Below are 115,343 nucleotides of genomic sequence, written 5' to 3'. Positions count from 1 at the left end.
AGCGCCGAAAGGCGTCGGCGGCGCGACGACAGCGATCTCTTTCACACCGGCGACTTGTGCGGGCACCACGGTCATCAACACGGTCGATGGATAGGCCGCCGCACCACCGGGGACGCAAACGCCGACACGTCGAAGCGGCACATAACGCTGGGTCAGCGTTACGCCAGGCTTGGGTTGAATCGTGACATCCTGGTGAAGAATCGCTTTTCCAAATTCGGCGACGTTGTCACGGATGCGTCGAATCGATTCCAATAGAACTGGGTCGGCGGCGGCGTGGGCGGCTTTCAATTCTTCGGCGGGGACTCGTAATTGGTCGGCGGTCAGGTCTGCTTTGTCGAGCGATTTCAGGTAACGCAGCAGCGCCGGCGTGCCCTCGCCGCGGACGTCTTCGCAGATCTTGTCGACCACTTGAACCGGCGTCAGCGGCTGGCCGAAGACTTCTTCGGTCAACGCTCGCCCACGCGGGGAAACGACGTCACCATCGGGGCTGAGCTTGGCTCGAAGCTCGTCCAGGATCTCGGCGGATCCAGTTCGAGCGTCAACGCGTTGGATGTTCAGTTGTGCGGTGGGTGAGGGCATGAAATTGGTCGATGGGGTCACGTGGTCGTCGGTAAGATGACATGATAGATGCCAGCCCAGGTCTTTCGTAGGCCGCTCTTTCTCAGGCCGCATTCCATGCAAATCAGCAACATCCATGATTGATCTTCGCAGCGACACCGTCACCTTGCCGACCCCCGAAATGCGGCTCGCCATCGCCAACGCAACTCTGGGCGATGCAGTCATCGACGTTGATCCGACGCTGGAAAAGCTGGAGCAGCGAACGGCGGAGATCCTCGGCAAGGAAGCCGCCGTTTTCATGCCCAGCGGAAGTATGACAAACCAAGTGGCCGTTCGGGTTCACTGCGACCGTGGCAATGAATTCATTTGCGAGGCCGATTGCCACATTTATCACTACGAACAAGGAGCCTTCGCGGGACTTAGCGGTTTAGTCGCCAAGACCATCGCTGGCGACCAAGGCGTCCTTCGCGTCGAGCATTTGCAAGGAGCGATCAACCCCACGGACGATCATCATGTGCGAACAGAATTGCTGTGTCTGGAGAATACTCACAACCGTTGGGGCGGCCGGATCGCACCGCAAGACGATGTCGTGGAGGCTTGCTGGTGGGCGTCCGGTCAAGGCTTAAAGACTCATTTGGATGGAGCCCGGTTGTGGAACGCGGCGATCGCGACTGGCAAAAGCGAAGCGGAGTTGTGTGAGCCGTTTGATTCGGTCAGCGTTTGCTTTAGCAAAGGATTGGGAGCACCGGTGGGTTCGGCGCTAGCGGGCGAAGAAAAATTTGTGCAAGCGGCTCGCCGGGCAAGAAAGTTGTTCGGCGGTGCGATGCGGCAAGCCGGCATCGTCGCGGCTGGCTCGCTGCATGCGTTAGAAAGCCACCGCGATCGATTAAGCCTAGATCATGATCACGCCAAAATGCTAGGCGATGCGGCGGAGTCTTGCAGTGTGTTCAGCATTCGTGGTGGCGACGTCCACACCAACATTGTCGCAATCGACATCGATCCGAGTTGGGGCGATGGCAACAAACTGCAAAAACACTTGGCTGATCAGGGCATCGATTGTTTCGCAATTGGTCCGCAAACGATTCGCCTGGTCACCCATTTGAATGTGTCGGCGGAGCAGATTGAAACGGCTTGCCGAGTCCTCCGAGACGCAGGTCGATAGAGTGTGTCCAGCAAAGCGTAGCGGAAGTCGCCAAGACTTTCGGCATCAAAAGTGTTCGCCGAAAGTCTTGGCGACTTCCGCTACGGCCAAGTCGAACCGGGGCGCTGTCATTGCGGCAGCGATCGTGTTTTTGGTCGCAATGGTGATTCGTTTGCCATCATGCTACGAAAGTTTCTGGGTCGATGAATTGCACTCGGCATGGTGCGTTTGGGATGCACTTGCCGACGTTGCTCCGCGAGCCCGGCTGGGCAATCAGTCGCCGATTTACTTCGGCGGATTGTGGTTTTGGAAACAAGCGTTTGGTTGTGGTGAAGTCGCGCTGAGAATGTCCAGCGTCCTGATGACGTCGATCGCCGCCGCCGTGATGACGTGGGGCGTGAACCGATGGACGGGCAGCCGAATCGGCGGGGTCGCGGCCGGTTTAGTGATGGCCTTGGAATCCAACGCGATCTTCTTCGGAACGGAAATTCGTCCCTACGCCGTCGTGATTCTTTCCGCGTCAATCGCAACGATCTGTTTTGTCAAATTGCTTGAATCGGATTCGCCTTACGCTTGGAACATTCTGGCGATCAGTGTTTTGGTCGCGCTGGCAACGCAGCCAACTTCGTTTGGAGTTTTGGTCTGGCTTCCGGCTTTGGTTGGGCTGAAACGTTTGCGGGAAGAAGGATTCAAACTTCGGTTAAGTTTGTCAAACCTGTTGCTGATCACCGCATTGGTGGCAGTGGGATGGGCGCTGTGGACGACAACACTGGGGTCATCTTGGCGATCGCGTGGCAACTGGGCGACCTTCGCGATGGCACCTGAATTTCGCGACGCGGTAGCGATTTGGGATTGGACATGGTTGCTGGTCATTCCCCTGGTGATTGCTTTGTTCTGCCCAGGCAAACGTCCAGCGATGGTGTGCGTCGCCTTGATTGCGGTCAGTGCAACGTTTGCATTTTGGATTGCATCACGCTTGGATGTGGTGCATTTGTGGCATCGGCGTTATCTGGTTTCCACGCTGCCGATGTTCGCGTTGCTGGTCGGTGGAGCGGTGGGGAAATGTCGGATTGCGAATCGGGGTTGGCTTGCTGCACCTGCATTTGTGGCGATCGTTTTGCTACTCGGTTTGACTTGGTCCCAGGGCGTTTTGCAAACGCTTTGCACTCGTCCGCACCTGCTGGCCTATCGCGGCGAGGATTGGCGGTCGGCGGTGGGTTGGGTGCAGTCGCAGAAAGGTGAAAAAGACACGATCTCTCTGGACCCAGGGCTGATCGAATCAAGAATTTTGTCGCAGTGGAGAACGATCGAACCTGCGCCAACGATCGACGACTTGAGGTACTTGCGATATCCCGTCAGTGGACCTTACCGGCTGGAGAACGTGCGGTTGATTCCGCCAATCGGTATGCGAGTATCCCGGCGCGAAAGCATTGGAGGTTACGGAGTCAGGGTAGGGCACGCACGTTCGTCGTGGATCATCGCAAGAACGTCAGGCGAAACCGCTTCGCAATTCGCTGTTAACGAAAAACAGGAAAATCTTTTTCTTCGATTTGGAAGTACGAAATCAGAAGTTCGTTCCTTCGGGGGTGTCAGTGTCATCCGCTTTCAGATGGATGTTCCTAAGGCAGAGGTCCAAAAGGCGATCAATGAGTTCCTTCGCGCTAGAAACGGTGTTGGCCAGTAACAACCGTTGGTTCGGTTGGTTCAAGAGATGCGATTCTGAATCTGAACCTGCTATACTTACAACGTTCCGTGGAACCAATTCATTTCAGGGTAGATCATGCAAAACGCTGCCGTTACCAACTCTCTTGCTGATCGCTTGATCGATCTGGGGGGCATTTCGCCTGATCGCGTGTTGTCTGATCCTCCGCCGGGCCAAGCGACATTGGTGGATTTGATTCGAGTGAACGAGGTGGAAGGTCGCTTGTGCGAACTGGTTGACGGCACGTTGGTGGAGAAAGCCATGGGATGGGAGGAATCTTTGTTGGCAAGTGCCATTGGTCACTTTTTGATGAGCTTTTTAGACGAGAATGATCTCGGTGTTGTGACTGGCTCAGACGGCTTCTCCAGGTTGTACGGCGAAGTGGTTCGAGGCCCGGACGTCGCTTTTATAAGTTGGGATCGCCTACCTGATGGCAAAATTCCACGCGGGCAACCCATCCCAGACTTGGTGCCTGATTTTGTTGTGGAGGTGCTAAGTATCAGCAACACTCGAGCCGAGATGGCTCGCAAACGTCGAGAGTATTTTCAGGCGGGTGTGCGATTGATTTGGATGGTCGATCCGCGACGTAGAACGGTAGCGGTTTATGAAGCTCCCGAACGTTTCTTTGTTGCCGATGAAGAAGCGACACTTGATGGCGGAAAGGTCTTACCGGGTTGGTCTGTTGATTTGGCAACGCTGTTTGGTCGGCTCGATCGACAGCGACCTGAAAGCGGATCCGACACTGAAAGTGTTTAGGCGAACGAGTCAAGTTGTGTCCCGGGCTTGCTGCCGGTCTAAACTAACCGAGAGCCACTTGTTTTGTGAGACCCATGATTGCTTGTCTAAAACCATACATCTGCCCGGTTGTGCTGTGTTGTTTCGTCACTTTGGGTATCACGCCCGCGATCGCTGAGGTCGGAAATGGGGCCGTGGGCGAGGCGGTTGTTGATCCTGATGCCGCCGCACGCGGATACCGTTTCCTGACCGAAAAGCCAGTTCTGACTAGTGATTTTACTCAGGAAATTCTTGATCAGGTTTGGAAGTCTTGGCCGGAACCGCTGCGCAGTCTTGCGGAGAATGCGACGGTCGAAGAGCGGCGTGCGATGGCGTTTAACCGCTATGGGCTGACAACGCGTCCGGATGATGATTCCGGCAAGCCACTGCAATACGTTGTTGATGAGGCTGGCAAATGGACAATGAACTGCTTTTCTTGTCACGGCGGCAGCGTCTACGGCAAGCCAACGCCTGGAGCACCCAACAACCGATTCGCGTTACAGACGATGACCGAAGAAATCCGAGCGACGAAATTCAAGCTGGGAAAACCGTTTTCGCGAATGGACATGGGGGCATTATTTATTCCGTTGGGTACGACGCATGGCACCACCAACGCAGTCGTGTTCGGCATGGGATTGATGAGCAGTCGAGACGCCGATTTGAACTTGATCGACACGCCGCCGACGTCGTTTACTCACCATGATATGGACGCTCCGCCATGGTGGACGTTCTACAAACGGCCCTACATTTACATCGATGGCTTTGCACAAAAAGGGCATCGCGGTTTGATGCAGTTCACGTTGATTCCTGAAAACGAACGCGAATTTTATCTCGAAAACGAAGATGGCTTTCGTGACGTCTACGCTTATCTTTCATCGCTGCGTGCTCCGAAGTACGAGGGGCCGGTTGAAGCAAAATTGGCAGAGCAGGGCAGGGTGGTGTTCGGCGATCACTGTGCGAGTTGTCACGGTACGTATGCAAGTAAAGTAGGCGGCGACGATTGGACTTACCCGAACCGACGCATTGCGATCGACGACATCGGGACCGATCCGGTTCGTCTGACGGCGCTTCCGGTCGAGGGGCGTCAGAGGTACGCCGAGAGTTGGTTTGCGCACGGCGGTGAGGAAGACGAACAAGAAACGGTCACGGACCCCGACGGTTACGTTGCCCCGCCGCTGGACGGAATTTGGGCGTCGGCTCCCTACTTTCACAACGGCAGCGTCCCCACGCTGTGGCATGTCCTGCACCCCGCCGAGCGGCCCGAGGTTTGGATACGAACTGCCGAGGAAATGGACGAGGAGCGTGTCGGGTTACAGGTCAAGTCGGTTGCGAAAGTTCCCGTCACCGAGCCCGATGTGGCCATTCGACGCAGCCATTTTGATACGCGGCGGTTCGGGAAAAGTAATTCGGGACACGATTATCCTGATCAGTTGAGCGAGGCTGAGAAAAAAGCTGTGCTGGAATACTTGAAGACGCTGTGAAGCGAGTTGCATCAAATAGTCGCCTTTTGCTCCGCAAAAGCTGCGTTAGCGGACGCTTCTTTCGCGGAGCGAAAGGCGACTGACATTGACGCGACCGACCGCTAGCCCCAACTGCTGTTGATTACATCGGAAGTTACTTCGCGGGATCTACTCATTTCCCCAATCTAAGCCTATAGTCTGGGCTACTAATTTAACGTCGTCGGAGCCCTGTTGATCTATGTCTCAAACTCAAATTCTTGCCGCCCGTGCTGGTGAAATTACTCCTGAAATGGAGTTCGTTGCCAAACGAGAAGACCTCGCACCCGAACTGATCCGTGATGAAGTCGCGATTGGCCGCATGGTCATTCCAGCGAACACCGTCCACGCGGCCGGTGCTTTGGAACCGATGGCGATCGGGATCGCAGCGAAGTGCAAGATTAACGCCAACATCGGCAACTCGGCCGTCACCAGCAACGTTGGCGAAGAACTGGACAAGCTGCACACCGCAGTCCACTTCGGTGCCGACACGGTGATGGACTTGTCGACCGGCAAAGACATCGACAACATCCGCCGCAAGATCATCGACAAGTCGCCTGTGCCAATCGGCACCGTACCGATTTATCAAATGCTTGAAGAGCTGGGTGGAAACATCGAAGACATGACGGCTCAGCACTTTCTTGACATGTGCGAGCATCAAGCAAAGCAGGGCGTCGATTACATGACGGTTCACTGCGGCGTCAAACTAGAACACCTTCACCTCAGTGCGAACCGCGTCACGGGAATCGTCAGTCGCGGTGGATCGTTGATCGCGAAGTGGATGATGGTCCACAAAAAACAAAACCCGCTTTACGATTGCTTCGATGACCTGTGCGAAATTTTCCGTCAGTACGACGTCACTTGGTCGCTTGGTGACGGAATGCGTCCCGGTTCGATTGCTGACGCGTCGGACGACGCCCAATTTGCTGAACTGGAAGTGCTAGGTGAATTGACCGCACGCGGTCAAGAACTTGGTACGCAGGTGATGGTCGAAGGCCCCGGCCACATTCCGATGCATCAGATTCAAATGAACATCGAAAAGCAGATCGAAATCTGCAACGGTGCTCCGTTTTATGTTCTCGGTCCTTTGGTCACCGACATCGCCCCCGGATACGATCACATCACGTCCGGCATCGGTGCGGCCATGGCCGGCTGGCACGGTGCGGCAATGCTTTGTTACGTCACACCCAAGGAACACCTCGGTTTGCCCAACGAAGAAGACGTCAAGCAAGGAGTGATCGCCTACAAGATCGCCGCTCACGCCGCCGACGTTGCTCGCGGCCGCAAGGGAGCCCAAGATCGTGACGACGCGTTGTCCAAGGCACGGTTTGAATTCGATTGGAAAGAGCAATTCAGGTTAGCGCTTGATCCCGAAACGGCACAACGCTACCACGATGAAACGCTGCCGCAAGACACGTTCAAGAGCGCCCATTTCTGCAGCATGTGTGGACCAAAGTACTGCTCCATGAAGATCACTCAAGAGATCCGCGACATGGCAGCCGCCGAAGAGCTGGTAGAGATTCAGAAGTAGTGAGTTCTTTGTCGGATGTTCGACGTAGGCCGTATTGAGAGCAGCGAAATACGGCATCCTTACTACCGGCAGAGAAGTTCAAACTCGACCCATTCAGGTTCAACGACCGGCCGAGTGAGTTTGAACTCTTTATTGAGCACATCGGAAGCGAGCCAGCCGTCCTCGGATGGCTCGCTTTCTTGGTACTCATCACCCGATCGTGTCAAGATTTTGAAAACAAGATCGTCTTTCCGGGCATCAGCGATCCAGTATTCACGAATCCCAGCATCAAAGTACGCTCGTCTGAGACGAGTCATGTCTTTGGAGACTGACGAATCACTGACAACTTCAACGACCAGATCGACCGGACCTTCGATTTCAACAAAGTCGCCACTTCGGTTTGACTTGGGTGTTAGGCGAACTGCACCGGATTGAATCGTATCGCGTGCAAGCACAACGATGTCTGGTTCAGCACCGAGATCAGCTTCAACGCACGCAACACGAGTGGAATCAGAAACAATCATCCATTCTGAGCGTTGGACAATTGACAACAAAGTCCCTGAAATTTCAACTTTCAGTCGTCCATGCGCAAATAGTTGTTCAGGTGACATGTCAATCTCGATACTGCCTTGGATGAAATCGATCCGTCCGCTTTCCGGGAAGTCGTCACGATAAGTCCACTGACGAAAAGACTGCAAATCTTTGACGTCCTCGGGAACCAGAACCTGATCTTCGACAATAATTTTCAGCATAGTAACCTCGGTAGTTCGCCCACCTATCTTACTCTGGTTCGCTAGGTGGCTGATACGGATTGCCCGTTTCGACGGCTGGTTTTTCGGAAGGTGATTCGTTGGCGTTGCCCAGCACCAATCCCGTGCCTCGCAGTCGCCACAGAAAGAATGCGGCTCCGGCGGCCATCAACGCTGCACTGACGTAAAAGATGTTTTGCGGCTCGTCGCCGAAGGCTGGTCGGATCGCCCAGTAGAACAATGCGGCGATCGTCATGAACGTGAACGAAACAGCATTGGCGGTTCCCAGAAACCGGCCGCGTTCATCGTCGGGCGACATCTTTTGAAGCAGTGCTTGCAGCGGAATGATGTAGAACCCGGCAAAGAATCCTGCGCCCAGAATAAAAAACGAAACGTTGCTAAGGGCGACGCGAATCATCGGACCCGCATCAGGCATCCACGGCGGGACAGCAGCAAGCAGGGTGAAAAACAGAATCAATCCAAACGCTCCGATAGGAATCAGCTTGGGTTGAATCTGGTTGCCGGAAATGAACCCAGCGGTCGCACATCCAATGCCAATCGCGACACCCAACACACCCATCAACACACTTGCCTCGGCACGGTTAATTCCCAGTACGACGGTGTACTCAGGCACGATGAACAATGCGATGCCCGCCAGCAGATAAAAGTATCCCCAGGCCATCATCACCATCAGCAGCCGCGTCTTGGACATTTCCCCGATTGCATCGATGTAAGTGTGCAACGGATTTAGATTGTATTTCAAGTTTCGGTCACCGGGTTGCAGCGGAGTTAAAAACAAAGCTGACACTAAACCGCCGACCGAGATTAAAAACAGAGTGATGATGGGCAGCCAGACCATTCCAGCCGCACCGTCTTGGGGCGCGTACAGATCGCTCACGACGCCCGCGACCAGCGTGCCGACAATGACCGCCACGTTGGTCATCATGTTGATCGATCCATTCGCTTTGGACAGTTGCGAATCGTCCACCAATTCAGGAATCATGCCATACTTGGCGGGGCCAAAAAACGAACTTTGACAAGTCAGCGCGACCAGTGCGGCCAGGGTCACCCAAAGGTTTCCCAGCCAGAATCCCAGTCCTGCCAGCATGACAATTGGGATCTCGAGTATTTTCACCCAAGTGGTGACCGTCTTCTTCGAGTGACGATCAGCAAGTTGGCCGGCGTACCCCGAAAGCAGAATGAACGGAATGGTGAAGCAGATGCCAACGATCCCTTGACCACCGCTACCCAGGTTTCCCGCCCAGGCACCGTCAATGACCATAAAGGTCAAAATGCCTTTGAGAACATTATCGTTCATCGCCCCAAAGAACTGAGTCGCGATAAGGCTAAGGAATCCGCGTTGGAAAAGACTGCCGGACAAGGGTAGTTCCATTGTTCTTAGGAGAAGAGTCAAAGAGAGACTTTAACACACGGCCTACGGTTGTGATGATCGGTATTTCTTGATTGCTTCGGGTAGCGGGTAACTAGTGACGTCTCGGTCGCCTTCGGTGGCTCCGATTTGCAAAAGCCTGACGTAGCCTCGGGTCACTAATTCGGTTCGTTTGGCAACGTAGTCGGCATCGAGATTGTGTTTCGAGAAATCGCCTTCGACGACCACAGGCTCGAAGTCCTCGTACTCGATGAACTGCGTTAGGACTGGGTTGCAGCGCAGGTGACGTTCGGCGGAGGTGTGCAACACTTCCGGATCCAATTCGCCGATCACGTAGCGGAGGTACAGATCGCTATCGACAATCGATGTGACATCGTTGCCGCAAACGTCGCATCGGTAACCTTCGTCGCATTTGGCCAAGGTAAGTTAGAGTCCAAGGACGTCGAACATGTTGTAAAGTCCGGCCGGTTTATCCTGCAGCCACTTTGCTGCCACGATGGCACCGGACGCATAACAATCACGATTGCTGGCGGCGACATTCATTTCGATCCGTTCACCCATCATGCCAAACACGATGGTATGTTCGCCGGGATTATCGCCGACGCGAATCGCGTGGTAACCAATTTCACCACGAGTTCGCTGGCCCGTTTCGCCTTCACGCCCGTGGACATGCTTGACGTCGCCGTCCATCTTTTCGGCGATCAATTCCCCGAACTTGATGGCGGTGCCGCTGGGCGCGTCGGCCTTGAACCGGTGATGACGTTCCAGGATTTCAATGTCCAGCCCACCGGGGACACCTTTTAGTGTTTCAGTGATTTGCTGAGTCAATTTCATGGTCAGATTGACGGCCATCGACATGCTAGGTGCGAAGACGATCGGGATCGACTTGGACGCTTCTTCGAGCGACTGTTTTTGAATCTCAGTCAACCCAGTGGTCGCCATCACAAGCGGAATCTTTGCCGCCACACAGTTTGCGATGCAGCCATCGGCGGCAACCGGCAGCGAGAAGTCGATGACGACGGCAGCGTAATTTGGCCAAGCATCGGTCAGCGAGATATCGAGTGCAGAGATACCGGCGATCAGCCCGGCATCATTGCCGAGCAACCGATTTTCGGAGTGCTCTATTGCCGCAACGATTTCAATGTCGCTGTCCTCGGCCGCCAACGCGACGACCCGCTGTCCCATCCGTCCGGCCGCTCCGTGAACGGCAAGTTGTAGTTGATTGCTCATGGACCAAAGCTTAGCGTCAAGACTGTTGCGACGGGAGAGCCTCGACTATCCCCGCATCATGCGGATGAGATCTTCGTTGGACAATTTCGCTGCCGCTTGAGTGCCCTGCATGACGCCGGCGACCAGGTCACGCTTGGATTCATGCAACGCCAGGATTTCTTCTTCGATCGTACCGCGTGCAACAATTCGATAAACCATCACGGGTTTGTCTTGACCGAAACGGTGGGCCCGATCGGTCGCCTGATCTTCCACCGCCGGATTCCACCACGGATCCATGTGAATGACGTAGTCGGCAGCCGTTAGGTTCAATCCCGTGCCGCCAGCCTTCAACGAGATCAGGAACAAATCGGCGGAACCATTTTGAAATTGATCGACCGCCGTTTGACGCGACTTCGCTGGCGTTGATCCGTCCAGATATTCATAAGTGAATCCGCGTTGGTCCAATGCGTCGCGAATCAGGGCCAAGTGGGAAGTGAACTGGCTGAAGACCAACGCACGATGCCCTTCTTCTTTCAGGTCAGCCAACGTGCTGCAAAGCTGATCCAGCTTGGCGGAAGATTCCTGCCAATTCTTGTTGACCAAACCGGGGTGGCAGGAAATCTGTCGCAGCCGAGTCATCAGAGCCAGAATCTTGAACCGTTGATCTTGAATGTCGGGCATTGATTCGAGTTGTTCAATTTCCCCGATCGCAGCCAATCGCACCTGTTCGTATTCGGCTCGTTCGGCGGCCGACAAATCAACGTAAAGATTCATTTCGGTTCGTGGCGGCAATTCTTTCAGCACTTCGGTTTTGGTTCGACGCAACACGAAAGGTTGAATGCGGGTGGCCAACGATTGCCTTGCCTCATCGTCGTTCTGTTTTTCAATCGGCCCCGCGTAACGGCTGCGAAATTGTTCCCAGCCACCAAAAACGCCCGGCGAAACGATTTGAAACAGAGACCAAAGTTCGCCCAAGTGGTTTTCAACAGGCGTGCCTGTCAGCGCGACCGTCCAATCGGCTTCAATCGATGCGATCGCACGCGACGTTTTGCTGCGACTGTTCTTGATCGCCTGTGCTTCGTCTAACACCAACGTGTTCCAACTCACCGCCGCAAGGGCCTCTGCATCACGCAGTGCCAGGCCGTAACTGCAAACCACTAGCGTGCCCGGGCCAACCGACGCCAGGAAGTCAGCACGATCGGTTTCGCGGTAAAGATGCACGTCCAAGTCGGGCGCAAACCTTTCGGATTCGCGGGCCCAATTGAAACCCACCGACGTTGGCGCGATGACCAATGCGGGGCCGTCCGCGGCGCGGTCGAGCAGCACGGCTAGGGTTTGCAGCGTTTTCCCCAAACCCATGTCGTCCGCCAAAATTCCACCGACGCCCCAAGCTGCTAGGCGGCTCATCCACTTGTAACCATCGACCTGGTAATCTCGCAGATTGGCATCCAGGTTCTTTGGAACCACCGGCTGCAATTTTTCAGCATCGGCTAAACGCTTCAAGCATTTTTCCCACGCCTTGGTCGCCTTGATTTCGATGTCCTCATCCATCAAATCGCGGATTGCCGGCGCGGAGGTCGCGTCTAGCTTCAGCGTTTTTCGATCGGAATGTGTTGCGTCGCGCAGTTGTTTCAAGCGATCGCGTAGTTTGTCATTGATCTTTGCCCAGCCACCGTCGCCCAGGTTGATGAAGTCACCGATGGCTTGGTCAGCGGCGGGTAGATTTCGCAGCAGGTCCGCCAGCGGCATCGATTGGTTGCCAAACTTGCATTCGCCGGTGACGCCAAACCAATTTCGTTTCGATGCAATGTCGACGCGAACGTTTTTGCTGGACAAATTGCCCAACACCTTGACCGGTTTTTCACTGGTCTTGTCCCATAACACTTCAATGTCAAGTTCTTCACTTTGCAATCGTTCGATCACTCTGAGTGCCACTTGGAAATCATCGATCGTCCCATGGAACGTTTGGTTGTCGGCGACTAGTCCAAGTTCAGCGATCAAATCAGATGCCGCTTTGGTTTCATTTTCACCGCTACGGATTCGCTGGACCGGTTTGCCGTTGGCATCTTTTTCAATTTGAACCAGTGGCGGTGAACCCGGCCGTTTTAGTTTTCCTGATTCGGTGCGAACGCGGACGCCGTAATCGAGTTGCCCATCGCTTCGCGAGCGCAGGATCACAACCGGTTTTGCTGTTTCGGCAACGAGCGGTCCGCCGATTGATTGGGGTAACTGAATCGAAACAAAGGGGCGTAGTACTTCCAGTTGCTTGGCAACTTCGGGAAGCTGATCATTCGCAAACGGCGCTGCCGATATCAAAGACCGAATTGCGGAAATCGCATTCTCGCCGGGACAAGAGAACCAAATATGGTGACGGTCCTGGTCAATGACAGCCATCTGCGTGTCGTCAAAAAAAACTCTCTGAGTTTGTTGCCCATCCGATTCATCCGCCGAACGCGCGAGCGTAAAAGCCATCAAGTTTTCGTCTTTTTGGCCGATCGTGATGACCGGAGTTCGACTGGCGATGGTGCATTGCGAGTCGTTGAATGTCACATTGTCTTGGCCGACCAGTTCGGCAATCGCCGCAAGCGGTGACAGATGATATGTACCACCGTGTCGGTAATAGTCTTGGATTAATTCAATCTGTTCGACCACTTTTTGGTCAACCTCGGAAAATGGCAGAGTGCGGTCGGTTACCAACTTTTCAAGCCGGATTTTCCGGCCTTTGGTAAAGCCCGTGCCACGTTTCTTTTGTTGTTGCAGCATCCCTTCGACGGACAAACCTTCAGCATCACAACTGATGGCCCAACAAATCCGTTGCTTGGCCGTTTCAGCGATGGGTGGCAGCGATTCATCGAGCTGGTCCACCGTCGCAGTCTTCGGTAAAACGCTGATCAGGTTATTGATGTCACGAAACACTCGCTTGGAATAATCAATCTGAAAGAGCGAGCGGTCGGGATTGCCTTTGGTAAATTTTGCTTTCTCAATTTGAGTGCGCAGTTTCGAACGGCGACCATCAAGCTGATCGTCTAGGTAGTCCACGAAGCCAATGGAATGGTGACAGAGATTGTCGCCGGAGATTTCACAGAGGGTGCATCCGAACTGCGGACCAACAATTTTGCTGTCTTTGAATCGAACAAAAACGTTGCCGCTACCGTTGCCGTATTCTTGGACGGTCCCATGAATTTCTTTGTCAGCGTAAACGTTGGTGACGGTGTACCGCGTCAACTCCCGTAGCATCTGCCAATCTTCCACCAAGCTGTCCGGCAACATGTGCAACAATTCGTTGATATCATCGCCCCACTGTTCGACAAGTGGCTGGCTGCTGTATTCATCCAGCATGTCAGGATCTTCATCAACCATTCTCAGCATGCGGCTAAGCTGCGACATGTGACTTTCAAATACCATCAGTTTCTTGTCCGTAGAGCGAGACAGCGTGTTTCCTGATGCAGAGTTTATCGCTTTACCAAAAAAGAGAGTAGTCCATTGTGAATGCGCGCTGAAGCTCGACGCGTTCGAGAACGTCCGGCTTAGAAACGCCATGGAGGTTCACATACCAGCCAATCTAGCCGCGGAGCGGCGACAACCAACGCCGTGAAGGGTTTCTAAATTGTTTAACCGCGTGGGCATCGCCCCGCGCGTCCATGCGGGGCGAACCGCGCGGGGCGATGCCCACGCGGTTAAACAAAGCAATGGGTTTTTCCGGGACCAAAACTCTTCACGGCGTTGGGTGACAGCCCTTTGCCGAATGCGTCACGGTTCGTCGATTAATTCATAGTCGCCTTTCGCTCTGCGAAAGATGCGTCCACAAACGCTGCTTTTGCGGAGCAAAAGGCGACTATAAATTTGGATCTATGATTTAATCGACAGGCCGGTCAGCACCCGGAACATGCTGCCCCCATCTTTGTCTCCGCCTCGATCGATCGGCGGCTTCGCCGCCGATCGATCGAGGCGGAGAGTTTTTTTTGCGTTGTTTCCGGGTGCTCCGCACCCGGCACCGTGCTTTCGTCCCTTCGGGACTAACAAAGCCTAGCCGTCGGAATGCTTAGAATCTAAGGCGGGCGTGCGCGTTCGCGGCCCGGACCATGTCAACGCAACCACAACGCTACGAATACAACTGGATCGCTTTGATGATGTCGTCGAGTTCGTTGGGAACCGCGACGGCTCGGTTGGCGTAGCTGGCTTTGGTGACGCCTCGACTGCCTAGCGTTTTGTTGAACACGTCTTGGTCGGACGTGTGATAGGCGACGGTGGCCGACGGGTCTTTCAGCTCGTGTCCCGTCAGAACGCAAACGACTCGATCGCTTGGTGCGATCACGCCTTCGCGGCGCAGCAACTTGGCACCAGCAACGCTGGCCGCCGATGCTGGTTCACAACCAAACCCGCCTTCGCCGATTTTGGCTTTGGCATCCAAGATGTCTTGGTCGGGAACTTGGCGGACAACGCCGTCCATGAAGTCGAGTGCTCGCAAGCACTTCTTTAAGTTCACGGGACGATTGATTTCGATGGCCGATGCAATCGTGTCGGCGCGAATGTGTTCACGATCCATCTTGTCGTTGTAGTCAACGATCGGATCCATCACCACGCGGCCTGCGTTCCAACGAACGCCGCGACGTTCGTACAGTTCATACAACGTATCAGCACCGCCCGCGTTGATGACGGCAAGCCGCGGCACTTTGTCGATCAATCCGTGTTGTTTCAGTTCCATGAACGCCTTGGCGAACGCACTGCTGTTTCCAAGATTTCCGCCCGGCACGACGATCCAATCCGGAATCTCCCAACCGAGTGATTCCAGCACGCGGAACATGATCGTCTTTTGCCCTTCCAAGCGAAAAGGGTTGACGCTGTTGACCAGGTAAATGCCAAGCTCACTTGCGACTTCACGAACACGCAACATTGCGTCGTCAAAATCGCCTGCGATCTGAACGGTCAGGGCACCGTAGTCGAGTGCTTGTGAGAGTTTGCCGTAGCTGATCTTTCCGCTGCCGATGAAGATGACCGCTTTCATCAATCGGGTCGCGCTGCAGTAAAGCGCCAAGCTGGCCGACGTGTTTCCCGTCGATGCACAGGCGGCTCGTTTGGCACCCATCATGCTGGCGTGCGTCACTGCGGCGCACATGCCGTTGTCTTTGAAACTGCCCGACGGATTCATGCCTTCGTATTGCAGGTGCAGTTGGCCGTGATTCATGCCGACGTAATCGCCAACGCGGTCGGTTTGTTGCAGCAGCGTTTGGCCTTCGCCGACGGTTACCAATTTGTCTTGCGGGGCGAACGGCAACAGTTCGTGAAACCGCCAGACGCCGGAAAACCGAACCGGGTTGGTTCGCTCGGACCAGAATTGCTCGAAATCGCTCAGTTTATTCGGTACCGCGGCGCGGTCCCAATCGTAGGCGATATCCAGCAGGTCGCCGCACTTGTCGCAGCTAGTGCGAATCGTGTTGGCGTCGTAGGTCGCCTTGCAGTCTGCATTGATGCACTGCTGGAAGGCGAGATCGGTTTGCTGGGCGTTGTGAGCTTGAGCGGTCTGCAACATGTCAATTTTCGCGGTGATATGCCTGAATCGGTGAGCCTACAAGATTAGATCGGCAAGTCGGTCTTGTCGCTAGATTCTGGTCCGATGATTCGAGGAAAATGTAACGATCGGCACAAATTTGAGGACAAAATTGGCTGTCAGGGGCACGGATTGGCGGTCAAAATTCGATTCCGTTGACCTAAGTTGGCCTTGGGAAGACAATTGCGGTAACAGGAATTCAAGTTGACGACTCCCTTTCCACCTTTCCAGCGCTGAACTGACTGCATGAGCACCGCACCCCTTACCGACCGAGCTTCGGCTCTGGTGCCCGATTTAAACGGACGATTTGGCGATTTCGGCGGGCGATTTGTGCCTGAAACGCTGACCAAAGCCCTGGATCAATTGTCGTCTGAGTACGAATTGGCCAAAAAAGATCCGTCGTTTCAGGCTGAATTAGACGAGTTGTTGCGGACCTTCGTCGGGCGAGCCAACCCGCTCTATCACGCGAAACGGCTGTCCGGCGAAGTCGGTGGAGCCCAAATCTGGTTCAAACGCGAAGATCTGAACCACACCGGTGCTCACAAGATCAACAATACGCTCGGCCAGGCTCTGCTGACCCTGCGGATGGGCAAGACGCGTGTAATTGCGGAAACCGGAGCCGGCCAGCACGGCGTGGCGTCCGCGACGGCTTGTGCCCACTTTGGTTTGCCTTGCACGGTTTACATGGGGGCTGAAGACATTCGCCGCCAGAAACCCAACGTGTTCAGCATGAAATTGATGGGAGCCGAAATTTGCAGCGTCGAAAGTGGATCAAAGACTCTGCGCGACGCGGTCAACGAAGCGATGCGAGATTGGATGTCGTCAGTCGAAGACACCCACTACATCATCGGCAGCGTGATCGGGCCTCACCCGTTCCCAATGATGGTCCGAGATTTCCAGGCGGTGATCGGTCGCGAAACCAAACAGCAATCGATCGAGTCGTTCGATCGGCTGCCCGATTGTGTGGTGGCATGTGTCGGCGGTGGTTCCAATGCGGCTGGCATGTTCTTTCCGTTTGTTGAAGACGAAGGCGTCCGACTGGTCGGTGTCGAAGCGGGCGGTCGGGGGGCGGGCGCAGGTGACCATGCGTCGCCGCTAACGTTCGGTAGCCCCGGAGTGCTGCACGGAAGTTACAGCTACGTGATGCAGGACGATGACGGTCAAACTTGCGACGTCCATTCGATGAGTGCTGGACTGGACTATCCCGGCGTTGGTCCTGAACACAGCTACTGGAAAGACACCGGGCGAGTCGATTACTTTGAATGCGGGGACGACGCGGCGATGAACGCGTTTGATCGTCTAGCCAAAACTGAAGGCATCATCGCGGCCCTGGAAACGTCGCACGCGATCGCGAAGGCAATCGACATCGCTGCCGAAATGTCGTCCGATCAGCATCTGGTCGTTTGTTTGTCTGGTCGTGGGGACAAAGACGCAATGGAAATCGCTAGGCTTCGAGGAGAAGATTGGTGATTCGAAAACTCCCGCCTTCCAAAGACGCAATCGAACTGATTGATCATGCCGTGGTGCTAGATCAATCGGTGCTATCGTCGTTGTTACAAGAACGCGCGAAGTCGGGTCAGGATCGCTTTGATGAGGTTTGGGAAGGAACTTATATGATGGCTCCGGCACCAAACAACGAACACCAACGTATTGGCACCAAATTGGCACGTTACTTGGACCAACTGATCGGTGATTCCGATCGCGGCAGCGTGATGACGACGGTCAATGTGTCCGATCGCGACGAGGGCTGGGACAAAAACTATCGGATTCCCGATGTGGCAGTCTTCCTGGCCAATGGTAAGGCAGTCGACTGTGGGGCCTACTGGCGGGGCGGTCCGGATCTGGCAATCGAAATCGTTAGCGAGGGTGATCGCAGTCGAGATAAACTAGATTTTTACGCCGAAGTTGGCACAAGAGAATTGCTGGTGATTGATCGAGATCCGTGGCGGCTGGAATTGTATTCACTTTCAAACGGTGGAATGCAATCCTTGGGACTGACAGAAGTCGATGGTGCGGAAGCAATTTCGACTTCGATCGACGTCGGTTTTTCACTCAAGAAAGATCCATTGAACGATCGCCCAGCGATTCAAATTTCTGATAAACAATCGACGAGTGTTTGGACTTTTTAGAAATGGTAAAATTGACTTGGCTCTCCCACGCATCGTGGATCATTGAAACGAACCAGCACCGTGTGTTGCTGGATCCGTTTTTTACCGACAATCCAGCGGCGAAAGTTTCAGCGGATGATTTTCGCGACAACGTTTCGCACATCTTGGTTTCGCATGGTCACTTTGATCATGTTGCCGATGTCGAAACGATCGCGAGGCGTTGCGGATCAAACGTGGTTGCGAATTTTGAGGTCGCAAGTTGGTTTGGTGAAAAAGGAATCGAGAGCACGACGCCGATGAACTTTGGCGGGCAAGTCGATCTGCCGTTTGGCAAAGTCAAAATGGTGCCAGCGGTCCACAGCAGTGGCATGCCCGACGGTAAAGACGGTGGAAACCCTGCTGGCTTTATCCTGACAATCGATGGCAAGCGAATTTACTTTGCCTGCGATACGGCGTACTTCGGCGACATGAAATTTTACGCTGCAGGCGTTGACGTCGCGGTGTTGCCCATCGGTGACCAGTTCACCATGGGCGTCGATGATTCGATCGAGGTCGTCAAGCTGATCGAGCCCAAGATGGTGCTGCCGACACACTACGGAACTTGGCCACCGATCGAACAGGATGCAAATGCCTGGGCAAATCGCGTGAAAGAAACGGGCAGCGATGCAAAGGTGTTGGCGGTCGGCGAGAGCTACGAGATCTAGCACGTGGCGCAAGCGAGAGCGTCGGCTTAGGAACTGTCACGAAACAAGTTCCGTATTTAGCGAAGTCTTTCGTAGCTGGTCCCGCCAGGGTTCAGTCGGGTACAGGTAGTGATGGACTGAACAGGTACTGAACCCTGACGGGCCCAGCAACGGGAAAACCGAGCCAGAGAATTGATGTGGGGCAGCCATCCGGGTGCTCGCGCACCCGGCAGGGAGCTGTCGGCCCTCCGGGCCTTTTCGGTTTTAGTTGTATTAACCGGTGGCTTCGCCACCGGCATTGGGCTTTCGGCCCTCCGGGCCTGGTATGACTCTCAGCCACGAAGTGGCGGCAGCCCCGTGCCGGTGGCGCAGCCACCGGTTTCTCGAAACCAAAACCGACTAGGCCCAGCGGGCCGACAGCAATCGCCCCTTAGCCAAAGCTGTTCACGGCGCCAGGTCAGCACCCGGATTTTGTAGCCCTAATCCACCACCACGATCCAGTCTTGGTTGGTATCTGAAGGTGCTTTTCCTAAGTCAACAACACTGCCGCCTTGAACGCTTGCGATCGATCCGGACTGCATCGGTCCGCCGTCGCGCGGGTTGAACCAACGCACGGAGTAATCTCCGCTGGCCTCGCTTAAATCAAGCTCAGTGGTTCCACCTTCGGATAGATAGACCACGTAGGATTCACCGGGCTTGGCAAGGCAGTACTTGGAATTGCCGTGGTTCGGATTACCCACCAACGCATCTTGATTCGACATTTCCCAGAACGGGATTTTGTTGTCATGGAAAAAGCTGATCGCGATTCGGCAATAATCCCAACTCTGATCGCGGCTACGCCAATCCTCGCAAATCAAATCGTTCTCGACGAATTGATATCCGAAGTAGTATTCCACACCGGCACCGCCTCCCATCAACGTTCCCCACAGGGTCTGCTTGCGAACTTCGTGTTGGGTGTAAGCCATCTTGCCGGTTTTGTCGCGGCCGTCGAATCCGCGATAGCCAAGATCGGGACTTTGGCCATGAGCCGCGGTGCCTGATTCGTCAAAGGCCACGATCCAAGGCTTACCAGCCGCCGCGGATAACTGAACCCATTTGACCGTTTGACGGTGCGTGTCTTTGATCGCGCTGTTCTGCAACGACAACCCGGTCAACTTTGACTTGTCACCGAGCAGCGGTCGGTACACCTTGTCCTGTTGATTGGGGTACGTATGCGTCACGCGATTGTGACCATAGGCATCCAGGCTGGCGATGTAATCAAGCATCGCTTTGATCTGCGGGATCGACTGAGTGTTCTCTTCGCTGATGTTCCAGTTCAATGCCAAGTTATGGGCGTAGCGAGCGATCAATTCGCGGCAATACAGTTTGCGTTGGACACCCAAGTTTCCACCGTCGAGCGATTCAGGAATGTCGTCGTCGTTCTCGGTTTCTTGCATTTTGAAATGCAGGTACATGCCCTTGGCGGTACCGTGATCGAAGACGACGCCCCACTGATCCAGCTTGCTGCAATCGTAATGCAGTTTGTCGTCACGATGAATGAACGGCCACACGTTGTCGCCATCACCGCCAGCGTTGTAGGTCAAAAACGAAAACGCGTTGCATCCTTTGCCGGACAGATAATTGATCGCACCGATCAGCCCCTTGCCCTTACCGTTCTTCCATGTGGGGTCGCCTGATTGCCAGTCACCAACATGTGGCGTCCATGTCTTCAGCGGAACCTTTTTTGGCTTTCCAGCAATCGTGTTGTCGAAATCCGCGTAGCCCAGCATCGTTTCCGGCGCGTCCGCGCCGACTTTCAAGAAGTACTGTTTGCTGCCAGCGAATTGCAGGTAACGCTTGCCAACGATTTGCAATCGACCGCGAGCACGAAGGTCGGTGCCTTGCTTGTCGCTTTGATCGATTGACACTTGCCCCTGTTGAGCGTCAAAAGGGGCAACGGCATCCCCGTCGTTTTCCAAGCTGAGTGCCGCAAGCGGACCTCGCCGAAACGAAACGGTGTAGGACCATTGGCCAGTGCGGTCCGGTGCAAAATGGGCCCGCCATGCGGTCCCCGAATCCGCGGAGGATTCGCCCGCATTGCCATCGGCCGCAAAGTATCCGGGGACCGTGTACGTGGTGCCATCGGAGTGTTTCCATGTGACCGACATGCAAAGATCCGTGTAGGGATTCGGTGCGTTGTCTTGTTCGTGAGCGTAAGGTCCATCCATCGTCAGCGTCACTTTATGCCACTGCTTGGTTTCACCTGATATCTCGATGGAACCATCTCCATCGGGCTGACGAGGCAAAATCAAAGGCAACTTGCTGACAGGTTTGGTTGGGCTGGATGGCTTAGCCGAAACCGCCTTGGCTGGCTTTGGCTTTTGCCGCTTCAAGAATGGTTGTGCGGCCTTTCTTGTTGCATCGTCAGCGGGTTTAAACTTCACGGCTACCCAACGAGCACGGCTGTATTCCAAGCCGTCGCTCGAGCCGATGTTTGCCGTCACGCCAAGGATCGCTCCATCGGTGATTGGGACAGCTTTCCATGTCTTACGAAACTTTGGTGCGTCTTCAAACATTTCCTTACTAAGCGGACATTTGAAATCGCCAACCAAATCATCATCAAGTTCAAGCTTGAAAGTGGACTGACCATCGTTTTCGCCAATCGCTTGCAAGGTGATGTCATACTTACCAGTAGGGTAGGGGAACGTGATGGTTACCTTGCCCTGTTTCCTTTGGTTAGGATTGACCGCCAACCATTTGCCCTGATCAAGATAGAAACCAGTGCCAGCAAGATCAAAGTCACGAGCACCAATCGTCAGCGTGCCTTTCGTCAGCGTGCCATTGTTGCCAGCGGATTGACCATGCGTAGATGCAACAGGTTTCAAACTTTGCTTAGCCTGCCTTGCCGGGGCATCGACCATCGGGAAAGCCGCTGGCATGGTTCCCGAATGAACCTTGGAAACAGGTCCAACACCATTGGGCAGAGCAAAGTTACGGTCGGTTGTCATCAACCATTTATCAAACTCGAAGCCGTCTTCTCGCATCGAGAATGAAATCGTGTGTTGGCCGGCATCTTTAATTTCTAGAAAGATCTTATGAGGCTCGCCGCAATGGACTTCTTTGGTTCGCTGTTTGCTTTCCCATCGCCAACTGTTCTTACCAACACACCACTGTAGACGTTGACCGCTTTCGGGCCACTGACCATCCAGCCCCACGTGAAGACCGTTATCTTCGCCGCCGGTGGAATGAGCGCGAACCCAAACGTAGTACTTGCCAGGCGTTTGAAAGTTAACCTTGTAATGAAGGATCGCCAACTTCCCTGGCTGATCAGAGAAATTTGTTCCCCGAATCAACTCGTCGTCATGCGTGACGCGGGTGTCAGGCAAAATCTCCAGATACGCTCCGCCGCTAGCGCCACCAACATGCGATGGATCAGGGTCAGGTTTGATGCCAGGCTTAACCGTGGAACTGGTCAAATGAAAAGAACGCTTTTCAGTGTGCGTCTGGTCGAAAAAGTGTTCCGCTTCGACAGCAACGATGCCGCCTTCTTCTTGAAAGACAACATCGCTGGCGATAGCAGTCTTCTCAAACGAGAAGCAATAAACGCATGCGAAACACAAGAATGAAAGCTGAGACAAGAAACGCTTCATGGAGGGATTCTCTTAAAGGGAACAGAAAAGGCTTCAGAGCCGCCGGCACTAATGCACTCCCATAGCCTAATAGATCCCACGTACGATTGTTTGATTGCTGAATTAGTTTCTATGAACAAATTGTCAACGCAAGATTCTATCTACTGGAGTCCTTTTTCCATCGCTTCGCGAACGACCGGCAGCACTCGTTCTTTTGCTTCGGCCAGGGTTCCTTCGACGAAGGCACCGGCGGCAGCTTTGTGACCGCCGCCACCAAAATTTCTAGCGACTTCGTTGCAATCCATGCCGCACCGGCTGCGGAAACTCATCTTGAATCCGCCGCGAATTTGTCCGACAAAAATTACCGCTCCCTGGGCACCTTCGACGGCCAGCGTCAAGTTGATCGCGTCTTCGGTATCGTTGGGCAGCGCGCCGGTCGCCTCGAAATCTTGCTTTTCGACCCAGGTGTACATCAACGCCCCGTCCAGTTCGGTTTGCGTTCTAGAAAGCGCCAAGCCGCGTAGCCGCAAACGACCGATCGTGTCGCGTTCGTAAAGGTCACCATAAACTTCCGCTGGCACCACGCCGACGTCGATCAATCGAGCGATCACGCGATAGGTTTCAGAGGTGACGCTTGGGAACCGAAACCAACCGGTGTCGGTTGCGATTGCTGCGAACAGCGGCATCGCCATGGTTCGCGTCAGTGGAACACCCAACGCATCGGCCGCCTGCACGACTAATTGGCCGGTCGCTTCGGCCTGATAATCTTTGTACATCGTGGCACCCAAATCATCTTCACCAACGTGATGATCCAGCACGATCTTGTCACAACTGGCGACGCGGATCACGTCGCCCATGTCTCCCAATTGTGCCCAGGCGCTGGTGTCCAGAATCATGATGCAGTTGGTTGAAATGTCTTCGGCTTCGACGTGATCCCCCAGCACTTCAATGTTGCCGGCGGGGTCCAGGAAATTCAGCGCAGCGGGTGTGCGATGCGCGTTGATGATTCGCACTTTCTTTCCCACCGCTCGCAGGACTTCGGCCATTCCAAGTTCGCTGCCAAGAGCGTCACAATCAGGCCGGATGTGGCTGACCAGAACGAAGGATTCGTAATGGCTGATCTGATTGATGAATGCTTTCCAATTGACGCTCATCGGCGTTTGCCTTTCGGTAGGTTTAGATCACGGACGCTCTGAACGTCTTTTTCGAGCTGCATCTTCAGATCATCCGACGAATCAAAACGCTGAATGTCACGCAAACGATCGACGAATTCAACTCGCAAGTGTTGATCGTAAAGGCCGCCATCATAGTCGATCAGGTGGACCTCAACCTTGACGGCCCCATCATCGTCAAACGTTGGGTTAGGCCCGATGTGAATCGCTGCGGCATACCGGTAATCGTTTTCGCCAGGCAGCCACGCCAGACCTGCGTACACACCCGGCTTGGGCACCAACGCATCAATGTTTTCCAAGTTAGCGGTGGGGAAACCAATTTTGCGACCGCGTTGGGCACCCTTGGAAACGATCCCCGTGATCAGATGTCGATGCCCGCAAAGCAACGCGGCTTCGGCGACATCACCGCTGGCAATGCAACTGCGAATCATGCTGCTGCTGACCATGCGATCGCCGTCTAACTCTGGATTAACAATCTCGATTTCGCGTTTCGATTGCTGGGCCATCTTGCGAAGCACTTCGACATCGCCGCCTCGGTCTTTACCAAAAAAGAAATTAGGGCCTTCGACGATTCCTTTGGCGTCCAATTGGTCACAAACCAGGCTTTGAAAGAACTCGGCAGCGGATAGGTTCAGCAGGTCCGGCGTGGTCTCACAAACCACCAAGGCATCCATGCCGATCTGCGACATTCGCTCGGCACGCACGGCAATCGATGTCAATCGAGTCGGTGCCAATTCGGGGCGAAGCAACTTCACCGGATGCGGATCAAACGTGACGGCGATAGCGGGACCGCCCACGCGATCAGCCATCCGGCGGACTCGACTGAGCAATGCCGCGTGCCCGCGATGCACACCGTCGAAGTTTCCGATCGAAATCGCGCCACCACGGAACTCTTCGGGCAAGCTGGATCCGCCGGTCCCATTCGACACAAGATCAGAGATGGAAACGATAGGTGTCACGAAGTCGCAGCGAACGAGAACAGGAAATCAGTGGGGGGAAATCAACGGGGCAGGGGAGGGCAGGATAACAATTATCCCCTCCCTAGGTAAGCGTTGGACTTAAACCATCCACTGCGGCTTTTCGTTCTTCTCGCTCCACGATCGACTTCGCTGAAGCAGATTCGTGAATGCAGGCGGTGGCTTTACCGCAAACCAAGTCGTTACCAAGATCATCACGATGCCCAGCAGGGCCAGCCAACGCCGGTAGGCGGCCGATTCGTAGACGGTGCCTTCGCCCACAATGGGTGGCGTGGCACCCGCGATCACCAATTGATATCGCTTCGCCATTGAAACCGAATGAACCATATTGATCAGCGGAACATCCCGCTTTAGAAACCGCGTCGCCACGCAGTCCACTTCTTCATCCATCGTCTGAAGCACGTCAGGCAAAATCAAACCGCTGCCCCACAAGTCGTTGCCCTCGGTACCACCGACCGATGCGGCTCCGCCACCAACATTGATATAGGCCTTGATCGTTTCGTTTTCAGCCGATCGAAAGAAGGCTTCCATTCGCTTGTCGACCGATTCCTCCAGCGTTTCACAGCGTAGCAACCTAGCTTTGTTGCGAGCGATTGAATCGTACAACAACTTCTGCGTGTCCTCGCTCATCCCGGCGGCGGCATCGCGAAATCCACCGGGCGATGTCAACAAGCTGCGTTGATTGATCATGCCTTCGTCGTACAGAATTTTTTCCATGTCGGGCCACATCATGCCCGGATCATTCGCACCAAACTGGCTTGACGCGGCACTGCTGACAATCAACGGCCGCAGGTCCAAGCTTTCGCAAGCTTGCAGTACCGAAATGTTCAGCGCTGGGAAGCTGCCCGTCATTCCAATCGCGACACAATCGCCGCGTTGGATCCCTGCATCTAAAAGCAACCGTACCGTCACGGCTGCAAAGTTTGGATTGATCGACGTTAGCTTGGCGTCCAAGTGCCCCGGCAAGGTAGTCACCAACGACATCGACGGGCCCAGCATTCCCGTTTCGTTGGGATCTTGGCTACGCAACATCTGTTGCCCCAAATCGACTCGCCGGCATGCGATTGCGTCAAAGGCGGCTTCGGTGCGATAGGACGCTTCGAGCATGCGTTCGCGTTCCCACTCCGACGTGCGGACTGGCCATTGGCGAAGCATCAGCAGTGCCACCAACGTGATTGCCGCGATCCAAATCAACGCGCGGCTGGATACGTTTTGCGTTCGGTAATAAAGTGATTTCATTTCAGGAACTCGAGCCCCAAAACGACGAGCGTTAAATGCACCAAACCTGATGCGGCGAATAACGGCGAAAGCGTTTGAAGCAGACTGGTGCGATCAATCCACAACGCAATCAATCCCGGAATCACGAAACCGATCACGCTAACGCTGGCGTCCGCAACATCGATACTTGATCCCGCGGATTGAAGCAAACTAGAAGTTGTATCAGAGATGGTCGGGTCGTTGGCGATTGAGTAGCTGGTGTACCAAAGAAAAGCTTGACGAAGTGACTCGCCGATCGCAAAGCCAATCAGCATTGTCAAAACGACTCGCCGACGACCGAAAACGATCGCATGTTTACTGACAAATCGAACGACCACAAAAGTCAGAATTGCCGCAGCGATGGTGGCAACCACGGTTCCGGGCCGATCAAAATGAAGAGCCAAGTATCCTGGCACGATCATCCCGCCCACACTCAAACCGAACGCTTCGGTAAACAGCAGGCTAACGATCAGGCCTAAGCCAATCGAAACGGCGACCCATTCCATCGCTTAAGATGCTCCCGCCACGCTAGCGCGTCCCGATGCTGCTTCTTGCTGAGCAATTGCAACACGCTGGGGAATCCAATTGCTGTGTTCTTCAAAGAACTGATCCAGTGCAAAGCCACCGTTCTTGACGTTACCAATTCCCATCACCATCACACCTGGTTCGCAAAGTGCGTCGTCACAGGCAATCACTTCGGCAACTTGCTCAGGCGATTCGACTTCGCCCAAACATACGAGTTTAGACGGATCAACGCCGCTCTTCTTTGCCGCTCGCATGAAAAGTTCTGTACCGGTTCCGATGACAACCACTTGATCAGCAGCAGACCATTTTCCGATCGCAGCTCCCATGATTTCCGATCGATCGGGGCGATCTTCGCGACAGTTCATCACCATCACTCGGCGATCCGAATCGGGGAACCGGTTGAACGCGGTTTCCCAAAGCTGTTCCGTTGACTCGGGGTCGTTGGCGGCGAAACCGTTGACAAAGTGGAACACCGATGGCTCGGTTGGTTGGCCTGAATCGAACGAGGGCATCGCTTGAACATCGGTGGTGTGTACTTTCATCGCACCCGGATCAGGCGTGGCAGCCCACATGCCGCGAAGGGCTTCTTCGCGACCAACGCCGATCGATTCGCAAACTCGCAGCGCCAGTGCAACGTTCTCGGCATGTTCCAGATAGCTGAACTGCGCGAGTTCTTCTTCGGTGATTTTGGCGCTGTCGTTTTGAGTGATGATCTGCATTTCGCTGCCGCGGTCTTGGGCGGCGTGCTGCATGACTTGCAATGAATCCAGTCGTGATTCGGCGGTGAACAGTGTGCCGGCAACGGGCGTTGTGCCCGAAAGCGCCTTGGCGACGTGCAAGCGGTCTGGGCCCATCACATCCAAGTGATCTGCACGAGCGTTGGTGATCACGCCGTGGGTGGATCGAACCAATTGAAGTTCGCAGGTCGATTGCAACAACGGTTGCAACGCCATGCACTCAATCACCAACGCTTCGGCCTTGGCCTTGGCAGCAGCACGAACGACTCGTTTTTGTTCGATCACGTTGGCACGAGCCGGTCGGAAGATCGGCAGTTCTTCGCCGTTGGGGAAAATCATTCGCGCCAGGGTACCGGTCGTCTTGGCACAAGTACGAATTCCGCCGCCACGCAAACCTGCAGCGATCAAACGGGCGACCGAGGACTTACCGCGAGTTCCGTTCACGTGAACGCGGATTGGGATTCCATTAAGTCGCCGCCTGTACAACCAAGCTTCGACAAGAAACGCGACGGTGGTGACGGTAGCCAATGTTGCGAGAGCACACAAACAATTCACGAAGCCAAACCTTTGAAAGACGGCAAAACAGATGAGTGAAACAAGCGACCGGGCACGCTGGCGAAAGTGGTTCTGTACCGATTCGTAGGAAGCGGAAAGAAACGCACCGATCGCAATGCGATACAGCGGAAACTGTTCAGTGGAAAAGTGGATTCCAGAGCAAAAGGACGACAGTTCAGCAACCTACTGAGCTTCTGTTGATACCGGGAACCGGATCGAACATCAGTCAGCGTTTTCGCTGGTAAGTAGCTGGCATCGTTCCGCAAGGAATGATTCGATAAGCAAAGTGGATAAGGTCGATGGACTGAACCATCGATAAATTTGACGTTACAAGATCAATCCGAGTTTCGTAAAGACCATTTCCGCCAAAAACGCTGCAAAACACAACTGGATCCGCGAGGAGTAAACCATTTGGATTCAAAGAAGTATCATGCAAACTCAAAAAAAGACGATGGCAAATCGTACCGATATTTCAGATATTTCTGCCGCAGCTTTTGATGTGTGTTTTGCAACCATTAACGGTATCGGCAGATGGTCAAGTGTTTGAGCAAAAAATCATCAAATACCATCCTGATTTTCCATGTTTTGCCGACTCAAACGCGTTTTGGCAAGGAGTGGGTAAGTTGTAACAGGGCGACTCTTAGGATTTGACCGTAACCAAACCCTCAAGCTGGGGCGTTTAAGTTTACGGATCAGGTAATCTGCAGGGCATTCGCAGCCAGAATCACGCTACGGGGGACTGGATTGCTGGAAAGCGCTGCTTAGTGAGGAAATGATCTCCATTGCCGTCATGCTGATCTCGCCACACTGGGTTGCAGCGATGTCGCCGGCCAAGCCGTGAACCCAAACGCCTTGGCAACTGGCTTCCCAGGGCGAGAGACCCTGACCAAGCAAACTGGTGATCACACCGGTCAAAACGTCGCCGCTGCCGCCGGTCGCCATTCCCGGATTTCCCGTCTCGTTGACGTACGTTTGCTGACCATCGACCACGACCGTCGGTCCGCCCTTAACCACAATTGTCGCCGCGGTTTCCTTGGCGAATTTGCTGGCCGCGGCGATCTGGGCGTCGCGTTGACCGCTCGAAACACCCGTCAGCCGCTGAAGTTCGCCAGGATGCGGGGTCAGGACGACTCGGTTGAGCCGAACTTGATTTGAGTCTTCCTTCGCTGCCAAGCAATTGATCGCGTCCGCGTCCAACACCATCGGGCGGCCAGCGGAATCGATCAGGTCTTCGACAATCTGCTTCGCCCCCGGACCAGTTGTCATGCCCGGACCGACGGCGATCGCGTCAACCGATTCCAACTTTGGCAACAACTCCGACGCCGCGTTCGATCCAAAGCAGCCACCACCATCGTCACTGATCGGGATGGTCATCATCGCCGGGTGAAACGAAGCAACGGTCTCCAAGCACGGATCCGGAACGGCGACCGACACCAAACCGCTGCCGGATTTCATTGCCGCAATCGCCGACATCGCAATCGATCCCGCCATGCCTCGCGAACCGCCGATCAGAAGGACTCGACCGAACGTTCCTTTGTGTGCGTCGGCGTCACGCGAGGGAATTGGAAAAGGTGGCTGTGAATTCGGCTGTGAATTTGTCTGTGAAATTGGCAGGGCAGGGGACATCGCGTTTCACTGCTGTTGAGATTGTTGTTGCTGAGTGTCTCGGTCTTGGGATTGCTGGCGAACCACCAATCCGGCCATGTATGCTCCTTTGAATCCGGCATCAATGTTGACGACCGCCACACCGGCGGCGCAAGACGTCAACATTCCCAACAGCGCCGTCACGCCGCCCAGGTTCGCGCCGTAACCGACACTGGTGGGAACGGCAATGATTGGCGCAGAAATATGCCCGGCAACCACCGATGGCAACGCACCTTCCATTCCCGCAACGACCACCAAGGCCGACGCTTCGCGAAGCCGGGGAACCGCGGCGACCAATCGCTGCGGCCCGGCCACCCCAATGTCGCTGTAAGATCGAACCGGGATTCCCATCCAGCCCAAGGTTTCAATCGCCTCTTCCGCGATCCCTTGATCAGTGCTGCCCGCGGTAACAACGGCAACATGAACCCGATGCGACTGGTCATCAATCGGCGGATCAATTTCCTGCGTTGCAATCCTTAGCGTCTTGGCCAGCGGATTGGCCCGGCAGTGGTCAAAATGCCGCGACACTTCTTCGGCAACCTCGTCGGTGATTCGAGTCACCAGTGATTGTTGGCCCTGATCGAGCTGGGCACGGACAATTTGAATGATCAAATCCGCCGATTTCCCCTCGCCATAGATTGCTTCGCCAAATCCACAACGAGCTTGCCGCCCCAGATCCACCACAGCGTTGTCAATCCGCTTGGTCTGTTCGGGATCGCTGGTCTGTCCGGGATCACTGGGCAGCGTCGATTCACGGGGCAGGGCAGGGCGGTCGTCGTTGCGGGAGTCGCTACGGGAGTCGCTACTAGAATTTTTGCCGCGGGAGTTGTCGTTCAAGTTCGGGCACCTTGCATTGAGAGAGAATCGGATTCAAATGGTGGCTCAGTTAACCACCTTTATACCTCCTTCGATGTGGACTTTCCTCTGATGACCAAAAGCTGTGTTCTCGCGTATTCCGGCGGACTCGATACCTCGGTCATTCTTGGTTGGTTGCAAGACCAAGGCTACGAATGCCACTGCGTCTATGTCGATTTGGGACAGCCCTGCGAAGATCGGCAAGCGATCATGCAGAAGGCAAAAGATTGTGGTGCCGCCTCGTCTCACCTGATCGATGTCCAAGAAGAACTGTGCAAAGATTTTGCGTTCCCCGTGCTGGCTTGGCAAGCCAAGTACGAACAGATCTATCTGCTGGGCACCTCGATCGCCCGCCCGCTGATCAGCAAAAAGTGCCTTCAAATCGCTCGCGAAGTCGGCGCGACCGCCTACGCTCACGGTGCAACAGGGAAGGGCAATGACCAATGCCGATTCCAATTGGCTGCCGAAGCACTGGACCCCAAGGTTGAAATGATCGCTCCTTGGCGGATCAAAGAATTCCGCGAAGCGTTCCCCGGACGTACGGAACTGATCGCCTATTGCAAAGACAAAAACATCGAAGTCAAAGCGTCAACGGCCAAACCCTACAGCAGCGACGAAAACGTTCTGCACATCAGCTACGAAGCCGGTCAGTTGGAAGAGCTTGATGTCAACGGCGTCGAAACCGTGGACTTCGGAATGGGTGTCAGCCCACAAGACGCACCCGACAAAGTAGAAAACGTCACCATCGGTTTTGAATCCGGTGTGCCGGTTTCACTCAATGGAAAAACCGTCAGCGCTTTGGAAATGGTCAAAGGCCTTAACGACATCGGCGGACGCAACGGAGTCGGCCGAATCGACATGGTCGAAAATCGTTTCGTCGGCATGAAGAGCCGTGGTGTTTACGAAGCACCCGGCATGACAATCCTTTACGACGCGTTGATGTACATCGAACAACTAACGATGGACCGCGACTTGATGCACCTGCGTGATCGCATGGCCCCCGAAGTTGCTGAAATGGTTTACTACGGTTTCTGGTACACGCCCAAGATGGATGCGTTGATGGCGTTCATTCGCGAAGCCCAAAAACCATGCACCGGCGAAGTCACGTTACAACTCTATAAGGGCAACATCATGGTAGATGCCCGCTCGAGCCCCAACAGCTTGTACGACGCAGAGATCGCAACGATGGAAGGCGGCGGTTCGTACAACCAAGACGACGCCGAAGGCTTCCTGCGAATCCACGGCTTGCCATCTCGGGTGCAAGGCGTCGTCGCGCCGCGAACCTACTAGTGGCTTGTCTCAGCTAAGAATTAGGGTGTGCCGTAGTGGATCTTGTTAAAGATCCTCTCGCGATAGGATCTTTAACAAGATCCACTACCCTAAAATTAAGCTGTGACAGACCACTAGAGCGTTTTGATCATTGATGTTTAACCGCGTGCCCGAGTGCCCATCGGGCCGCGTGTTCAACACCTTCTCAATCGAGCGTATCGTCTCTTAGTCGTTCGCCGCCGGTGGGTGTGACCAGCGACAAGAAATCGGCCGGAGCGATCTCGTCGCGGATGAAGTGACCGCGGCCGTCCACCGTTGCCGCCGCTACGCCGCCTTCCAATAACCCGCCTGGTTCGCTGCCGGGGTTGCCAGCCAACCGGCCGGTCATCATCGAAAAGGGCAAGTCAACCGGTTCAGCCCAAGACATCGGCGGCGTGACTGGCGATCCTTCGACCACCAACAACGTTTGCGTCACATCATCGGTCACGTCATTCGGCGACAGCGGTCCGGTGGGCGGAAACAATGTGCCTGTTCCCGTGATCAAGAAGTAAGCTGGTCCCGATCCAAATCCGTTATTGGTCGAACTGGGATGTTGATAGACCAGAGGCGCGGAATACTGCATCACCATCGCGTTCTCGGCATGATCCCACGGCAGTCGCAGGTTGATGCGATCGTACAGATCTTCTTCGCCCAAATACGGCAACAACAGAACTCGCCAAGAGTGCAGGGGAGTGCCGTTGGAATTGACGGTCATCGGTGCGGGGTAGGTACCATGGTCGGCAGCATAAGCGTTCATCGCTGCCGCAATTTTTTCCAGATTGCGCATCGATGTGGTTTGCTCGCGACTGTTCGACAACGTCGCCATTGTTTGACCGCCAAAACGAATGATCGCAAAAAGCAGGCTGCCCAGAATCAACGAACACACCGCAGTCGCAGCAAGCACGCTGATCAGTTTTGAATCACGCCGCGCGGGTTTTGACTTTGTCTTGGTGGCACTCGCGAAACGCGGCAGCGTGATTTCGCCACCACAAGAAACGCACTGGCCTTGTTTGCCGCTGTACTGGTCGTCAACTTGTGTTTTCGTTTCGCAGTGCGGACAAGTGAAAAGGAATGGCATGCCGTTGGACGCTACTTGGCGTTTGCTGCGAGGTTGTGGAGACAGAGGAGGGCAGGGGAGTCTGTTTGGTTGGACGTCCTAATTTTAACCTTTATTGAGTTTGCAGATGAGAGTGGTGATTCAAAGAGTCAAATCGGCCAGTGTCAGCGTACACGATGAAGTCGTTGGCAACATCGATCAAGGGCTGCTAGTCCTGATCGGCGTCGGGCACGATGACACCGAAGCGGAGGCGAAATGGTTGGCCGACAAGACCGCAGTGCTCAGGATCTTTGCGGACGATCAAGGCAAGATGAATCTGAACGTGGAAGAAATCAAAGGTGCGGTCTTGGTCGTCAGTCAATTCACGCTGCTGGGTGATTGCCGCAAAGGCAGACGCCCAGCATTCACCGACGCCGCCGAGCCTGGCCGAGCCAACGAACTGTATCTGCATTACGCCGAGTGTTTGCGTGATCGGGGCATCCCGGTCCAGCAAGGAATCTTCGCCGCCGACATGCAAGTCAGTCTCGTCAACGATGGCCCCGTCACGCTAATCCTTGACCGCTAATTTCGTTCACCATTCACCGCCCCTGCGTGGAACGTCGCATGAGTTACTGCAAGTTAGGCGTCAGGCCCGAAGGCTCGGCAACCCGGTGCCGGGTGCGCGATGGCCTGTCGATTAAAGTGAGCCGCGACGCGTGAGCGGCCGGGCCTACCGCACTGCCCGAGGCAGAGAAAAAAGGGAGATTCAACGCCGACATCCGGGGATTTACATTCCCGGCAGAGGGCTTCCTTCCAACGCCGTGAAGGGTTCCAAAATCGTTTAACCGCGTGGGCATCGCCCCGCGCGTTGTGCGGCCGCGAACGCGCGGGGCGATGCCCACGCGGTTAAACGAACTAACACGTTTTTTTCCGGGACCAAAACTCTTCACGGCAAAGGGCTTCCGTCCCTCCCGGGACTATTCGGCTCAACCTCTCCCAAAGGCAGAAGTGAAACGCAGTAGAACAACAACCAGACCAAACTCAGCGCCAAGGCCTAGGTTCGGGCTGCGCCAGGTAGGTGCGTTCCAACCGAGTGCGGTCTCGAATGCGATCGACAACTTCATGGTCGCCCATCGAAAAGTACAACAACCCACCAAACATCGCCCAGACCATCGTGTTCGCCAATGCACTGTTGCCAAAGAACTTCAGCGCTGTCCCAAATGACTTCTTCAATCGAAAACCACCCGCAACGTCGATCGACCAAATCTCGTCCATCGTCAAGTGAACAATGAAGCCAAGCACGACGGCCAAGCTCTTGTAAACGCGAACCGATTCCGTCGGACAAGGCATCACCAAGTAAGCGATCAAGCCAGCCGATGCCGCCGCAGGGATACTGTGCCACATGCCGCGGTGGACGGTGAAGCGTTTAAAGAATTCGACGCCAACAAATCGAATCCCGATGTAGACGATCATTGCCGCCAGTGCCATCGATTCATGCGACAGTCCTAGATCACGAAAGCGATCGATCATTAACATCGGAGCGATCGCAGCAACAAACATGCTGGTCTCGCGAAGCGGGATTCCCGAGTCGCTGTCCAAGTCCGGCAACATGCCACTGACCGCGCATAAGCCACCCGCCAGCATTCCGCTTTCGATCGACATCGATTGCTCGGCCACGCCCCAATATCCATAGGCGATGCCGACGATCGTGCTACCGGTAATGTGTGATTTGAAGTCCGCCATCGACGGTCGGAAATCGGGCTAGGGCAGGGGAGTTGAAAATTTCCTGTGTGCTCGCTTATTGCTAGCAAGCCAAAGTCAGAAAAGAAAACGCGCAAGGCACCCTTCTCTTCATACGAGCATTTTCAGTTCAAAAGCCATCCCGAATCCGACTCATTATTCTTCGACCACTGACTGCCGCCAAATTTTTTTGACAACAATTTTTTTGTCGAACTCGTCGTGCAGATCGGGTGGAGGATTTAGATGAAAAAACATTGTCAAAAAAAGGAGGTGCTTGGTCGCCCCTTTCCTTTTTCGGGTGTGGTCTGAATCGATCTTCGCTGGACCAGCGCAAGTTGCTAAAAGCGTCTTCGTAGGATTTCGTTCACCCATTTTCGGTTTTGTTTCGATGCAGATTTACGACATCATCATGATCGTTGTTTTGGTCGGTGCCATGCTGTTCGGCGCGGCCAAAGGCTTCGCTTGGCAACTCGCGTCGATCGCATCCATCGTCGTCAGCTATTTTGTTGCCTTGAAGTTCCGCGAACCATTCAGCCGATCGATCGCACTGGACCCGCCACTGAACCGATTGCTAGCAATGCTGATTCTGTATGTTGCGACGGCTTTGCTGGTTTGGGTCGCTTTCCGGATGGTCAGCAAGTCGATCGATCGATTGCGGCTGAAAGAGTTCGACCGACACATCGGAGCGATTTTCGGTCTGATCAAAGGCGGACTGTACTGCGTGCTGTTGACACTGTTCGCGGTCACGTTGGCGGGTGAACAAATTCGCGAAACCGTCGTCAGCAGCAAAAGCGGTCATTACATCGCTGATGTCTTGGACCGCAGCGAATCGGTCATCCCGCCCGAAATTCACGAATTCGTCGGTCCGTACCTCCGACGTTTCGAGCAGCAATTCAACCAACCCGCAGGCGGCGGATTGGTCAGTCCATCGGCAGCCCAGTTCGCGACCGAAGCCCGGCAACAAATCCAAAGCTGGACACCCGAATCCGCCGCGTCGCAGAGCTGGGTTCCGCAGCAAGCCCAGCAACCCAACACACAGCAACAGGGCGGAAGTTTCCAGCGGTAGTGAAAGTAGCACGACGGTCTACGCAGTGAATCGGTGGAGACCATCGGTTGATTGCAAAAAAGCCCCAAACACAGGGTTTTACGCACCTCTAATACAACATAAGAGGCATTATCGGACGTTGTGGGGCGGTCGCGAAATGCCCTGTTTTGGCTCCCCATTCACGATCCTTCCGTAGCTGGACCGGCCACGGTTCAGGACCGAACAAGACCGACTGAAACAGTTCGACTGAACCCTGGCGGGATCAGCTACGGCGGTTGTCGGCTACGCCACCGGCTCTTCTAAAAACACACCGATGCGACGGAACTTTTCGTATCGCTCGTTCAGCAGTTCGTCGGTCGGTTTGACTTCCAATTCTGACAACGTCCGCGACAGATACGACTTCAACCGCGACGCCATTTGGTGATGATCGCGATGAGCACCGCCCAGGGGTTCTTCCAGCACGTCATCGACAACGCCAAAGCGTTTTAGGTTGTCGCTGGTAAATCGAAGCGCTGCGGCGGCCTTGGGGGCGTGTTCGTGACTTTTCCACAAAATGCCCGCACATCCTTCGGGGCTGATCACGCTGTAATAGGAATGCTGAAGCATCGCAACACGATCGCCAACGCCGATACCCAACGCACCGCCTGATCCGCCTTCACCAATCACAACACAGATAATCGGAGTTTTCAGCTCACTCATCTTGAACATGCTTTCGGCGATCACCTGAGCCTGACCGCGTTCCTCGGCACCGATTCCGGGATAAGCACCCGGCGTGTCGATGAAGCAAATCAGCGGCAAGCCATACTTTTCGGCCAGTCGCATTTTGCTCATCGCTTTGCGATATCCCTCGGGATGAGCACACCCGAAATGGCATGCGGCGCGTTCTTTGTAAGTGCGACCTTTCTGGTGCCCGATGACCATCACTTTAAAGCGATCCAGCTTTGCAAACCCGGCCAGCATCGCTCGATCGTCGCCAAAGAATTTGTCGCCGTGCAGTTCGACAAATTCATCGAAAGCCAGGTTCAAATAATCGCGTGTGTAAGGTCGATTTTTATGCCGCGCCACTTGCACAGTTTGCCACGCATCCAACGATCCATAAGCTTCGCGAAGTTGCTTGACCAATTCCAATCGCAAGGTGCGGATTTCGTTGTCACTTGAATCAGTGCGATCGGTTTGTCGTTCCAACACCGCGATCTTTGTTTCCAGTTCCGCGATGTCGTTTTCAAATTCCAGTCCAGGTCCGCCGCTCATTGGTTTATCTCTGATGTATTCGTTGGTTTTGTTAGGTGTGCTGTGTGTCTCGAATTCTTTAAGAACAGAATCCCAACCCAAATGCGTAAGCGAGGGATTACCAGGTCAAACAAGATCCACCGCTTAAGCGTTCGGGTTGGGAAATCGGGAAGTTGTTTTGGGGCAGTTCCTCATGCCAAAGATCTAAGACGGTTCGCCTTTACGAACCATGTCATCTGCGCCGCGAACTCCGGGCATGCTATCGAACACGCTGATCTCTGGCATTTTTGGAATCTTCTTGAAAATCTCGATGCCACGAAACACTTTCAAGAATTCCCACATCGATTCGGGACGACTGTCGGGCTTCTTCGCCATCATGCTTTTAACCAAGTCCGCGAATTCACGACTGACATTGCTGTTGTGAACAATGGGACTTGGGATCGATGCAGTGATGTGTTTGTTCAAAAGATCGTTGGGCGTGTTGCCAGTAAACGGCGGCTTGCCGGTACACAATTCATACAACACGCATCCAAACGAATAGATATCCGTTCGCTCGTCACAAACCTTTCGGCGGATCTGTTCAGGAGCCATGTAGCTGCGAGTGCCTTGAGCCATCTTGGGGCGATGGAAAAATTTGCTAAGCCCAGACTTCTTCTTTTCTGAAATTGTAAAGTCGATCAGCTTCACTACCCCGTCGCGGCTGACCAAAAAATTGTCAGGCTTGATGTCCAAGTGAATCCAATTCTTGGTGTGCATGTAGTACAAACCTTCGGCGGCTTGTTCAACAATTTTACCGAGCATGAAGGCAAGCGATTCAGGGCCGCGGCGAAGCGCCTGTTTCATATTCAGTTCGCTAAACAGTTCCATCACCAAGTACGGCCGACCGTCTTCGCGGTACTCCAAGACCTTGATCACGCGAGGACTGGCCAGGTCTTTGGCGATGTTGTATTCGTGTTTCAGCAACGCGATTTCGGCCTTGTCGTTCTTGATGTTCTCTCGCAGAACCTTCAGCGCGAACCGCTCTTGGCTGTTCTCTTCGATCGCTTCCCAGACTTCGGACGTGGTTCCTTGGCGGATCAAACGGGCGAGCCGATACGGGCCTAGGAAATCGCGTGATTTTGACATATTGAATTTCGACGGAACGAATTTCGATGGGACTGTAAGGAATCAAAATAGTGGGGCCGTTGGACCGCCAGTATTCCTTTACTATTCGACATCATCCGCAGCCGTTTCACCACCGGGTCAAACCGCGGATTTTGCCACCACTTCCTCGTAAACCTGCCTGATTCGCCGAGTCATGGTCTGGTGACGGAACTGGTCCGTAAATCGCAACTGCCCTTCCCTGCCCATCCGATGCCTCATTTCAGCGTCGCCAACCAGGGTCGAGATCGATTTCGCCAAATCATCGGTATCGCCGGGTGCCACCAGGAATCCAGTTTCCCCGGGGATCGCAACCTCTCGCGCACCATCGACGTCATAGCTAATGACCGGGCGGCCGGCGATCAAAGCCTGCGGCAAGGCTCGGGCGAGGCCTTCGCGATAGGACGTATGAACCAACGCATCCATCGCTCCGATTAGTGGCGGGACTTCCGACGGCGGAACCAACCCAGTGAAAACGAAATGATCCGATAGCCCCAGTTCGCCAATCCGCTGCTGCAACGACTCTTTCAAGATCCCATCACCCACCAGCAGAAACCGCACGTTGGGCTCGATCGCAATCACGTCCGCAGCAGCAGTGACCAGGTCCGCATGCCCCTTCAAGTGAAACAGGCGAGCGATCTTCCCAACCACAATGTGCTGATCGGTGAATCCATACTTGGCACGAATGTTTTCACGATGCTTCGTTGCATCAACAAACGGCTGGACATCCATGCCGCTAGAAATCGTGATGAATTTTTCGCGTGGCGCAACGCTTGCCTCCACCATCAAGTCAGTCATCGCATCGGCAACACTGATCATTCGGTGGCATCGCTTGGCCGCCCACTTTTCACAGCGACGAAAGAACTCGCGTGCTGCGAAGTTCTGATACGGATGAAACGGTGCGCCGTGAACGGAATGAATCACAGCCGGAACTTTCTCGCCCCACGCAACATAGCGGCCAATCAATCCAGCCTTGGCGCTATGAGTGTGAACGACGTCGGGCTGGAACTCGCGAAGCACTCGCCGGATGTCGCGAGCCGCCGCAATGTCGCGAAGCTGAATCGCTCGCTGAAGCGAATCCAGATACCGAATCGGTAACTCCCCTGCCCTCCCCTGGCTCAACAAGTCTCCCTCGGGTCCGGTCGATGTGCCGGTAATCAGGATGACGTCGTCGCCGTAATCCCGCATCAAGTCCAAGCAATTCAGCAGCGTGTTTTCCTGCGCACCGCCAATGATCATTCGTGTAATGATATGAGCGACGCGCACGGATGAATTAGCCTGTAGAGAATAAAAGACGTGTCGTTTAACCGCGTGGGCATCGCCCCGCGCGTCCATGCGGGGCACAACACGCGGGGCGATGCCCAACGCCGTAAAGGGTTTCTAAATCGTTTAACCGCGTGGGCATCGCCCCGCGCGTTCGGGTCCAGCATAACGCGCGGGGCGTTGCCCACGCGGCTAAACGAATGCTCTCCCAACATAATCAAAAAACGGCAGCCTGGTGATTCCAGGCTGCCGTCTTGATGTTTTTTTGGGAGAACGAGTTCCGTGCCTAAGCACCAAACTCAATACGTCGGTAGCCAAGCTGTGACTGCAAACGATTGACGATCGAGGTGTGCATTTGGCTGACACGCGATTCGGAAAGATCCAAAGTCGCCCCAATTTCCTTCATCGTCAATTCTTCGTAGTAATAAAGAATGATGATCAGGCGTTCGTTTCGATTCAAACCTTTGGTGACCAGACGCATCAGGTCATTTTTCTGAACGCGAATCGTTGGGTCTTCGCCCTTCTTGTCTTCCAAGATGTCGATCTCGCGAACATCTTTGTAGCTGTCCGTTTCGTACCATTTCTTGTTCAGCGAAACGACACCGACTGCGTTGGCGTCGGATTGCATTTTTTCAATTTCCGAAACCGCCAATTCCATGTGCTCGGACAGTTCGACCACCGTGGGTGCTCGGCCGAACTTTGTTTCAAGAGCTTTCTTAGCCGCAGCCAACTTGCTCGCCTTGCTGCGAACCAAACGTGGAACCCAATCCATCGTTCGCAATTCGTCTAGCATCGCACCACGGATACGCGGAACGCAGTAGGTTTCAAACTTGACGCCTCGTTCCATGTCATACGCGTCGATCGCGTCCATCAATCCAAAGATTCCGGCACTGATCAAATCGTCCAGCTCGACACCGTCGGGCAAGCGTTGCCAGATACGATCGCCGTTGTAGCGAACCAGCGGCATGTAGCGTTCGACCAACGTGTTTCGGAGGTCTTCGTAATCAGGCGAATCCTTGGTGATCTTTTTAAAATCGTTCCAAACTTGCAGGATTACGTCGTCTTTTGTGGCAGTGGCAGCCATTCTATCCTCCGTGATAGGTATCTGTTTCACAGCGTCCTGCTGTGAGCTTTCTAGCCGAACACCGCGGGTGGTGATCGGGCAAGAAATCAATGGTTAAGTTTTCGTTGCTAAGCCGCTTCGCGATTCTCAGGCGGTTGGCCTGGATCGCTAGTCGAATCAACTGCCGGATCCAAACCCAGTTGGACAAGTTCCTTGCGGTACCAATCCATTCGAGCTCGGAAGTTTTGCTCAAGCGAATCCCGAACTAAGTAGTCCGCGATCCACCCGGCGACATATCCAACAACAGCAAAGATCAACATGGCCACGATGGCTTCCGCCGTGACCACCTCGATGGGCTCGCCACCGGCAGCTCCTCGCAAGACCACAAGGGCCATGGCGAGTGCGCTGAGCGATGCGGCAAGGCTTCGAGGCAACGTCGTTTTCTCTGTGTTGAAAGTGTCAAGCGATTCTGTTCAATGCGTCGAGTTGTCTTGCAAAATAATTTTGGCTCAAGCCGTTTTCGTTGGATGCAAGATCCCTCACTATCTGTATCGGATTTCCGATGCGTTGGGCTTTAGCCTAAGTTGCAATCTTTTAAGCAGCTTCGGCCTGAGAAAGTTGCATCCGCGGAGGTAACAACCGGGACAACAGCGCTGATGCGTCAGCGATTGCGATGTCATCGGGGACTTGTTGTCCGTCGGTGGTGTAGCTGAGTGCGATCCCTGAATTTGTTTCTGTCGCCACAATCGCTGACAACACACCGGCCAAGTGCGGCGTCTCGTCTAGCTTGGTGACAATGGCCGAAGTCGGGCGAACCGGTGCGAATCCGCGAATCGTTTGTTCGATTGATGCAACTGAGGATGTGCCGCTGAGCACCAAATGAGTTTCGTCGGGTTGAGCACTTCTTAGCAGTTCAACTAACTGTTCGATCCGCGCGTCGCTGGTTGGACTTCGTCCCGCCGTGTCAATCAAGACTAAATCAACATCGCCAAGCCGTCCAAGAGCCGGACGCATCTGTTCAGGTTTCTCGACGACTTCCATGGGCAAGTCCATGATGTCGGCGTAAGCGCGTAATTGTTGAACCGCTGCGATTCGGAATGTGTCAATCGTTAGCAGGCCGACCCTTCGACGCGCTTCCAATCGGAAACCCGCCGCCAACTTGGCAACCGTCGTCGTCTTGCCGACACCGGTCGGTCCGACCAAGGCAACGATCCGCCGATCGCCGGGCTGTGTTCGGATCGGGCTGCCAATGCGAAGCTCGCGACCCACACTGCGCTGCAAATGTTCTAACCAGGGAATCGATGATCCCAATGAATCACCGGACGTCTCACCTAAGCTGGCAGCAAAACTGACCGTGCCCATGATCCAACGCTCCGCGACAGCGCGAAGCACGCCTTGGGAAAGCAGTTCATCAAAGTAGGAACGAAGCGGCGCGGGAAGGTTTTCCTCGAAAGACGCTTGGGTTTGCAAACTTGGCTGCAGCGAGTCTGAGCCTTGGGAAACCACGTTGAAACGTGACGCTGGACAACCGTGATCGTCACCTAGTTGGGGTGAATCAGAACCGCCCTGCCCTGCCCCGATTTCGTTGCCTTCGCCATCCTTCAAACCCGCAGTCACTTCGACGTACGTTCGCCCCAACCACCCCATCAATCCGTCGCGGACTTGGCGAGTATGAAGCACCGAAGCATCCGCTCCCATCTGGGATCGAATTTGCTCCAAAGCGTCTTGCAAGCTGTTGGCTCGGAAGGTGCGAATGTGCATGGGTAGATGTAAAGGTTAGAGGGATGGAGTGCTTCAAAGGTCAGCGATAGTCTTCGTCAGTGGTTTGACGATCAATCAACGTCGCTAACGACTCCGTAGGATTCAATTTTTGTATCTTGCGTGATCTCGTTGTAGGACAGCACTCGCAATCGAGGCATCGATGCGGCTGTCATCTGACGAAGACCTGGTCGAATCCGAGGACTGACCAAAATAACGGGCGGACGGCCCGCCGTAATTAACTTCTTAACTGCTTCTTGAATTCGATTGCAAGTCGTGTCGATCGCTGCAGGACTCATTCTGACAAAAAGTCCTCGTTCACCATGCTCGATCCCAGCCGCAATGCGATCTTCCATCGCCGGGTCAAGAGCAATCACGTGCAAACGGTCTTGTTCATCGCGATAACGCGAACTAATCGTACGAGCCAGACGGTGACGAACGTATTCGCACAACCAAATCGGATCCTTCGTCTTGCCCGCGAAATCACCGAGCGTTTCCATGATGATGCCAAGCTGGCGAATCGGAATGTCCTCGCGAAGCAACATGTGCAGAACACTTTGCACCTCGCTGACCTTCATCAATCCAGGCACCAGTTCCTCAACCACCGTCGGCAACGTTTCTTTCAGTTCGTCAATCAAGTGTTTGGTTGCGTCTCGTGAAAGTAATTCGTCCGCGTGACGACGGGAAATTTCTTGCAAGTGAGTCGCCAGCACCGCGCCCGGATCCACGGTCGTGTATCCATAGATTGCTGCCTGTTCACGCCGAAGCGGATCGATCCAAACCGCCGGTTCGCCGAACGTTGGGTCGCGAGTCGGTTCGCCTTCAATCACGCCCGTTGTGTTTCCACCATCGATCGCCAACAAGCGACCGGGAAACACGGATGACCTGGCGATCGGGTTTCCGCCGATTCTTATTTCATATTCAAATTCACCCAAGCTCATTTCGTCCCGCACCCGCACCTTGGGCAAGATGATACCGATATCGGTCGCGATCGCATTTCGCACGCCCGTAATCCGCTGCATCAAATCGCCGCCACGCGACGGATCAGCAAGGCTTAACAGCCCCAACCCAATCGACATTTCCATCGGATCAACAGCAAGGAAGTCCTCGACACGCTTCTCTGCGGGCACCGCGGCGGCGGTCGCTTCGGCTTCTGCTTTGTTGGCATCATTGACAACGTTCTGTGCGGTCTGACGATTCATCACCACCGCCAACCCAATGCAACCGATTCCCAAGGTCGCCATTGGAATCGTGGGCAGATTCGTCACGATCAACAGCAGCAAGAATCCACCCGCGACCATCAACGCACGCGGATTACCAAGCAACTGTTGCAAAAACTGTTCGGGAAGATTCGCTTTCTTGGCACTTCGCGTGACCAACAAACCCGCGGCCAACGAGATCAACAACGCTGGCACTTGGCTGACCAATCCATCACCAATCGTCAACTTGGTAAACAGTGCCGCCGCGTCCGTGATACTCATCCCAGCCTGAACGACGCCGATGTAAAGACCACCCATCACGTTGACAATCGTAATCACGATGCCCGCGACCGCGTCGCCGCGGACAAACTTACTGGCACCATCCATCGCCCCGTAAAAATCTGCTTGGCTGGAAATTTCTTCGCGGCGCGATTGAGCTTGTTTCTCGTCGATCAGTCCCGCATTCAAATCAGCATCGATCGCCATCTGACGACCTGGCATTCCATCCAACGCAAATCTGGCTGCGACTTCACTAATCCTCGTCGCACCCTTGGTAATCACAATGAACTGAATCAACACGATGATCACAAAGATGATCACCCCGACTTCGACGCGGTCACCGGCAACGAATTCACCAAAGCCCTGGATCACTCCACCGGCCGCTTCCATTCCTCGTTCATCTGCGCCGGTCAGAATCAACCGAGTGGTGGCGACGTTCAGCACCAATCGAGCGAGCGTGGTGGCAAGTAGCAGCGAAGGAAAGACGCTGAATTCCAGCGGTGTCGAAACGTAAACCGTCGTCAGCAGAACAATGACGCCCACGGTGATATTGCCAGCCAGCAACAAATCCATCACCAGCGGTGGCAGCGGCATCAAAATGACCACCAAACACCCAATGATGCCAAGCGGCAACACCAAGTCACGGTAGCGCATCAATAACTGCATCGGTGGTCCTTCACGTCCGTGTGAAAATATTAACGTCGTTTTCACGACATTAGCTAAAGTTCGAGCGTTCGGTCCATAGCGAAGCGTAAAACAGTCAGGATCGTGTTTCACGCAGCGTATTGACAGCGAGATGCGATTGCCGGAACTGCGTCGAAGACTCCTTGTTCCGGCCTACGTTGCGACGCACAGAGGTAGGCCGGTAACAAAGCCGCTTCGGCGCAGTTCCGGCAGTTGCGAAGGTTTTGTCGTATTGCCGGAACTGCGTCGAAGACTCCTTGTTCCGGCCTACATTGCGACGCTGCTGGATATTGGACGACTGGTTTTGGCGTAGAATAGAACGACAGTCGCCCAGAAACCGTTCGCCGATCCAAAAAACGAGTCAAACGAATGCTTGGCCGATCAACGCTCTTCTTGATTTTCAGCTTTACTGTAATCTCGCTGGCCCATTGCCAATCCAGCAACCCTAAGATCCGCGAAGCGATCGAAGCATTGACTTCGGACCGGTACAAGGATCGCGAGCAAGCGTCGGACGATCTTTGGCAGATGGGGTTGAAAACGGAAGCTGCGCTGAAACGGCTCGCCGAAGGTGCTGATGCGGAAGCCCGCATTCGAGCACGGAGAATCCTCCGCGACTTTCGCTACGGGGTTCTTCCCGACACGCCGCCTTCGGTGCGGGCAAAGATCATTGCTTTCCGCGACGGAGACCCCGCCAAGCAAGCCGAAGCGTTTGGCGATCTTTGTGCCGATGGATCCACTGAGGTTTTGGAACGATTGATTTCGCTGCAACCCAACAGCGAACAGCGTCAAAGATGGATTCGAGTGATGTTTCGCGGAGGAGTCATTGTCAAACATTATGATGATGTCGCCAAAGTCGACGCACTACTCGATCGAACAGGTGACAACCAATCGAAACAATGGCGTGTCCAAACTCGTGCCATCGTTCTCTTCTCGCCAAGCTTTCTGGTAACGCTCAACAAAGCCAGCAAACTCGATACGCTGAAAACGATCGTTGCCGAGACATCGGTCGGCCAACGCGATCTCTATCTCGACGCGATGATCAACGGCAATGGCTCGTTACAAACGCTAGTCCAGATTGCTGGAACAGAATTCGTTTTTGGAATGCTGGACCAATCCAACACGCAACCGCTGCGAGATCGTGCCGTGTTGCGATTGGCATCCAATCAAGCGGTAATGAAAGTAATTGTCGAAGTCGATGGCTTTTCGGCGTTCGCAAGCCGAATCAAAACACTTGGCTCGCCGGGCGTCATCCCCACGGCGATCGCATCGGCTCTGCGACAAACATCCGTCATCGCAGCGATTCATCAGCAAACCGGTTGGGACGGTTTGATTGCCGCAGCCGATCATGTGAACGATCCTAAACTTCGTGCGACAGTGATGGGACGCATTTTGTCCGATCCGGTTGCGCTGCAGAGTCTTCAAACAAAAGATCAATGGTCGAAAATTGTCGGCTACGCCAAGTCTCAACCCACAGGAGAGATCCAGGACGCATATTTAATGGCGTTGATGCAGTCCAAGCTGTTTTCAAATCAATCAGACGATGCCGAGTACCAAGCGTATTTCGAGGTTTGGGAAATGGCGGCTACCTCCAGCAACGCTGCCCTACAACGACTCGCCATTGCACGCATTGCCAACCCGCCGAGCTTTGCAAGGCTGATCGAAGACGATCAAAGATTATCAAAACTAATCGTCGTCTTGGAATCGCTCGACAACAACACCGTTGGCTTGGTGTCGACATCGATTTTTGGTCAGTACAAAAACATTCAACTGATTCGGCAAACGAACAAAATTGATCGCTTCGTTCGGATCATTTGCAGGATGAAGCAAAGTCGGCAAACCCATATTCTCCACCGTCTTTTCCAAGCACAGGATCGGAACGATCCGTTCGACGCAGCCATCAATTTGCGGATCGTGCTCAAACAACTCGATGGCCCTGATCGGATCGATTTCTTAGTCGCGATGGCGAATACCCCGTTGTTGCGAATGTCCAAAAATCAGAACCTTGCAACGCTCGTGTTCGAGGGGATTATCGAATCATCGATTGATGAAGCCGACAGAACCCTCGCCGTGTTTAGCAATGGCGGACCATTGATGAAACGGCTCGCTGAATCCGCCGAGCACCGCGATTGGGTCAGTGATCGAATTCCGTTCGCTTCCCCCGACGTCTCCACCAAGATCGGCGAAACGCTCGTCCAGAACCGCTTGTTTGCTTTGCATTTAAACGAATCTCTGCTGGACCGTTTACTAAAGGAGTCCAGTGAGGCATCGCCAGAATTAGCCGAACGCTTACTTCGTGCTTTGTTTCGATCGACAACGGTCACCGAACTACTTGGGAAATCAGATCGCACCAAGTGGTTCATCACGTCGATTGAATCGCTAGGCAGCGAGGATGCCAAGGCGACCGCTGCTGAATCGTTGTTCAGCAACTACCGTGCGATGCGAGAACTGATTCAAGACGCCCGTTTTGATGATCTGCTCGCAATCGCCAGAAGTCACACAAACGAACGACGCCGATCACAAGTGCTCGGCAAATTCATGGCGGATGCTAGGGTGATTGAACACTTGATGCGCAGCAAAGAACGAGCACTCCTTTTCTCGTTCGCGAATCCGCAGTGGTCGCTCCAGCAGCGAGCCGAGTTTGCAAACCAAGTCGTTGGTCGCCACGCAGCAGCCCAAGCGATTGTCCAGGCTGGTAAGTTCGATGCGTTGCTAGATCTTGTCGATGAACTTGTCGCTCAACCCGGCGTTCAAGGTGACGTTCAACGTGACGTCGCCCCGCTGGTCGCGAACATGATGGGGATGAGCCCATTGGTAGATCAGCTTGTCAAGAAAGACCGATTCTTCGGCTTGGTCGATCTTGCACAATTCGATCTGCCGGAGCATCGTTCACACCTTCAAAGGCTGGTCAACAACAAAGCCGTAATCTCCGAATTTGCAAAGAAAGACCGACTGCCCGAGTTGATCGGTTGGCTGACCACAAACCCAAAACAAGGTCGTTCTTTCCGCAACCACGCGCTGTTCAGCTCAACACACTTGGTCGAAGCGTTGGCCGCAAAGAAGCAACTTGATTTGCTTTATGACATCGTTCGCCACGAGCCCGATCTGCGTTGGCGACATCGATTGCTCGAATCATTGGTGTCAAACTCGCAGAGTGTTCTGGTGCTGGTCAAGCACGACCAGTTGACGCCGATTTCTGAATTGATTGTCCGCTACGCCGAACCGTCCAAGGAAGGAACGATCTGGGGTCGAGTGCTTAATAACCGAGTGATTGATCATTTACTAAAAGAGAAACGCGGTGATGAATTGTGGCGTGTGGTGGACCGAAGACTGGACCTGAAAACGCGGAAAACAATCGTCACTCGGCTTTTCAATGATTCATCAATGGTCAAGCAGCTTGTCGAATCGGGATATCAACAACGTCTGTTTGATTGGGTCAACGATCCGAACTTCATGAGCTCCCAGCAACGGCACCAAATTGTCTCGAAGCTCTATTTGAATCGGCTTTCCGCGATTGAGTGGATTAAGGCCGGGAAGCTCGATCCATGGTTGCGTATCGCGATTGACTGTCCGCCTAGCGAACTCAGGAGTTTTCTGAGCAGCGTCTCGGTTATCAATCCTGAATTATTTACCGATCCCAAATTTGTTGAAGGCTTCGAGAAGCTGGTCCTGCAACAACCCGAAAACCAGCAACGATGGTTGTTCACCCAGGCACTCAACCAGGCCAAGCTGCGTTGGACGATGTTGGGCAGCGGACAATCGCACAAGCTGATGCACTGGATCAAACTGGCCGGTGATCCCCCTGGGGCGATGGCCGATTTCTTGTTTTCCAGTAGTGGCAAAGTTGCGTTTGCGATCCATGAAAATCGCATCGACGATGCACGGCAAATACTCCGCCAAAACGCGGACGTCGATGGTGCGTCAGTACATCTTGCTAGTTTTTATCAACAACTTGGCGATCTGGATTTGCGGATAGAAGAACTAAAGCAAACAGAAACGCTTGAACCGCACCAGCAGCGCAACTTGATTGATTTCCTGAGAGCCAGCGGTCGCTCTGGCGAAGCCGCTCGGAAGGCGATTGAGTTTGAAAAGCTGGATCTCGTCACCGATTTGTTTGCCGAAGCACGGAACTGGAAAGAAGCAGCAGCTTGGCAGAAGAAGGCGATTGATCTTGATCAAAGACGAGCAACGGAAACCGTCGATGACTTGAGTCTGCTCGCAATTTTTCAATGGTATGACGAAGACAAAGACGGGTTCTCCCAAACCCTTTCCGACATGCAAACGCTCTGCGACGAACTGGACAACAGACGTGCGAGTGAAGCCTTGGCGTTGACACTGATTCGCTGCGATCAACCAACCAAGGGATTCAAGTTGCTGATGACAGTGAACCCGTTTTTAGCATTGCAATTGCGGATCGCCCGTGGTCAGTACGACGAAGCGATCAACGAGCTGGATTTCGATGAGATGGACATTGAAACTTGGTTGGAAACATTCCCAACACCCAATCAGAAGTCGGCATCGAAGTGGTCGCGAATTGAACTCGGCACGCTAGCCGCGGAACTGCACGTCGGTGCGGGAAAGACAGAACTGGCAATGCGAATCTACGAAATCCTCCGCCAACGCGCCAGGGCCGCGTCGTCGAGCAACGCGAAAAAGAAGTACCGCATGCATGTGGCACAATCACTTTGGCGTAGCGGCCAGACCGAAACATTCCTTCGTTCGATGATCGAGCTAGGACGAGAACCCAGAAAGTTAAAAGACAATCTGTTTGAAGTGCTGCAATTGGATAAGTCACTCGCCAGCGAGATGCGTCACTGGTGGAACAGGATCGAATATCGAATCACGAAACAACGTCGCGACGCTGGCCAGCGGTACCCGATGAAAAAGCGATGGACTGATGAAGAAGCATTCGCTGCACTGAATCTCTTTGAAGATATCCTGAACCTAGACAGCACGCTTTGCTTTGGCGGCAGAACGTGGACCCCAGCTCAATTCGTAGAAGACATCAAAGCTTCCCAGCGATCAACCAACGTCGATGCCTATTGTCTGCCCTTTTTACGTCGGCATGGTCTTTACGATGACGTTCCAGTTCACAGCAAATTGATCACGGTCGTCGCATATCAAGACCGCGTCTCGCGAGCGATCCAGCTTGCGACGCCACCCTTCCCACCGATCGCCAAGACTGAAATCCATTCGTCACGCAAATTAGCATGGCCAGCACAGCAAGCCTGGCGAGACTTAACTCGCAAGGCTTACGAGCTAGAACAAAACGAATCGATTCGCAAAGAATTGCAACAGGACCTGACGTGGGCCTGCATCGCCAAAAGAATCGAAGAATACCCATCGATCACATCAGGCCAACGCTACCAAGACGTGTCGATCACCAGTGCTAAACCACCGAATTAGCAGGCCGATGATGTCGTCTCTTCCGCAGTGGCCGCGGAATCCTGCCACTACGGTCACTCAGCCGGTGACATGTCTGTATCGGCTTGCTGATCCGCTGAGATATCGGCGTGGATTTTTCGGAGCAAATCGTAATCCGCCACCGTGATCCGATGAGCGATTTTGTCGCCGCGAAACTCAATCTCATGCACGTGTCTCGTCGTGTAGGCTCTTCCCGAGGGAACATGCGTGATCGTGGCATTGGTTCGCTGGAACACATGGTTTCCGGAGACGTCGATTTGAAGCGTGCTTTGGTCGATTTCAGAAATTTGGAACTGCGGAAAGAGGTTGGTAAGAAACACTCGCAATTCTTCGAGTCCCTGGCTGTTTTTCGCATCGGGAAAATCCTCGGTGCCAGGAAGTACCATCACCGTGTCCTCCGTGTGCATGGACACAATGGCATCGATATCGCAGCGTAGCCATGCGTCATTCCACTGGTGAACTAGTGCAATTAATTGCTCTGGCGTCAGCACATTCAACTGGTCGTCAATTGAGATAGATTGATGAGCTATGCCCAACGCATCGGCGATTGCAACGAGCACACTTAGGTCAACACGTTGTTTTTTTGTCTCGGCTTTGCGAATCGTCTTCACATCAAGATCAGCACGCGACGCCAAATCCTCTTGAGTCATCGCTTGTGCTTTTCGCAATGACCGAATTTGAACTCCGTTGGCTAGAATTCCTCGCATATTCTCTGCGTCATCCTGTGCTTAGGGTTTGGTGGATTGGGTATACTCGTGCTCTTTGATGATCTGTCGAAGCTCACCATAGTCAGCAACGGAAACGCGGCGGCTAATCTTATCTTCACGAAACTCGAACTCGTGGACGTGACAGGCCGTGTAACTTCGTCCGGCGGGAATGTATTCAATGGATGCCGTCATCCGTAAGAATACGAACCGTTCAGCCGCATAGGAGTGAGTCAGTTTTTGTTGCAATTCAATCAGGCGAAAACTCTTAAAAAATACGACGGCGTGGTTGAGCAGTTGATCGATGCCGTTGCAGTTCGCAGGCGTGAACAAGTCCTCTGCCCCCGGCATTTCCAGTACAGAATCTTGGGTGTGTAGAGACAGAAACCCCTCGACGTCGCTGGCAGCGAAATGATGGATCCACTGGTCCATTCGCTGCAGAAGATGCCCATGATGATCGACGTTGCGGTCTGGAATCGTTAACTGAGAAACAGTCGTCTCAAAAGCCGAAGCGATCGCTGCGATCACTCGCAAGTCCAACCGATTTGTACCCTGTTCCGCTTTGCGAATGGTCTTAACGTTGCATTGAGCGATCCCCGCTACTTCTTCTTGCGTCATCGACGCAGCGGACCGAGCGAGGCGGATCTTCTCACCATCTGGATGGACTCCCCTCACAGATACAACCTCGATCTCAATACGTTTGGGTGGATGGAAAGCCCCGCTGACGCGATTTTAAGGATAAGGGATTCCATCGACTCGTGTCAGGATGCAGCCCCAGACAGCAACGCCGTGAAGGGTTTCTGGACTGTTTAACCGCGTGGGCATCGCCCCGCGCGTCCATGCGGGGCGAAACGCGCGGGGCGATGCCCACGCGGTTAAACGAACTAACCCGTTTTTTCCGAGGCCAAAACACTTCACGGCGTTGCCCAGACAGGCAGCCACTAAAACGCCAAAGCATCGTCAAACGTAGGAAGGTTGACGGCATCTTCCCGGTATCTTTCCGGTTTAGCGACCTCGCAGAAAGATCGCGGCTAATTCGCCGGCCGAGTTCACATGAAAGTGCTCGTAGATTTGCTTCATGTGATCGCCAACCGTATCAACGCTGATTTCTAATCGGCTGGCAATCTGTTTTCGCGACAGTCCGTTGAACTGCATTATCAACACCATTCGCTGACGGGTCGTCAACGCTACGCTGGATTGCGCAGGACACACGACCTCCAGCGTTGTCCCGAACCATGGAATGCTACGCATCGCCAAGTCGATCAACTGTCGGTCGGCAGGTTGAAAGGGAGCCAAACCAGCTTGGCGTAAAAAGAAAACCCCAGACCAAGTTTCCGAAGACTCGTATTGAAAACTGTGCAACCACTCGTCATAGCCACCCTCAATCAAATTCGCGTACATCCGCGTCGTTTTCCATTGCTGATCATCATACAAATCTGTCCGTAAGTCAGTGCCCCGCGCGGCCACCTTCCATTTTTCGGTAATCGGACGACGAAACTCTTCGAACATTTTGGGATCAAGTCCCATGTTAATGATCGCCGCCGACTGGGATGCCGTCACGCCCACCTCGACCGTGGCGATCGCGGCGATCGATTCCGCGGAATCATTGGCAACGCCCCAAGCCCATGCAGCCGACGTCGCATCGATCAATTCAACCAACAGCGTGAGAGTTTTGGATCGACACTCCCCGACGTCGAGTCGCATCTCTCCGATTCGGGCGACACCAGCGATCAAGCGACCGACCTTATCCAACGCCAGATCCGAATCCATTTCCGACTCGATTTCCGACGTGTTTCGTTGAGATATATCTTCGATCATGATCCGGACGCTTGGGCTTTGATGACGGACGATGATCGCCTGACGGATTTACAAACTACACGATTGAGACGCTAGTCGCGCGTATCGGCTTGCGCGTAGGCGTCAGGAATATGCCAACCGTTCCCGCCAGGTTCGATCCCCGGATTCGGGGATGGAGACGAGAATTTCCCCACGTTAGCTTTTAGGGTCCGTCTCGTTTTTACCGGTTTGCCCAGGAGTCAGGAGTGTTATCGCCCCAGCCGAGAGGAAATTCTCCCTAAGTTCACTTTAACTTTCCTGGAGGTCCAAACAGCCAAAAGGTAGTTTGCGTGGCGACTCTCAGCACAGTCAGTAGCGACCTCCAGAATACGACCCATTCGTTCGTAGTTCGACTCAAATTGCGTTTCAGATCCAGAGCCAATCAAATGACATCTCGCGAGAAAGACGAGCGACGGCGAAAAAAGCGAACCAAAAGCAAGCGTCAGCAACGGCGGAGACGCGTTTTCGCGGAACTGCTGGAACCGCGAATGATGCTAGCCGGCGAAGTCGTGCCGGAGCGTCCCTTGCTGATCATTCCCGATGCGCCCTTGAGCGGTCCGGTGGCAGGTGCCGAAGACACATGGCTATCGACTGTCGGAATTGCGCCTGAGAAACTCGAACTTGATCCAGTCTCGCTGACGTACGCACCCCTGATCGATTCCTTGGATGAAGCTGGATTCACGCTAGGTGAAGATCTGATCGCGGCTCCGTTTGATTGGCGACTGGCAATTGCTCCAACAGATCCCAGTACGTCGTACGATGGTCAGCTTGATGCATTGACTTCCGCGTCTATCTTGGACCGAGAATTCAATCACGCTGTTGACTACCTCGGACATTGGTTGCATGAATCCTCGGATGCATGGTTGCAGAAAACAGGTGCTCGGCCGACTACGGTGGATATCGTTGGTCATGGAGTGGGGGCGATCATGGTTCGCGCCTACGTGCAAAGTAGTGCTTACCAGGCCACGACAGCAGAAGGATGGAATTTACCAGCGGTGAACGACTTAACGTTGATTGGTGCGCCAAATCGGGGAATCGTTTCGGCGTTGAATCAACTTCAGAATGACTTTGCAACGGAACTGACCAGCGACGCGACACCTCGGATCATCACCGCCGCGACTCTCGATGCCGCCTATGGGCAACTGCAAAACGGTTCAACGATTCTCACACCCGGCGGCGAAATACTGAGCAGTGAGAACTTGTCCGAGTCGGACTTCATCGGCCGCTACTATCCTGGGCTCATTGATGTTTTGCCCACGTTTGATTACGTCGGCGCTCAAGACGGCGCAATTGGTCAGCAATCCAGCAGCCTGCTGCTGGATTTGAATGACGGTTTGGATGTCGACTACACGCTACAGCAGTGGATCGCGGCGGGATCAGAAACGATCGTAGTCTCAGGTATGGCGCGCGACGCAAATCGATTTGCAGATCCGAGTCTGATCAGCGGCGATGTGTCGGTTGTTGCTGGCATCGACCAGGCAACCGCCACCAGCGTCCAACCACGTGTTGGCAGCGCGGCCGGCACGTTAATTTTTCCCTTTACGGAGCAGACGCCGCGAGCTCCCCTCGCCGGGGAAGCTTGGTCAGAGCAAGTCGTTGCTGGCGGCGCCAGTTTGCCCGGTGATGGATTGGTGACACGTTCATCATCTTTGGGGCAATTTGCCGGCGACCCTGACCCGCAGCTCAAAACCATCGAAATCTCGGGGTCAATCGGCGATTCGACGCGACTTGGAATCGTTGCCGATCCGCTGGTCTTAAGGACGGTACTGAGGAATTCTGGTGTTGATCCCAGTTCGGTCGATTCGTCTAGTTCACTGCAGCGAACGACAGCTCAAGCAGCGGTTGCCTCGGCAAAGTTAGGCATCTTGCAACTCGATCGTTTGACAGAGCTTTCGTCGGTTTCAACCAGCGATGTGGATGACCTGCAGACAGGTCTTTCGCAAGTCTCCACGCTAGTGACAGACGTCCCCGCTGCGATCTCAGACGCTGCAATCAAGTTGGACCGCGAGACTGAATTGCCCGTCAACGATTTGGCCGATAGTACCGGTAGTTTCTTCTCGGAAATCTCCGCGCAAGTCGCCCCGTATTTCACAAGTCTCGCGAATCAATTCGACGCGATCAGTGCTGCAATTGGCGGCGCCTCCGATTCCGCAGAAATCGCAGCGGTCATCGAATCCCAACTGCAATCCGCTGATGTCACGCGGCTGAATGTTGTTGGTGGCGTTGTCGATCTTCATTCTTTGTCTTTGGCGGAGGTTGTGGGGACGCAACCTGACTTGCAGCAAGATCCGCAGCGAGAATTGATTTGGCGGATCGATCGAACGACCGAAACGGCGATTAGCTTGCCGCTGGCTTTGGGACAGCAACTTGGTATTTCTGGGTTGACGATCGACGGACAGATCGCTGCCAACGTGGTGATCGACGTCGATGTTGAATTTGGATTGCATCTTGACGAAGGTGTGGGTGACGAGCGGTTTTTCTTCCGAATTGCAAAGCTGGATGGATCGGTCGTCGGTCAGTCGGATGATCTGTCCGCTGATTTAAATATTGGCCCGCTTGGATCAACCATATCCAATGGTGTGATCGACATCGACTCCGGTTTTAACGTCAGGCTGAGTGACGAGAGTGATGACCGTCGATTACGAGGGTTTTCATTGATTGATCTTCAGACACCGCCAAGTGATCTAATGGAAGTCACACCCGAAGTGTCGATCGATGCCGCTTTGCCAGCCAGCGTAGCACTTGGCTCCTTTAGTCAGAACGGATCTCTGAATATTGAAACCATCGATGGCCTACCTAGTGGAACTCTGTCGGGACTGGATGAGCTTTCGGGATTTAGCGAATTCGACATTGAGTCGATCGTGGACTCATTCGTTTCGATTGATAGCGTGCTGTTAGGCCTTTCTGATTCGCCGGTTCTGGATGTTGGCGTGCCGTTTGTTGACGCAACCGTTGGCGATGTGGCAGAGACAGGATTCAATCTCGGCACGCAACTTCGTGACAATGAGGGCAACGCGACAGTTGGAACGGTGCAAGAATTAGCACAGGAGTTGGCGTCTGTGCTGGGCGTTGACCCCTCGGCAATCGTGCTGGACTTTGATCCAGTTCTCCGCAACCTATCAATCAGCGTCGCAGCGAGTCAAACCGCTAGCCCCAAGCTCATTGACTTTGCCGATGACTTCAAGGAGGGTTCGCTAGAACTAAGTACAAACGAACGTCTCAGTCTTACCACCACGATTGACACCGGATTCGATTTCATCTTGGATGCCAGCCCGCTGTCAGCCACGATCCAGGCCATCGGTAGCCCCCTAACGGATGTTACCTTCACCGAGGTTCCTGAATTCCAATTATCGGTCGGTCCGGTCGTGCCGGTCACGGTGACGCTTGCTGCCAACCCCAAAGCGTCGATTGATGACTGGGTCATTGACCTGCAAGCTGGATTGGACGCGGCTGGACTTGGCGATTCCGTCATGGCGGGTCGCAACGCCAATGTCCTGACATTAACTTCCGCCGATGGCGAAGGCGGTTTTTTGGTGATCTCGGCGACCGAAGAAAACCCGCTGGGATTCCCGACCAGCCAAGCTGAAATTGATTCGGTAATCGATCACGCCTCTATCCAGAATGTCAGTCTTGACGTCGGTGTCATGATCAGCGGCGATGTCGATGCAATCGCGTCAATGGGAATGGCCAGTGTCGATGGCAACTTAGATGCTAACGGACAGATTGACGTCGGGGTTCTTTTCGGCAGCGGAAATCAGTTTGCAATCTCTGACTTCGCAGCCGTTGACTTGACCGATCTGTCACCGACATCCGACATCTCGCGGCAATGGACCGGCCAGGGCAATCTTGAGGTGTCCGAGTTGGCGTCCCGTGGCGGCTTCGACTTTGCGTTACCTGACCCTGCGACACTGGCCGCCGCCGTTGTTCCAATCGGACTTGAATTGACGGGGCTATCGGAATCTAACCCATCTGGCACGACCACCATCATTCAGGATCCGGGGGCGACCGGAAATCTGACCGCATTCCAGAATTTCGAGTTCGATGATTTTGTGTCGACGCTCCAGTCTCTGGCGAACGGGCTGGTCGCAATCGGCAGCGATCCGATTCAGGGGACAGCGATTCCCATCATTGGAATCCCAGCAGGGGAGCTATTGGACCTGGGCGAAGACATCAAAAACTTGGTTGTAAAGCTTAGTGACGAGGGTCAAGGAAGCGAGCGATTGGAAGACCTGCAAACGAGAATCATGGAGTCTTTTTCTCAGCTTGGAATCAATACCGACGCACTGAGCCTCGATGTACACGGTCAGGATATCTTGCTCACCGCCCAGTGGAATCGAACCGACACTCGGCAGGTCGATTTTGATTTGGATTTACAAAGCTTGGGTTTGCCGCCTGGCACGCTGCTGGGCAACCACGGCCAGGATCAACTAGATGTCGCTGCCGGGGCGACATTTGATTTGAAGTTTGGAATCGAGTTGTCACCCAGCGAAGACCCCGTCACTTACCTACGCGGCGACAGCGAATTGGTTCTAAGCGCCGAAGTCTTCGTCGACGACTTGGACATTGACGTTACAGCTCAAAATGTGTTGCCTCTCTCGATCCGTGGCGGCCATTTGATTCTGGACGCCGATGGCATTGACGATGCCGGGGATGGATCCGCCGACCAACAGCCGGCTAGCTATTCCATTGCCGTGGGATCGCGGGATGCAAGCGACGATACGGTCAAATACTATTTGGACGAAACCGGTGGCACACCGACGATTGACGCGTTGGACGTGATGACCGTTGGCGGGATGTCGTTTGACCTACCGGTCTTCTTTTCGGATGGCTCGACTCCCTTTGCCGACGGGCTGGGAGGTCCATCAAGCCTAACGGGCAACATTGAGAGTCTTGAAGAATGGCTGCTTGGCAATAGCGGGCCGTTTACCGGAAGTTCCGGCGACAATGTCGAAGTCACTTCACCCAACTTCGCATCGGCTGCCGGTGACCTGCAATTGGAGGATTCCTATCGATTGTTGGCCGATGGAATCGAAGCCTTTTTTCCGGGATTGGCTTCCACCGTCGACGATTTCTTTCAAACGCCTCTGCCCTTGCTCGGCAGTACGCTTGCCGATTCTGCCGACTTCAATTTTGTAGAGAGCTTTCTGCCGACACTGGTATCACAATTGCGTGGGGAAATCGCTTCTGCCACGCCGACGAAGGCCTCGATCACAAGCGCGATCCAAACTGCTTTACAAAGCGTGTTGCCGTCCAGCGCTGTCACGCTGGACACGACTTCGCCAACCGATGAGTTCTTCGTCACGATCGAAATCGGAACATCGCTTCCAACTCGGTCGGTTCCCATCGGGGACAACTTGGGGCCAAAGGCGTTGAACATCCAAGTTGATGGTGACATCGATGTTGATTTTGCATGGTCGATCAACTTGGGTTTGGGGATTTCAACGACCGACGGCTTCTTCGTCCAAGTCGATCCGGCTAAGGAGATGCTTAGCATTGAGGTCGACGCGGGCTTTGCGCCGGATACGCAGTTGCCAGGCTCGATCGGTTTTCTGCAAATGGACTTTTTCGATTTGGGAACCGAGCTGGATGCCGAACTATTGATCGATTTGACGCCTAGGATCGGAACGACCCGAATCAGCCATGCGCAATTGGTTGATGGAGATCTTAGCGATGTGTTAAGTGCGTCTTTTGACGGTGATGCCAACGTCGATATGCAGGCGAAATTAAGCACCTCGTTTCTCGGCGGTGTCCTGCCCTATCTGGCGACCGACCTGGATTTTGCGTGGACGCTGACGACCTCGGTATCTCGGCTAGACCACGTCAGGTTTACCAATGCACAGATTCACATGGGTGATCTGTTCGGTCAACTAGGTGACAAGTTTTTTGAAACAATCGATGACGTGGTCAAGCCGTTTAAGCCTTTGATTCGAGTGCTTGATCGGCGTGTGCCAGTCCTATCAGACATCGACGAAATTCGGTACGCATTGGATTTCGACTCGGACGGAAAGGTCACGCTGCTTGACATCGCGAAACGGACGAGTCATTTCAATCCGGGATTCTTCACCGGCTTGGACTTCATCATCAAGTTGCAAAAGCAAATCAAGACAATCACGACGGCCGCAGAGACCGTTTCCTATGCATCGCTGCTGATTCCCGTCCCAGACATCAACTTTCCGACAGAAATCTTTCAAAGTGCTGAGTCCTTGGCGGCTTATGAGTTGCCCAGCTTTGAGCCATTTGATCCCAATGTGATATCGGATCCCGAAGTGCGGAAGGCGACGTTCGCGTTTGCAACCAGCCAAGTGGCCCCGGAAGGCAATCATTTTAGTTTTCCATTCTTCAATGATCCAGCGAGCCTTTTTGGCTTGGTCCTGGGACGCAATGTGCCACTTCTGCAACTTGATCTGGCACCGCTAAGCATAGGTGTTGGGTTGCCAGCCCTTCGCATGCCGATTTTGCCGCCGTTGTACGGACGGCTTGGTGGGCGATTAGCGGCCAGTGCGGATTTGGCGTTTGGCTACGACACCTATGGCATCCAACAGTTTGCCGATGCTGGCTACCATCCAACAAAAGTCAATTTGCTGAGTAATGGATTGTTCGCGTACGACCGGATTGATATCTACGGCCAGCCAAGTATTGACCCGAAAGACCAAGACATTGATGAGCTATCGCTTTCGGCGACGATTCAAATCGATGCGCTGCTTGACGCGGGGCTGGCGAGCGTCTTTGGCGGAGGCTTCGTCAAAGGCGAACTTGGCTTCAACCTAGCCGACATCGACGGCGACGGTGCCGTCCGATTTGATGAAATGAACAGCGGGTGCTTTGTCGAACCGAGCGGGAAGTTGAGCGTCGGTTTGAAGGCGGGATTCAAAATCAAAATGCCGTTTGGAATTCCGGATATCAAACGTAGCAAGACGCTTGCCAAAGCGACGTTGCTTGATATCAGCGGATCGTGCTCGCCGGGGGAAGTCAGTCATTTGGCCAGCCTCAGCGACGGCGAATTGATCCTCAATCTCAAGCCCGACCGCGACGACGAAATGCATGTTTCCATCGACAAGCGAAAGGTTGCGGTGGAGGTCATCAACGAGGAGGGTGAGAATGACGTTGTCGTCGAAGAACAACCCGTCTATCGGGTTTGGCGAAAAAACAACTTCCAGGACTTTGATTTTGCGGACGTCACTCGTATCTCTGGAGTCGCGGGAACCGGCCACGACACGATCTACATTGATGCCGATGTCAATGTCCCGGTACAGCTTGATGGCGGCGAAGGGAATGACGTTCTGGTCGGTGGAAGCGGTGTCAATCATTTGACCGGGGGCGATGGAAATGATGAGCTTCACGGTGGTCCACTGGCAGACACTTTGATCGGAATGTCAGGGAATGATTTGATCATCGCAAACGCGGGAAATGACCTGATCTATGCCGGTGGTGGTGACGATCTCGTATCGGGGCAAGACGGTGATGACGTGATTCATGGTGAAGGCGGTGCCGATGAAATCTATGGCGATGCCGGCGATGACAACATCGATGGCAACGACGGCGACGACACGATCTATGGAGGCGCTGGCAATGATTCGCTGCGTGGTTTGTTAGGGTCCGACATTCTGGTTGGTGGACCAGGTAATGATTGGATGGAAGGTCATGCTGCAAACACCTCAGTTGCCGACGATGATGCACCGGATTTTCTGTACGGGGATGCGTCGCCGGGCGAAGATTCGGTCACGGTCATCGGCGGCAATGACTCGCTCTTTGGCGGTGGCGGTAACGATCAGCTTTACGGGGGAACCGGAAATGATGATCTAGACGGCGGCACCGGCAATGACCAACTACGGGGCGGCGATGGAGACGACCAACTGTTAGGCCGTGATGGCGATGATTCTGCTTGGGGAGATGGCGGTGATGACTATGTGATCGGTGCCGATGGGAATGACTTTCTCTACGGAGGTCGCGGCAACGATACGCTGGTCGGTTTTGCAGGACTCGACACGATACGCGGTGATGCTGGGGACGATCTTCTTTTCGGATACAACACGATCGGAATCGTTGACGACGACGTGACCGACATTTTGATGGGTGGATCCGGCGATGACGTGCTACGCGGGCAAGGTGGCGACGATATCCTTCGCGGCGACAGCGGTGCAGACCGTTTGATTGGCGGCGATGGCGACGATTCGCTGGACGGTGGCTCTGGAAACGACAGTCTGAGCGGCAACGATGGAAACGATACCGCTCGCGGAGGCGGTGGGACGGACGAGGTTCGAGGTCACGATGGTGACGACGTTCTCTACGGCGGTTCTGGTAGAGATTTGATCGAAGGCGGATCGGGCAGCGACACGATTTTTGGCGGTCTTGGCATTGATCGCCTTTATGGTCACGCGATCGATGACTCCGATGACGATCTGGCGTCCGACGTCATCTACGGCGATCAAGGTATTAGCCATCCGCTTGGCGAGGTGACAACCTTTGTGTTTGGCCATCGCGACATCATTCTTGGTCAAGGCGGTGACGACCAGTTGTTCGGCGAACAGGGGCGTGACGATCTGTTCGGTGATGTTGGTGATGACACGCTGGACGGAGGCGATGACGAGGATTTGGTCGAGGGCGGCCAGGGTAATGACACGGCAACCGGCGGCGGTGGAGACGATGAGGTCTTCGGTGGCACTGGCGATGACATTCTCAGTGGGGGCACCGGGAACGATCGCGTGTTTGGCGGACTCGGTGATGACAACATCACTGGGATCGCGGGGGCCAACATACTGCTTGGTGAATCCGGCAATGATACGATCGTAGGCGGTACCGGCAACGATCAGATCGATGGCGGTGCTGGCGAAGATGACCTGTCCGGTGGCGAGGGTGACGACTTATTGTTGGCTGGTACGGGGATCGTCAATGTGCTTCGCGGCGGCGGCGGCAATGACCATTTGGTGGGTAGCGATTGGGGTGCGGATGACCCTGACTTGCTGGATAACGTTTACTTTGGCGATCAGCTGTTCGGTGATTCCGGCGATGACCGCATCGAAGGCCGCGGTGGAGCAGACATTGTAGACGGCGGCGAAGGCGATGACTGGATCGACGGTGGTGCGGCTGGTGATTACCTGATGGGCGGACCCGACAACGATACGATCTATGGTGGGGTCGGAGATGATTTGATCGAAGGCAATCTGGGCAACGACAACCTTTATGGTGAAGCCGATGCTGATACGATTTCTGGTGGTGACGGCGCGGACTTTATTGATGGTGGGGGCGACGCCGATCAGCTGACTGGTAACCAGGGAGATGATAACATTCTTGGTGGCGGCGGTGTGGGTGACGTGATCCTCGGTGGCGAAGGTGCGGATCGGCTGGAAGGCAGTGACGACGGTGCTGACATCATCGACGGGGGTGCGGGCGACGATTGGCTGCAAGGTCACGGTGGCAACGATACGTTGATCGCGGGTGCGGGAGACGATCGTGTTGAAGGCGGTCTGGGCGACGATCTAATCGAAGGCGGCGCGGGCAGCGACATTCTGATTGGCGGCGTGCATCACGATGTGATTCATGGTCACTCTGCTGACGGTGTGGGTGATGACAATGCCGTCGATTACTTGTACGGTGACGCGGGCGACACGACGATCAATGTGGCCATGGGACGCGACCAATTATTCGGTGGTGGCGGCAGCGATTTGTTGTTCGGTGAAGACGATGATGATTTCATCGATCCCGGAACCGGTGCGGCCAATCGCGTCGACTATGGCATGGGCGAAGCCGTCGATCCAGCAGCGTTTGTCGCTCCCGCAGTTACACCGCCACCAGGAGTTCAGCCCACCGCGCAGGCGGCAAGAACGTTCGCGACGCTGCCGACTGGCCCCGTCCAAGCGGGAGGCTGGCGTCAACTTGGACCATCGGCCGTCGGTGCCGGTATCAGCGGTCGCAGTGCAGAAAACGCGACCCCGTCCATCGCGATTGACTCGGCAGGCAGGCATGTCGTCGCTTGGTCAGACAACCGCAACGGCAACTCGGAAATCTACGTCGCACGCTACGAAAATGATGCGTGGAACGAACTTGATGGCAGCGCATCGGCTGGCGGAATTAGTGCCTCGCTCACACCATCGTCCAGTCCCCAACTGATCGATTCGGCGGGTCAGCCGGTCGTGGCATGGTTGGAAGGCGAAGTTGGCAGCGCGGACGTGAAACTGGCCACTTTTGATTCCGCGACCAGCCAGTGGTTACCGCTGGACGATTCGATGATGTCCGGTGGGATTAGCAACTCAGCGAACGTCGTTGAACTCGTCGCTCGGCAGTCAACCGCCGGTCCGGTCGTCGCGTGGGTCTCGCAAACCGGGGCGACACGAGAAATTCATGTTCGCGTTTTCGATGGGACGGATTGGCAGGCATTGGGCACGCCGGTGGCCGCAAACGGAAATGCGATCGCCGAACTGGGAATGACGACCGACGGTGAGACGGCGATTGTATGGACCGACGAATCCGGCGATTCGCGAGACGTTTATGGTCGGCAGTTGGTTGCCGGTGCTTGGCAAGCTGTCGCCGCTTCCGATTCTGGATCGGGGATCAGCGACACGCTTGGCGATGTCGCGTCACCAACGATCGCTTGGCATGATGGCGTTCCCTTTGTCGCTTGGCAACAAATTGATCAAACCGAAATCGGATCACGAACGTCGATCGTCGTCAAACAGTTAGATGATTCGCAGTGGGTTCCAACCACCGTCAACACCGTCGCAACAAATGTTGATAACGGTTTTGCACTCTCGCGCCAGCCCCAGTTCACGCAGGGCAGCGAACTCGATTTGATCTGGATCGAAACGCTGGACGAATCCGGCGATGCGAAATCCGACACAATTTATCGCATGCGTTTGATCGACGGTGAATTTAGCGAACCGCTGGTTGGAGCAAGTGATGCGGCACAAACCGGCGTGCTGCCAAGAACGCAAAGCCTTGGCACACACATCAGCGACTTTGCGGTTGCCAATGATGCGTTGGGCAACCCGGCGATCGCCTGGACCGCTCAGTCAGTACAGTCGGCAACATCGGGTGAATTGCCGGCGATCTATCTTCGTAGCGAAGGCACGACACCGACCAATCAGTACCGCGTCACTGGCAACGCAGCGCTCGAATCGTTGCTCGATAGCGGCACGCTGGTTGCTGGCGATTCCATTCTTCTATCACCCGGAAACTACGCCAATGGCATCAATCTGGACGCGACGGTAACAAACCTGACGATCGAGTCCGAGCCGGCCACGCTGATTCGAGGTCCTATCACGATCACCGGCGCGACGGATGTTTCGCTGCAGGGTTTTGATGCCCGAACCATTAGCATCGCCAGCGGGACGAACATCACGATCCGTGATTCGCAGTTCGACCAGTTGTTACTCTCCGGTGGAACCGGGCATCGAATCACTGGAAACCAAATCGACTCTGGCGACATCGCTGTCGATGTTCAAGCGGACACGCAAGCGACCATCGAGTTCAATGAAATCGACGGTGATGTCGGTGTCCACATTGGTGTGGTCGCAACCATCGATCTGCTGAGCAACCAGATCGTGGGCAGAACGGCAGGGATTCACGTGTCCGCCGACAACGCGGGCTTGATTGCGGGTAACGATCTGCAAAGTGAGAACATTGCGGTTCTCTATCAAGCCAACGCGAATGTTTCTGGAAACGTTGTCCACTCCTCGCCAGTCGGTGTCCAAGTCGGACCGGCGATTGGTGGCGGCAGCTTGACCTTTGGCGGCGTTGCTGGATCAACGGCCAACACCATCCGCGGCAACACGATCGGTGTGGACGTTCGCGACCAAGTCGTGGGGCAGCGCGTGATTGCCAACGACGTTGGCGTGACCGGCAGCGGGCAACTTGGTGATGACGACTGGCAACGGCCCAACCGCATCGAGCGAAACGCAACCGGTTCGCTGGTGACCGGAACAGTGCAGTACAACCACTTTGTCGACAACGGCACCGCGATCCAAATATTCGACAGGCAACTGGTGGCCCACAACACGGTCGCCAGTCTGCGTGGCGATGATTCTGCAATCGGCATTCACTCATCCGATGCAACCGGCAGTCGTATTTTTCAGAACACCGTCGTGATGGATGCGGGAGTCGCGATTCAGATCGACAACGATTCCAGGGAAATCGAACTTCGCAGCAACATCTTGGCATCGGAAACGTCCACGGTGATCCATGTCGCCGACGACAGCCAATCCGGCTTCGCCAGCGACTACAACGTCCTGCACACGGGGCCAAGTGGCACGCTAGTCCATTACAGCTTGGACTTTGACGACATTTTGGACTGGCAAGAGGATGTCGCGCGGTTTGATTTGCACTCACACGGCACGACGCGGGTCAATCCCGACGGGGCAAGGCCTCGATTTGAAAGTCTCGCGCAAGGCGATTTCTCGCTCGCACCGATATTGGCGAGACTTTCGTTGTCGTCGCCAGCCATCGATGCTGGTCACACCAGCGCGGACTTGGCGGTTCCCGGTGGGGACGCGGCGAACTTGTTGTCGAACGTCGATTTCGCCAGTTCGCTGACCGACTGGTCCAGCAATGCGGAAGCGTCGACCGGCGGCGATGCCACATCATCGTTTGTTGGCGAGAACCATTTTGTCGCTGGCAGTTCGCCTTTGGCGTTCTTGGAACAAGAGATTGATTTGGTCGCAGCCGGTTATACGACTGCGGAGTTGGACTCGTTGGATTTGCGAGCCGTGTTTGGTGGGCGGGTTCGACACGCTGAAATCGATTTGCTTGGTTTCAGTCGCGTCACGCTGACGCCGCTTGACGCTAGCGATCAGCCGCTGGGTTCCCCCGTGATTGTCAACGCGACCAGGGAAGCCGACGAGCGATGGGAATTGGTCGCCGGCGAGACCGATCTGCCAATTGGCACGCGAAGCCTGCGCTTCCGCTATGAGGGATCGCGGTTAGCGAGCACGGGAACAAACCCGTCGTTGTTTGACAATGCGTTTGTGCGCCTGGTTGCCGACACCAAGGCCGCTGACGCAGGTGCGTATGGGTTGACCCACCACGATGCGGATACCAGCGGCGTCCGACCGACGATCAACCTGCGGTCGCCCGATCTGTATACCGATTGGAGTCGCGAACTGCCTCGCGACATTTTGTGGGATTCCTACGGCAATACCGACGACAACCCTGTCAGAATTGTCTTGCTGCAAGACACCGCCGACGGGCCAGTGATTCATCGCACGATCACAGAAACCACCGCCGATGATGGCAGCTTCACTTGGATCCCGGCCACATCGAATGTCGATTTCGGAACGGAAGGTTTACGGATCGAAATTCAGATCGCGGGCCAACCACAGGTGATGGATCGGGCGGTGGAGACCTTTACCGTGCCACTGGACACCAACACCTATTACGTCAATGACGATTCGTTGACGGATGATCAATACGCGACCGCCGTGGGCGACAATCGCAATACGGGAAAAACAGCCAGTGACCCCAAACCCAATCCGAACAACGTGCTGCGAATCTATTCGCTGGGTTCTGACCAAACGCTGTACACCGACGTAGGGTCTTACCCACTGTTTGATCCGACGGTCATCTCCAACAACTCCGTTGACGGCGATGACGAAGGGTTCACTTGGACCGGTCCCGTAGGACAGGTTGCAAGTCTGTATCACGTTCACCCCGACACCGTCGCGGCACTGGTCGAATTGAACGACGCGGATTTGGTCACGGTCCGGAATTTGACGCTCAGCGATGCCGAGCGGGGCATCTACGTCCATTCGGGTAGCACACGTTTCACGGGCGAAGATCTGATTTTGTCAGGTCACGATTTGGACGGAATCACGATCGTCGATAACTCAGAAGACACAGTGCTGCGAAATCTGACCGTCACGGACAATGGTCGATACGGCGTTTATGTCAATTCGGCGATCGCCGAAATCTCCGGCAGCGTCATCACTAGCAACGTTCGTCGTGGCATCTATGCCACGGATCAAGAAGGCTTATTGATTGCCAACAACACGGTGGATGACCACTTGGACTACGGCATCTACTTGGAAGCGATCGCGGGCGAGCCGTCGATCATTTCCGGCAACACGGTTAGCGGCACCGACACGGGCATCTACGCGAGAGCCTTTGCTGGCAGTGCCGAAGTTCGTGGCAACCACGTGTTTGGCAATCGCGTCGACGGCATCGAAGGCATCGACAATGTTCTGATCATTCAAAACGCATCTCACGACAACATCGGCCGGGGGATTTACACACGACGTGGTGCCGACGCGATCGAGAATGTGGTGTTTACCAATGCAATTGGTATCGAAGCGTTTCGGGGATTGCCGTCAGACACAAACTACAACCGCGTCTACGATAACTTGTCCATCGGTATTTTGACCTATCACGACAACGATGTGATCGGCAACGTCGTCTATAGCAATCCGATCGGCATCGATGTCGATTCGCCACAAAGTACTGAATTCTCCGGAATCATCGGCGGAAATATTGTTTATGGAAACGATTCGATTGCCGTTGATGTCGAATTTGGATCGAACTTCCGTCTACAAGGCAACACGATTCATCAGGCCGATGGGACTGCCGTTCGCATCGATACAAATACAAGAGGTGCAAACCTGTCCGACAACATTTTGTGGCTGCAAAATTCCGTCGGTTTCTCGATCGCCAGCAATAGTCAGGCAGGATTGCAAAGTGATTTCAACCTGTTCCATCTGACTGGCATGAGTTCCGTTGGCCAATGGCAGAGCATCGGTCGCCCAAGTTTGCTGAACTGGCAAAACGCGACAGTTACCGACCAGGACAGCACCACGCAAAACCCACTGTTCGTTGATCCGCTGGGGGCCGACGGTACCTTGGGTTATGTGGATGCGACCAATGATGGACGCGACGACGATTTCCATTTGCAAAGCACCGAAGGTCGTTTCACTGGCTCGTTGGCTCCCGTTTTCGAGGCGGCGACCGGGCAAGTCGTCTTTTTGAGTTCCGTCGAAGTGACCGATATGGTTCAGTCACCAGCGATCGATCGCGGCGACGCGGCTTCGCTGCTGACCAATGAACCGACACCGAGCGGTGGGTTCGTGAACTTGGGTGCGTTTGGAAATACGACGCATGCATCAAAAAGTCCCGCGCAGTACGTGTTGGTGACACAGCCCGACGGTGGCGAAGCCTGGCCAGCGGGCCAAACTTTCTCGCTGGACTGGCGAACCGAATCAACCGGAACCGGAACGGTTTCGTTGGAAATAGTTCGCGATAGTGATCCAGGATTTACTCACACAATCGCCGCTTCGACACCCAACGATGGGCAGTTCGATTGGGTCGTTGATGCGACGGTTCCCGAAGGCGATGACTTTCGGCTGAAAGTCACGCGTATCGACTTCCCAACAATCACCGACACAAGCAATAGTGCATTCGAGATCTCAGCGGAGACAAACACGTACTACGTCAACGACGGTTCCACAGCGAATGACGAATACACCAGCGCAGCTGGATCGGAATCCAACACGGGTTTGTCTCCGGCGTCACCGATGGCGTCGATTCAGTCGATCTTAGCAGCGTATGATCTGGGACCAGGTGACACGATCTTGGTCGACACCGGCATCTACAACTTAGCAAGCAATATCGTTATCACCGCGGATGATGCCGGAGTGCGAATTCTGGGCGCCGTAGAGGCCGAAAATGAAACCCTTCTAGACCGCGGCAACATGGCAAGCGGAAGTTACACGATTCTGCTTCAGGACGCAGACAATGTTGTTTTGGAAAGTCTTTCCGTCACCGGCGGCTATCAAGGAATCGTGTCTGGATCGTCCGATAGTGACAACGTCACCATCCTGAATAGTCGAGTCTTTGGAAACGCTCGCGAACAGATTCGATTTGCGGGCACCAACGACAATCTCACAGTGATGAACAGTGAAGTGTATGGCACGCTGACCACGTCAACGACCTACGACGGCATCTCCGCATCGGGCGAGAACACGACTTTGGTCGGAAACGAAGTCTACCGATCTCGGTATGGCATCAACATCGATGACAACGGCGCGATCGTTTCCGACGCGACGATTTCGGGCAACGTCACACACGGCAACACGTATGGTATTCGTGTGACAGGATTCCGAGGCGAGATCGTCATTGCCGATAATGTTTCGCATGGAAACGTCGAGGGGATCTATGCGTTTGGCGGCACGACCGCGGGATCCAGCATGGTTGTCGAAAACAATCACGTCTACAACAACAGCAATGACGGGATCGTCGCGGCGCGAGGCACCGTCAGAAACAACACTGTTTGGGCGAATGCTGACAACGGAATTTTTCTCAGCGGGTTTTCAACGGTTGAGTCCGTGGCGGAGAACAATACGGCATTCGACAACACCAACGGAATCTTGTCTCGCGCGGATACGATCCTGAGGGGAAACACAGCCTACAACAATTCCAATGCGGGCATTTTTGGAAGTGAAGACGCAATCGTGGTTGGCAACACAGCCTATACAAACGGGGTCGGAATCACTGGCGCCCGCCAGTTTGGAAACGACTTCGAGGGCCAACTGACGAACAATATTGCCTACGACAACTTGAACTATGGAATCGTGGTTGATTACGGCCTGGGGACTCTGGTCAGCAACAACACCGTCTACCAACCGATCGGGATTGGAATTCAAGTTCGTGACTCATCTTCCGGTGTGAAGCTTCGCAACAACATCATCCAGACGAATTCCGATGCAGCAATCGAAGTCACCAGTGACAGTCAAAACGGTTTTGCGTCCAACTACAATCTGATCTACACACCCGGTGCGGGCACGCTGGGTAAATGGGGTGCGACCGAGTACGATCGCCGAGCGGATTGGTTTTATGATCTTGGACTGGATGCCAACACTCTGGCGGGCGAGTCCGCTGAATTTGATCCGCAATTTGTGGACCTGGACGGTGCGGACGGAGTTCTAGGGTTCGACTTGGCAGCCTCCATTCTGATCGACGATGGCGATGCTGGTTTCACCACGACGGGAACCTGGAACGTCAACACGACCGGCGGATTCAACGGCGATGTTCTGGACATCACGACATCCGATGAAAAACTGGCGACTTGGACGTTCGACAACTTGGTTTCAGGAGCGATCTATTCAGTCGCGGTGACCTGGCGAACCAATCAAAACGGCACTACGAACGGAAGCAATACAACGGCAGCCGTTTACGAAGTCATTGGCGGCGACGATGTTCTGGCATCCAAGAGCTTCAACCAATGGTACATGCCCAATGACTTTTCCACCGATGGCGTTTGGTGGGAAGTGCTCGGCGCGGCAACCGTTCCCACGTCGGAAACCTCGGTGACGGTCGAATTGACCGAGCACGATGGAAACAGGCTGGTCGCCGATGCCGTTCGCTTAGTACGAATCGACGATGGGGGCACAGCGCTGGATGATGATTTCCGTATTCAATCGGGTTCGCCCGCGATTGACCTTGGTTCCCTCGATGATTCGTTTGAAAATGAAGTCGGATCTAACGGCGGACGCATCAATGTGGGCGCGTACGGAAATACCGCCGACGCGGCCAGCAGTTCGCCCGAAGTGATTCAGGTCCTTGCCCCCAACGGATTAGAAAAGTTCCAAGTCGGGCAAGAGATCGAGATCAATTGGCATCAACATGGAGCATTTAGCGAAGCACCGCAAAGTGCTCATCGGTTGTACGTCGACAGCCTCAGTCCGGTCGCATCTTGGCAACTAGATGAATTGGCTGGTGCGACCGTGGCGTTAGACGCGGTGGGAGATCGCGATGGAACCTTCTTTGGTGATCCGACGCTGGGGGCCGATGGAGTTTTTCAAGGCGACTCTGGTAGTTCGATGCGATTCGATGGCGTCGACGACTACGTTGAAATTGCCGACGACGGCACGCTGGACCTGACGCATAACATGTCGTTCTCGTTTTGGATGTACGCCGAGCAGCCGTCCCCAATCCACCAGCAATTCCCGCTGATTTCTAAGGATGCTACGGGGACCAGCTCAGCAACTTATTCCATGACGCTGGATGGCTACGGCCGTTTGCGGATGCAGACACGCGAAGGATCGACGACGCGCAGCGTTCAGACGGCCAGTAACGCGTACGCACCAGGTCAATGGCATCACATCGCAGGCGTGATCGATCGCGATGCGGGCGTGATGACGATCTATGTCGATGGAGTGCAGGTAGTCAGTGGTGAAGTCTCGACCACCGTCGACGCGGTCAGTCAGACGAGTCCACTGCGAATTGGGCGATCTGGGGGATTCAGTCCCAGATACTTTACTGGTCGGATCGACGAACTTGCGGTTTTCGACCACGCGATCACGCCGCGCGATGTGAACGCGTTGACACGGCCGCTCGCCGCGAACGTGACATTGGAATTGGTCAGCGGCGGCAACCCGGCGGGCACGGTGCAGACCATCGTTTCTGACACTCAGCTACTGGGGGGCTATTACGACTGGACGATTCCAGAGAGTGTCCCTGCGGACCAGGAGTATTTGATTCGCGTCACCGCTGAAGGTGCTCTGGGCGATCCGTCGGATCTGTCTGGCGGGCCGTTCTTGATTGCCAATTCGGGTGGCAACTATTACGTGAACGACTCGGACTTGACTGGCGACCAATACACGACCGCAGCGGGTGACAATTCCAACACGGGAAAATCGCCCGATTCGCCGCTCGCAAGTCTGGGAACTCTGTTGGCAGCGTATGAACTTGGCCCTGGCGACACTGTTTACGTGGATACGGGCGTCTACGAACTGGAATCCAACATCGTCATCACCGCGAATGATTCGGGTGTACGAATCGTCGGAGCGACTGGCGATGGACACGAAACGGTGCTCGATCGCGGCAATACAGCAGTCGGTGCCTACACGATCCTTTTGGATAATGCAGACGATGTGACTTTAGAAAGTCTATCAATCACCGGTGGGCGGTACGGCGTGATTGGCGGCAGCACAGACAGTGACAATGTCACGATTTTGAACAGCCGGATCTATGACAACACTCGCGACCAGATTCGTTTTGCAGCGACGAACGATTTCCTGACGATCCAGGACAACGTGATCTTTGGCGTGGACACGAACTCGACTCGATACCACGGTATCTCGGTATTCGGAAATGATGTGTCGATCATCGGTAACACGATTTACCGTCATCAATCCGGCGTGAATACGTTCCAAAGCAGCGTACAAGTCAGCAATCTAACCATTTCCGGTAACACGCTCTACGACAATCGAGGCTCCGGGATTGATGCACCGACTGTGTACGGTACTTCGTCGATTGACAACAACTTGGTCTATGGAAGTTATACGGGCATCCAGGCATCAGCCCCCCCACCTACGTCTTCATCCGCGACGTTAGTCATCCACAATAACCAAGTCCACGGTAATCGGGACGGAATTGTCTCAAATAACGCGACAGTTCGAGACAACACGGCCTGGTCCAATCAGGACTCCGGTATCGTCCTGCATGGGACAACGGTCGCTGAAGACAACGTTGTGTTCGACAACACGGACGGGATCCTGGCCATTCACGACAGCATTGCTCGCGGAAATGTTGCCTATGACAATTCTGGCGCTGGTGTTTACGCTGTCAACAATGCGACCGCCGTTGGCAACACGGTGTACTCCAACAACATTGGTGTTCGAGGCGGCCACACGTTCTACAGCGCGACTTACGATGGAGAGATTTCAGGCAATATCGCCTACGCCAATATGACGGTGGGAATCTCGGTCGAGCGAGGTTCAACAGTCTTGGTCAATAACAATACTGTTTATCAACCAAGCGGACTGGGAGTCGCGGTTTCAGACGCGTCACTGAATGTGGAGCTTCGCGGCAACATCATTCAAACCGGTGCTGACGCGGCTATCGAAGTCACCAGCAACAGCCAACACGGATTCAAGTCGAATTTCAATTTGATCTACACCCCCGGTGCTGCGATCTTGGGACGCTGGGGATCGACGGACTTTGACCAGCACGGCGATTGGTACTACCAACTAGGGCTTGATGGAGACAGTTTGGCAGGCGAGACGATCGCGTTTGATCCGCAGTTCATCGATATCGATGGCGACGATCAGATTCTGGGATTTGCCGGGGATGTCAACGGCGGCGCGGATGATGATTTCCGTCTACAAACCACCTCGCCAGCCATTGATCGTGGCTATCGCGAAGATCCGTTTGCGAACGAGCCAGGTGACAATGGCGGACGTATCAACATTGGAGCTTACGGAAATAGCGAGCAAGCTGCCAGCAGTGATGCCGAAATCGTTCAGGTCTATACGCCGAACGGATATGAGAAATACGAAGTCGGACAAGAAATCGAAATCGGCTGGCATCAGTACGGCGAATTCAACGAAACGTATCAAGACGCCTATCGTCTTTACATCGACAGCTTGAATCCGGTCGCGGCGTGGCGGTTTGATGAAGTTGTTGGCGAGACGACTTTCGTGGACCAATTCGGTGATCGGGATGGAACGACATTGGGTGATCCAATCCTGGAAGCCAACGGCGCGTTTACGAATTCAGTCGGACGCTCGATTTCGCTGGACGGCGATGGCGACGAAATTCAATTTGCTGACGATGGCACGTTGGACTTAACGCACAATCTGTCATTCGCGTTCTGGATGAATCCGGACCAGTTGCCGGTCAACTACTGGCAAAGCAACAAACTCCTGCAAAAGGGCGGGTCTCATATATCATCCGCAACGTATGCGGTTTCGCTGACGCACTATGGCGAAATTCTGCTTAGCACCCGAACCCCATCGTCGAACGATTCGGTGCGAACTGCTCGTGATATGATCCAAGCGGGTCGCTGGCATCATGTTGCCGGAGCCATCGATCGCGATTCCGGACGCATGGTGATTTACATTGACGGAGCCCAGCAAGCCATTGGCGATATCCAGCCGGGCGTCGATGCCGTCAGTTCCACCGATCCGCTGACGATCAGCGAACTGGGGTCAAGTCAGTATGCAAGATACAAAGGACGCATTGATGAACTGGCGCTGTTCGACTATCCAATCACCGATCGAGACGCCGACTCACTGGCAAATCCCCGAGCCGCGAATCTGACGCTGGAACTGGTCAATGCGGACACGCTCGCAACGGTCGAAACAATTGTTGACAACACGCAGTTGCTGGGACGATCGATGGACTGGACGATTCCAGAAACGGTGCCAACGGATCAAAACTACTTGATTCGTGCAACGGCCACGGACGCTGCTACAACGGTTTCGGATCTTTCGGACCAGCCGTTCCGTATCTCGCATTCTGGCGATGAGTACTACGTGAACTTGGCCGGCGATGGTGATCTGTCTGACAACGAATACACGACGGCGGCTGGCGACAATGCGAATTCAGGAAAGTCGCCCGACGCGCCGATGGCCGACTTGGCCGCACTGTTAAGAGAGTATGACCTTGACGCTGGCGACACGGTATACGTCGATACTGGCGAGTATCCGCTGTATCGCAATCTGGAGATTACGGACAACGATAGCGGTGTCCGCATCGTGGGTGCGACCGGAGCAGACAATGCAACGATCTTGAATCGCGGCAATACGGATGTGCGGGCGTACGGCCTGTATTTCTTGGGTGCCGACGACGTGACGATTGATTCACTGGAGATCACCGGCGGCTATCGCGGTATCCAAGGAGCCAGTGACAGTGACAACATTCATATTCTGAACTCGCGGGTCTACCGTAACGCCCACGAAGAAATCGTCATTGGTTCTGATAGTGACAACTGGGTGATCGACGGCGTTGAAATCTTTGACATCGACGATACCTCTGACGATGGGTTGGTGATCTACGGCAATGGCACACTGGTTCAAAACAGCAGTTTTCATGATGTAAGCGATGGCATCTCGTTCACGGGTGTTGGTGCGACCATCCGCGACAATGAAGTGTTTGAAAATGCCAATCGCGGGATCTATTTCAACGGTCAGTCCGGCGATAGCTTGAACATCGACAACAACCGCGTTTTTGCAAACCAGACTGGTATCGAGGTGTACGACACGGGAACTGGCTCAGCCGTTCAGGTGTTCGGCAACGAAGTCTTTGACAATAGCGTCAATGGAATTGATGCCACACGACAGGTCCGCGTTTTTGACAACCATGTTCACGATAACGTGGGAATTGGTGTTTGGGTTAAGAGCGAGGCAATCGCTGAGCGAAACGTGGTTCATGCCAATGCAACCGGAATTCAATTAGGTAGATCCAGCAACAGCATTTTTGCCACTGCAACGGCGATGGATAATCGCGTCTTTGGCAACTCCGCCGTTGGTATTTATGCCTACTACAGCAGTGACGTGCTGAACAATTACGTCTACTCCAATTCGATCGGGATCCAAACCAATCGCAGCAGTTCGTCTGCCAGCTATTACTATCAAGGCGACATTGCAAACAACGTCGTCTACGCCAATACGAATCAAGGCATCTTGGTTCACTATGGACGCAGCGGGGCCGACATCGTCAACAACACGGTGTTCCAAAGCGTTGGCGAAGCTGTCCGTATCGAAAACATTTCGTCCAATGTCCAGGTGGCTAACAATATTCTGTGGGTAGATTCGGGGCACGATTTATACGTGGCTGATAACAGCCAAACGGGTTTGATCAGTCGACACAACCTATTTCACACTGGCGTTGCCGCCAATGCGTTTGTGGGGCACTGGGGAGGCGAAGATCACAGCGGTCTGTCTGACTGGCAAACCGCATCTGGCTTAGACACGACCAGTTTGGAAGGCGAACCGCTGTTCATCGATCGCGATGGTGCAGACAATCTGCTTGGGTTTGATTCAACCAACGGAATCGATGGTGGACTGGATGACAACTTCACCCTCCGAAAGAACTCGCCGGCGATCGACGCTGCGTTTAGCGCGACCGCGTTGCCGGCCGATATCGCGGGCTCACCGCGTCTGGATGACCCCAGCACGATCAACCAAGGGAGGACCGGCTATGTGCAACAAGCGGTCGCGAATACCGCTTACCCACCCGGTGCCAGCGAAGTCGCACAGAACTGGCGATCCGGCTTGTTTCGGTGGGACTATGCATTGCCGTTTGACTTCACCTTTTATGGCGAGCTGTATTCAAATGTCACGGTTACGTCTAATGGACTGCTGCAGTTTGGATCATCCAATGGGGCAACCAACACGCCGAACACGCCGTATGACTTTTTGCAGTATCCACGAATTGCGCCGCTGTGGGACAACTTGATCAACACGGGCAGATCCGGGGACAACATTTTCGTCGATGAATCTCAGACCGATCAAGTGACGATTCGCTGGGATGGATCCAATGCGGTTGACAATAGTGATGTGAATTTTGCGGTGACGTTGTTCGCGTCTGGCGACATTGAATTCCATTACGGCGATGGCAATACAACCTTGACACCCACCGTCGGCATTTCCGCAGGCAACGGACGCACGCATCATCTAGCCGTGCACGACGGTCAGGCGACGCTGACGAATGCCACATCGATCCGACTTGAGTCCGTCCAAGGCTTCGTCGACATCGGTGCTTACGAATTCCGTGGTGACTCCGATGATTCTCTGGCACCGACCATTGTCGGCTCAGGTCCGCTTGGTGTGGATGAAGAAACGCTGATTGAAATTACCGATTCGATTCGTATCGATTTCAGCGAAGAGATCAATCAGGTCGACGCGGAGGCACCGGCGGCTTACGAGCTTCGTAGCAGCGGAGCAAACGGAGTCTTTGATGACGGTGACGACCAGATTATTTCTTTGCTACCCGAATTCGAGTTTGGTGGTACCTCAGTCACCTTGAATCTCGTGGAAGGAGATTTGCCCGCTGGTGACTACCGTTTGACGCTGTTCAGTAATTCTTCGGCCAGCCAGCACGACACCGCCGGAATTCGGCTCGACGGTGACAATAACGGCACGGAAGGCGGCAACTACGTTCGCGAGTTCGTTGTGCTACCTGTAAATACAGATCCCACCGTCGATGGTCCTGTTAACGCTGCGGTGAACGAGGATGAACCACCGAGCGCGGTGGATCTGTTGGCAGGTGCGACCGATGTCGATCCGTTTAGTGTGCTTAGTGTCGCGTCACTCACACGAACCGAAGGTGATGCATCGGGTGTGGTTGTTTCTGGGAACACATTGCAAATCGATCCATCGGCCTACCTATATTTGGCATTGGGTGAGGCCGAAGTGATCCACTACAGCTATGACGTGACCGATGGACGCGGCGGTGTGGTACCGCAAACCGCTTCGATTACGATCACGGGTGTGGCGGGTGAGCCGACGCGAGATTACGGCGACGCTCCGTTGCCGTATCCAGGTTCGGCAAGTCACCCAGATGCCGGGCCGCGACTGGGCAATACGCGTGATCTGGAACCAGGAATACAGCGAAGTAATGTTGCTGATGGAGATAGTGGGGATGAAGATGGTGTGCTGTTCGGACGGATTGTGGCTGGATCTAGCGCTGGCATCAATATCGACGTTCAAAACCTGGCAGCGACTGAAAACGCTCTGGTTAACGCATGGATTGACTTCAACCAAGACGGCGATTGGGACGACGTGGGCGAACACATTCTGGCCAACGCTCCTGTGATCGGCGGACTACAAACACTCAACTACACCGTGCCATCGGATGCCACCGACGGTGTCACGTTCGCCCGGGTGCGAGTGAGTTCCCAAGGAAATCTTATCCCATCGGGTGCTGCCGCCGATGGCGAAGTCGAAGACTATGCAGTTACCGTTGGGGAACAAGACACCGCTCCCGTTGCCATAATTGACAACATTGATCCAACGAGCCGGTCGGAAATAACGACCGTCGAAGTGCAGTTTAACTCACTCGTTGACCAAGTTCTGAGTAGCGACTTCGTCCTGGAAAACAAAACGACCGGCGAATTTGTAACCGGCATCGCGGTGTCTTTCCTGCAGGATACCGCCAACGACAGAACGATTGCGACCTTAACTTTCACCGGTGGCAACAGCGTGATCGGAAGCATCACGGACCCAGTTCCGCCAACGCTAGCCAACGGGGTGTACCAGCTTCGCTATCGCCCGAATGATCCAAGTGAAAATGATTCAGAAGTTGCGATCGACGACTTCTTCCGTAAGTACGGCGATGATGACGGCAGCGATGTTGTGGGGCTGATTGACTTCGCGGCTTTCCGAGCTACTTTTGGCTTGGAATACGACGCCAACGACCTGGATAACGGTTTCAACAGCGGACTGGACGCCAACCGCGATGGAACGATCGGGCTATCCGACTTTGCAGCGTTCCGGGCTGGGTTTGGTCAGTAGCCAGTGGTCAGTAGCCAGGGGTCAGTAGCCAGGGTTGCCCTGGCGTTCATTCCGGATGATTACCAGCATCGGATCAGTCATCAACCGCAACGCGTTAGCAATTTCCTGAGCTCACTCAGACCTTGAAATAGCCCTGCCTAGCCAACTGCTGGCAAATGACGCAGTGAGAGGACGCCTTCGATGCCTCGCAGTGAATCCAGGGTCGATTCTTCGACCGTTCCATCGACGTCGATGATGGTGTAGGCGATTTCGCCGCGAGATTTGTTTAGCAGGTCAGCGATGTTGTTGCCGGCTTCGGCCAGGATCGTTGAAATTTGTCCGACCATGTTGGGGACGTTGGCGTTGGCGATGGTGATTCGACTGCCTTCGCTGCGTGGCATGACGGCTTCGGGGAAGTTGACGGAGTTTGTGATCGTGCCATCTTCCAAGTACTCGCGAATGCTGTCGGCGACCATGACGGCGCAGTTTTCTTCCGCTTCGTCGGTCGATGCACCAAGGTGAGGAAACGACAGAACCTTTTCATGCGTCATCAATGCAGACGTCGGAAAGTCGATCACGTAAGAATGAAGGTGACCGCTATCGAGAGCCGCCAAGACTGCTGTGTCGTCACAAATTCCGCCGCGAGCCAAATTCACGATAACCCCGCCCTTGGGCATCATCGCAATACGCTCTTTGTTGACGATGCCTTTGGTCGCGTCCAACAACGGAACGTGAACCGTGACCGCATCACACTGTGAAAACAAATGATCCAGGCTGACCGCCTTCTCGATCTTGCGAGACAATTGCCAAGCACTTTGCACTGAGATCAATGGATCATAACCGACCACTTTCATGCCCAATGCCGATGCAGCGTTGGCAACCTTGACGCCGATCGCTCCCAGGCCGATGACTCCCAGTGTTTTCGATGGCAATTCGGAGCCAACGAAGTTCTTCTTGCCAGCTTCGACTGCGGTAGAAATTTCAGCGTCGGTACCACGGACACCAGCGGCGAACTGCATCGCGGGGCCAATGTTTCGCGAAGCCATCAACAGGCCTGCTAAAACAAGTTCCTTGACCGCGTTGGCATTGGCACCGGGGGCGTTGAAGACGGGGACACCGCGAGCGGTCATTTTGTCAATTGGAATGTTATTGACGCCCGCGCCCGCTCGCCCAATCGCAGCGACGGTGTCAGGGATTTCCATGTCATGCATCTTGAACGAGCGAAGCAAGATCGCGTCGGGATGCGTGATTTCTGACGCGACTTCATAGCGGTCTTGCGGCAGACGTTGGAGACCTTTGACGGAGATATTGTTGAGCGTCAAAATTTTATGCATAAGGAATTACTGAGTTGGTTGTTGGCCGTGTTGAACTGTGGACCGTATTTGCCGGGCCAAATACGGCCTACGGCAAGGAATCAAAAACCTAGCTGTTTTTGGCTGCGAACTCGGTCATGAACTTCGCTAGTGTTTTGACGCCTTCGACTGGCATCGCGTTGTAGATACTCGCTCGAATTCCACCGACGCTGCGGTGGCCCTTCAAGTTTTCGATTTTGTGAGTCGCAGCTTCCTTCACAAACTCCGCCAGCAATTCATCGGAAGGCAAGTTGAAAGTCACGTTCATCTTGGAACGACAATCAGCCTGAGCGTGGCCTTTGTAAAAATCTGGATTCGCGTCAATGACTTCGTAAAGCATGGCCGCTTTTTCAGCGTTCTGTTTCGCCATCGTATCCAAGCCACCAATATCATTGAGCAACCACTTGACGATTTTGCCGAGCACGTAGACACCGAACGTGGGCGGAGTGTTCCACATCGATTCAGCCGCAGAATGATTTTTGTAAAGCAGGTAACCTGGCAGATTTTCGTTGCCGCGATCGATTAGATCTTTGCGAATGATGACAACGGTCAGTCCCGCTGGCCCGGCGTTCTTCTGCGCACAGGCGTAAACGATTCCGTGATTGGCGATGTCGATCGGACGGGAAAGAAAATCGCTGGACGCGTCACAAATAAGCGGCACCGAAGTCGGTGCGGCAGGCGGCGTGGGAAACTGGACGCCTTGAATCGTTTCGTTGCTGCAGTAGTAAAGGTAGGCGGCATCGTCAGAAATTTTGCAATCACCTTCGGCCGGGATACGATCAAAGTTGGTGGCTGAACCGTCAAAGGTCGCCTCGACCTCGCCTTCTTTGCGGGCCTCACCAATCGCTTTTTTGCCCCAGGTTCCGGTCACCAAATACTGGGCCGTTTTTTGGGAGTCTTTTAGCAGGTTGGCCGGGATCATCGAAAACTGAAGCGCCGCACCGCCCTGCAGGAAGAGAACTTCGTGGGTTTCGGGAATCGATAACAGCGTTCGCAGGTCCGCTTCGGCCTGCTGGATAATGTCAACGAAGATTTTTCCGCGGTGACTCAGTTCCATCACCGATGCACCTGCACCGGGCAGGCAGACCATTTCGGCCTGGACTTCCTGCAACACCGACAATGGAATCGCGGCCGGACCGGCTGAAAAATTGAAGACTCGCTGATCGGTCGTTTGGGAAACGTCGGTTGCCGTCGCGCTCATCGTCGGTTGAATTCCAGTGGGAGTTTTCGGGGGGAACGCCAAGTTCGGGGCCCAATTCGGGGACCGCCCAGGACGTAGAAAAAGCTCATTCGACTTACTGTCGCTTCAGATTCTAAGCATCGAGGCAACCTTACGGAAGTCGCTAAGAATTGACTTTCAGTGCCAACTGCCTTGTCAAACTGGAAATTGTCAACTTGGAAACGTGAGCCGCGGGCGCGTGAGCGGTCGGGCATACCGCACCGGCCCGAGAAGTTACGACCGGCGGCTCACCAGGAAGTTACCGCCGGCGGCTCACCAGGAAATTGCACATCTCAATAAAACCGAATGCCCTGGGAGTTGCGTGTCAGTGATCAACTGAATCTCCACCGAACATTTCATCGTCAATTTCAAGACGATCGCATAGACTCCAGGCTCCTTGCGTCGATTTGATCCAGGGAAGAAAAAAAACAATTCATTCTGGGATGACACGATGTCCACCACCACTCCCCTGCCCTTCCCCGCTTTGAGTGCCGAAAAGATCGATTCGGCAATCGATCTCGCGCGGACCTTGCTCGATCGAGCTGCAAAATTGCAAACGACCACCGAACGTCGGCAGCAGGCCGAGCTTGATCGGATGATTCAGCATCCCGATGACAAGGCGACGATGGTCGAAATCACCGACCAAGCGTTTCGCACCCACTGCTCCGCTCGCGTTGCCGATCAGTTGACGCACTTGCTGGACGTCCAAGGCGTGCCGCGTTTCTTCAGCCCCGTCGAACAGGCAATGCTTCGCGGGTTCCAGGCCTTTGGCGAATACCTGCCCGGCGTCGCCGTGCCGTTGGTCAAAGAAAAGATGCGGCAAGAAACCGCAAACACAATTTTGCCTGCGGAACCTGATCTGCTTCGGCCTCACTTGAAAGCGAGATTAGCCCAGGGTGTTGGCATGAACGTCAACTTGCTTGGCGAAGCTGTCTTGGGTGAGGAAGAAACTCGCAAGCGAATGGTCCACTATGTCGAGGCGTTGCGGTTGCCCGAAGTTCAATGCGTGTCGATCAAAATCTCGACGATCGACAGTCAGATTTCGTCGATCGCACGCGAGCACACGGTTCGCAAAGTGTCTGATCGGTTGGAACAACTTTACCGAACCGCTAATCACGAAAAGGTTCCGGGAACCGACGATGGAAAGTTCGTCTACCTGGACATGGAAGAGTATCGCGATTTGTACCTAACGTCCGAAGTGATGATGGAAACGCTGGACCGACCTGGTTTGGAAAAAACTCGTGCGGGCATCGCGTTGCAGGCGTACATTCCGGACTCTTACCAGGTTCTAATGACACTGATCGTTTGGTCGCGAAAGCGTGTTGCTGCCGGAGCAACGCCGTTGACGATTCGATTGGTCAAAGGTGCCAATCTGGAAATGGAACGCGTCGAATCATCGATCAGTGGTCATCCGCAAGCACCCTTCACCACCAAAACTGAAACCGACGCGAACTACAAGAAAATGCTGCGAGAACTGTTCATCGCAGCGGCCGATGGCGTCGTTCGTGTCGGGCTGGCGTCGCACAATCTGTTCGACGTTGCCTTGGGAATGGTCTGGTGCAGAGACAAAGATCTGTCCGGGCGCATTCAGATGGAAATGCTGGAGGGAATGGCCAATCATCAACGCCGAGCCATTTCCGAACACTTCGATTCGATGCTGCTTTACGCACCTGCATGCCGACGCGAGCACTTCATTAACGCTATCGGCTATTTGATTCGACGGCTCGACGAAAACACGGGCGAGCAAAACTTTCTTCGTCATGCGTTCAAGCTGAAAAGCGATAGCGAAGAGTTCAAACGACTCGCTGACGATTTCCGCCAATCGGTTGATCTGGCACCAAGCCTGGATACTCGACCGAGACGCCGAGATGAACGTCGCAACGCTCCGGCACAACCTGTGGTTAGCGATTCATGGCAGCACTTCGAGAACGAACCCGATACGGATTGGGGTGTTCCCGACAACGCCGCCTGGATTCAGGAAACGTTGGACCGATGGAGGAAGAAAAAGAACGTTTGCATTGATGATGATGGCGACCAGACGACCGATGATCCTTCGCGTCCAGGCGTTGTTGTTTGTCGCTACCGAAACCGCAGTATCGCCGAAGTGAAGGAAGCCGTTCGTGTCGCTGATCAGGATCCCAGCGGCTGGCAAACGAAGTCGATCGGTCAGATTCACGAAATCCTGCGTGCTGTCGCGCAGCAAATCCGGGTTCACCGCGGCGACATGATCGGTGTGATGGTTGCTGAGGGTGGTAAGACGGTGTTGGAAGCCGATCCGGAAATCAGTGAGGCGATCGACTTTTGCGAGTTTTATCCTTTGACAGTGATCGATTGGAAAAAACGTTCGAGTCTTTCGATTGAGCCACGCGGGGTTGTTGCCGTGATCACGCCTTGGAACTTTCCGCTGGCAATCCCGTGCGGCGGAATTGCCGCGGCGTTGGCGATGGGGAATCGAGTGCTATTGAAACCGTCCGCCGAAACGACGCTGATCGCCAAAATGCTGTGCGATGCGTTTTGGGATGCGGGAGTTCCGCGGGACGTTCTGCACTTCGTGCCCTGTGACGAATCGGTTGCTCAAGAAGGCTTGGTCGAAAACGAACTGGTGGACACCGTCATCTTGACTGGTGCAACTTCCACGGCGAAGAAGATGTTATCGGTTCGCCCCAGTCTGCATTTGCTGGCGGAAACAGGTGGCAAGAATGCAACGATTGTCACCGCAATGGCCGACCGAGAACTTGCGATCAAGCATGTGCTGCATTCGGCGTTCGGTCACGCGGGACAAAAGTGCAGTGCGACTTCATTGCTGTTGTTGGAAGACGAAGTGTTCGACGACGAAACGTTTAAACAATCGTTGGCTGATGCGGTGAATAGTTTGGACGTCGGTTCCGCCTGGAAACTGCACAACAAGATGGGGCCACTGATCGCTCCGCCGGGACCGACGCTGACGCGAGGACTGAAAACGCTCGAAGACGATGAATCATGGTTGGTCACTCCCCAGCACATCATCACGGGAAAAGCCGATGGCAACGCAAAGCTCTATCGACCAGGCGTCAAATGGAACGTCAAGCCGGGTGGGTTTTCTCACATGAATGAAATGTTCGGACCGGTGCTTGGTGTGATTCGTTTTTCAAAGATCGAAGAAGCGATCGCGATCGTGCAAAGCACCGGCTACGGTTTGACCAGCGGTTTGGAAAGCTTGGATGATCGCGAAATCCAGCTTTGGAAAGAGGCGATTCCGGCGGGCAATCTGTACATCAATCGTCCGACCACCGGCGCGATCGTGCTGAGGCAACCTTTTGGCGGCGTTGGCTTGAGTGCGTACGGGCCAGGCGTTAAAGCCGGTGGACCGCATTACGTGCTGGCGCTCGCCAAAATCGAAAACGGCAACTCCCCTGCCCTGGCCGACAATTCGCCCTCGCATCCGCTTCTTGATTCACTTGACAACTGCATCGATCGTTCGGCCTTGGACGCAAGCTTGAAGACCAGATTGTTGACGGTCAGCCAATCAGCACGCGTTGCTTACCGTGATGAGTTTTCTCGTGAACACGACACGTTGCGATTGCTCGGGCAAGATAATCTCCGGCGCTATCGATCGCTTGCGTCAGTGACGGTTCGCCTCGATCGTATTGATTCGCTGGACGACGCATTGGTTGCAGCAATGTGCAGCGTCGCGGCAATGACGCCGATCAGCTTGTCGATGGACCCAACGCTAAAAAGTGACCTGCTAGCGACATGGAATCCAATCGCGGATGCCCTGCCCCGTTATGTGCAATTGATTGTTGAAAGCGATGCTGAATTGGCAGACCGAATCCAAAACAATGAAATTGATCGCCTTCGATTGCTAAGACGTCTTGATAGCGATTCACCGATTGCAAAGGCGGCGACGCAGCAGTTTGTCACGATCATCAGTGAACCGGTCGTCGATGAAGGGCATGTGGAAATCCTGCGTTACATGAACGAACAATCGATCTCGCACGACTACCATCGCTACGGCAACCTAGGCCGTCGCGCCGGCGAAGACCGTCGCCCACCAAGCTGACGATTGGTTGGGAAAGATCAATCACCACTCGCTTGTCGCTGTGAAAAGTTTTTCAGGGGTGATCAAAGAGTGTTCCTTAAACGCTCAAGCGGCTAAAGCCTGGACTCGAGCGGTGCGGACTGCAAACGGTCAGGTGTACTCGCGATCAAACGGCAACCGAGTGTTTTGTAATCACAAAACCACTAGCTGCGTCGTCGCCGTCGCACTGCTGCCAAAAGACCTAGCAACAACGCGGCCGTCGAACTTGGTTCTGGAACGGCTTGCGGTTCACCGAAGATAATGTCGTCCATGACCACCAAATCGACACCAGCACTTAGGTCTTCAAGGCCACCGAGCGCATCAGTGCCCGTCGTGATCAGAGCACTGCTGATGATTGGATCGTCATACGCAACCCCTAGGAAACTAAAGTGTTGATTCGGGTTTTCAATTCCATTGACGGCATAGTTTTCAGCAAAGTAAACGCCCAGGGAAGCATCGTTAATATCAAACAGTTCAATGCTGGTTGTGTCAGCAAAGTCAACGTCGCTGAAGATGACACCAAAACCATTTGTTAGCGCCGGAGTCGTTTGATCAGACGGGCTGAAAAACGACACTTCGGTCACATTGCTGCTCAGCGGTGTGAACAGACGCTCTGGACTAAACGCGTCAAAAACCTGACCGTACTGAGAATTGATATTCGCGAAATACTCTCCGACGCCGCTGGCCTCCGTTGCGCTCAATTGAAAGCCTGTTCCGGGAGTCGAGAATTCGATGCCTCGAGCACGTGGGCTGGAGCTAAAGTTAAAGAAGTTTCCAGCGAACGGATTCGGTGCGCTGACCGCATCTGGGGCCGCATCCCAGTTGATCTGCCTTCGACCGGAGGGAAAGTCCGTTGGCTCGAAAGGGTTCAGTGTTCCAAGTGCGGTTCGGAAGCCATCAACGGTATCGGTAACATCGGCGGCTGTCGCACCGGCTTCCGAAAAAACGGTCTGTGCTTGTGTATTAGGTAGCCCGATAAAGACAACCATCATTGCGGGGATTGAGATCGACAATAGTTTTCTCATGTCTGTTCCTTGGATAGAGGGGGGGAATCGCGGGGAGGTTGTTCCAGTTACTTTGCAACGCCTCACGCAAGATAGAAACGCAAACGGAAGTCTTTACCCTTCATCAATCTTCAAATGCAAAGGGTGGCCAACGAACAAAAGACTCTTCCTGATGAGGGCCACCATTTACCTTCACCTCTCCCGCAAGCGGGAGAAGTGAAATGCCGCGAAAAATGACACTTCTCGGTGAACGCCACTTCGTAGGTCGTGTGGAGCCCCGCGACACACGGCCTACATTTAATCGCAACGGAAATCAATTCATGACATTGTCTGTCTTACGTTTCAGTAATCGATTGCGACGCCGACTTAGGTCAGCCTTCGCGTTCGGAATTTCTGAATCGACTAAAAACGGGATCTTTTCTTGGGCCTGTTTGAGCCAATGCACCGCCTCACAATGTCTGCCCTGCCCTGATTCGGATTCCGAGAGGCCGAGATAGGCGGCAAACTGAAGTGAGCTCAATTCAGGATCACTCCCGCTGCAAGACCCTTCCATCGCAACGATCTTAGAAAGTTCCCTGTTTGCCTTGGTGAATTCACAGAGCAGCAAAGAAAGTTGCCCGTCGCGTAGTATCGCACCGATGGTTGCGGGGTGCGATTGACCAAGACTTGTTTGGAACAAACGGACGGCGCGTCGGATGTCTTTCCTGGCGTTGGCGAAATCGCCCGTTGCAATCGATGCCGACGCAAGTGACTGGTGCAATCGAGCCTCAATGACGGGATCATCGAAGTCTCTTGATTCGAATCTCTCCGTAAACTGCTGAATCAAGGTGCGGGCTTGGAAGTCACGTTCACCGGCTGGCTGCTTGTCAGTTCGCTGTTCGCTGGTTTGCTGCTTGTCGGTTTGCTGGGGGGCGATCGCAACCAGGATCTCGTCGAATAGCTCGGCGACTTCGTTCGCTGTTTTCTCTCTCTTTTCTGCGATGCTCCGCAACTCGCGATCTGAACCAGCGGAGATGATGGCGAGCAGACGTTGCGTTTGCGCGGCTTCTGCAGCACGCCTCTCTACCAACGCCAATCTTGACGTGATCGTGATGCCCAATAGCAGCATCAACAAGAAACTAGCGGCAAGTGTGACGGCAACGGCGTTGCGACGTACAAACTTCTTCACGCGATATCCAAGCCGATCAGGCTGTGCTTTAACCGGCTTACCATCAAGGAAACGCTGGATGTCCTCCGTCAATTGCTCGACCGTCGCGTAACGTCGTTCGACTTGTTTGTCGATCGCTTTCATGATGATACGATCGAGATCACCGCGAAGATCGTATTGCAATCGTTTCGAGCCGACACCCCGCAGTTCACCCAGCATCGCCGGGGTGGACTCTGCGTTGGAGTCTGCGGACGGCTCGTCACCCGGAAGGACATTGACGATTTGCTTGACCGCGCTGCTTGGTTTGGCAGGGGTGATGTCGCAGGTCAGCTTGACTGTCTCTGCAAGGGACCGACCGTCCATTCGATGCGGTTGTCGTCCCGAAAGGAGTTCGTAAAGGATGACTCCCAAGGAGTACACATCGGTGGCGGTGGTTTCGCACTGGCCGTTGATCTGTTCGGGACTTGCGTAGCCCGGTGTGAAGGCGTGTTGCAACGTTTGAGTGAGAGCAGGCGAAGACACAGCAGCATCCGCGGTAAGCTTGGCGACGCCAAAATCAATCAGCATCGGCTGCCCTTCGGCCGTGACCAACAGATTACTGGGCTTCAAGTCGCAATGAAGGACGGCATTTTGGTGGGCAAATTGGACCGCTTCGCAGGCTTTGCAAAACAATCGCAAGCGATCCCGAATGGTCAACCGCTTGGTGTCGCAGTACTCATTAATTCGCAGCCCATCGACATAGTCCATCGCGATGTAAAGCTGCTCCGTGTCGGTTGCGCCGGCATCAAGGATACTGGTGATGCCGGGGTGCGTTCCCAAGGTTGCCAGAAACTGCATTTCACTTCGGAAACGCTTCGTAATTTTTTCGCCATCGACTCCCAATCGAATCAGCTTGACCGCCGCCTGCTGCTTGAATTCGTCGTCGCGCACGCCCAGATAGACATCGCCCATTCCGCCGCTGCCAATGTGACGGATCAGTTCAAAGGCCCCGAGACGCTTGCCGCACATCACCCCGTGCCCGACCGTCGCATCGAGAGGACGACTGGTCGGTTGCTCCAGGAAAGCGGAATTTTCAAGTTCACGATCTCGCTCAATCAGAGACAACACCGATTGCTTTAGCTCAATATCGTTGCCGCATTGCTGAGCAAGATACGAATCCATCTCAGTCCCATCGCGCCCGGTCCCATCGAGTTCGATGGCGACGCGAAAGATACTTTCGATTCGCTCTAAACGCTCAGCACTCATTTCGGTCATCCGCGTGTATTCCCAGCGATACGAATCCTCTAACAAAAAGCAAACTCGGTGGGCTTCAATTCTTCCGCCAACCAGGCGCGAGCGAACCGCCAATCTCGTTCCACGGTCGTCTTGGAAACACCGCGTCGCTCCGCAATTTCCTCGACCGTCATGCCAAGAAAAAAGCGAAGCTGGACCAGTTCTGAGTGCCGCGAATTCGACCTCGCTAGTTTTTCCAACGCCTCATCGAGCTCAATCAGATCCACCCGATTGAAGTCCTCAAGTTCCTGCAACACAAAATCCAAATCGACTCGGGCATAGTCGCCACCACGCCGTTGCGATTTGCGTTTGCGGGCATGGTCAACGAGCACACATCGCATCGCTTGGGCCATCGCGGCAAAGAAATGATTGCTTCCCGATAGCCTCTTGAAAGTCTGTCCGCCCAGCAATCGCAGGGTGGCTTCATTGACCAGCGCAGTCGCCTGAAGCGTGTGGCCCGCGGCCTGTCGCGACATCATGTGACCAGCCAGGTTTTTCAGTGTTTGGTACGTCAAGTCAAACAGTTCCCCTTCCGCGCCAGGTTTCCCTTCCGAAGTAGCCTGCAGGATCCAGGTGATGCTGTCGTCGTGTTTGCAAGCTGTCGCCAAGGTGACTCTGCCTAGTGTGGTGGCAATCGCCGGCGAACGTCCGATGCGGGACGATTGGGTGCCGACATGGCGAAGCAAAACCGAATGGATCTGCAACGCATCTGATTGAAATTACGGAACACACTTAGCTCGTATTACGAACCAATTCCCCGCCACCCACTTCGCGCGAGTTGATCAAAAAACCTCCGAATGCGAAGATTGTTTACCTGGCCATCGCCACCCAATTGCTGCTCTTCGTTTTGAAAAACGATGCGATTTTCGCAGTATTTCACCTCTCTCGCTTGCGGGAGAGGTCGAGCCAAAGCGAGGGAGAGGGTTCGCATCGAATTGCGTTGGCCTTCCTCTTGGCCGCCAGAAAGCGTTACCACCGGAATCGGTTGTAACACACTCGCTTTCATCTTTTTCGACGTCTGGTGCCGATTGTCCAGACGCCCGCGATCAACAACAAAGTCGCCGTCCCAGGTTCGGGGATCACCTGCAATCGGACCCGCGATAACGCGAGTTGAGCATCGAGCCGACCGAAGCCGCTTCGGTTGTCAAAGCCAGGTGATTCGATATCGACCGTGGAAGCGTATAGCAATTCGTAAAGTTGTTCCGGCGAGAGGCTAATGCCCTCGTTTTCTGCTTCTTCCAACACCAATGCGGCGACGGCCGCGACGTGAGGCGCGGCGGCCGATGTTCCGAAGAAGTTTGGGAATCCGTTTCCATCAACGTCCGTCGCGAGTTCTGCTGGGAAGAACGACGTATCGGTGCCATCAATACCAGTAATCAGCGGAGTGGCACGGAACTCCGGTACATCGAGTGGATTTCCAGCCAAGTCAAACAGAATCGTCGTCGGCCCCTCGGCACTAAACGCTTCCACCTCATCCAATCCAGCGTCGCCAAAGAACTGGGCGGCCACCGAAACGGCTCCCCTCGCTGCGTTATGTCCGTGGATCGTGGGAGAATTAGTGTCAGAATCATCCTGGATTGGACTTCCAAATACCTCCAGGCTAATTAGTTTCGCTGCGTCACCCGCGACACGGTCAACAACAAGCCCAACTTGAATGGGATCGGTGATCGGGTTGGTGATACTAATAAACTCGAACGGATCGGCACCGGCCAACTGATTTTGGTCGGCCTGCACTAGGTCTAAGAAGTTTCCATCGCTATCGAATGCGAGTAGTGATAGCGATAAGTCAGTCGATGGCGTTCCACCAACGCTTGCGTACGGGTCTTCCCACTTGAGCGTTGCACGAAGATCACCACCTGGGGCGACGTCACCCAGATTCAAAATCTGATCAAAGGAGTTTTCGGGATTGAGATTGAAGTCGTGGAGATCGTTGAATCCGGCTGCGGGCGCAGAACTCTTTTGAAAGCCCTCGTAGGCGTTGTTGCCATTATTGCCAGCACTGGAAAAGTAAGGGATTCCGGCGGCAAAGGCACGGTCAACGGCCTGGGCAGCCGCACCATCCTGATACTTCGCCGCGGTCAGGATGGCAACATCGTCAACAATGATATCGGCACCCGCTAAACGAAGCGAATCAATCGCATTGGCGATCGTGGTACTGGGGGCGGTACCAGCAGATCCCGGGTTGTTGAACGCGGAATGAAACAAGATTTCGGCACCCGGAGCGAGGTCATGGATGAGTTCGGCCATGGCGCGCCCCTCGTCCGTCCCGAAGTTGGCATCTTTGACAACGTTGACCGGCGACCGAAATCCGCTTGGATTGCCGACACCGGGCAGGTCGCCCGAACTGATCCCAGCCGCTGCACCATTTAAGACATTGAAAGAGTCCGAAATGACGCCGATTCTTAGGCCCGAACCTGTCACCCCAAAATTGGCCCTTGCGGAGTCGACATTCATCACCGTGTCGGCCTGACTGGTGGCGATACCCGACCAGGTGATCGTTGGGTCGGGAGCCAGATAGTAAGGATTTGTTTGGTCCGTGCTGTCATAACGCACGACAGAAGACCAATCGACTGTGTTGATGTCCTGAGCCTGAGCGAAGTGCCCGTTCAGGATGGCAAAGGCAACGATGGACGATGCCAATACCAATCTGAAGACTGTAAACCTAGGCATGACGCCAAAAGATATGAAAGATGTAAAGCGGACCTTCATTTTTTCCCGTTCCTGGCTTTTGACTTTGTTACTGCGATTGGAAATTTGTGATGCTCCACCCAAGCTCCGACGACTCAGAGATCGCCCACAAATGTCCTAACGAAGAATGTTGCAAGAACCCTTCAGTTTTTTTTGATGGCTCTTCAATTGAGGGCGTTTTAGAAGACACACGAGCACTCGGTTTCCAGGGAGGTCATGCGGTTTTCCACCTCGCCCGCACAGGGTGTGGAGACCGGACGCGATACGGCTTGTCGATGAAATCGACAAGTCATGTATGTGGCGGGTCAGCGATCTAGATTGCGAGCAGGTGATAGTCCCATGGCATCGTTTCGCGTCGCTCCCGCCGTAGTGGACGTTTCTTACCCGTTGTCACACAACCATCGCAAGACAATGAAAAACCTAAAACGCTCTCGATCTCGCAAACGCCGAGTCTGCTTTGAATCACTCGAAGACCGCCGGTTGCTGGCCGCCGTTACTGGATTTACCGATGATTTTGAGCTAGGAAATTGGTTCAATAATCAGGTAATCGACAACGGCATCACGTCGATTTCGCCCGCAAGCGGCCCTGCCCAGCAGGCGACGTTCGGGTACGAGCTGGAACTGGACAGTGGAGGATTTTCTCAACAGCAAACCGTCAACTTTCTGACTTCCGCGGCGTCGGCCGGCACGGTCTCGCTAGACTATCAATTCTCGGGCAATTCACGCTTCTTCCGGGCCGGAGCCCAGTTCGACACTGTGTCAGGTGATGATGCGACCACGATCGTCGATGAGACGACAAACGGTGGTTTTTCGTTTAGCGGTTCGGCGACGATTGACGCTCGGCAAGGCGAAGAGTTCGGCTTCCGTATCGGTGGCGGCAACAGCGACACTAATCGAAACATCCTTGGAAATCTGACGGTGACCAACATCGTCTTCGATTTTGATAACACGATCGTCGTCGATTCCGGCACCGACATTGATGACGGCGACATCACGCCTGGCAACGTGTCACTGCGCGAGGCCGTTCGGATGGTAAACGAAGTCGGCTACATCGACACGATCACTTTTGATGATAGTTTGGCCGGTTCAACGATCACACTGACCGAAGGCGACCTTAGAATCACCAGTTCGATCACGGTCCAGGGTCCAGGAGCGGACCAATTGACGATCAGCGGTGGCGGTCAAAGCCGAATCTTCAATGAGGTCGGTAACGGTGTGCGAATCATCACGATCAATGACGTAACTCTCGCCGACGGCAACTCGCCCAGCGGCGGTGGCGGTGCCTTGTTCAGTAATGGTGGTAACGCGACCTTCAATCGCGTGGTGATGACTGGTAACCGTTCCCAGAACAACGGCACGGCGGTCGTGGTGGGCTTTGGTCGGCTGACGATCAATGACAGCGCGATCATTAACAACCTAACCGCCGGTATCGGTGCCGTCCGGGTGCAAGAAAGCATCACGGCAATCACCAATACCACGATCAGTGGCAACAATTCGCGCGGCATCAGTTTATTCAGTTCCGGAGTCAGTCGTGCTGATAGCCTTTCACTGACCAACGTCACGATTGCCAACAATGCCGGCGATGCGATCGAGATCGTTGCAAATGCTGGAACGGTCTTGTTCGAATACCAGAATACGATCTTCGCCGATGACGGTAGCGGTAATGGCAATGGGGCTGAACGATTTTCGGCTCGCGGCAACAGTTTGGAGGGGCTGACAATCACCTCACTTGGGCACAACCTTGTTCAACAAACACCAACCGGCAACGCGGCCCATGACGCGGCGACGGGTGACCTTCGCGACGTTGGTGCATTGTTGGCCCCGCTGGCCGACAACGGCGGTCCAACACCGACGCATTCACTGCGCGAAGGCAGCTTGGCGATCGATGCAGGAAGCAACGCTTTGGCAGTCGACTCAAACGGCGATCCGTTGTTGTCAGATCAACGCGGTGAAGGATTCGCTCGGATCTCCGGTGGCACAGCGGACATCGGAGCGTTCGAGCTCGACAATTCAGGTCCGCAAGTTGAATCGATCGTGATTAACAATGGCGATGTTCAGCGTAGTACCGTTCAACAGATCACTGTCGGCTTTAGCGAAATCGTGGCCACACGTGCAAGTGACTTCCTGCTTGAGAATCTCGATAGCGGATCGAACATCACACCCGAGGTTTCCACGCAAGACATCAACGGCAAAACCATTGCTACTTTGACCTTCAGTGGTGACGGAATCTTCGGAGGCTCACTGTCCGACGGCAACTATCGATTGACCGTACTCGACACGGTCAGTGACGCAAGCGGCAACACGCTCGATACGGATGGAGTTGCCGGCGAGAACGCGACCGACGAATTCTTTCGTCTTTACGGCGACGCAAGCGGGGACGGTACGGTTGGCCTGCAAGATTTTGCAAGCTTCCGTAGCGTATTCGGAAATGCCGACGCTGCATTGGATTTCGATAACGATGGCGTTGTCGGCTTGACCGATTTCGCCGCCTTCCGCAGTAATTTTGGCAAGTCAGCTTAAACGTCGCCTCGCTTGGCGAGCTGGGGGATCTAGTGAGGCAGCGGGGCGATGGTGGGCCTTAGCGGTTCGGTAGCGAAGACTAGCGATCGCTGGTTACAAGATCCGATCGCTAGAAAGTATATCGGTGGATAGATCCATCGAACGAACTGGAATCTGTGTGCCGAGTATGAAGCGTTCAATCATGAAACTCAATTTGTCATCGGTACTGCTAGTTCTTCTTGCGATCGGCTCGCCCGCTTTCGTGTTCGCCCAAGATGATGATCCGCCTTTCAGCACATCGGATACCAACGTTGGCTACATCGATTCGGCGATCCCGATGACTCAGGTTCGCGTTCGGTTCGATTCAGCGTTCGACAACCCGACACCGGATCGTGCGGAATTCTTTTACCGGGCATCCACCGCCGCCACAGGTGTGCCGCTGTCACCCGCCGAGACCGGTGTCGACTACCAGGAACTATGGTCCTATCTCGAACTAGCGCTATCGTCGGAAGTGTCGGTCTTTGTCGACATTCCGTTTCGTTTTATCGATCCAGAATTGAACCCAAACCGATCGGGTCTGGGCGATATACAGTTGGGTATGAAAGGAGTCCTTTGGTCGCAGCCGAATCAAATTTTGTCGGCTCAGCTTCGGACCTACCTTCCCACCGGTGATGCCGATCGGTTGCTCGGGACCGATCACGTTAGCTTGGAACCCGCGCTTCTTTACGCACGGCGGTTGAGCGATCGCACGATCATCGAAAGCGAATTTCGCGTCTGGGTTCCGATCAACGGAACAGTTGTCCCCGAGGGCGATTTCGCGGGATCAATTTTGAGGTTCGGCATGGGTATCGGCCATGACCTCTATCAAACTTCGGATTGCTGCGGCCAGAACCCACGACGCTTGACCGCCGTTGCTGAATTTGTGGGCTGGTCGATCCTGGATGGCTTAGCAACGGTTCCCGACACGCCAACCCAGGCCCAGATCATCGACGTCAGCGGTGACACAATCGTCAACGGAAAATTCGGTCTGCGTTGGACGGACTCCGATCGCAGCATCTTCGCTGGCTACGGTCGGTCACTGACCGGTGACGTCTGGTACAACGACATCGTCCGATTGGAATACGCGATGCGATTTTGATCGACCGCGACCGGTTTAAGGCTGGGATTCAGAACGAAGTTCGGCTATCAACTGCTGAAAGTCACTGCGGTCGGCAAGCGGTTCAAATGCGACGGCCACTTCATCACCATCAAAGATGGATGGCATGTGTTCCTGTTCTCTCGCCGAGTCGAGCAGTGAAACCGCTTGTTGGCCAAACTTCTCAACCAAACGATTGCTTGCACTGGAGTTTTTGTCGTCCTGACCACGAAGCATCTTAATTCCGCTTGCCAACCACTTTGCCGCCTGGACGCGAATCGCCGCGTCATCAGGAAACGTGTCCAAACACTGGTCGATGGTCCGCTGCATTTCAGATAGCTGACCAATCGCGAGTTGCGATTTGACCAACAACGAATAGTCGTTGCGTAAATTGCCCGCGAATTCGACGTTGTTCGGATTTGAGTCGAAGGCATAACGATGCAGCGTCAAGGCTTCGTTTAACTGCGTGATGGCGGCATCATGAGTCGCCTGCATGTACGACACGACGGCATGATTGTACTTTGAATTTCCCAGCCGATTGGAATAGATCACATTGCCGGGATAGTCGTCCAATAGTTGCTGGAACACGACTTCAGCTTTGCCGAAAAACTCGGCTGCCTTGGGCAGTTGACCACCGCGACCCGCGAGCGATCCATGGCTGTTAAGGGCGTTGGCAAGTGAGTTTTTTAGATCAGGGTAACGAGGGTAATCCTGGACCAATCTTTCGAGCAGATCGATAGATTCCTGATTGATCGTGATCGCTTCATCGACCTCGCCCGTGGAGGCGTAAATGTTGGAAAGGTTGTTGAAATAGATCGCCAGTTCGCGACGTTCTTTTCGGCTCTCGCTAATATCGGCCAGCAACTCGATCGCGTTTTGAACCTTGACCTTCGCTTCCTCGCAGCGCTGGGTCATCTTCAACAGCATGCCAAAATTGTTCAGCGTGTGCGAAAGGTAAAGCCGACACTCACGCTGCTTCGCCGCGTCTAAATCCAGCAACACGTTCTTAAATCCCCGCTCGGCTCGCTGGTAATCTTTTTCGGCCGATTCGACGTCGCCACGCTCGCTAAGCAGCAGGCCACGGTTGTACAGCACTCTCGCTAAACCGTACTGGTTATTGGTTTGCCCAGGTGCTGACTTTGACAATGCATTTTGAATGTTGAACGCTCGGTCGATCGCACCGATCGCACTTTCCACCTCGACCGGTTTCAGTAGGACGCTCAGCCAAAGGTGGCTTTCACGAAGCTGTTCTTTGTGCCGCACATCATCGGGTTGGCTCATGACTAATTGGCGAAGCAGCTTGATCGATTGATCGTAAGCCTGATGTGCAGGATCAACTTCGCCGAGCAAACGGAAAATGTCGCCCATTGAACGGTGCAGGACCGCTGCTTGATGCTGCAGCTCGGGATCGTCCGGGCGTTGTTCCAAGAACCCTTCGTAAAAATCGGTTGCGTTGACCAAAAACTCTTTTCTCTGAGTCTCGGTGCGCGGGATGTCTTCCAGTAATCTTGCTTGGTCGACCATCTGGTCCACCGCGTTTTGAGCAATTGCAAAATTGGTATCGTTCTTTTCGCGTTCTACAATCGCGATCGAATTGTTAGCGCTGCTGGAGACGGCAAAGTAGGCGGTCGTTGAACCGAAGATCAGAAACGTGACCAGCGAGCATGCTGCCAATCCAGCGATGAGAGGTTTTCGTCTGCACCAACGAATCAGTTTTTGCGTCCTGGGTGTCCGACGAGCGATGATCGGCGATCCGTCCAAGTAACGGCCCAGGTCATCGGCGAGCGCGGCGGCGGATTGATAGCGGTGGGCGGGTTCTTTCTCCAAGCATTTCATGCAAATCGATTCGATGTCCGTGTCGGCGGTGGGACTGAGCGACCGTAGCGAATCGGGGTTTTTCGAGCAGACCTGTTCCAGCATTCCGATGATGCTTTCCGATTCAAACGGTGTGCGACCGGAGACGAGTTCATACAACATCGCACCAAGCGAATAGACATCCGACAACGGCCCGACTTTCGACGTCTGACCCGCAGCCTGTTCTGGTGACATGTATGCCGGCGTTCCCAGCAATTGCCCCGTGCCGGTCAAATCAGTTTGGCCCTCCAGGATTTTTGACAGGCCAAAATCGGTGACGCGCGGGTTGCCATCTTCGTCGATCAAGATGTTTGCTGGTTTCAAGTCACGATGAATAATGCCTTTGGAATGGGCGTGGCTGATCGCATCGGCAACGGCCTTGACGATTTCGGCAGCACGTTTGGGACCGGGCGAATGGTTTTTCTGGTAGCCCTTCAAGCTGGGGCCATCAATGAATCCCATCGAGAAATAATGCATCCCTTGCGATTCACCGACATCGTAGATCGGCACGATGCCCGGATGATTCAAACTTGCGGCCGATTCAGCCTCGATCTTGAACCGGGCAACTTCGCTTTCCCCGGCCAGCGTGCCGCTAAGAATCATCTTTAAGGCCACGACACGATTGGCATCAATTTGCCGAGCCTTGTAAACGATTCCCATACCGCCGCGAGCAATTTCGTCAATGATTTCATAACCTTCGATCGACGCGGTTTGACTCTGGACCGGTTCGGTCAAATGAAAGGTGTCGCCAGATGCGGAGAAGTTCAGTGTTTCTTCGATTTCTGTCGATGAAGTGCCGCTTGAACGACGTTGGTCCTGAATTCGGCTCAATTCACCGCTGTTGAAAAAAACTTTGTCGATCGCGTCTTGGTGATCGGGGTAACGAGCCAGATAGAACTCTCGGTCGGGAGTGTTGCCCCGTTTGCAGGCATACTCAAAATCGAGCCGAAGAAGCTCGTAGAACAGTTGCGATTGTTCTTGCGGCGGAACCTCCCTAATGAAGTCATCGATCGATGGTTTTTCACCATTCAGGCATTGGGTTTCAAATGCGTCGCAAACCCGGTCGATCCGTTGCAGCGGACGTTGCGGCGTTTGCATTTCGGGTCGATGATCGGTCTTACTCATTGCTGTCAAATTCCAAAGACCATAGATCGCGAATCACTTCCAGCTTTCGTTCGACCGAGCGTAGCGAAATCCCAAGCTGGTCAGCGATCTCTCGGTTTCGATAGCCCGCTAGTTTTTGTCTTACGATTCTTGCCTGGACTTCGTCATCCAACATCGCCATCAACCGATTGCATTCTTCATCCATCGACACGAACAAATCCGGCGTCGGTTCTTCCTTCAGCAGATCGTCAAAGCATTCGACCGCTCCGCCCGGTTGACCGAACACCGATTCGCCACGAACTCTACCGCCGCCACGCTTATCACTGGTTTGACGACGAATCTGGTCAACGCATTTGTGTTTGGTGATCGCAATCAGAAGCGACCATAAATCGTCTCGATTGTCTAAGCGATCAAAACGATTGTTTTCGACTCCTTCGCAAAGTGCCTGGAACACCGAGATCGCTAAATCCTCTTCATCAAAAACGCGTTTTTCTGACGAAGCCAATTTTTGCTTCGCGAGTCCTTTCAAGCGTTCAAAGTAGCGATCCCACAACTCAGTCGCCGCACGCGACCGACCCGACTTGAGTTGTTCAATCCAGATCGTGATTGATTGAGAACTTGAATCAGACATCACGTATGGCGACTTTTTGATGGGTATAGTCGAGCGACTCTTCTGAGAAGACTAACGAGCCGGTGACGCCCGTTCCACGCACCTGAACGCAACCACACGTATCAGCTAGTCTTCGCCCGTCGAGCTGAACTCGCGAAGCGAGAGTATAACGTTGACCGAGCATGGAAGCGAAGCCAACAGAGATCAAAACCCATTGTTTTGTTAAGCCGCGTGGGCATCGCCCCGCAGTTTAACAGTTTAGAAACCCTTCACGGCGTTGGGCCAAATCCCGCAGAAAAGTTGTGGGGTATAAAAAGGCTGGAAGCCTATGCCGCTTATGGTTTAGATGCTCCTAACTGCGACGATTATTCGGTATCGTCGATCAACTTTTTCGGGGGCGGGTCAGACAGCTTACGGATTCGCAAACCCTTGATCGCGACGGTGGCTGACACGGGGACCAGGTAGGGTATTCCGATTGATAGATTGTCGGTCTTCGGTTCGAATTCCGGGTCGGGTCCGTCGGTGTCCGGCTGTCCGTCAATCGAAATCTGCCACTGGTGCGGTCCCCAAACTTGGATACCGAATCGACTGGGCTTTGTTTCGGGTTTGAACACGTGGCACAGCTCGCCGGTGCTGTAGACGTCAACACGTTTTTGACCGGGATCCATCGAAAAGAATCGACCGCCTTTGCCAGATCGGCAATCACCAAGTTCGACACCCGCCCGCCCACGACTGCCGGACTTGTGCAGGACTTCGATCATCATTTCAATCTCCCTGGGGCCGGAGAATGACAACTGATGTGTCAGCATCGCTTTGCCGGTGATCGTTTCCGTTGATGCAACTAACGTGGTGGGCCCATCGACCCGAAAGTGTTGATGGGCACCGTGCCAGTGATCCAAACCTTCGTCGAACTCGAATGACACCCAACGGCCTTCATCGAAATCGATTGCCACGGTCGCCAAATCGATCTTGGATTGCAGATAACGAATCGTTCTCGTTGACTTCGCTGTTGCCTTCATCGTTTCGCATACGTCGATGGACTGCTTCCACCGGTCCGCTTGGCTGGCCTGCGAACCCAATTCTGCTTCCATCTTTGAAATGCGATTTCCAAACTCATTCAACGCATCAAGCTTGTCACGATCGATCCGGCGAGAGAGACTGAACTTCGAAAGATTGTGTTCGTTCAAGAAGTCGGCTTTGGCGTCCCAAATGGCGATCGCGGCTGGATAGTCTTCGTTGTAATAAGCAATCGCCAGTTCCATTCCATGACAGGTGCATTCCAGCCCTGACATACCCGACTTCGTGCGAAACCGATCATTCTGTTGGATCTGACGGATGACCTGATAAGAAGAATCCTTGATCCGCGGCGAGCTTAAGATCATTTTCCAAGGGAGGCCTTCTTTGTGAATGAGCTTGAGGACATCAAAGTAGTAAGACGGAACTAACGAATCAGGCTGAGTGCAATCGGCGCACTGAGTCGCAAACTTTGCCATCTGTTCGACGCTGCCGCCCCATCGCGGAAGCATGGACCAAAGCACTTTGTGATAAGCGGGAAAGTAGTCGAGTTCCGCAGCAATGGATGCCTCAAACCAATCCTGGACTGACTCAGAACCAAGGTTCAGCATCGCCAGTTCAATCAGTGCAGCCGGGGCGAGCGGGCATAGGGGACGAAGCTGATGGGCCGCCTTGTAGTTGTCATACGACAGCGTCATTTCACGCTCGAAATCCTCCCATCCCTTCGGCGTTACCTCTGACGCATAGCCTCCGCCGCGAAGTTGCCAACCGTTATGACGATGAAAGTGCCCCTTCATCATCGCCAAGATCCAAGGATCCACATCGCCAGCCGCCTCGCACACCCGCAGATCCTCGGCCAAAAGATCAGTCGTCATGCGGACGCGACTGATCGTTCTTAAATACTGTTGATACGCAATCCGCAATCCATCAGGAAACGAAGATGCATAGCCAAACCACTGCGGCAAAGCTTGGCTGACCGATTTGCGTTCCTTCGCAACCGAACGCCACTGGGTGGCGCGAAGACGAGCCTGAATCAACCGATCGATCATTAGAAGTTTCAGACCGGCTGGATACTCGGACGCTTCCAGACTCTTGATCGACTTGCGTGCAACGGCCACCGCGGTGGACGGTCTTGCTTCATTGAGCAGCGCGTTGACCGCGTGCATTTCCACCATCGCATCGCGGCTTCCCGCCTTGTAAGCCGCTGCATTAAGCGAGGGCAATTCACTGGCACGAAGTAATTCATCTTCACTCTGCTGCCAATCGTTCACTGCTGTTGCAATCGCAACTTCAAGAAACGTCTCGGCCAGCTCACGAACCTCGGGATCCGAATCCGTGGTGTGCTTTCGATACAGCTCTAGTTGCTGACGATGAAACGCCAACTCGTTCTCTTGGAAATCCGATAAGGTAGGTGCGTCTTGCGGCCACAAGATCGTTTCAAAGTCACTGGCTGAAGTGACGCCGATCCAAGAGCCTAGTGAAACAATCAGTCCCACCACGGTCATTCGTAAAAACATAGATCTTCTCCGGTGCTTAACGTCGCTTTAGTATCTCTGTGCGGTAATGGCCATACGCAAATGTTCACGCGGTCATTGACACAGCAGATAATTCGCGGCAGGGGCAGTCAACCCAATCCACCCTTTTCGGCATGGAAATCTGCGCTAACGGTTGCATACGGAAAAGTGACACGCACAAGGCGTTAGGACAGTTCCATCGCTTGTGCTTTAATCGAGTCCTAACCCCTTTTTTTACCGGGATGGGGCGAGCGTTGTCGCGAGCCCTCTCCCTCGCTTTGGCTCGACCTCTCCCGCGGGGCGGGAGAGGTGGGATCCAACGCCGTGAAGAGTTTTGGTCACGGAAAACACCGATTAGTTCGTTTAGCCGCGTGGGCATCGCCCCGCGCGTTTCGCCCCGCATGGACGCGCGGGGCGATGCCCACGCGGTTAAACAGTTCAAAAACCCTTCACGGCGTTGGGTTTAGACCCAACCAAAAGAAACAGTACAACCACAGAGTCGCAGAGACGCAGAGTCGCATGTTTTACGTCCTTCATCGCTGTGCCCCTCAGTGACTCCGTGGTCAAATTCCTCGCCCAACCAAATCAAAGAACCTGATCAAGTTCGGCCATGACAGTGCTTTTTCCATTGCTCGTGTTGGGCGCAACCAGTGCTGCACCCCGCGTCGTCAGACGCATTGATTTGGTGTTGTCGAATAATCCATCCAAACGTTAGGAACGTACGACTTTTTAGAGTCGCGTTTCGCTCGGGACGTTGCATCCGTTGCTGCGAGTTAGGCCCGGAGGGCCGGCAGCTCCTTGCCGGGTGCGCGAGCACCCGGATGGCTGCCCCAGAGAATTGGTGAGATATAACGCTGCCATCCGGGGATTTACATCCCCGGCAGAGAGCTTCCGTCCCGCCGGGACTATTCACTCAGCCATTATGGAAGCGTCAACAAAAGATCGCGAAACAACGAGCCAAGGATGCTCGCAAAGTGCGGGAAGCATCGCGTCTGAAACAAATGACTCGATCGCTTGCAGGTTCGATGAAGTTGAGTGCCACGGGTGAGATCCTTAGGAACGTGCGACTTTTTATAGTCGCCTTTCGCTCCGCGAAAGCAGCGGATTCGCTACTTTCGCGGAGCGAAAGGCGACACTAATTTCCCGCTCGTTCCTTAGTTGCTATATGGGCGATTCGAGAGATTCGGAATTCAATGGAATGACTTCCATCTTGATCACAAGACGGGCTCCGAGATCAATGGTGGCGAACGCCCACTTCTTGGTCGACAGGTGGTGCTTGGGAGTAAAAGACGTTGTCGCAGGAATCCAATCGCCCGCGTTCGCGAAAGAAATGATGGAAGAACTCAGATCGAAAATTAACCTTATCGAGTGCTCGCCCGAACGGGGAAGGTCCATCGTGGAGGGTGGCGTCGCCTACGCCGCTTCGCTGGGACTGAAACCACACCCGGATTACGACAAAGTGAGATGGATTTGGGGCGACGTCGATCCCAATCAATCTGCCGTTGAAGAAGAGTTCGGATTCGAGGGCAAGCCGACCTATCTGCCAGGCCCCTACGATGACAAATCGCGACAACGAATGATCTTGCAGACGCTCAATGATTCAGTGGGAGTAGGAAACTATCAACTTTTGACTCCGGATCGTTCACTGATCTAGCAATCGTCCCGGATTCACTTCACGTGTCATCTTTCCGCTTGCCCCGCACTGAATTGAGTTCTTTCTTTGTGACCGGCACGCTGGGCGATTGATGGTCGGTTGCTGGGCGATTGCTGGGCGATTGGGGAGCCTTGAGGGAATGAAAGAACGTGTTAAGGCGAGAATTCGTCCCCCCACCTTGGCGATAGCGGCGTTTTGGAGGTTGAGACTTTTACCTAGGATCAGACGCGGTTAAACTCTGGCATTCCGTGAGGCGGTTACGGATCCGACGAGCTCAGCTTTTTGGCTGGGCCGTGTTGTCGTTTACACTTTTGATCGCTCCATTGGCCCCCCGATGTCTCAACAGTCGCAATCTCAAACGCAATCCGCTCCACACCCGCAATCCGCGTTGGCTGGTTATGACACAGGCGGCTTTTTTGATGAATTGGTTTTGCAGGGCGGTCAATCTCGGCCCGATTCGACCGCATTAATAAATCTGATCAATGGATTGGCTCCGGGCGAACTGTTCCGCCGACAAAATGCGATTGAAAAAGCCTTGTATCAGATGGGCATTACCTTCACCGTCTACAGCGACGATGCCGGTACCGAAAAGATCATGCCGTTCGACATTCTGCCTCGAATCGTTCCTTCGATTCTGTGGCGACATATTGATGCGGGACTTCGTCAGCGAATCAAAGCGCTGAACATGTTCCTGTCGGATATCTATTCAAAACAGGAAATTGTCAACGATGGCATCCTGCCGCGTGAGTTAATCGATTCAGCACCGACGTTCTTGCCGCAGTGCATGGGGCTGAAACCATTCAATGACGTGTGGTGCCACGTCACCGGGACTGACTTGGTACGCGACGACACCGGCGCTTTCTACGTGCTGGAAGACAACCTGCGTTGTCCATCGGGTGCATCCTACGTGATGCAGAATCGATTCTTGATGAAGAAAAACTTTCCGCAGGCGTTTCAATCTTCGCAGGTTCGCCCGGTGAATGATTACCCAGCTCGGTTGTACCAAATGCTGCGAGAGATGGCTCCTCCGACGGTGGATGACCCCAAGGTCGTCGTGCTAACGCCAGGGATGTACAACAGCGCCTACTACGAGCATTCGTTCTTTGCCCAGCAGATGGGAATTGAATTGGTCGAAGGTCGCGACTTGATTGTCGAAAAAGACTTCGTCTACATGCGAACGACCGACGGATTGCAGCGAGTTGACATGATCTACCGCCGGGTCGATGACATCTTCTTAGATCCAGAAGTCTTCCGTTCGGATTCGATGCTAGGTGTCGCTGGTTTGATGCGAGCCTACCGTGCGGGCAATGTTTCGCTTGCCAATGCACCGGGAACAGGCGTTGCCGACGACAAGGTGATCTACGCCTACGTCCCAGACATGATCGAATACTACCTCGGCGAGAAGCAAATTCTTCCCAATGTGCCGACCTATGTTTGTCTGCGAGAAGACGAACGCGAACACGTCCTGAAGAACATGGACCAATTGGTGATTAAGGCTGCGAATGAATCAGGCGGCTATGGTATTCTGATCGGCCCGCACGCGACCGATGCCGAGCGAAAAGATTTCGCTGATCAGATTCGCAAGAACCCTCGCAACTTTGTTGCTCAGCCAACGCTTTCACTTTCGCGAGCCCCAACGGTGTTCGGAGACAAGATCGAGGGTCGGCATGTCGATCTGCGTCCGTATATCTTGTGCGGCAAAGATGACGTTTGGGTGATGCCTGGTGGACTAACGCGTGTCGCCCTTCGCAAAGGCTCGTTGGTTGTTAATTCATCTCAGGGCGGCGGCAGCAAAGACACCTGGGTCTCGGCAGAACCGGGACAAACGATCGCCGAAGTCTAATTCCGAAATCTATTTCGCGGCCAAATTCGCATTAAAACCCGCAGGGAGTCTCGGCATCCCTGCAGAGCCGAAAGTCCTGGCGACTTTCGCTACGCTTCCACCCCCACTCCTTCACTGACAAAGTATCGCTTCATGTTGTCACGAGTTGCTGAATCAATCTATTGGATGAGTCGCCAAGTTGAGCGAGCAGAAAATCTAGCTCGTTTTCTTGAGGTCACGCACAACTTAATCTTGGATCAACCAGAAGACTTGGTGGACCCCTGGGCACCGCTGATTCAAGTCACCGCCGATCAGAAAAAATTTGACGAGCGGTTCAAAGTCATGGACGTTGAATCGGTGACGCATTTCTTGGCGTTCGACGATACGTATTCTAATTCCATGATCTCGAATCTATGGCACGCTCGCGAGAATGCCCGCAGCGTTCGCGAATCGTTATCGTCAGAGACCTTTGAACAACTGAACGAATTTTACTATTTCGTTCGAGACTCCGCGGCAAGTGCGTCTCAACTTTCGCACACTGATTTCTTTGATTCTGTTCGGCGATTTGCGATTCGCTGGACGGGTGTCCTGGACAGCACGATGTCACGCAACATGGGTTGGCACTTTGCTAACGTCGGTCGATTGCTGGAACGGGCTGACAAGACGTCGCGTATTTTGGACGTCAAGTATTTCAACATCCTTCCGCAGCTCGATGATGTGGGAACAGCGGTTGACGACTTGCAATGGTCAGCACTGCTTTCAGCCATTAGCGGATTCGAGCCTTATCGGTCGATGCACCGATTGATTCGCGTCCCCACGGTTGTCGAATTCTTCCTATTCAATTCTACCTTTCCACGTTCAGTATTATTCTGCATCGATGGTGCCTGTGAATCGTTGTTAAAAATTGGCAGCATGTCCAGCGATGATTCCGATCATCATGCGTTGGAATTGGCTTGCGAGCTTCAGGTTCGGTTGTCTTCGGCGGATGTCGATGAAGTCTTAGATCAGGGGATGCATGAATTTATCGACAAGACACAAACAGACATCAATGACATCGGCATTGCGATGAATCAAGACTTCTTTCACTCGGCGGTTACCACATGACGATTCGCGTCGCACTTCACCACAAGACTCAATACAACTACGACCGACCGATTGAAGTCGGTCCGCAATTGATCCGCCTGCGCCCCGCCTATCACGGCCGGACGCCGATCGATTCATACGGTTTGGACGTTTCGCCAGGCAAGCATTTCTGCAACTGGCAACAGGATCCGTTTGGCAACCCGATCGCTCGCTATGTGTTTCCTGAACTGTGCGATCACCTCAGTATTACGGTCGATTTGATCGCTGACATGACGGTGATCAATCCGTTTGATTTCTTCATCGAAGAAGAATCTGACCATTGGCCTTTTGTTTACGACCCTGCGTTGAAACTGCAGTTGGCACCCTACCTAGAGTGCGAGCCGATGACGCCGGCTTTGGAAAAGTGGGTCAGCCAGTTGCCCAAGTCCGCCGACCGCATGGTGGATTTCCTGGTCGAAGCCAACCAAATGGCCAAGGACCGCGTTGAGTATCTGGTCCGGATGGAACCGGGTGTTCAAACGCCCGAAGAAACGCTGACGATCAACAGTGGTTCATGCCGCGATTCGGCTTGGATGATGGTCCAGTCTTACCGGCAAATCGGTTTGGCTGCACGATTCGTATCGGGCTATTTGATTCAGTTAACTGCGGATGAAAAGCCGCTTGATGGACCATCGGGACCGACCGAAGATTTTTGTGATCTGCATGCTTGGGTCGAAGTCTTCTTGCCCGGTGCAGGTTGGGTTGGACTGGATCCCACCAGCGGTTTGTTTGCGGGCGAAGGTCACATTCCATTGGCTTGTACGCCATCCTACGAGGGCGCAGCACCGATCACCGGCGGGCACGAAGCATGCGAAGTCACGTTTTCGCACGAGATGTCGGTGTCACGTTATTACGAGACGCCACGCGTCACGATGCCGTACTCCGACGATCAATGGAATGACATTCTTGAAGTCGGTCGCAAGGTTGATCAGCAACTCGACGAAGGCGACGTGCGTTTGACGATGGGCGGCGAGCCAACGTTCGTGTCGATCGACAACATGGAAGATCCGCAGTGGAACACGGATGCGGTTGGCGAAGAAAAACGCGTACTCAGCAATGTGCTGTTGCTTCGTATGCGAGATAAATTTGCACCGGGCGGTTTGCTGCATTACGGACAAGGCAAATGGTATCCCGGTGAATCGTTGCCACGGTGGGCGCTGACCTGTCTTTGGCGAAACGACGGCGAACCCATTTGGCGCGACCCGCAATGGTTGGCTGACGAAGGACACGATTACAATTTCAAATCCGAAGATGCCAATCGATTCGTTCGTCACTTGGCCCGCGAATTGAACATTAGCGCAAAGATGACGTTCCCGGTCTACGAAGACACCTTCCATTACTTGTGGCGTGAACAACGTTTACCGATCGACGTTGATCCGACCGATCCAAAACTGGAAGACCCCAACGAGCGGGCGATGATGATTCGCACATTCCAAAATGGCTTGGGAACGCCCGTCGGTTTCGTCATCCCGATGCGACGTGCTTGGTGGCAAGCGCGTCCCGGTTGGATCGGTGGTCGCTGGCCGGTGCGTGGTGGCAAGGTTTATTTGTTGCCAGGTGAATCGCCGTTGGGATTACGATTGCCGCTTGACACTTTGCCCGTTGCTTCTGCTGAGTCCGATGCGATCTACACGTTACCGCAGGACCCAACGACTCTGCGTGGTTCGTTGCCTTCTTCACGTGGGATGCCGTCTCGCGAGATGCCAAAGGGAAACGAATACGAAGTCGTCCGCGATGGTGCGTCAAGCGACGATTCGGCATCCAACGCTGGCTACGTCAACGAACAAACCCTTGACCTAGAAGACGATGACGATCTGCCGACCAGCGATGACATTGTGCGAACCGCGCTGTGCGTCGAATGTCGTCACGGTCGCTTGCATGTCTTTATGCCGCCGACTCAGCGGATGGAAGACTACTTGGACCTGATCAGCGCGGTCGAAGACACCTGTGCCGCGTTGGAACTGCCAGTGATCATCGAAGGCTATTTGCCTCCGTCAGACCACCGCGTTGAATTTTTCAAGGTGACACCCGATCCTGGTGTGATTGAAGTCAACACACAGCCATCATCGAGCTGGGATTCGTTGGTCAACCTGACTGAAACACTTTACGAAGAAGCCAAACAGTGTCGGTTGGGAACGGACAAGTTTGATCTGGATGGTCGCCACACCGGTACCGGAGGTGGAAACCACATCGTGATGGGCGGTGCGACGCCGATGGACAGCCCGTTTCTGCGCAGGCCTGATTTGCTGGGCAGTGTGATTTCGTTCTGGAACAACCACCCTGCCCTGTCGTATCTGTTCAGCAGCCGGTTCATTGGCCCGACCAGTCAAGCACCTCGGTTTGACGAAAGCCGCCGCGACTCGGTTTATGAAATGGAAATTGCACTGTCGCAATTGCCCGAACGAGGCGAATTTATCCAGCCCTGGTTGGTGGACCGACTGTTCCGTGATTTGTTAGTCGATTTGACCGGTAACACTCACCGCGCCGAAATTTGCATCGACAAACTCTATTCGCCCGACAGTGTGACTGGCCGACTTGGCCTAGTCGAACTGCGTGGATTTGAAATGCCACCGCACGCTCGGATGAGTCTGGCGCAGCAGTTGTTTATTCGCTCGATCGTCGCAGCGTTTTGGAAACAACCTTACGCTAAGCCGCTGACGCATTGGGAAAACAGTTTGCATGACAAGTTCATGCTGCCGCATTTTGTCTGGCAAGATTTATGCGATGCGATTGGTGAAATTGCATCGGACGATGCCAAGATGGATCCGCAATGGTTCGTGCCTCACTTTGAATTCCGGTTCCCCAAGATTGGCGAGGTCAATTATCAGGGCATCGCGATGCAGCTTCGTTCGGCGATCGAACCGTGGTACGTCATGGGCGAAGAACCCGGCGGTGGCGGTACTGCTCGGTTCGTTGATTCGTCAGTCGAACGGGTGGAAGTATTGCTGGATCACTTCGACACAACTCGTTATGCGGTGTTGTGCAACGGCGTCAACGTGCCGCTGCATAGCACGTCGGTAACCGGCCAATATGTTGCGGGCATTCGTTTCCGTGCATGGCAGCCGCCGCGTTGTTTGCATCCAACGATTGGCGTTCACACACCGCTGCGGATTGAGTTGGTGGACACCCGCAATCGACGATCGATTGGTGGTTGCACTTACCATGTGGCGCACCCGGGCGGTCGCGGGACCGATCGTTTTCCGATCAACGCCAACGAAGCCGAATCACGTCGTGCGGCCCGGTTCGAGGACTTTGGCATGTCGGGGGGCACCATCGAAGTGCCGGCCCCAGTTTCGCCGCACGTCCATCCACTAGGTTATCGTCCTTATCCGGTGACTTTGGATTTGCGTAGACAGTTTTAGGAAGCGTCACGTTTTTGGTTTTGAGAATAGTTGTCGGTCGGAACAAGCTTAGCGCAGGTCCGGCAATTTGATTCAATACCATGCAATTGCCGGAACTGCGTTAAGCTTGTTCCGGCCTACGCAGTTTGCAACCGATGACCCACCATGTCGCTAAGTTCAATCGCGAACTAAGATTGATGGTTTCCCATTCCATGTTCGGCGGCTTTGGAATTGAACCAGACCATTCTCCCCTCTGATCCCTTTACGAAGTACATGCCTTCCGGCGACCAGTATGACGAATGTCGTGCAGCCGACGGTACCGTTCGGCCGGCTTGGAAATCATTGATTTCTAGCCTGGACGACCTTGGTCCCGCTGGCATTTCCAAAGCTTCGCACGAAATCGAAAGACTTGTTCGAGAAAGCGGTGCGAACTTTCAATTCGCTGACATTATCAAGCGATCGGCGCGGCCATGGAAACTTGCCGCGATCCCATTGGTGTTGGACGCGCAGAAATGGCAATTGCTTGAAGCCGGATTGCAACAGCGCGTGCGATTGTTGGAAGCGATCTTGGGCGACCTGCTGGGCGAACAAAAGCTGTTAAAAGCCAAAGTCTTGCCAGCGGAATTGCTAAGCGCCAATCACAACTACTATCGCGTCTACCACGAACTGCCTCAAACAAAGCTTCGGTTGGATGTTACCGCGACCGACCTAGCACGCGACAAGGACGGCACATGGTGGGTGACCGGTGATCGCACGCGGGCACCAAGCGGATTGGGTTACGCACTGGAAAACCGGATCATCACCAGCCGCGTTTTTCAAAAGCTGCTGCGTGGAAACAACGTCGTCCGCGTTGCCTCGTTTTTTTCAGCGTTGAGACAACATCTCAATTCACTTGCAGCCGGAAGCCCCGAAAACCCGCGAGTTGCAATCCTGACGCCCGGTCAGCACAGCTATCGTTATATCGAAGACGCCTATCTTGCACGCTACCTTGGTTACACCATGGTCCAGGGGCGGGACTTGGCCGTCCGTGGCGGCAAGCTGAATCTAAAAACGCTTGGCGGATTGTTGCCGATTGATGTTTTGTGCCGACATATCTCGGACCGCAAAAGCGATCCACTTGAATTGAACCCTTCATCACAACAAGGCGCGACCGGGTTGCTGCAAACGATCCGCAGCGGCAACGTCGCTGTGGCCAACAGCATCGGCAGCACGCTCGCTCAGATGCCGGCGCTGATGCCGTTCCTGCCTGCGGCATCCAAGTTTTTGTTTGGCGAGGAACCTTCGCTGCCAAGCATCGGGACGTATTGGTGCGGTGGACAATCCGAACGAGCCTTCGTTTTGGAGCATCTTGATGAACTGATTCTAAGGCCTGCGTTCTATGTTTCTTCTGAACCACCCATTTCACCAGACGAAATGACCGCTGCGGAGAAAAGCGACTTGGTTGACCAAATCAAAGCTCAACCACACAACTTTGTCGCTCAGCATCGACCTTCGCGAAGCAGCACACCGGTTTGGCACGAGGGCAAGTTGGAATCGTGGCACGTTGCGTTACGATCGTTCCAAGTTCAAACCGCGGATGGTGTGGAAGTGATGCCCGGCGGACTGGCTAGGGTCAGTCCTGATCCGCGAACGTTGGACCAGAGTCCGACCAGCGGTCGCCTTGGGCTGGATTGCTGGATCGCGAATGATAAGCCGGTTGATCACGAAGTCACGCTGCTGAAGCAGTCCCATGCGCCGATCAATTTGGTCCGCGGTGGTGCAGAGATGCCGAGCCGAGTTGGCGAAAGTCTGTTCTGGCTTGGGCGCAGTGCCGAGCGCAGCGAATCGATTGCTCGACTGCTTCGCGCCACCCTGATTCGAATCGCTGGCGAGACTCAACTCGAAGACATTGTCGAACTTCCTCGCATGGTTGCCGCCCTCGCCGCGCTGGGGCAACTGGAACCCGATCACGCGATCGCGGGACTGGGGGAGAAATTGCCATCGCTGGAAAAGGTTCTTCCGGAAAGCCTGTTTGACGCCGAAAAACTAGGTGGTTTGCTTGCCGGGATTCGTGACATGGGCGAAAAAGCCATGTCGGTCCACGACCGAGTCTCGCTGGACGCTTACCGAATCATCAAAAAGATTGGCGACCACTTGGTTAGGGACAACCATTCCGATGCAACCGACATAGCAGCCGTCATCAACCGGCTGGATGGAATCATCACCGACCTACAGGCGTTTTCGGGATTAGTGATCGAGAGCATGACGCGAACGCATGGATGGCGATTCTTGCAATTGGGACGTCGAATCGAACGCGCCTACCAAACGGCCGAACTGCTTTCGGCAATGTTGGTGAATCCGATCGAAGACGAATCACCTGTTCTGGAATCAGTTTTGCAAACCACCGATAGCATGATGACGTATCGGTCGCGTTATCTACTGCAAATGCAACCTACCGCAGTGATTGATTTGCTGGTTAACGACGAAACTAATCCGCGTTCAATCATGTATCAATTGCTGATGATTGATCAACACGTCCGCGAGCTACCCTCGGATCATCACGAAGTAGGCTTGGGGCCGGACGAAAAGATGGCTCGCAAACTTTTGCATTGCGTCACGATGGATGACCCAGCCGAGTTGTCCCACGCCAATGCACGAGGCGTCCGCGTCAGCTTGAATGAGTTGTTGACGAAGCTAACCAACGAATTGCCCGATTTGTCTGATGCCATCACCGCAAGGTATTTGATCCACACCGGTGCGACGGTTGAATTGACCGGTCGCATTGACCCCATCGCGTCGCGACCTGGATCCGCCGGGTCAGGGGCAATCATCCCCAAGCTACCTAACGTCGAGTAATCGCATTGACTGATTCCGCCAGCTACCGCATCAGCCATCGTACTGATTACCGGTATGAATCCGCCGTCGCCATTTGCCAGAACCAATTGCGAATGATGCCGCACAGCATTGATTCGCCCTGTTTGTCGATGAACTGTCATCAGGCGGAAACAAAAATTACGCCCGAGCCAACTTTTGTCGAACATCATTTCGATTACTTTGGCAATCAGGTGACCTCTTTTTCGATTGAGCTGCTGCACCGCGAACTTACCGTGAACGTTGTTAGCGAGGTGACGGTATCGCGTAAGCAGTCCGTGATGAAACTCGATTCGCCGCCGTGGGAAATGGTTCGCCAACGGATCAGCAGTGGCGAGAATCCTGGCTGGCTTGAAGCTCAAGAATACCTGCATGATTCGCCGCGGATTATGCGCAGCCAAGCGTTTGCTCAGTACGCCGCTCCGTCGTTTCCACCAGGACGCCCGATCTTGCAAGCGACGCTGGATTTGACCAAGCGAATTCATCAGGACTTTCGTTATGATTCGGCAGCAACCGACGTCAACACCGCAACGGATGCTGCTTTCGCTTTGAAGGCCGGTGTTTGCCAAGACTTTGCTCATGTGCAGATCGCGTGTTTGCGATCGATCGGAATCCCCGCACGCTACGTCAGCGGTTACTTGCGAACGATTCCGTTGGAAGGTCAGCCACGCTTGGTCGGTGCCGATGAATCGCACGCCTGGATCAGCGTTTATGCCGGCGAAAAATGGGGCTGGGTTAGCTTTGATCCCACCAACGCGTGCGTTTCCGAAATCAACCACATTCCGATTTGTATCGGTCGCGATTACAGCGAAGTCAGTCCGATGCGAGGCGTGGTAATCGGCGGTGGTTCGACGAAGTTAAGCGTTTCGGTCGATGTTGCACCGATTTCACTGTAGCTGTAGGCCGGAACAAGCCGCTTCGGCGCAGTTCCGGCAGACAGGCACCGACAGGCATCCCAACATGCAATTGCCGGAACTGCGCCGAAGCGGCTTGTTCCGGCCTACGTTGAAACGATCACCGTTTCAAAACCCAAACTTATCCATCCATTCGTTGACTTCATCCTGATCGACCGAGGGCTTCGAATCGTGATCGATCGATTCGTTCTCACCGCCCTGCCCTGCTCCACTCGCTTGGCTGGACAAACGGATCTTTCCGTCAAGCAAGTCATCGATCCATTGCTGCGAATCCAAGGCGGTCGCGCCGCGCCGCCGCGCGGCTGTCTGAACGCGATGGTCCGATGAAATGACCGTCAATTTTTTGGGAACATGGTGATCACGAATCATCTCTTCGATCAGATCATCGGCTTCGGGGTGATCGACCGCAAAACGAATATCGATCCCGCCGATTTCAAAACGATCGGGACGATCTGGGGGCGGGTTGGCCGCGTCGAAGACAACACAGGTTCTTTGGCAAGTTTCCGGTGCAAGGTGAGTCGTCAAGCGAGAAATCAATTGCATTCGTTCGCGGTGCAGCCACAACGGATCACTTCGGGTCGGTGCAGCAGCAGGCGATAAGACGTTGTAGCCGTCGATCAGTAATAACAAAAATGCCATGCAACACTACTCAACGATTGTCGTCCAACGTCATTCGGAAAGCTTCGATGATGCGGTCGGTGACTTTGGCGATTGAAAAACGGTCGTACATCAAGTCGTTAATCTGACCGATGTTTGTGGGCGACAAATCCAGTGCCCAATCAAGTGAACGCGCAAAGTCATCGACGTCATCAATCGCAAATTCGCCCTGATGTCCCATTGGGTCAATGACTTCGGCGACCGACGTACCGCCGGCGTAGCAAACCGGTGTCCCGACATAGTACGCCTCCAACGCGGGCAAGCCAAAACCTTCTATTTCACTGGGCAACAACAAGACCGATGCTTGCCCAACTGTCTGTTGTAACGCGTCAATTTGCTCGGTGGGCTTCATTTCGACATTATCAAGTTGATCAAAGATTTCCTGACCTGTTTGATCCAGCTTTCCCACCAACGTCATTCTAGGCAAGTCTTTGTTTCTTTCCTGCAAAACTTTCCACAGGCCAAGCAAACGGTTGGTTCCCTTGTGCGGCGAAGCCGAGGCAAGGTGAACGGCATTGCCCTGTTTTTGAAAAGACTCGCCGCGTCTGTGTTCCCAGCAACTGCCTTCGTAGGTAATGTCAATTGTCGGGATCGCTATTTTGTAGCGATCACAAAACTGACGCAATTGATTGGCAGCCGTTTCTGAAATCGTTAGCACCCGATCAAGTTTGCGAAGACTTCGCTGGGTATTTCCAATCCAATAATCAAAGGCTCGAGAGCTACGGGTTTCAGGGTAACGGTCAGCGTAGTATTGCACGATCGTGTCATGCATCGTGCCAATCTTAGGGACACTCGTCTGACAAAAATGAGCAACATAGCCCTTGGGGTAATACCACAAATCCACCTCAGGATTTGTGAACATGTTATGCCCTTTGTCCGCAATCAATCGACCGATTGGGTTGTCAGTTCGAAACGGTAAACGTCTGGTCCTGCTGGCCGCCACATCGTCCCTGAATGAACTTTTGGAGATCACCTGCGTGATTTCCAAATCGTCACGTTTGGCAAAAGAATTCAACAACGATTGCGTCATCGACGTGATACCCAAACTCCGATCACGTCGCGGATTTTGGTCAGCCAGATACACTGCCAACGATATAGTTGCGGTTGCCGTCACGGTGACACAACCGCTTTCATCGCAGTCACCAATTGTTCCGCAGAAGCTTCGGCGGTTCGTTCGGAAACGCTCTCGCGAGCGGTACAGGTCATTTGTTGATACGCGTCGCCGAAGACCGGCTGGACGTCGCCAAGAATCGATGACAGCCCGCCGGGATGTTCGGGATCGTAAGTCCAGCCATTCTTTCCGTTGGCGATCAAAGTTTCAGCCGCTTGGCTGTGTACGCTGCCAAGTACCGGCAACCCGGAATGCAGGGCCTCATCAACGACCAGCCCCCATTCGTCGGCCAGGGTCGGAAATAACAAAAAGTCGTTGTCGCGATAATGGTCGATAATCTGCTGTGGCGATTGGTGTCCATGCATGACTAAATTTAGATTGGCAGGCCGGCTGATCGTTTCCAAATCACCAGCGAGCGGTCCGGTTCCAACCACATTCCACCGCACCGTCGTCGCTGGATTCTGGGTGGCCCAATCGGTAAGCTGCTCGGCAGCCGTGATGATCCCTTTGCGCTCGGTGAGTTGTCCCACGGTCAACAATTCTAGCTGCATCGCGTCATCACGACCACGCACTTCACCAGTGAATCGTTTGCAAGGATCCGAGGCATAATTCCAAGGCAGAATTTTGTCAGTTTCCGCACCATAACTCTTTAGCAGCCTCGTACAGCTTGGGCCGTTGGACGTGATCACTTTTGCTTTTGCGACCAGTCGTCGCCTGAGCCATCGACGCAGCGGACCTCGACCAGCTTCACTACGCTCGGAAGCATAGACCGCCAGCACGTGTTTCGTCTTTCGTCTCATAAACCGACAGTGCAGCGATGCCAACAATGAACGCGCCCCCATTTCCAGTGACACGATCACATCTGGTTTCAGCCGTCTCAACTGCCCGAATGTATCCAATGGAATGTGGATGTAGTTGATCTCTTGGTAACCAGATGGATGAACCGGCTTTCGTGTCAGCGTCCAAGTATTCTGGACCACCACCTCCAACCCCTGCCAATCGGCTTTCCAGTCCCGATTTGCCTCCATGTCAACCGAAGACAAAATTGTTAGCTTCCCAACTCGCTTCGCCAGTTCCTGCATTACTGCGATGAGATTTGGCGCGACAAAATTGACTTGAAAAACGACGTGCAAATTCTGGACGTTGGGCGGCGCGATTGGATCCGATTTCATGGCACAATCGTAACTAGGGCTGCGACTCGGCGATATCCATGCTGGGATGGTTACGACCAACATCGCCGTAAACAATTGCGGATAACCAAATCAAGCAAACGACCTGTCCGGCCAGTGCGGCCATCGCGATCGCGACCGTGCCATAGTGCGGTACCAACGTCATTGCGGTGACAAACATCACCAACATCGCGCACCCACGTGCTTTGATCGGTGCCAACGGGCGACCGCGACCCTTTAGGTAACTGTCCAGCCCCTGAAGCACACCCTTAATCGCGGACGCAGGAGCCAACCACAATACAAACTCAATCGCGGGCTCAAAGTCCTGTCCATAGACCAACACCACCAGCGGCCCAATTAACAGCATGAACACAACGGTCGTCAGAGTTTGCACCGCGATCGACGAACCCAGAATTCGATTCACATGCGACCGCGTTAGGTTCTTATTTTTATCTGCACCTGCGTTAAACAGGAACAATCCAAGCGTGTTGGGAATCACCGTCAGGGGGTAAGCGGCAGGGACCATGGCGGCGTAGAAGCCCTGTTCGACCAGCGGAGCGAGCCAAAGAACCAACAGCAAATCAAGCCGCTCAAACAGATCCGTCACAAACATTGAAAAGCCATAAGGGCGGCTCTCTTTCAACAATTGTTTGGTCGGAATCGCGGTCGGACCGCTCAATGGTTTGGAAACGCCAATCACGCACGCGGCCATCGAGACCAGCGAGGCAACCACGAACAGAATTGCCGCAAGCGGGACCGTCATCTCGATCAATAATGCAGCCCCAAGCAACAACGTGGGAAAAGCTGCGGCGGCGATAAACCGTCGCAAATTGTATTTGCCAAACTCGCCACTGCCACGATCGACCGCCGTCATGATCAGCATGACGTGTTGACCCACCAGGCTAAGAGCACAAATCAGCGCGATCGGCAGTAATGATTTCTTTTCTTCGGGAAGTGCCACAAAGTTTAGCGCAACAACGATCAGGGTGGTGATCGCACCGGTCGTCAGCCCAACGCCGTGAAGGGTTTTATGCAGCCGTGTTGTTATCAATTCGCTGTAGCTTTTCGCGTTCTTCTTTCTCGATGGGGCGGACTTCGGGTGGTTTGATTTTCTTCTTCTTTTTCTCGGATACCTTG

The 115,343-nt window shown here is 54.1% G+C and carries 62 protein-coding genes (1 of these 62 running past the window's edge); 22 read left to right on the top strand and 40 right to left on the bottom strand.

Annotation, left to right across the window (positions count from 1 at the left end; genetic code table 11):
* On the bottom strand, nt 1-579 hold the 5' end (the start) of the coding sequence (gene hisD, locus RC85_RS01320; RefSeq protein ID WP_068258123.1) for a histidinol dehydrogenase. It extends 789 nt beyond the left edge of the window; 579 of the gene's 1,368 nt are visible here — the first part of the coding sequence; the start codon lies at nt 577-579; its stop codon lies beyond the left edge, outside the window.
* Nucleotides 580-694: 115 nt separating this feature from the next.
* On the opposite strand from hisD, the gene RC85_RS01315 reads away from it, so the two are divergent.
* The 5 genes from RC85_RS01315 to thiC all read left to right on the top strand — a co-directional run bounded on the left by RC85_RS01315 (nt 695) and on the right by thiC (nt 7,202).
* Complete coding sequence (locus RC85_RS01315; protein ID WP_068258070.1) at nt 695-1,720, top strand: threonine aldolase family protein; 1,026 nt, start codon at nt 695-697, stop codon at nt 1,718-1,720.
* Between the two features lies 1 nt (nt 1,721).
* Nucleotides 1,722-3,383, top strand: a complete 1,662-nt coding sequence (locus tag RC85_RS01310) for a glycosyltransferase family 39 protein (protein WP_068258069.1) — start codon at nt 1,722-1,724, stop codon at nt 3,381-3,383.
* Between the two features lie 96 nt (nt 3,384-3,479).
* Nucleotides 3,480-4,157, top strand: coding sequence for a Uma2 family endonuclease (locus RC85_RS01305; RefSeq protein ID WP_068258068.1), 678 nt, complete (start codon nt 3,480-3,482; stop codon nt 4,155-4,157).
* Nucleotides 4,158-4,231: 74 nt separating this feature from the next.
* Nucleotides 4,232-5,656 carry a c-type cytochrome gene (locus RC85_RS01300; protein ID WP_149752816.1) on the top strand — a complete coding sequence of 475 codons (1,425 nt, stop codon included), beginning with the start codon at nt 4,232-4,234 and terminating at the stop codon, nt 5,654-5,656.
* A gap of 217 nt (nt 5,657-5,873) precedes the next feature.
* Nucleotides 5,874-7,202, top strand: coding sequence for a phosphomethylpyrimidine synthase ThiC (gene thiC, locus RC85_RS01295; RefSeq protein WP_068258067.1), 1,329 nt, complete (start codon nt 5,874-5,876; stop codon nt 7,200-7,202).
* A 62-nt stretch (nt 7,203-7,264) separates the two neighbouring features.
* Here the strand turns inward: thiC and RC85_RS01290 are convergent, their stop codons facing one another.
* The 6 genes from RC85_RS01290 to thrC all read right to left on the bottom strand — a co-directional run bounded on the left by RC85_RS01290 (nt 7,265) and on the right by thrC (nt 16,059).
* Complete coding sequence (locus tag RC85_RS01290) at nt 7,265-7,933, bottom strand: Uma2 family endonuclease (RefSeq protein WP_068258066.1); 669 nt, start codon at nt 7,931-7,933, stop codon at nt 7,265-7,267.
* A gap of 28 nt (nt 7,934-7,961) precedes the next feature.
* Nucleotides 7,962-9,323, bottom strand: a complete 1,362-nt coding sequence (locus RC85_RS01285) for an MFS transporter (protein WP_084422253.1) — start codon at nt 9,321-9,323, stop codon at nt 7,962-7,964.
* 42 nt (nt 9,324-9,365) lie between these two features.
* Nucleotides 9,366-9,740 carry a hypothetical protein gene (locus tag RC85_RS01280; protein ID WP_068258064.1) on the bottom strand — a complete coding sequence of 125 codons (375 nt, stop codon included), beginning with the start codon at nt 9,738-9,740 and terminating at the stop codon, nt 9,366-9,368.
* A gap of 6 nt (nt 9,741-9,746) precedes the next feature.
* Complete coding sequence (dapB, locus tag RC85_RS01275; RefSeq protein ID WP_084422252.1) at nt 9,747-10,550, bottom strand: 4-hydroxy-tetrahydrodipicolinate reductase; 804 nt, start codon at nt 10,548-10,550, stop codon at nt 9,747-9,749.
* A gap of 45 nt (nt 10,551-10,595) precedes the next feature.
* Entirely contained in the window at nt 10,596-13,934 is a 3,339-nt protein-coding gene (locus RC85_RS01270; protein ID WP_068258063.1) for a DEAD/DEAH box helicase, read from the bottom strand.
* A gap of 697 nt (nt 13,935-14,631) precedes the next feature.
* Entirely contained in the window at nt 14,632-16,059 is a 1,428-nt protein-coding gene (gene thrC / locus RC85_RS01265) for a threonine synthase (protein ID WP_068258062.1), read from the bottom strand.
* Between the two features lie 264 nt (nt 16,060-16,323).
* On the opposite strand from thrC, the gene trpB reads away from it, so the two are divergent.
* Genes trpB through RC85_RS01250 form a run of 3 tightly spaced genes read left to right on the top strand, consistent with a single transcriptional unit; the run spans nt 16,324 to nt 18,889 of the window.
* Complete coding sequence (trpB, locus tag RC85_RS01260; RefSeq protein ID WP_068258061.1) at nt 16,324-17,547, top strand: tryptophan synthase subunit beta; 1,224 nt, start codon at nt 16,324-16,326, stop codon at nt 17,545-17,547.
* Entirely contained in the window at nt 17,544-18,206 is a 663-nt protein-coding gene (locus tag RC85_RS01255) for a Uma2 family endonuclease (RefSeq protein ID WP_149752815.1), read from the top strand. The genes trpB and RC85_RS01255 overlap by 4 nt, the downstream gene beginning before the upstream one ends.
* 2 nt (nt 18,207-18,208) lie before the next feature.
* The gene (locus tag RC85_RS01250; protein WP_068258059.1) at nt 18,209-18,889 is read left to right on the top strand and encodes a metal-dependent hydrolase; all 681 of its coding nucleotides are present in this window, start codon (nt 18,209-18,211) and stop codon (nt 18,887-18,889) included.
* Nucleotides 18,890-19,347: 458 nt separating this feature from the next.
* Here the strand turns inward: RC85_RS01250 and RC85_RS01245 are convergent, their stop codons facing one another.
* The 8 genes from RC85_RS01245 to larB all read right to left on the bottom strand — a co-directional run bounded on the left by RC85_RS01245 (nt 19,348) and on the right by larB (nt 30,180).
* Nucleotides 19,348-22,497, bottom strand: coding sequence for a DUF5060 domain-containing protein (locus RC85_RS01245; protein WP_084422251.1), 3,150 nt, complete (start codon nt 22,495-22,497; stop codon nt 19,348-19,350).
* Nucleotides 22,498-22,637: 140 nt separating this feature from the next.
* Nucleotides 22,638-23,630, bottom strand: coding sequence for a DHH family phosphoesterase (locus RC85_RS01240; RefSeq protein ID WP_068258058.1), 993 nt, complete (start codon nt 23,628-23,630; stop codon nt 22,638-22,640).
* Nucleotides 23,627-24,607: a bifunctional riboflavin kinase/FAD synthetase gene (locus RC85_RS01235; RefSeq protein ID WP_068258057.1), complete on the bottom strand. Its 981-nt coding sequence runs from the start codon at nt 24,605-24,607 to the stop codon at nt 23,627-23,629. Before RC85_RS01235 ends, RC85_RS01240 begins: the two co-directional genes overlap by 4 nt.
* Nucleotides 24,608-24,706: 99 nt before the next feature.
* Entirely contained in the window at nt 24,707-25,864 is a 1,158-nt protein-coding gene (gene pgsW / locus RC85_RS01230) for a poly-gamma-glutamate system protein (RefSeq protein ID WP_068258056.1), read from the bottom strand.
* Nucleotides 25,861-26,388: a poly-gamma-glutamate biosynthesis protein PgsC gene (pgsC, locus tag RC85_RS01225; protein ID WP_068258055.1), complete on the bottom strand. Its 528-nt coding sequence runs from the start codon at nt 26,386-26,388 to the stop codon at nt 25,861-25,863. The genes pgsW and pgsC overlap by 4 nt, the downstream gene beginning before the upstream one ends.
* 3 nt (nt 26,389-26,391) lie before the next feature.
* Nucleotides 26,392-27,699, bottom strand: coding sequence for a poly-gamma-glutamate synthase PgsB (gene pgsB / locus RC85_RS01220; RefSeq protein WP_084422250.1), 1,308 nt, complete (start codon nt 27,697-27,699; stop codon nt 26,392-26,394).
* A gap of 729 nt (nt 27,700-28,428) precedes the next feature.
* Entirely contained in the window at nt 28,429-29,325 is an 897-nt protein-coding gene (locus RC85_RS01215) for an NAD(P)H-hydrate dehydratase (RefSeq protein ID WP_068258053.1), read from the bottom strand.
* A 6-nt stretch (nt 29,326-29,331) separates the two neighbouring features.
* The gene (gene larB, locus RC85_RS01210; RefSeq protein WP_084422249.1) at nt 29,332-30,180 is read right to left on the bottom strand and encodes a nickel pincer cofactor biosynthesis protein LarB; all 849 of its coding nucleotides are present in this window, start codon (nt 30,178-30,180) and stop codon (nt 29,332-29,334) included.
* A gap of 90 nt (nt 30,181-30,270) precedes the next feature.
* On the opposite strand from larB, the gene RC85_RS01205 reads away from it, so the two are divergent.
* Nucleotides 30,271-31,488 (top strand): argininosuccinate synthase, encoded by a 1,218-nt coding sequence (locus RC85_RS01205; RefSeq protein ID WP_068258052.1) that lies wholly within the window; start codon nt 30,271-30,273, stop codon nt 31,486-31,488.
* A 184-nt stretch (nt 31,489-31,672) separates the two neighbouring features.
* Here RC85_RS01205 and RC85_RS01200 read toward each other — a convergent pair whose 3' ends face one another.
* Complete coding sequence (locus RC85_RS01200; RefSeq protein ID WP_068258051.1) at nt 31,673-32,584, bottom strand: DUF1559 family PulG-like putative transporter; 912 nt, start codon at nt 32,582-32,584, stop codon at nt 31,673-31,675.
* Nucleotides 32,585-32,690: 106 nt separating this feature from the next.
* Here RC85_RS01200 and dtd point away from each other — a divergent pair, with 106 nt between their 5' ends.
* Entirely contained in the window at nt 32,691-33,128 is a 438-nt protein-coding gene (gene dtd / locus RC85_RS01195; protein WP_068258050.1) for a D-aminoacyl-tRNA deacylase, read from the top strand.
* A 455-nt stretch (nt 33,129-33,583) separates the two neighbouring features.
* Here the strand turns inward: dtd and RC85_RS01190 are convergent, their stop codons facing one another.
* Entirely contained in the window at nt 33,584-34,285 is a 702-nt protein-coding gene (locus RC85_RS01190) for a metal-dependent hydrolase (RefSeq protein ID WP_068258049.1), read from the bottom strand.
* A 385-nt stretch (nt 34,286-34,670) separates the two neighbouring features.
* On the opposite strand from RC85_RS01190, the gene RC85_RS01185 reads away from it, so the two are divergent.
* Nucleotides 34,671-35,348 (top strand): CvpA family protein, encoded by a 678-nt coding sequence (locus RC85_RS01185; protein ID WP_084422263.1) that lies wholly within the window; start codon nt 34,671-34,673, stop codon nt 35,346-35,348.
* Between the two features lie 261 nt (nt 35,349-35,609).
* On the opposite strand, the gene RC85_RS01180 is transcribed toward RC85_RS01185, so the two are convergent.
* The 7 genes from RC85_RS01180 to flhA all read right to left on the bottom strand — a co-directional run bounded on the left by RC85_RS01180 (nt 35,610) and on the right by flhA (nt 43,913).
* Nucleotides 35,610-36,578 carry an acetyl-CoA carboxylase carboxyltransferase subunit alpha gene (locus RC85_RS01180; RefSeq protein WP_068258048.1) on the bottom strand — a complete coding sequence of 323 codons (969 nt, stop codon included), beginning with the start codon at nt 36,576-36,578 and terminating at the stop codon, nt 35,610-35,612.
* A gap of 183 nt (nt 36,579-36,761) precedes the next feature.
* Nucleotides 36,762-37,682 (bottom strand): serine/threonine-protein kinase, encoded by a 921-nt coding sequence (locus RC85_RS01175; RefSeq protein WP_068258047.1) that lies wholly within the window; start codon nt 37,680-37,682, stop codon nt 36,762-36,764.
* 117 nt (nt 37,683-37,799) lie between these two features.
* The gene (locus RC85_RS01170; protein ID WP_068258046.1) at nt 37,800-38,963 is read right to left on the bottom strand and encodes a glycosyltransferase family 4 protein; all 1,164 of its coding nucleotides are present in this window, start codon (nt 38,961-38,963) and stop codon (nt 37,800-37,802) included.
* Nucleotides 38,964-39,246: 283 nt separating this feature from the next.
* Nucleotides 39,247-40,065, bottom strand: coding sequence for a FliA/WhiG family RNA polymerase sigma factor (locus RC85_RS01165; RefSeq protein ID WP_068258118.1), 819 nt, complete (start codon nt 40,063-40,065; stop codon nt 39,247-39,249).
* 86 nt (nt 40,066-40,151) lie between these two features.
* Complete coding sequence (locus RC85_RS01160) at nt 40,152-40,457, bottom strand: hypothetical protein (RefSeq protein ID WP_157593855.1); 306 nt, start codon at nt 40,455-40,457, stop codon at nt 40,152-40,154.
* A gap of 160 nt (nt 40,458-40,617) precedes the next feature.
* The gene (gene flhF / locus RC85_RS01155) at nt 40,618-41,784 is read right to left on the bottom strand and encodes a flagellar biosynthesis GTPase FlhF (RefSeq protein WP_068258044.1); all 1,167 of its coding nucleotides are present in this window, start codon (nt 41,782-41,784) and stop codon (nt 40,618-40,620) included.
* Between the two features lie 71 nt (nt 41,785-41,855).
* Nucleotides 41,856-43,913 carry a flagellar biosynthesis protein FlhA gene (gene flhA / locus RC85_RS01150; RefSeq protein WP_068258117.1) on the bottom strand — a complete coding sequence of 686 codons (2,058 nt, stop codon included), beginning with the start codon at nt 43,911-43,913 and terminating at the stop codon, nt 41,856-41,858.
* Nucleotides 43,914-44,312: 399 nt separating this feature from the next.
* Here flhA and RC85_RS01145 point away from each other — a divergent pair, with 399 nt between their 5' ends.
* Entirely contained in the window at nt 44,313-49,346 is a 5,034-nt protein-coding gene (locus RC85_RS01145) for a hypothetical protein (protein ID WP_068258043.1), read from the top strand.
* A 53-nt stretch (nt 49,347-49,399) separates the two neighbouring features.
* Here RC85_RS01145 and RC85_RS01140 read toward each other — a convergent pair whose 3' ends face one another.
* The 3 genes from RC85_RS01140 to RC85_RS01130 form a co-directional block, all read right to left on the bottom strand.
* Nucleotides 49,400-50,071 carry a nuclear transport factor 2 family protein gene (locus tag RC85_RS01140; RefSeq protein WP_068258042.1) on the bottom strand — a complete coding sequence of 224 codons (672 nt, stop codon included), beginning with the start codon at nt 50,069-50,071 and terminating at the stop codon, nt 49,400-49,402.
* Nucleotides 50,072-50,092: 21 nt separating this feature from the next.
* Nucleotides 50,093-50,743, bottom strand: coding sequence for a nuclear transport factor 2 family protein (locus RC85_RS01135; protein WP_068258041.1), 651 nt, complete (start codon nt 50,741-50,743; stop codon nt 50,093-50,095).
* Between the two features lie 330 nt (nt 50,744-51,073).
* The gene (locus RC85_RS01130; protein ID WP_068258040.1) at nt 51,074-51,886 is read right to left on the bottom strand and encodes a helix-turn-helix transcriptional regulator; all 813 of its coding nucleotides are present in this window, start codon (nt 51,884-51,886) and stop codon (nt 51,074-51,076) included.
* A gap of 404 nt (nt 51,887-52,290) precedes the next feature.
* Here RC85_RS01130 and RC85_RS01125 point away from each other — a divergent pair, with 404 nt between their 5' ends.
* A complete protein-coding gene (locus RC85_RS01125) occupies nt 52,291-77,118 on the top strand; it encodes a right-handed parallel beta-helix repeat-containing protein (RefSeq protein ID WP_068258039.1) in 24,828 nt (8,275 codons plus the stop codon).
* Nucleotides 77,119-77,255: 137 nt separating this feature from the next.
* Here the strand turns inward: RC85_RS01125 and RC85_RS01120 are convergent, their stop codons facing one another.
* Complete coding sequence (locus RC85_RS01120; protein ID WP_068258038.1) at nt 77,256-78,431, bottom strand: phosphoglycerate dehydrogenase; 1,176 nt, start codon at nt 78,429-78,431, stop codon at nt 77,256-77,258.
* Between the two features lie 88 nt (nt 78,432-78,519).
* The gene (serC, locus tag RC85_RS01115; RefSeq protein WP_084422248.1) at nt 78,520-79,650 is read right to left on the bottom strand and encodes a 3-phosphoserine/phosphohydroxythreonine transaminase; all 1,131 of its coding nucleotides are present in this window, start codon (nt 79,648-79,650) and stop codon (nt 78,520-78,522) included.
* A gap of 469 nt (nt 79,651-80,119) precedes the next feature.
* On the opposite strand from serC, the gene RC85_RS01110 reads away from it, so the two are divergent.
* Nucleotides 80,120-83,707, top strand: coding sequence for a proline dehydrogenase family protein (locus tag RC85_RS01110; RefSeq protein ID WP_084422262.1), 3,588 nt, complete (start codon nt 80,120-80,122; stop codon nt 83,705-83,707).
* 182 nt (nt 83,708-83,889) lie between these two features.
* Here the strand turns inward: RC85_RS01110 and RC85_RS01105 are convergent, their stop codons facing one another.
* The 4 genes from RC85_RS01105 to RC85_RS01085 form a co-directional block, all read right to left on the bottom strand.
* The gene (locus tag RC85_RS01105; protein WP_068258036.1) at nt 83,890-84,750 is read right to left on the bottom strand and encodes a PEP-CTERM sorting domain-containing protein; all 861 of its coding nucleotides are present in this window, start codon (nt 84,748-84,750) and stop codon (nt 83,890-83,892) included.
* Nucleotides 84,751-85,042: 292 nt separating this feature from the next.
* Nucleotides 85,043-87,166, bottom strand: coding sequence for a serine/threonine protein kinase (locus RC85_RS01100; protein WP_149752813.1), 2,124 nt, complete (start codon nt 87,164-87,166; stop codon nt 85,043-85,045).
* Nucleotides 87,160-87,852, bottom strand: coding sequence for a sigma-70 family RNA polymerase sigma factor (locus RC85_RS01095; protein WP_149752812.1), 693 nt, complete (start codon nt 87,850-87,852; stop codon nt 87,160-87,162). Before RC85_RS01095 ends, RC85_RS01100 begins: the two co-directional genes overlap by 7 nt.
* A gap of 298 nt (nt 87,853-88,150) precedes the next feature.
* On the bottom strand, nt 88,151-89,818 hold the full coding sequence (locus RC85_RS01085) for a S8 family peptidase (protein ID WP_160148146.1): 1,668 nt from the start codon (nt 89,816-89,818) through the stop codon (nt 88,151-88,153).
* Nucleotides 89,819-90,175: 357 nt separating this feature from the next.
* Here RC85_RS01085 and RC85_RS01080 point away from each other — a divergent pair, with 357 nt between their 5' ends.
* Together RC85_RS01080 and RC85_RS01075 are read left to right on the top strand one after the other, a co-directional pair.
* Nucleotides 90,176-92,356: a choice-of-anchor Q domain-containing protein gene (locus tag RC85_RS01080; protein ID WP_068258032.1), complete on the top strand. Its 2,181-nt coding sequence runs from the start codon at nt 90,176-90,178 to the stop codon at nt 92,354-92,356.
* A 181-nt stretch (nt 92,357-92,537) separates the two neighbouring features.
* A complete protein-coding gene (locus RC85_RS01075; protein ID WP_160148145.1) occupies nt 92,538-93,473 on the top strand; it encodes a transporter in 936 nt (311 codons plus the stop codon).
* A 15-nt stretch (nt 93,474-93,488) separates the two neighbouring features.
* Here the strand turns inward: RC85_RS01075 and RC85_RS01070 are convergent, their stop codons facing one another.
* From RC85_RS01070 to RC85_RS01060, 3 genes are all read right to left on the bottom strand, one after another.
* The gene (locus RC85_RS01070) at nt 93,489-96,449 is read right to left on the bottom strand and encodes a serine/threonine-protein kinase (protein WP_068258030.1); all 2,961 of its coding nucleotides are present in this window, start codon (nt 96,447-96,449) and stop codon (nt 93,489-93,491) included.
* Nucleotides 96,442-97,059 carry an ECF-type sigma factor gene (locus tag RC85_RS01065; RefSeq protein WP_068258029.1) on the bottom strand — a complete coding sequence of 206 codons (618 nt, stop codon included), beginning with the start codon at nt 97,057-97,059 and terminating at the stop codon, nt 96,442-96,444. Before RC85_RS01065 ends, RC85_RS01070 begins: the two co-directional genes overlap by 8 nt.
* 344 nt (nt 97,060-97,403) lie before the next feature.
* A complete protein-coding gene (locus RC85_RS01060; protein ID WP_149752810.1) occupies nt 97,404-99,569 on the bottom strand; it encodes a hypothetical protein in 2,166 nt (721 codons plus the stop codon).
* A 1,237-nt stretch (nt 99,570-100,806) separates the two neighbouring features.
* Between RC85_RS01060 and RC85_RS01055 the strand changes: the two genes are divergently transcribed.
* From RC85_RS01055 to RC85_RS01030, 6 genes are all read left to right on the top strand, one after another.
* Complete coding sequence (locus RC85_RS01055) at nt 100,807-101,220, top strand: hypothetical protein (protein ID WP_149752809.1); 414 nt, start codon at nt 100,807-100,809, stop codon at nt 101,218-101,220.
* Between the two features lie 334 nt (nt 101,221-101,554).
* On the top strand, nt 101,555-103,063 hold the full coding sequence (locus RC85_RS01050) for a circularly permuted type 2 ATP-grasp protein (RefSeq protein ID WP_068258026.1): 1,509 nt from the start codon (nt 101,555-101,557) through the stop codon (nt 103,061-103,063).
* 132 nt (nt 103,064-103,195) lie between these two features.
* On the top strand, nt 103,196-104,146 hold the full coding sequence (locus tag RC85_RS01045) for an alpha-E domain-containing protein (protein ID WP_068258025.1): 951 nt from the start codon (nt 103,196-103,198) through the stop codon (nt 104,144-104,146).
* Nucleotides 104,143-107,526 carry a transglutaminase family protein gene (locus RC85_RS01040; RefSeq protein ID WP_068258024.1) on the top strand — a complete coding sequence of 1,128 codons (3,384 nt, stop codon included), beginning with the start codon at nt 104,143-104,145 and terminating at the stop codon, nt 107,524-107,526. Before RC85_RS01045 ends, RC85_RS01040 begins: the two co-directional genes overlap by 4 nt.
* A 252-nt stretch (nt 107,527-107,778) precedes the next feature.
* Nucleotides 107,779-110,340, top strand: coding sequence for a circularly permuted type 2 ATP-grasp protein (locus RC85_RS01035; RefSeq protein ID WP_068258023.1), 2,562 nt, complete (start codon nt 107,779-107,781; stop codon nt 110,338-110,340).
* A 5-nt stretch (nt 110,341-110,345) separates the two neighbouring features.
* Complete coding sequence (locus RC85_RS01030) at nt 110,346-111,251, top strand: transglutaminase family protein (protein ID WP_068258022.1); 906 nt, start codon at nt 110,346-110,348, stop codon at nt 111,249-111,251.
* 126 nt (nt 111,252-111,377) lie between these two features.
* Here the strand turns inward: RC85_RS01030 and RC85_RS01025 are convergent, their stop codons facing one another.
* From RC85_RS01025 to RC85_RS26540, 4 genes are all read right to left on the bottom strand, one after another.
* Entirely contained in the window at nt 111,378-111,908 is a 531-nt protein-coding gene (locus RC85_RS01025) for an NYN domain-containing protein (RefSeq protein WP_068258021.1), read from the bottom strand.
* A 10-nt stretch (nt 111,909-111,918) separates the two neighbouring features.
* Entirely contained in the window at nt 111,919-112,788 is an 870-nt protein-coding gene (locus RC85_RS01020) for a glycosyltransferase (protein ID WP_162273155.1), read from the bottom strand.
* Nucleotides 112,789-113,036: 248 nt separating this feature from the next.
* Entirely contained in the window at nt 113,037-114,209 is a 1,173-nt protein-coding gene (locus RC85_RS01015) for a glycosyltransferase family 4 protein (protein ID WP_068258019.1), read from the bottom strand.
* Between the two features lie 13 nt (nt 114,210-114,222).
* Nucleotides 114,223-115,257: a lipopolysaccharide biosynthesis protein gene (locus RC85_RS26540; protein WP_068258018.1), complete on the bottom strand. Its 1,035-nt coding sequence runs from the start codon at nt 115,255-115,257 to the stop codon at nt 114,223-114,225.
* Nucleotides 115,258-115,343 lie beyond the last annotated feature (86 nt).

Origin of the sequence: Rubripirellula obstinata, from assembly GCF_001642955.1 — a bacterium.
In the GTDB taxonomy this organism is placed as follows: domain Bacteria; phylum Planctomycetota; class Planctomycetia; order Pirellulales; family Pirellulaceae; genus Rubripirellula; species Rubripirellula obstinata.
Note: the sequence above shows the minus strand (reverse complement) of the source record. Positions and strands in the feature narration are given on the sequence as shown.

Bases quoted from the DNA above. Each gene is read 5' to 3' on its own strand.
- RC85_RS01315 (WP_068258070.1), top strand. From the start codon at position 695: ATGATTGATCTTCGCAGCGACACCGTCACCTTGCCGACCCCCGAAATG.
- RC85_RS01025 (WP_068258021.1), bottom strand. From the start codon at position 111,908: ATGGCATTTTTGTTATTACTGATCGACGGCTACAACGTCTTATCGCCT.
- pgsW (WP_068258056.1), bottom strand. From the start codon at position 25,864: ATGAAATCACTTTATTACCGAACGCAAAACGTATCCAGCCGCGCGTTG.
- thiC (WP_068258067.1), top strand. From the start codon at position 5,874: ATGTCTCAAACTCAAATTCTTGCCGCCCGTGCTGGTGAAATTACTCCT.
- RC85_RS01145 (WP_068258043.1), top strand. From the start codon at position 44,313: ATGCTTGGCCGATCAACGCTCTTCTTGATTTTCAGCTTTACTGTAATC.
- RC85_RS01085 (WP_160148146.1), bottom strand. From the start codon at position 89,818: ATGCCTAGGTTTACAGTCTTCAGATTGGTATTGGCATCGTCCATCGTT.
- RC85_RS01245 (WP_084422251.1), bottom strand. From the start codon at position 22,497: ATGAAGCGTTTCTTGTCTCAGCTTTCATTCTTGTGTTTCGCATGCGTT.
- dapB (WP_084422252.1), bottom strand. From the start codon at position 10,550: ATGAGCAATCAACTACAACTTGCCGTTCACGGAGCGGCCGGACGGATG.
- RC85_RS01175 (WP_068258047.1), bottom strand. From the start codon at position 37,682: ATGTCAAAATCACGCGATTTCCTAGGCCCGTATCGGCTCGCCCGTTTG.
- RC85_RS01070 (WP_068258030.1), bottom strand. From the start codon at position 96,449: ATGAGTAAGACCGATCATCGACCCGAAATGCAAACGCCGCAACGTCCG.
- RC85_RS01015 (WP_068258019.1), bottom strand. From the start codon at position 114,209: ATGAAATCGGATCCAATCGCGCCGCCCAACGTCCAGAATTTGCACGTC.
- RC85_RS01205 (WP_068258052.1), top strand. From the start codon at position 30,271: ATGACCAAAAGCTGTGTTCTCGCGTATTCCGGCGGACTCGATACCTCG.
- RC85_RS01185 (WP_084422263.1), top strand. From the start codon at position 34,671: ATGCAGATTTACGACATCATCATGATCGTTGTTTTGGTCGGTGCCATG.
- RC85_RS01250 (WP_068258059.1), top strand. From the start codon at position 18,209: ATGGTAAAATTGACTTGGCTCTCCCACGCATCGTGGATCATTGAAACG.
- RC85_RS01305 (WP_068258068.1), top strand. From the start codon at position 3,480: ATGCAAAACGCTGCCGTTACCAACTCTCTTGCTGATCGCTTGATCGAT.
- RC85_RS01035 (WP_068258023.1), top strand. From the start codon at position 107,779: ATGCCTTCCGGCGACCAGTATGACGAATGTCGTGCAGCCGACGGTACC.
- RC85_RS01065 (WP_068258029.1), bottom strand. From the start codon at position 97,059: ATGTCTGATTCAAGTTCTCAATCAATCACGATCTGGATTGAACAACTC.
- RC85_RS01045 (WP_068258025.1), top strand. From the start codon at position 103,196: ATGTTGTCACGAGTTGCTGAATCAATCTATTGGATGAGTCGCCAAGTT.
- RC85_RS01130 (WP_068258040.1), bottom strand. From the start codon at position 51,886: ATGATCGAAGATATATCTCAACGAAACACGTCGGAAATCGAGTCGGAA.
- RC85_RS01270 (WP_068258063.1), bottom strand. From the start codon at position 13,934: ATGGTATTTGAAAGTCACATGTCGCAGCTTAGCCGCATGCTGAGAATG.
- RC85_RS01050 (WP_068258026.1), top strand. From the start codon at position 101,555: ATGTCTCAACAGTCGCAATCTCAAACGCAATCCGCTCCACACCCGCAA.
- RC85_RS01140 (WP_068258042.1), bottom strand. From the start codon at position 50,071: ATGCGAGGAATTCTAGCCAACGGAGTTCAAATTCGGTCATTGCGAAAA.
- RC85_RS01080 (WP_068258032.1), top strand. From the start codon at position 90,176: ATGGCATCGTTTCGCGTCGCTCCCGCCGTAGTGGACGTTTCTTACCCG.
- RC85_RS01040 (WP_068258024.1), top strand. From the start codon at position 104,143: ATGACGATTCGCGTCGCACTTCACCACAAGACTCAATACAACTACGAC.
- RC85_RS01190 (WP_068258049.1), bottom strand. From the start codon at position 34,285: ATGGCGGACTTCAAATCACACATTACCGGTAGCACGATCGTCGGCATC.
- RC85_RS01180 (WP_068258048.1), bottom strand. From the start codon at position 36,578: ATGAGCGGCGGACCTGGACTGGAATTTGAAAACGACATCGCGGAACTG.
- thrC (WP_068258062.1), bottom strand. From the start codon at position 16,059: ATGTTGCAGACCGCTCAAGCTCACAACGCCCAGCAAACCGATCTCGCC.
- flhA (WP_068258117.1), bottom strand. From the start codon at position 43,913: ATGCGCTACCGTGACTTGGTGTTGCCGCTTGGCATCATTGGGTGTTTG.
- RC85_RS01105 (WP_068258036.1), bottom strand. From the start codon at position 84,750: ATGAGAAAACTATTGTCGATCTCAATCCCCGCAATGATGGTTGTCTTT.
- RC85_RS01200 (WP_068258051.1), bottom strand. From the start codon at position 32,584: ATGCCATTCCTTTTCACTTGTCCGCACTGCGAAACGAAAACACAAGTT.
- RC85_RS01060 (WP_149752810.1), bottom strand. From the start codon at position 99,569: ATGTTTTTACGAATGACCGTGGTGGGACTGATTGTTTCACTAGGCTCT.
- RC85_RS01215 (WP_068258053.1), bottom strand. From the start codon at position 29,325: ATGTCCCCTGCCCTGCCAATTTCACAGACAAATTCACAGCCGAATTCA.
- RC85_RS01285 (WP_084422253.1), bottom strand. From the start codon at position 9,323: ATGGAACTACCCTTGTCCGGCAGTCTTTTCCAACGCGGATTCCTTAGC.
- pgsC (WP_068258055.1), bottom strand. From the start codon at position 26,388: ATGGAATGGGTCGCCGTTTCGATTGGCTTAGGCCTGATCGTTAGCCTG.
- RC85_RS01020 (WP_162273155.1), bottom strand. From the start codon at position 112,788: ATGTTCACAAATCCTGAGGTGGATTTGTGGTATTACCCCAAGGGCTAT.
- RC85_RS01290 (WP_068258066.1), bottom strand. From the start codon at position 7,933: ATGCTGAAAATTATTGTCGAAGATCAGGTTCTGGTTCCCGAGGACGTC.
- flhF (WP_068258044.1), bottom strand. From the start codon at position 41,784: ATGCACATTCGCACCTTCCGAGCCAACAGCTTGCAAGACGCTTTGGAG.
- dtd (WP_068258050.1), top strand. From the start codon at position 32,691: ATGAGAGTGGTGATTCAAAGAGTCAAATCGGCCAGTGTCAGCGTACAC.
- RC85_RS01300 (WP_149752816.1), top strand. From the start codon at position 4,232: ATGATTGCTTGTCTAAAACCATACATCTGCCCGGTTGTGCTGTGTTGT.
- RC85_RS01125 (WP_068258039.1), top strand. From the start codon at position 52,291: ATGACATCTCGCGAGAAAGACGAGCGACGGCGAAAAAAGCGAACCAAA.
- RC85_RS01240 (WP_068258058.1), bottom strand. From the start codon at position 23,630: ATGAGCGTCAATTGGAAAGCATTCATCAATCAGATCAGCCATTACGAA.
- serC (WP_084422248.1), bottom strand. From the start codon at position 79,650: ATGAGCGCGACGGCAACCGACGTTTCCCAAACGACCGATCAGCGAGTC.
- RC85_RS01110 (WP_084422262.1), top strand. From the start codon at position 80,120: ATGTCCACCACCACTCCCCTGCCCTTCCCCGCTTTGAGTGCCGAAAAG.
- RC85_RS01075 (WP_160148145.1), top strand. From the start codon at position 92,538: ATGAAACTCAATTTGTCATCGGTACTGCTAGTTCTTCTTGCGATCGGC.
- trpB (WP_068258061.1), top strand. From the start codon at position 16,324: ATGAGCACCGCACCCCTTACCGACCGAGCTTCGGCTCTGGTGCCCGAT.
- RC85_RS01120 (WP_068258038.1), bottom strand. From the start codon at position 78,431: ATGCATAAAATTTTGACGCTCAACAATATCTCCGTCAAAGGTCTCCAA.